Below are 115,343 nucleotides of genomic sequence, written 5' to 3' on the forward strand. Positions count from 1 at the left end.
GTTCCGTGTCAGTGGAGGCGCATTATAGGGAGTTATTTCAGGCTGACAAGGGGAAATTTAAAATAATCTTCCGAGTGCGTATTTTTTCATCAAAACCACTTAAACTGACAGTTTTTCGAGCGTTTTAAAGCCATAGCGCTGTAGCACAGGCAATAATTGTTCAGCTTCTGTCGTCATTGCCATACAAAATGCGACGTTCTCATCGGTTGATTTCGCATCTGGCGCTTCATGCTCTAACAACCAGGCCGTGCGGCGCGCTATCGCGGCACCAGAATCCACCAGTCTCGTCCCCTCGGGCAGGACCTGTAAAAGCTCTTCCTGTAATAGAGGGAAATGAGTGCAACCGAGCACTACTGTGTCAGGTGGTTCAGACATCCGCAGCCATGGACGCAGAATACGCCGCAGTTCTTCCAGAGAAACTGTTTCACCGTGCAGCTTCGCTTCCGCCAGTTCCACCAGCTCAGCAGAACCCAACATTGCAATTTGGCATTCGTTAGCGAATCGCGCAATCAGCTCATGGGTATACGAGCGCTTCACCGTTGCACGTGTAGCCAGTAGCCCCACAACACCGTTCGCCGTGAGTCGCGCTGCCGGTTTAATCGCAGGCACCACGCCCACAACCGGGAAAGCAAATTTCTCACGTAACGCAGGGAGCGACACCGTGCTTGCTGTATTACACGCGATGACCGCAAGAGAGAGGGGATAGCGCTGCTGGACCGCAGTCACTATCTCAACAACACGCTCGACGATAAACTCCTCGCTCTTCTCTCCATAAGGAAAGGCGACGTTGTCGAAAGCGTAGATATAGTGGAGATCCGGCAGAAGACGCCGGATCTCGTCATAGACCGACAACCCACCGACGCCGGAATCAAACACCAGCACGGTGGGACGGGGATCAGAAGGTGTAGCTGCCAGACAAGGTGTATTCCCGTCCTGCAGTTGCGTAGCCATAAACTGTCTCGTAATCTTTATCGAACAGGTTGGCGATTTTACCACGAACTGTCAGCTGTGAGGTGATTGGATATGACACTCCGATATCCCACAAGCTGACGCCGCCCAATTTAACATCACGATTATTGTCATAATCATTATCGTAACGTTCACCTATATATTGATAAGCAACGTTCCACCCCAAGTCCTGAACCTGCCCAGTTAACTCATACTTAACCTGCTGTTTTGCTCGGCGATAGAGTACCTTATTCGTATCATCATCCCGCGGGTCAACATACTGTAGCGTCAGGTGATGATCTACTGGGCCAGTCGTAACATTCCCAGTCCATTCCAGCCCTTTAATCGTGGCTGACTTAACGTTGATATACTGGTTATTCTTGTAATCGATCAGGTTTTGAATTTCATAATGATATGCAGAAAGACGCCAATCAAGCGGCCCTGTCAATCCATCAATCCCTGCTTCCCACTGTTTAGATTCTTCCGGTTTCAAATTCGGGTTGGCTGCAATACCCGGCCCATAGGAAGAGGCAAAACGCGTAGCCCCGTATTGCTGACCAAGTGAAGGAGCCAGGAAACCTGTGCCATAAGAGAGCGTTGCACGGTAGCCATCAACAAACTCCCAGCCTGCAGCAGTCTGCCAGGTGCCATGCCAGCCGAATTGTTCATCATGATCTTCACGGCCTGAGGCTTCCAGCGTGACGCTATCAATTTGTTGTTGCCCAGTTAGATAAAGTCCGGTCGTATCACGTTTATAAGCGTCCGATTTCGTGGTACTACTGGAAGTCAGCTTTTCTTGTTTCCAGTCGACACCACCGCTAATCGCTCCATGCCCAACCTCAACGTTATTTCCCCACTGAATATAGCGCTGTTCCATATTATCCAGCGTAGCATCCCCCGCATAACGACCGAGTTGATTGCTATAGTTGTAATCTTTGAGATGCTGGTAGTTAGCAATCAGTTGGGCGGAATAGATACCTGAGCTGTAACGAAGGCCGGAATCCCAGGACTGAGTGTAACTCTGAGCTTCGTCATTACCGCCAGCATAGCCATAAGAGCCCTGATCGTAATCGCTATTCGCCGTGTAGCCGTAACCACGGAAGAAACCGGAGAAGTTATCGTTAAACTTGTGCTGCAAGCCGCCCCAGAACAGTTTGTTGCGATAACCATCGCGATCGCTGTCACCGCTGTAAGGGGAATCAGGTTGAATGTTAAAACCTTTGGTCGTCTGGTAAGCGCCAGCCGCCGTCACCATCGTGTCACCAAATCGTTTATTTATCGTGCCGTCGTAGGTCTGATAACCATCAGTCCCCATACCTGCGTTGATCTGTGATTTCTCTTCATTACTCATCGTAATGATGTTCATCACACCACCGATCGCACCAGATCCGTACACAGCTGAACGCGGCCCGCGAATATATTCAACACGTTGCACCAACGATACCGGAATCTGACCAATATCAATCGCATTACCGATGCCCGCACGCGCCATCGGCACGCCATCAATCAATACCAGGACATGCCGGGACTCAGTACCGCGAACATACAGCGAGGAGCTTTTCCCCATACCGCCGCTTTGCGAAATATCTACGCCCGGCAATCGGCGCATGACATCATTGAGATCTTTTGACTGCCAGCGCTGAATATCTTCACGCGTCACCACATCAGTGGGAGCAAGGACAGTATTAACAGGCTGCTGAAAACGGTTGGCAGTAACAACGAGAGTATCTGGGCTAGTATCCTGTGCCCAACCAGAAAATGCCGTGACGGAAAGTGCCGTGCACAGCAACGATTTTTTAATCATTGTAAAGCATCCACAATATAAGAAGGATGCCGCAGGTCCCACCGATAGTACGCGATGATGAAAGCCAGATGCGACGTTAGCCGGCAGGTCTTCGGGCTTGGAGGCAACTTAAAGAGACGATGACTTCCCACGGCATGCCGCAGTGTCTGCACCAGGTGCGCTCATCCCCTACCTTCCTTACCGCTGCGCGTCAGCTCCAGATTCACACTGGATTCCCTTTTAACTCACAGGACCGGAAAACGGATGCTACAGTTTGTTACAACCCACTGTCCAGACTGCGTATCACAATATCGGAAATCATCAATGACTGGACATCTGATGAGCAATCCCTACAATCCCCGCGTACTTTTATTTTTCAGGACGCATCATGACCCCCGAACACCTTCCGACAGAACAGTACGACGCACAGTTAGCTGAAAAAGTGGTGCGTCTGCAGAGCTTAATGACGCCATTTTATGCACAGGCTCCGGAAGTGTTTCGCTCACCGGTCAGCCACTACCGTATGCGCGCGGAATTCCGTTTGTGGCATGACGGTGATGATCTGTACCACATCATGTTCGACAGTCAGACTAAAAACCGTATCCGTGTCGACAGCTTCCCGGCAGCCAGTGAGCTTATCAACACGCTGATGACGGCAATGATCGAAGGCGTTCGCAACAACCACGTCCTGCGTCACAAACTGTTTCAGATTGATTACCTAACTACCCTGAGCGATCAAGCGGTGGTCTCGATGCTGTACCATAAAAAGCTGGATGACGAATGGCGTCAGGAAGCTGAAGCGCTGCGGGATGCGCTGCGAGCGAAAAACCTGAATGTGCATCTGATTGGCCGGGCAACCAAAACCAAAATCGAGCTGGATCAGGACTACATTGACGAACGCTTGCCGGTTGCGGGTAAAGAGATTATCTATCGCCAGGTTGAGAACAGCTTCACCCAGCCGAACGCCGCCATGAATATTCAGATGTTGGAGTGGGCGATTGATGTCACCAGGGGCTCAAAAGGCGATCTGCTGGAGCTGTATTGCGGCAATGGCAATTTCTCGTTAGCCCTGGCACAAAACTTCAACCGCGTACTGGCAACGGAAATCGCCAAGCCGTCCGTTGCTGCTGCACAGTACAACATTGCGGCTAACCAGATTGAAAACGTACAAATAATCCGCATGGCGGCCGAAGAGTTTACTCAGGCGATGAACGGCGTTCGCGAGTTCAACCGTTTGCAGGGAATCGATCTGAAGAGTTACCAGTGTGAAACTATCTTCGTTGACCCACCGCGCAGCGGTCTGGACAGCGAAACGGAGAAAATGGTGCAGGCGTATCCGCGCATTCTGTACATCTCCTGCAATCCGGAGACGCTGTGTAAAAACCTGGAAACGTTAAGCCAGACGCACAATGTTTCACGTCTGGCGCTATTCGATCAGTTCCCGTATACGCACCATATGGAGTGCGGCGTACTGTTAACCAAGAAGTAAAACTGAACGTAGGCCGGCCGCTTCAGATTGCCGGATGGCGGCTTTGCCTTATCCGGCCTACAGTTACAACTGTTACTCTGCTATTTCCTGCTTACGGTTACGCACTTTAAAGCCGATCCAGAACACCAGAATCACCGACAGTACCGCCGGGAAGAAGTTAGAGCCGATATCCGGATATTCAGCGCGTACTACGGTGCTGTACAACAGAACGCCGAGGATAAAGCAGGCGGCAGCCAGGCCCGGCAATCCCACAGGCATGGTGCGGTTCTGATAGCGTTGATGCAGACAATAAACCGTCAGCACCAGCGAAATGATCGGGAATACTGAGAATGGCACAATGGAGCTAAACAGCGCCGCAAATGTACCATTGATCGATAAGCCAGCAACCAGCGCCAGCAGCAGCGTACCTTTATCTTGACCTGACTGTTTCATTGCTTGTCCTTCTCGTTACTCGGAGTGGTGCGTCATCTTCTCTTGTTCACGGCGGTACCAATAAAATGCGCCTTTCGCGATCATGCGTAGTTGCAATACCAGCCGCTCTTCCAGCTGTCGGCGCTGCTCAGCGCCAACATCCAGTGCTTCTGCCCCGGCGCTGAACACAATGGTTACCATGGCTTCGGCTTGTGCTTCAGTAAACGCACGAGGCATATGGTTTTCGAGTTCCAGATAGTCCGCAAGTTCCGCAATGAAGTGCTGAATTTCACGAGCGACCGCTGCACGAAACGCTGCGGATGTCCCCGAACGCTCGCGCAATAATAAACGGAAGGCGTTGGGATTGTTGCCGATGAACTCCATAAATGTTGAGACCGAGGTGCGGATCACACTCCCGCCCTTCGCGATACGCTGGCGCGCCTGGCGCATCAACTGACGCAGCATCAGACCGCTCTCGTCCACCATCGTCAGGCCGAGTTCATCCACATCGCGGAAATGGCGATAAAACGAGGTTGGCGCAATGCCCGCTTCACGAGCGACTTCGCGTAAACTGAGGCTGGCAAAACTACGCTCAGCGCTGAGTTGACTAAATGCGGCTTCTACCAGCGAACGCCGGGTTTTCTCTTTTTGTTGCGCTCTAACGCCCATCACGATGTCTGAATCCTTCCACATACCTTGCTGGCACTATACCAGAGATTAGGCGGTTGGCATGGCTTTGTGAATGATTGTTTACGCGCAGTTTGTGCTTCGACTTCGCAAAAAAGCACAACGATAATTGGGTTATCTCAACAACGATGTTACTATTCTGTTGCTTTTATGTATAAGAACAGGTAAGCCTGACCATGTCACATTCTTACGATTACGATGCAATAGTAATAGGTTCCGGTCCCGGCGGCGAAGGCGCGGCAATGGGTCTGGTTAAGCAAGGAGCGCGCGTCGCGGTGATTGAGCGCTATCATAATGTCGGCGGAGGTTGTACCCACTGGGGCACCATCCCGTCGAAAGCTCTCCGCCACGCCGTCAGCCGCATTATTGAATTCAATCAGAACCCACTGTACAGCGACCACTCCCGACTCCTTCGTTCTTCTTTCGCCGATATTCTCAACCACGCTGATAACGTTATTAATCAGCAAACGCGTATGCGGCAAGGATTTTACGAGCGCAACCACTGCGAAATTTTGCAGGGAAATGCCCGTTTTGTTGATGAACACACGATCGCCCTGGAATGTCACGACGGTACGGTGGAAACGCTGACTGCGGATAAGTTTGTTATTGCCTGCGGTTCGCGTCCTTATCGCCCTGTTGATGTCGACTTTTCGCATCCCCGGGTTTACGACAGTGACTCTATCCTGAGCCTGCACCACGAACCCCGTCATGTGCTGATTTATGGCGCAGGGGTCATTGGCTGTGAATATGCGTCGATCTTCCGTGGAATGGACGTCAAAGTTGATTTAATCAACACCCGCGATCGTCTGCTGGCATTCCTCGATCAGGAGATGTCCGACTCGCTCTCTTACCACTTCTGGAACAGCGGTGTGGTCATTCGCCACAACGAAGAGTATGAGAAGATTGAAGGTTGCGATGACGGGGTCATCATGCACCTGAAGTCCGGTAAGAAACTGAAGGCCGACTGCCTGCTGTACGCCAATGGCCGTACCGGTAATACCGATTCGCTGGCGCTGGAAAACATTGGTCTGAAAACCGACAGCCGCGGGCAGCTCAAAGTGAATAGTATGTACCAGACGGCGCTGCCGCATGTGTACGCCGTAGGGGATGTGATTGGTTATCCGAGCCTGGCATCGGCGGCCTACGACCAGGGACGCATTGCCGCCCAGGCACTGGTAAAAGGCGAGGCCACCGCGCATCTGATCGAAGATATCCCAACCGGGATTTATACCATTCCGGAAATCAGCTCCGTTGGTAAAACAGAACAGCAGCTCACGGCAATGAAAGTTCCCTACGAAGTTGGCCGCGCCCAGTTTAAACATCTGGCACGTGCACAAATCGTGGGTATGAGTGTCGGAACGCTGAAGATCCTGTTCCATCGCGAAACCAAGGAGATTTTGGGGATCCACTGCTTTGGGGAGCGCGCGGCCGAAATTATTCACATCGGACAAGCGATAATGGAGCAAAAAGGTGGTGGTAACACTATCGAGTACTTCGTTAACACCACCTTTAACTACCCAACCATGGCAGAAGCCTATCGGGTAGCGGCGCTAAATGGCTTAAACCGCCTGTTTTAACGCACTGTCGAAATGGCCATCCATTGATCCACGGATGGCCTCTGCCAGCTGTTCATAACGGCTGCGCAGCGGCGAACCAGGACGGTACACCAGACCAATCGTACGACGCGGTTCGGGTTTAATGCATGGCAGATAAACGACACCATCACGCTTACGCTCCGGCGGAACGGCCAGCGCAGGCAGTAAGGTAATACCACTGCCTGCCGCCACCATGTTACGCAGCGTTTCCAGACTGGTTGCCCGAAAATGGGTATCTTCATCAGCACCCGCTTCAAAGCAGAAACCCATCGCCTGATCGCGCAGACAGTGGCCATCTTCCAGCATCAGCAGTTTTTCACCCGCCAGATCGGACATCGGTACACAGTCACGGTTTGCCCATGGGTGATCTTCATAGATCGCCAGCATCATAGGCTCATCAAATAACGGTACTTCGATGAACGCCTCACTCTCTTTGACCAGCGCCAGAATGACGCAGTCGAGCTTGCCGCTATCCAGTTGCGCCAACAGCTGATGTGTCTGCGCTTCATGGAGATACATCTCCAGTTTTGGGAAGGTCTGGTGCAACATCGGAATAATATGCGGCAGCAGGTATGGCCCCACCGTTGGGATCAAACCAATATGCAGCGGGCCAGACATTGTCTCGCCTTGTTGGCTTGCCATCTCCTTGAGCACTTTGACCTCGCGCAGCACGGTGCGCGCCTGATCCACCAGCAGCAAACCGGCCTGGGTGAACAGCACCTTGCGACTCGTACGCTCCAGCAACATGACGCCAAGCTCATCTTCCAGCTTGCGGATCTGCCCGCTCAGCGTGGGTTGGCTAACGTGACAGGAGTCTGCCGCTCGTCGGAAGTGACGATGTTCGGCTAGCGCCACCAGGTATTCAAGATCACGAATATTCATTATTCATCCTCCATCGCCACGATAGTTCGTAGCGATAGGTAGCATAGCAACGAACGATTATCCCTATCAAGCTTTCTGTTTAATAATGCACCACAGAAACGGAACGGTACCCCTTTAACCCTTGAAGCTACTGTCCGTTTTGAGAGTTTCTCTCATACTCGAAATAACTAAAGCCAACGTGAACTTTTGCGGACCTTGCGTCCGCATTTTTTTTGCATAAAAAAGCCCGGCGTCGCAAAGCTCGGCCGGGTTATGGTTTGGTAGGCCTGATAAGCGTAGCGCCATCAGGCAGAACGGCGCACAGTGCCGGATGGCGGCTTTGCCTTATCGGACCTACAGACGTGCCTTCGCGTAGTCGATCGCCTGCGCAACCTGCTGCGGCGACACGCCACCTTTCGCTGCACGTTTATCCAGACACGATTGCAACGAGAGGATCGGGTAAACGTCATCACCAATCACCTGGCTAAACTTTTGTAAGTCGACAAGCGACAGCGCTTCCAGCGGTTTGCCCTGACGAATCGCCTCGACCACCGTTTCCCCCACAATATGGTGCGCTTCGCGGAACGGGACGCCTTTCGCCACCAGATAATCCGCCAGCTCAGTGGCGTTAGCATAACCCTGCTGCGCCGCTTCCTGACAACGCGGACGTTTCACCTGAATGCCATCCAGCACCAGCGCGGCCATATGCAGGCAGTCCAGCCAGGTGTCGAGCGCGTCGAACAGCCCTTCTTTGTCTTCCTGCATATCTTTGTTGTATGCCAGTGGAAGGCCTTTTAACGTCATCATCATGCCGGTCAGCGCACCCTGCACGCGACCGCATTTGCCACGGATCAGCTCCAGCGCATCCGGGTTTTTCTTCTGCGGCATCAGAGATGAACCGGAAGTCACACGGTCGGAGAGTTCAACAAAGCCCGCTTCGCCGGTGTTAAAGAAAATCAGATCTTCAGCAAAACGCGACAGGTGTACCATGCCGATAGAGGCATCGGAGAGTAACTCCAGCACGTGGTCACGGTCAGAAACGCTGTCCAGGCTGTTGCGCGTTGCCGAGGCAAAGCCCAACCAACCCGCCAACTGCTCGCGATCGATTTCATACGCCGTACCCGCCAGCGCGCCGCAGCCTAACGGACTGACGTCCAGGCGTTTGAGCGCATCCTGCAAACGGCTCTCGTCACGCGCCAACATTTCAACATAGGCCAGACACCAGTGAGCAAACGTCACCGGCTGCGCACGTTGCAGGTGGGTGTAACCCGGCATGACGGCGTCCTGGTTATTCTCCGCCGTCACCACCAGCGCAGTTTGCAACTGACGATTGGCCGACAGTAATTCGATAACCGTGTCTTTGCACCACAGCTTGAGATCGGTCGCGACCTGGTCATTACGGCTACGCCCGGTATGCAGTTTTTTACCAAGCTGGCCGACTTTATCAATCAGCTTACCTTCCACCCAACTGTGAATATCTTCGGCATCGCTTTGCAAAATCTGCTGAGGATTCGCGCGAACCTCTTCCAGCAGGTTATTCAGCGCCTCTTCCAACTGCAGCTGTTCATCGGCAGTCAGTACACCGACCGTTACCAACGCTTTGGACCAGGCCACAGAGCCAACAATATCCTGTTCTGCCAGGCGGTAGTCAAAACGCAACGAGTCGTTGAACTGTTTGAACCGCTGATCTGCTGCCTGTGTAAAACGCCCACCCCAAAGTGCCATAACGAATTTCCTTAATATGATATTTTTGCCCGGTGGCGCTGCGCTTACCGGGCCTACAAAACCCACGTAGGCCGGATAAGGCGAAGCCACCATCCGGCACATTAATAGTTAAGCCAGAATACGCGTACCAATTGGCGTGCCGTTAAACAGCGCCGGAAGTTGCTCTGCATGACGCCAGGAGGCGATATCCACCGGACGGCCCAGCGTACGCGCGGCATCCAGTGCCGCATTCACCTTCACGATCATGCCATCGGTAATAATGCCCTGTTCAATCAGCTGTTCCGCTTTCGCTGCGGTCATTTCGGCAATGCGCTGGCCTTTGCCATCCAGAATACCGCTCACATCAGAGAGCAGGATCAGATCCGCACCCAGCGTTCCCGCCAGCGCCGTTGCAGCCTGATCGGCATTCACGTTCATCAGCAGACCATCATCAGTGACACCAATAGAGCTCACTACCGGCAGAAAACCGCTTTCCAGCAGCGTGTTAATCAGCTTAGGCGAACCCGGCTGCGCCAGTCCAACATGACCCAGTTCTTTATCGAGCGGCGTCACTTTTACGCTGTCGCCATCGCCAAGATACAGACCCACAGACGCGATGTGATGCTTTTTCGCCCAGGCCAGCAAGGTTTTATTCGCCGTTCCCGCCAGGGCACCGGTAATAATGTCAATTTGATCGGCAGGCGTGACGCGCAGACCATTTTTCTTTTTCACCGGCAGATTCAGCTGCTTCATCAGCTCGTCGACCACGCAGCCGCCACCGTGCACAATGACCAGCGGACGCTGGTGCGACTCACGATAATTCACCAGTGCGGTAAACAAGCGCTCCAGCGCCTCTTCACTATCCAGTAAAACGCCGCCCAGCTTGATAATTAATGGATTCATTGTTGCACCCTTAAATAAGAGACTGCGTTTGGGCAAAGCCAAAACGAATATTTGCGCACTGCATCGCCTGTGCCGCCGCGCCTTTCAATAAGTTGTCTTCCGTCGCCACAACGATCAGATGCTCACCCTGCACAGCAAACCCGATATCGCAGAATGGTAATCCAACCACATTCTTCAGCGCTGGAACCCCTTTGTCATACAGACGCACCAGCGGTTTATCGCCATACGCCTGTTGCAGCGTCTGAGCCACCTGAGCATGAGTTACGCCCGCTTTAAGGCGGCAAGTGATAGTTTCCAGAATTCCGCGCGGGAAGTTGCCCAGATGCGGGGTGAAAATCACTTCAGCCCCCAGATGAGTAGCGATTTCCGGCTGATGACGATGGGTAAACACGCCATACGGTTGCAGGCTTACTTCGCAAAAACTATTAGAGATAGCCGCTTTACGGCCCGCGCCGCTCACACCGCTGGTCGCATTAATTACCGGCCACTGGCTGAGATCCAACAACCCGGCGTCAATCAGTGGTTTCAGCGAAAGCTGCGCCGCCGTCGGGTAACAACCCGGCACAGCAATCAGATTCGCTTCTTTCAGTTGGTCTTCTTTCCATTCCGCCAGCCCGTAAACTGCCTGCTCCAGCAGGTCGGGATGCTGATGGGTAAAACCATAATATTTTTCATAGAACGCGCCGTCATTTACGCGAAACGCACCAGAGAGGTCAAACACCACGCAACCGGCCTGCAAAAACTGCGGAGCCAGGTCATGACTTACCTCATGAGCCGTTGCGAGGAACACAACATCCACCCCTGCGCTAAACTCGCTGATATCTGACATTGGCTGCAACGGTAAATCGACAATGCCTTTCAACTGCGGATGCAAATCGGAGATTAATTTTCCTGCATCATTGCTTTGCGCTGAGACGGTCAAAGCGGTTATGGTCATATCAGGATGGCGATTTACATAGGTCACAAGCTCTGCGCCGGCATAGCCACTGGCGCCCACAATCAGCGTATTCAACATCGGGGCTGCTCACCTTCTTAGATTCTGTTGCCAGGTATAAGCCTTTATCACCTCACCTTACACTTGGTGGGTTTTATTACGCTCAACGTTAATGTATTTTTATTCATAAATTCTGCATGAATATTGATACTATCATGACCCGAGGTGTGTCAACAATGAAAAACAATTTACCGCCATTTATCGAGATTTACCGCGCTCTGATTGCCACGCCATCGATTAGCGCTACCGAAGAAGCGCTCGATCAAAGCAATGCAGGTTTAATCACTCTGTTGGCGGGCTGGTTTAAAGATTTAGGCTTCAATGTGGAGGTCCAGCCGGTTCCCGATACGCGGAATAAATTCAATATGCTGGCGAGCATTGGACAGGGCTCTGGTGGTCTGTTGTTGGCGGGCCATACCGATACCGTACCCTTTGACGACGGACGCTGGACGCGCGATCCGTTCACCCTGACCGAGCATGACAATAAGCTCTATGGTTTGGGTACGGCGGACATGAAAGGCTTCTTCGCCTTTATCCTCGACGCGTTGCGTGATGTCGACGTCACGAAGCTGAAAAAGCCCCTCTACATTCTGGCCACTGCTGACGAAGAGACCAGCATGGCGGGAGCTCGCTACTTCTCTGAAACCACTGCTCTGCGCCCAGACTGCGCGATTATTGGCGAACCCACTTCACTGCAACCGGTTCGCGCACACAAAGGTCATATCTCTAATGCGATTCGCATTCTGGGACAATCGGGTCATTCAAGCGATCCGGCGCGTGGCGTTAATGCGATTGAACTGATGCATGATGCCATCGGCCATATCATGCATCTGCGCGATGACCTGAAAGCGCGCTATCACCATGATGCCTTTACCGTTCCGTATCCAACGTTAAATTTGGGCCACATCCACGGCGGCGACGCCGCCAACCGAATCTGCGCCTGCTGCGAACTGCATATGGATATTCGCCCGCTACCGGGTATGACGCTAAACGATCTCAATGGGTTACTTAACGAAGCGCTGGCCCCTGTCAGCGAACGCTGGCCGGGTCGCCTGACCATATCGGAACTGCATCCACCGATTCCAGGCTATGAGTGTCCACCTGACCATCAACTGGTAGAGGTGGTTGAGAAACTGCTGGGCGCACAGACTGAAGTGGTGAACTACTGCACCGAAGCGCCATTTATCCAGACGCTTTGCCCGACGCTGGTATTGGGTCCTGGTTCTATTAATCAGGCGCATCAGCCGGATGAATATCTGGAAACACGCTTTATTAAGCCAACTCGCGAATTAATCACCCAGGTTGTGCATCATTTCTGCTGGCATTAACTGCTTGTCACCCCGCTAATCCTTTAGTGGTAAGCGGGGTGATTTTTTAACATTTCCATAAGCAACGCTTATTTGATTGGATGTGAATTAAATAACGTAAATTCACGGCATTTATTCGTTTGCTGAACCGATTTCGCAGCAATTGACGTCACGTGTTTTACGTGGCTTTATAAAAGACGGCTAAAAAGTTAAGTCCGCAAGATTTCGCGTGATAGTCAGGCGTGAAAGATACAGGACATATTCAAAATAGATGGGGTGTCTGGGTTAATATGAACGAACAATATTCCGCGTTGCGTAGTAATGTCAGTATGCTCGGCAAAGTGCTGGGAGAGACCATCAAGGATGCGCTAGGAGAGAACATTCTTGATCGCGTAGAAACAATTCGTAAGCTGTCCAAATCATCTCGCGCTGGCAATGAAGTTAATCGCCAGGAATTGCTCACCACACTGCAAAATCTGTCTAACGACGAGCTGCTGCCGGTTGCCCGCGCATTTAGCCAGTTCCTGAACCTGGCCAACACCGCCGAGCAATACCACAGCATTTCGCCAAAAGGCGAAGCAGCCAGCAACCCGGAAGTGATTGCTCGCACTCTGCGTAAACTGAAAGAGCAGCCCAACCTCAATGACGCCACCATCAAGAAAGCCGTAGAATCACTCTCTCTGGAGCTGGTACTCACCGCCCACCCGACCGAGATCACTCGTCGTACGCTGATCCATAAAATGGGTGAAGTGAACGCCTGCCTCAAGCAGCTTGATAACAAAGACCTCGTCGATTATGAACGCAACCAACTGATGCGCCGTCTGCGTCAGCTCATTGCCCAGTCCTGGCATACGGATGAGATCCGCAAGCTGCGCCCAAGCCCGGTTGATGAAGCTAAATGGGGTTTCGCGGTAGTTGAAAACAGCCTGTGGGAAGGTGTACCGAACTACCTGCGTGAGCTGAATGAACAACTGGAAGAGCATCTGGGTTATAAGCTGCCGGTTGATTTTGTCCCGGTTCGATTTACTTCCTGGATGGGCGGCGACCGTGATGGTAACCCGAACGTAACGGCAGATATCACCCGTCACGTGCTATTACTCAGCCGCTGGAAAGCGACAGACCTGTTCCTGAAAGACATCCAGTTTCTGATTTCTGAGCTGTCGATGGTGGATGCCACGCCAGAGCTGATGGCGCTGGTAGGCGAAGAAGGTGCAGCTGAACCTTATCGCTATCTGATGAAAACCCTGCGTTCTCGTCTGATGGCAACCCAGGCCTGGCTTGAAGCCCGTCTGAAAGGCGAGAAATTGCCGAAACCTGCGGGACTTCTCACCCAAAACGAACAGCTCTGGGACCCGCTATACGCGTGCTACCAGTCTCTGCAGGCCTGTGGCATGGGCATTATCGCCAATGGCGAATTGCTCGACACCCTTAGGCGCGTGAAGTGTTTCGGTGTGCCGCTGGTGCGTATTGATATTCGCCAGGAAAGCACCCGTCATACTGAAGCCCTGGGCGAACTGACCCGTTATCTGGGTATTGGCGACTACGAAAACTGGTCGGAAGCGGATAAACAGGCTTTCCTGATCCGCGAACTAAATTCCAAGCGTCCGCTCCTGCCGCGTAACTGGGAACCGAGCAACGACACCCGCGAAGTGCTCGACACCTGTCGGGTCATTGCCGAAGCCCCATATGGCTCCATTGCCGCCTATGTTATCTCGATGGCGAAAACTCCGTCGGATGTGCTGGCCGTGCATCTGCTGCTGAAAGAAGCCGGAATTGGTTTTGCTATGCCGGTCGCTCCGCTATTTGAAACGCTGGACGACCTCAACAATGCCGATGACGTCATGTCTCAACTTTTAAATATCGACTGGTACCGCGGCTTTATTCAGGGCAAACAGATGGTCATGATTGGCTATTCTGATTCTGCAAAAGACGCGGGCGTGATGGCGGCCTCCTGGGCGCAATACCAGGCTCAGGACGCGCTAATCAAAACCTGCGAAAAAGCCGGTATCGAACTGACGCTTTTCCACGGTCGCGGTGGTTCCATTGGTCGCGGCGGCGCGCCTGCACATGCGGCGCTACTCTCTCAACCGCCGGGCAGCCTGAAAGGCGGTCTGCGCGTGACAGAACAAGGGGAGATGATCCGCTTTAAATACGGCCTGCCGGAAGTGACCATCAGCAGCCTGTCGCTGTACACCGGAGCAATTCTGGAGGCCAACCTGTTACCACCGCCAGAACCGAAAGATAGCTGGCGTCATATCATGGATGAGCTTTCCGATATTTCCTGCGAGCTCTATCGTGGATATGTGCGTGAAAACAAAGACTTCGTCCCTTATTTCCGCTCGGCAACACCTGAGCAGGAACTGGGTAAACTCCCGCTCGGTTCACGTCCGGCAAAACGCCGTCCGACCGGCGGGGTAGAGTCTCTGCGCGCCATTCCGTGGATCTTCGCCTGGACGCAGAACCGCCTGATGCTCCCGGCCTGGCTGGGTGCAGGTACCGCGCTGCAAAAAGTGGTTGAAGACGGCAAGCAAAGCGAACTTGAAGCCATGTGCCGCGACTGGCCATTCTTCTCCACACGCCTTGGCATGCTGGAAATGGTTTTCGCGAAAGCAGACCTGTGGCTGGCAGAGTATTACGATCAGCGCCTGGTCAAAAAAGATCTGTGGCCGTTGGGTGCAGAGCTACGCCAACGCCTGGCAGCAGATATCGATGTCGTACTGGCGATTGCCAACGACTCACATTTGATGGCCGACCTGCCGTGGATTGCCGAGTCCATTCAGTTAAGAAATATTTATACTGACCCGCTGAACGTATTACAGGCAGAGCTGTTACACCGCTCACGCCTGGCGGAAGAGCAAGGCAATGCACCGGACCCACGCGTGGAACAAGCATTGATGGTCACAATCGCTGGTGTCGCCGCTGGTATGCGTAATACTGGCTAACGACCCCTCTCGTCGCCTTCGTGCTATTGTATGAAGGCGACGGCAAAAACTGCTGTCCTAACCGCTTCTTTTTCAATATATTCCCGCCTGAATATATTCACTCCATGAATATATCAACAACAAAACACGATCCTAAGATCGTGATGCTTCAGTTCCTCTTAATGTTTAGTCGCTACTCTTGGCGCTACGATTAAAGACAGGCTCACATTATGCAATCCTTACAACTCCAGTCTAAACCCGCCTTTAGCTGGAAAGCCCTGGGTTGGGCGCTCCTCTATTTTTGGTTTTTTTCCTCATTACTGCAGGCCGTTATCTATTTTAGTGGCTACAGCGGATCTACCGGTTTACGCGACTCCTTGCTGTTTAGTTCGCTGTGGTTGATTCCGGTATTCTTATTTCCAAACCGTATCCGCATTATTGCTGCAGTGATAGGCGTGGTGTTATGGGCGGCCTCGCTGGCTGCTCTGAGCTATTACGTCATCTACGGGCAAGAGTTCTCGCAAAGCGTTCTGTACGTAATGTTTGAAACCAATGCGAACGAAGCCAGCGAATATCTGAGCCAATATTTCAGCCTAAAGATTGTCTTAATTGCGCTGGCCTATACAGCTGTGGCAATTCTGCTATGGACACGTCTGCGTCCTGTGCATATTCCATCACCCTGGCGCTATCTGGTGTCGTTTGCACTGTTATACGGATTGATTCTGCATCCGATGACAGTGAACACATTTATCAAACATAAGCCGTTTGAAAAAACGTTGGATGGCCTCGCTTCACGCATGGAGCCTGCCGCACCGTGGCAGTTCATCTCCGGGTATTATCAGTATCGTCAGCAGTTGACCGCACTGAATAGCCTGCTGAATGAGAACAATGCCCTGCCGCCGCTGGCCAACTTTAAAGACAACTCCGGTGATGCGCCGCGTACGCTGGTACTGGTGATTGGCGAGTCAACGCAACGTGGCCGCATGAGCCTGTACGGTTACCCACGCGAAACAACGCCGGAACTGGATGCGCTGCATAAATCCGATCCTAACTTCACCGTGTTCAATAATGTCGTGACCTCACGTCCGTACACCATTGAAATCCTGCAGCAGGCGCTGACCTTTGCCAACGAGAAGAACCCGGATCTGTATCTGACTCAGCCGTCCCTGATGAACATGATGAAACAGGCAGGTTATAAAACCTTCTGGATCACCAATCAGCAGACGATGACCGCCCGCAACACCATGCTGACGGTGTTCTCTAAGCAGACGGATAAACAGTTCTATATGAACCAGCAGCGTACCCAAAGTGCGCGCGAATATGACAGCAACGTGCTGGCGCCATTTAAAGAAGTACTGGCTGACCCTGCACCGAAAAAGTTCATCATCGTTCACCTGCTGGGTACGCATATTAAGTACAAATTCCGTTACCCGGATGGTCAGGGTAAGTTCGACAATAATATCGACAATGTGCCCGCTGGCCTGAGTAACGATGAACTGGAAGCTTACAACGATTACGACAGCGCGAATGTTTACAATGACCATATCATTGCCAGTCTGATCAAAGACTATAAAGCGACCGATCCGAACGGCTTCCTGCTGTACTTCTCCGATCATGGAGAAGAGGTATACGATACGCCGCCGCATAAAACGCAGGGTCGTAATGAAGACAACCCAACGCGCCATATGTATACGGTGCCGTTCCTGCTGTGGACCTCGGAAAAATGGCAGGCCGCACACCCACGTGACTTCTCACAGGATGTGAATCGTAAATACAGCAGCTCAGAGCTTATCCACACCTGGTCTGATTTAGCGGGCTTCACCTATGATGGTTTCGATCCAACTCGTGCCATTACCAGCCCGCAGTTCAAAGAGACGACCCGCTGGATTGGCAACCCGTACAAAAAGAATGCCCTGATTGATTACGATACCCTGCCTTACGGCGATCAAATCGGTAATCAGTAACAGTCTGCCGGATGCGCTACGCTTATCCGGCCTACAGCTCGCAAAGACTTGTAGGCCGGATAAGGCATTAGCCGCCATCCGGCAATAATCACTTGAGGGCGATTGTTTTCAACGTTACTGTTTCCCTGTCTGCTGCCTGCAAGGGATTAACATGTATCACGACATCAGCCACCTGCTCTCTCGCCTGATCAACGGCCCCACACCGCTGCGGCAGATTTACTTTGCCAGCACCAGTAGCTCAACGCCGGAACTGGCGTATCAGGTCGATTTTCCCCGACTGGAGATTGTGCTGGAAGGTGAATTCACCGATAACGGTGTTGCTGGCGCATCCGCGACGTTACAGCCTTGCGATGCCTTGTTCGTTCCGGCTGGTGGCTGGAACTTTCCACAGTGGCTCACACCGGTGACCACGCTCAGTATCTTATTTGGCAAACAGCAACTGGGTTTTAGCATCGTTCAGTGGGACGGTAAGCAATATCAAAACCTTACCCGCCAGCACGTTGCGCGGCGTGGACCGCGTGTTGGCTCATTCCTGCTGCAAACGCTCAATGAAATGCAGATGCAGCCGCAGGAGCAGCAAACCGCCAGGCTAATCGTTGCAAGCTTACTGAGCCACTGCCGCGATCTGCTCGGCAGCCAGATCCAAACCGCATCACGCAGCCAGGCGCTTTTCGAAGCCATTCGCAACTATATTGACGAACGCTACGCTTCACCGCTCACCCGAGAATCCGTCGCGCAGGCGTTCTACATCTCACCCAATTATCTTTCCCACCTTTTTCAAAAAACGGGCGCTATCGGGTTTAACGAATACCTGAACCACACGCGACTGGAACACGCAAAAACGCTGTTGAAGGGTTACGAATTGAAGATTAAAGAGGTGGCGCACATTTGTGGGTTTGTTGACAGCAACTACTTCTGCCGCCTGTTTCGCAAAAATACCGAACGTTCACCATCAGAATACCGTCGGCAGTACCACAGCCAATTGACGGAGAAAGAAGCTAATCCAGAGTAAGATGTGTGTGCTGTGGCGCTGAAAGCAGCTTTCGTACGGCGCTCATCACCCGCTGCGGCTCACGCAGAAATGCGCTAATGCCCGACTGAACATATCGGCTCTGCGTAAAACGCTCTGCTCCTGCCAGTTCAATATCAGTAATGAGCAACACCACATCAGCGCGGTTAATATCCTCTTCCATCAGGCGATTTTCGGTTCCCAATGCCCCTTGAGTTTCGATCTTGATGCTCCATTTTTCCTGCTGGCAGAGTTTCTCCAGCCGCTCAGCTGCCATATAGGTATGGGCCACGCCGCTTACGCACGCGGTGACAGCAACCAGATATCGTACAGGTGCGATGGTCATACTATCCTCCTACTGTTACCTGAAATCCGGCGCATTCTGCCATCTTACGTATAATATCCACCTCTTGCGCCGTCGGTACGGGCACTTCTTTCATCAACCAGGGCAAACCGAGCAGGCTGTATTTGGGCTCGCCATATTGATGAAACGGTAGCAGGTGTACCTGTTTTATGCCTAGTGATGACAACATCGTCAACACATGCTGCGTGTTATCTGAATTCATCGTAAAGCCCGGAATCAGCGGCAGGCGAGGTATGACATTAACCCCTTCCTCCACCAATAGCCGTAAATTCGCCAGTACACGCGGTAGGTTCATGTTGATGACCTCACGAGCCAGATCTCCATCCATTATTTTGAGGTCGAACAACACCTCATCACACTCTTTTGCCAGCGATAACAAGCGACCGGCCGGCGCATCGCCAGCCGTTTCAATTGCACAGCGCACATCCCAGCGCCGCAGACGTTGCAGGAACCGTGTGGCAAAGGGCGCTTGCATCAGCACTTCACCGCCGGAAAGCGTTACCCCCCCACCAGAAGAGCGAAAGAAAATATCATCTTTCATCACTTCACGTTCCAGATCGTCCAACGTGATATCACGACCAATACGTTCAAATGCCCCAGAGGGACACTCGTCGGCATCACGCAGACAGGGTGTACAGTGCAGACATTTACTCTCCCGCCGTACCGTTTCAATACGTGGCGAGAGTGATTCCGGGTTAGCACACCAAGGGCAGGTATGCGGACAGCCTTTAAAAAAGACGACCGTACGAATACCCTGCCCATCATTCAGTGAGTAACGCTGAATGTTGAATATACGCGCGACTTCCTCGCCTCGTGGGTCAATTACCTCACAGTTGATGCGCGGTGCGGCGAATAATGTCATCCTGGATCTCCTTCGACAACTCGACAAAGAAGGCGCTGTAACCCGCCACGCGCACCACCAGCCCGGTGAAATCCTGCGGGCGCTGCTGCGCTTCGCGCAATGTGTCGGCATTCACCACGTTAAACTGGATATGCTGGAGTTTGAGCTGGGTAAATGCCCGCAGAAAATCCGCCAGCTTGCGTAAACCGGCCTCACCTTCCAGTGTGGCTGGCGTAAACTTCACGTTCAGCAACGTCCCATTGGAAAGCAGTGTGTTATCCAGCTTGCTGACCGACTTCAATACCGCCGTCGGTCCTTGCATATCCTGTCCCAGCATCGGCGACAGCCCCCCATCTGCCAGTTGCTCCCCGGCTAAGCGGCCATCCGGTGTTGCCCCAACGACCGAACCCAGCGGCACGTGTGCAGAGACGGTATACGAACCCGGCGTAAATTGCCCGCCGCGCGGATTCTGGTATTTCTCTACCTCTTTGCAGTAATGACGTAGCAGTTCGGCGCTAATGTTATCTACATCATCGATATCGTTGCCGTATTTTTCGAAGCGATTGATCAGCCTGGCGCGAACTTTCTCGCCTTCCGGGGTAGCAAAGTTATCTTTTAGCACCGACAAAAGTTCATCAAAAGATAAGCGCTGTTGTTCGAATACCAGCCCATTGAGCGCATGCAGCGAATCGCTCAGGTTTGCAATACCGATCCCCTGTACGCCGGAGAAGTTATAACGCGCACCGCCGTCGGTAATATCGCACCCTTTATCCAGACAGTCGCTAATAAACGAGGAGAGCAGCGGCACCGGCGCCCAGTCGCGGTGACCGATATCGCAGATATTACTGCCCTCCACCATCAACGTGATGTAGTGGCTGATTTTGGCACGAATATGCGCCAGGAGATCGTCGTACGTCAGAGTGCGGTTGCCTTCGTTCTCATGCAGACAAATTTCCATCACTTTCAGCAGATTAAACATAGCGATATCGTGCAAACCGTATGTTCTGCCTGGAATAGACAGCTCGACACAGCCTACTACCGCGTAATCCCGCGCATCTTCCAGCGAAACACCGCGATTCAGAAACGCGGGCACCACCACTTCATCGTTAAAGATTTGCGGGATGCCGGTACCAAGACGAATGGTCTGTGCTGTTTTCATCAGGAACGGTGTATCGATCAATGCATTCGTGCGCACACCGAGGTTTGGTTGTGGTAGCTGTACGTTCTGATACGCATCAAGACAGAGGAAAGACAATACATTTACCGCACTACGACCATTCTCCGTCAATCCCCCCAGTAGCGCGGTGTAGCCTGTTGGGAAGCCAGCGAAGTAGCGCGCACTGCTGGTGGATCGCAGCAGTACGATGTCATTACATTTCACCCATAGGGATTCGAGGATCTCTTGTAAGAATGCTGGGTCTTCCCCCTGCGTCAGCGAAGCCTGATAAAACGGCAGCATATACTGGTCGAAGCGTCCAAGTGAAAGAGAACTGGCGTTGGATTCATATTGCAAAATAATGTTCATGTACCAGAACAGCTGACATGCCTGCCAGAAGGTTTGCGGCTTGCTTTGGGCGTTATGCCGAGAGTTTTCAGCAATCGTCAGTAATTCCTGGCGTCGCTGCGCATCCGGGCAGCTTTCCGCCATCTTCTCTGCCAGCATAGCGTAACGCAGAATATGGTTTTGCGAAGCCTCAAGCAGCAGCAGCGCAGCCTGATAAAAGTGATTCTCCGGCTGCTGCAGACAATGCGCTCGCATCTGCGCTACCAGTTCGCCAAGCCCATGATTCAACAGGCGTGGATAATCAATAATGATATGTCCCTGACCTTTGTCAGTCTGGTTAATGCTAAAAATCTGGGTACTGACGGCAGCTTTAACCTCATCGGTCATCTGACCGTTGATGAAATCTTTCATCGACCGCTTTTCCCAGTACGGATACAGCACATCGCGATAGAGATGTTTATCCTCTTCGCTGATGTCAAAACGGTCCTGCGGACGGGTTGGAAACTGCTCCAGCTCTTTAAGCAGCCAGTAAGGATCCATTTCCGGTGACATAATGCCCGCACGCGGTTTAACAGTACGGTTTCCGGCAATCAGTTCCTCATCACGAATCGAAATCTCAACGTGCTCAAGAATATATGCGGTGGCTTTCGCCCGACGCAGAATAACCGGCTCTCCCTCCGTCTGCTGGTGGCTGGCGGTATATAACAGCGCACGTTCAAGCGAAATTTCACGGTTGTTCTGAAACAGAGCGGTTTTTAAACGTTGGATACGGTTCGTCATGAGGAACTCCTGCGGGAATAGTTGCCTGATGGCGCTACGCTTATCAGGCCTACGCATCTGTAGGCCGGATAAGGCGAAGCCGCCATCCGGCAAACAAACGGTTAAGCGGTTTGCGCCAGATGCGCGCCAATCTTGTTCATGATGGCGTCGGCACGTTTCACTGCATCGCTGATGTTGACGCGAACGATAGTTTTGCCCGCAAAACGTTCTTCAAATTTAATACCAATGTCCTTGGTCAGAATGACCATGTCGGCTTCCGCCACATCCGCCGCGGTCAGTTCGTTTTCCAGACCGATCGAACCCTGAGTCTCAACCTTTACTTGCCAACCTTTAGCTTTAGCGGCGCTTTCCAGCGCTTCGGCTGCCATATAGGTGTGGGCAACGCCAGAAGGACATGCGGTTACTGCGATAATCTTGGTCATGACTCATTCCTCACTTAATTCATTTCAAAATCTAAATCCAGGTCATCTTCTTTCTGATCGACCTGAGACACTTTTTTCCGCGCCAGACTTTTCAGTACGTTAACGCACACGGCGGTCACTACAGCACCAACCGCAACCGCCGCGATATAACCCAGTTTTCCTTCCACTACAGGCAGAACAATCAGCCCGCCCCAGCCGGCATAACACTGCGCACCAAACAGGGCGGCGGTTACCGTGCCACAGGCGGAACCAACCATAATCGATGGAATTACGCGCAGCGGATCGGCTGCAGCAAACGGAATCGCGCCTTCCGTTACGCCAACGCAGCCCATTACCAGCGCAGCTTTACCGGCTTCGCGTTCTTCAGAAGAGAAATTCTTACGACCAATCAGCGTCGCTAAACCTAAACCCAGCGGCGGCACGCAGATCCCTACTGCGGCGATTGCCACGACGGTATAAACCCCCTGCGCCACGCAAATCAGCATGAAGGCGTAGGCAACTTTGTTAATTGGCCCTCCCATATCGAAGGCCAACATCAGTCCCATAATTACCGCCAGCAGCACAATGCTGCCCTGCTGCATACCCTGCAGCCACTCGGTCAGGCTAGTAGTTAACGCGCCAACAGGCTCCCCCAGCCCCCACATCATGATACCTGCGGTGATAAAAGTGCCGACGATGGGAATAACGAAGATAGGCATTACCGAACGCAACACCTTATGTACGGGGATCTTCTTCAGATAATGGACAACGATACCGCCAATAATCCCAGCAATTAATGCGCCAAAGAAACCTGCACCGAAGCTGTTTCCCACCCATGCGCCAATCGCACAAGGGGCCAGAGCAGAACGTTCAGCGATGGAATAGCCGATATAAGCAGCAAGAAATGGCACCATCAAAGTCAACCCGGCGACGCCAATATCAAACAGCTTTTTAAGATTAGGATCGGTCGCAGCATCCGGTACCGCGCCTTTGCCATACAGCATGACGGAGACAGCCAGCAAAATACCGCCCGCTACGACGAAGGGGATCATATGCGAAACACCGGTCATCAGGTGCTGACGAGTATTTTTCAGGATTTGTACCAACTCTTTCATAAGTCGCTCCCGGGCTGCCTAAAGCCCATATCCATAAACTTGTTGCGGAAAACAATAGGCAATCTGACGCGACGCAAACAGTGGATAAAAAGGCCATTTGCTGGACTTTTGTAATATCAGTACAAAAATGCGATCCGCCTCATAACTTGCAGTTTCTCGGAATTTATAGTGGATACGCTGACTTGTGAGGGATGTCTCACTTTGATAGTTACATTACATTTATCCAGTTTTTGGCAGATTTGTCACATGGCAGGCTCAGGCGTTGCCCTTTTATCCTGTAGCGAGAAATCGTTATGGGAGATGAGGCTATGGCCCTGATTGTGGAATTTACCTGTGAGCTACCCAATGGCGTACATGCACGCCCGGCAAGCCACATAGAAACGCAGTGCAACACCTTTACCTCACACATTGAGTGGCACAACCTGCGTACCGAACGTAAGGGCAACGCTAAGAGCGCACTATCGTTGATTGGCACCGATACTCTGGCGGGTGATAGCTGCCAGTTGCTGATTTCCGGTACAGATGAACAGGCAGCCCACCAGCATCTGAGCCAATGGTTACGAAATGAATTTCCGCACTGCGATGCACCGCTAGCGGAAGCCAAAAACAACGAGCTGGAGCCACTTCCGGCATCGCTCACCCATTTAAATCCACAGCTTTTCCGCGCTCGCACCGTCTGCAGCGGCAGCGCAGGGGGCGTTCTGAGTCTGCTTTCTTCGCTGGATCTTAACGCGCTCAGTAACCTTCCATCCGCTCAAGATATTGAAACCGAGCAAGCGGCACTGGATAACGGTTTAACGCTGTTGATGAAAAATATTGAGTTTCGATTACTCGACAGCGACGGCGCTACCAGTGCGATTCTGGAAGCACACCGCTCGCTGGCAAGCGACCTCTCACTGCGCCAGCACCTGCTCGCTGGCGTATCACGCGGGTTAAGCTGCGCCCAGGCGGTTGTCGAAAGTGCCGGACATTTTTGTGATGAATTCGCCCGTTCAAGCAGCAGTTATTTACAGGAGCGTACACTGGATGTACGCGATGTTTGCTTCCAGCTTCTGCAGCAAATTTATGGGGAACAGCGCTTCCCTGCACCGGGAAAACTGACCCAGCCTACGGTTTGCATGGCGGATGAGCTAACACCGAGCCAGTTCCTCGAACTGGACAAAACATTGCTGAAAGGCTTGCTGTTAAAAAGCGGTGGTACTACGTCACACACGGTGATTCTCGCCCGGTCATTCAACATCCCTACGCTGGTTGGCGTAGATATTGAATCTTTGATGCCATGGCTACAGCAAACGGTTTATATCGATGGTAACGCAGGAGCAGTCGTCGTTGCCCCTGATGAATCCATCGTACGTTATTATCAGCAAGAAGCCCGTATCCAGGATGCCATTCGGGAACAGCAACGTATCTGGCTGACCCAGGAGGCACGCACGGCTGATGGCATCCGTATGGAAGTCGCCGCCAACATCGCCCACTCCGTGGAAGCACAAGCAGCCTTTAGTAACGGTGCGGAAGCGGTTGGCCTGTTCCGTACAGAAATGCTGTATATGGACCGTACCTGCGCCCCGGATGAGAACGAACTATACAACATTTTCTGCCAGGCGCTGGAACCCGCAAAGGGACGCAGCATTATTGTACGCACCATGGATATCGGCGGTGATAAACCCGTTGATTATCTGAATATTCCTGCTGAGACCAACCCATTTCTCGGTTATCGCGCGGTGCGTATTTATGAAGAATATGCCACGTTGTTTACTACGCAACTGCGATCGATCCTGCGCGCCTCAGCGCACGGTAGCCTGAAAATCATGATCCCAATGATCTCCTCGATGGAAGAGATCCTGTGGGTCAAAGAGAAACTGGCAGAAGCCAAGCAGCAACTGCGAAGTGAACACATTCCGTTTGATGAGAAGATCCAGCTCGGTATTATGCTGGAGGTTCCGTCTGTGATGTTCATCATTGACCAATGCTGTGAAGAGATTGATTTCTTTAGTATTGGTAGCAATGACCTGACGCAATACCTGCTGGCGGTCGACCGCGACAACGCCAAAGTTACCCGCCACTACAACAGCCTGAATCCGGCTTTCCTGCGCGCGCTGGATTACGCCGTGCAGGCAGTACATCGGCAGGGGAAATGGATTGGCCTGTGCGGCGAACTGGGTGCCAAAGGTTCGGTGCTGCCATTGCTGGTGGGACTGGGTCTGGACGAGATCAGTATGAGCGCTCCCTCCATTCCCGCCGCCAAAGCGCGGATGGCGCAACTCGACAGCCGTGCCTGCCGTCAATTGCTGAATCAAGCGATGGCTTGTCGAACCTCGCTGGAGGTCGAACATCTGCTGGCCCAGTTCCGCATGACCCAACAGGATACGCCTCTGGTTACCGCCGAATGCATCACACTGGACAGCGACTGGCGCAGTAAAGAAGAGGTCATCAAAGGGATGACCGACAACCTCCTGCTGGCAGGCCGTTGTCGCTATCCACGTAAACTGGAAGCAGACCTGTGGGCACGCGAAGCCGTCTTCTCTACCGGATTAGGTTTTAGCTTCGCCATTCCACACAGCAAATCCGAACATATTGAGCAGTCCACCATCAGCGTAGCGCGCCTGCAAGCGCCGGTACGTTGGGGTGATGATGATGCACAGTTCATTATTATGCTGACGCTCAACAAACATGCCGCAGGCGATCAGCATATGCGTATTTTCTCGCGTCTGGCGCGCCGCATTATGCATGAAGAATTCCGTAACGCGCTGGTTAGTGCCGCCTCAGCCGACGCTATCGCCAGCCTGTTGCAACATGAACTTGAACTTTAAAGAGGATGTTTTTGTATGGAACTTTACCTTGATACCGCCAACGTCGCGGAAGTTGAACGTCTGGCACGCATCTTCCCTATCGCGGGTGTTACCACCAACCCAAGCATTGTGGCGGCAAGCAAAGAATCTATCTGGGATGTACTGCCACGCCTGCAAAACGCCATCGGCGAAGAGGGTATTTTGTTTGCCCAAACCATGAGCCGAGACGCACAGGGCATGGTGGAAGAAGCCAAACGCCTGAGCAACGCGGTGCCTGGTCTGGTAGTGAAAATCCCGGTGACATCCGAAGGTCTGGCCGCGATTAAGATGCTGAAAAAAGAGGGTATCACCACGCTGGGAACCGCCGTATACAGTGCATCTCAGGGGCTACTGGCAGCGCTGGCAGGAGCTAAATATATCGCGCCTTACGTTAACCGTATCGACGCACAGGGCGGCGACGGGATTCGCACAGTACAGGAACTGCAAACGTTACTGGAGCTGCATGCGCCAAACAGCATGGTACTGGCAGCCAGCTTTAAAACCCCGCGTCAGGCGCTGGATTGCTTACTGGCAGGATGTGAAGCTATCACCCTGCCATTAGACGTAGCGCAACAAATGCTCAATACCCCTGCGGTAGAGTCAGCAATAGAGAAGTTTGAGCAGGACTGGAACAACGCATTTGGTCACATCAACCTGTGAGGGAAATAAAGTATGGATCGCATTATTCAATCACCTGGTAAGTACATCCAGGGTGCCGATGTTATTACCCGTCTTGGCAGCTACCTCAAACCACTGGCAGAACGCTGGCTGGTCGTTGGGGACAAGTTTGTCTTAGGCTTTGCCCAGGACGCACTGGAAAAAAGCTTTCAGGATGCCGGACTGGCGCTGGAAATTGCACCGTTTGGCGGCGAATGTTCACAAAACGAAATCGACCGTCTGCGCGGCGTAGCGGAAAAAGCGCAGTGTGGCGCAGTACTTGGTATTGGCGGCGGTAAAACGCTGGATACCGCCAAAGCGCTGGCGCACTTTATGGGCGTGCCTGTCGCCATTGCCCCAACCATCGCCTCTACCGATGCGCCGTGCAGCGCGCTGTCCGTCATTTACACCGATGCCGGTGAATTCGATCGCTATCTGCTGCTGCCCAACAATCCGGACAGGGTCATTGTGGATACCAAAATTGTAGCGGGTGCACCGGCGCGTCTGTTAGCTGCGGGTATTGGCGATGCGCTGGCAACCTGGTTCGAAGCACGTGCTTGTTCACGCAGCGGCGCAACCACCATGGCGGGCGGTCAGTGTACTCAGGCGGCGCTGGCGCTGGCAGAGCTGTGCTTTAATACGCTAATCGAAGAAGGTGAAAAAGCGATGCTGGCAGCCGAGCAGCACGTGGTTACACCAGCACTGGAGCGCGTTATTGAAGCCAACACCTATCTGAGTGGCGTCGGTTTTGAAAGCGGTGGCCTGGCAGCGGCTCACGCCATTCATAACGGTCTGACCGCAATCCCGGATGCGCATCACTACTACCACGGCGAGAAAGTGGCTTTCGGTACGCTGACGCAGTTGGTGCTGGAAAACGCGCCAGTTGATGAAATTGAAACCGTTGCCGCGCTGTGTCATTCCGTTGGCCTGCCGATTACCCTGGCGCAACTGGACATCAAACAGGATATCCCGGCGAAAATGCGCATTGTGGCTGAGGCAGCCTGTGCAGAAGGCGAAACCATCCACAACATGCCTGGCGGCGCAACTCCGGACCAGGTGTATGCCGCCCTGCTGGTGGCTGACCAGTACGGTCAACGTTACCTGCAAGAGTGGGAATAACCTGCCAATAAAAAATCCCCGCAATCGCGGGGATTTTTTTATTCATACTATGCCGGATACGCACAAGCGACATCCGGCATTATCTGTTACAGCAGATCGAAACGATCCAGGTTCATCACTTTCACCCATGCGGCAACGAAATCTCTCACGAACTTCTCGTGAGCATCGCTGCAGGCATAAACTTCAGCCACTGCGCGCAGTACGGAGTTAGAACCGAACACCAGATCGGCGCGGGTTGCCGTGTATTTCACTTCACCGCTCAGACGGTCACGACCTTCGAACAGCTCTTTTGACTCATCAACCGCCTTCCACTCATGGCGCATATCCAGCAGATTGACGAAGAAGTCAGTGCTGAGCACGCCAGGACGATCGGTAAAGACGCCATGCTGGCTGCCGTCGAAGTTGGTGCCCAGTACGCGCATACCGCCCACCAGCACGGTCATTTCCGGTGCGGTCAGCGTCAGCTGCTGCGCTTTATCAATCAGCAACGACTCGGTGGTCGATACGTCAGGACGGGAGCGGTAGTTACGGAAGCCATCGGCGATCGGCTCAAGCAGTTCAAACATCTCAATATCCGTTTGGTCCTGACGCGCATCCACGCGGCCCGGCGCAAAAGGTACTTTAATGCTGACACCCGCAGCGCTAGCCGCCTGCTCTATACCGACAACACCGGCCAGCACGATAATATCGGCTAACGAAGCGGTATGGGCTGACTTATAAATGCCTTCCAGCACAGGCAGTACGCGTGCCGCGGTAGCATTCACATCCCAGCCACGCTGTGGGTCCAGCGCCAGACGCGCACCGTTAGCGCCGCCACGTTTATCCCCACCGCGGAACGTTGATGCAGAAGCCCACGCCACTGACACCAGCTCGCCCACGGACAACCCGGAAGCAGCAATGGTCGCCTTCAGTTTCAGGATATCTTCTTCGCTTGGGTTAAAGAACGCATGCGGCAGCGGGTCTTGCCAAATCAGATCTTCTTTTGGCACTTCCGGTCCGATGTAACGCGCTTTTGGCCCCATATCACGGTGCGTCAGCTTAAACCATGCGCGGGCAAATGCTTCGTTGAAGGCCTGCGGATCGTTCAGGAAACGGCGGGAGATCTTCTCGAATTCAGGATCGAAACGCAGCGTCAGGTCGGTAACCAACATTGTTGGCTTACGTTTTTTCGACGGATCGAACGGATCGGGGATAATTTCCGGTGCGTCAACCGCTTCAAATTGAATCGCACCTGCCGGACTACGGGTTTGTACCCATTCATATTTGAACAGGTTCTCGAAGAAATAGTTGCTCCATTGGGTCGGCGTCTGCGTCCAGACCACTTCCAGACCGGAAGTAATTGCGTCTGCACCCGCGCCGCTGCCGTAGCTGCTGGCCCAGCCCAGGCCCTGCGCTTCAATTGGTGCGGATTCTGGATCGGCGCCTACGTGCGAAGCCGGTGCTGCACCATGGGTTTTACCCAACGTATGACCGCCGCCAATCAGCGCTACGGTTTCTTCGTCGTTCATACCCATGTTACCGAAGGTCGCGCGAATAGCCGCGGCCGCAGAGAGCGGTTCGCCGCTATGGTCCGGCCCTTCCGGGTTCACATAGATAAGGCCCATTTCGGTTGCGCCCAGCGGCGCTTTTGCCAGTTCTTCCGGATGACGGTGGGTCAGCCAGGCTTTTTCATCACCCCAGTTTACGTCGAGATCCGGTTCCCAGACGTCTTCACGACCGGCACCAAAGCCGAAGGTACGGAAGCCTGAGTTTTCCAGCGCCACGTTACCCGCAAGGATAAACAGGTCGGCCCAGGAAATTTTCTGGCCATATTTCTGCTTGATTGGCCACAGCAGACGACGCGCTTTATCCAGGCTGACGTTGTCCGGCCAGGAGTTCAGTGGTGCAAAACGCTGCTGTCCGCGACCCGCGCCACCGCGTCCATCGATGGAGCGATAGGTCCCTGCACCGTGCCATGCCATGCGGATAAATAATCCGGCATAGGTTCCCCAGTCAGCGGGCCACCACGGTTGAGATTCGGACAGAAGGGCTCTGAGATCCCCTTTCAGGGCAGAGTAGTCAAGTTTGCTAAATTCTTTGCGGTAGTCGAAGTCCTCACCCAGCGGGTTAGAACGGTTGGAATGTTGGTTTAAAAGATCTACACGGAGTTGATTGGGCCACCAGTCGCGGTTGTTCGTTCCTGCTCCCGCGCTGTGATCCGGCCCGCCCTGATGAAAAGGACACTTACCGGCAGTTGATGCGTTCTGGCTATCGTCGGACATGCTCATCTATATGCTCCCTTTACAGTGTTCTGACTACGATATACACCACCAGAGATAAGATATAGTCGAAAAAACCCACAGATTCGATAGCTCATTCCTTTTATATTTAAAGTTACAGAGATGTAGATCAAAATGATCAATAAAAAACCCTCCGAAGAGGGCTGAGGCACTAATTATGCTGGTCTAACTCCCAGCGTGTGACAAATTGCGTAGCTCATCTCGGCACGGTTAAGGGTATAGAAGTGAAAATCTTTCACCCCTTCGCGACTGAGGATTTTCACCATGTCCATAGCGATGTTTGCACCTACCAGCTTGCGGGTTTCCGCATCATCATCCAGACCATCAAACATGGTCGACATCCAGGAAGGGATACGAACATTGGTCATATCGGCAAATTTTTTCGCCTGCTTAAAGTTAGAGACTGGCAGGATACCCGGAATAATTTCCACATCGATTCCCGCAGACACACAGCGATCGCGAAAGCGCAGATAGCTTTCTACATCGAAGAAGAACTGAGTAATGGCGCGGTTTGCACCGGCATCAACCTTACGCTTCAGGTTCAGCAAATCGGCCTGAGCGCTCTTCGCTTCTGGGTGTACTTCCGGGTAAGCCGCAACGGAGATATCAAAGTCCGCAACGTCTTTCAGCAGAGTCACCAGGTCAGAGGCATACATATCCGGTTTACCGCTTCCCGGCGGCAAGTCACCGCGCAGAGCAACAATATGACGAATACCGTTATTCCAGTAGTCCTGAGCAATGGTGCGCAGCTCATCGCGGGTTGCATCAATACAGGTCAGGTGCGGAGCCGCTTCAAGGCCAGTGCGATCCTTAATGCCTTTAATAATGCTGTGCGTACGGTCGCGCTCACCAGAGTTTGCACCGTAGGTGACTGAAACAAACTTCGGCTTCAGGCTGCTCAGGCGATCGATGGAGTTCCACAGGGTTTGCTCCATTTCACTGGTGCGCGGCGGGAAAAACTCAAACGAAACGTTAATCTGACCCTGTACTTCCGCCAGGCTCTGATTCAGGGCTTCCCGCTGGTTGGCGTGAAAAAAGCTCATACCTTACCTCATCAATCTTTTGTCGTTATATGTTGTGTTGTGAACTGCTATACGTTTAGACGTCTAGATGTAAAAATGACGGAAAAGCATGCTGGCGTCAACACAAAAATCATCGTTAAAGGTGAGGAATACTCAGCCAACGTGAAAAAAATTCACATCAGCCTGAAATGATGAGGGATTGCGTCACGACCGTCTGCAGCCACGCTAATTTTGTTACGTTCTCAGGCAGCATCAGCAACCCCATGCTAATACGCAATTCGGTATCGGTAAGAGGAAGGAATATCACGCCCTGACGTTGGATCGCGGAAAAGGAGGCCGGAATCAGGCTCAGGCCGTCACCCTGCGCGATCCGCGCCAGCAGCACGTCATGTTCCAGCGGCTCTTCAATACAGGCAGGCGAGTAACCCGCACGACGAAAAATGTGTCGGGTGTAATCAAAGAAGGCAGGGTTACGTTCGCGTTTAAACCAGAACAGTGGCCGGTGGTTCAGCGTCGTTAATGAGAGTGACGGCAGGCTCGCCTCTGGCCAGATCGCGGGTAAGGCGGCAATCATCGGCTCTTGCCAGCCAAGCGGCGTGACGCTAAGCCCCGAAGTTTCAAGCGGTAGTGCCACCAGAGCGGCATCCAGTTTTCCCCGACGCACCTGGCGCGCCAGTTCAGGCGAACCATGCCGGACAATATGTAGCTTCTGTACGCGCATATTAAGCCGGGACTCAAGCGCCGTAAAGACACCCTGCTCAAACGCCGTACTTAGCCCTAAGCGCAGAGATTGCTCCCCCGTTTTCGCTAACTGACCCAGCGCCGCCCAGGTTTTATCCTGTAGCGCCAATAGCGGGCGTACGATTTCAAGTACGCGCAGACCATCTTCCGTCAGCGTCAAACCACGGGTATGGCGGACAAAAAGCGTCACTCCCAGGCGTTCTTCAAGCTGGCGAATGTGGCGACTCAGCGGCGGCTGCGACATAAACAAGCGCTGCGCCGCCCGGCTCATATTGTTCTCTTCCGCTACTACGGAAAAGTAACGCAGCAGGCGAATGTCCAGAGAGTGCAAAGACGATGTTGTCATACCGAAAAGGTATCACGGAAACGGTATTATCCCAATCATTCCGCACGCCCTATCCTCACACTACAAACCACACGAAAGAGGAAGGAATGATGCCTTCAGAACGCTTTATTACCGGTCAGGAGATGTTGCAAAAAGTGGATGGTAAAGGGGGCGATGCGGTCGTCGAAAGTCTGCAGGATATTGCGCCAGACTTCGCCCAATACCTGATTGAATTTCCTTTTGGCGACATCTATTCAAGGCCGGGGCTGGATTTACGCAGTAGAGAAATCGCTACCGTCGCGGCATTAACTGCGCTGGGTAACGCCGCACCGCAGTTGAAAGTGCATATTGGCGCGGCATTACACGTGGGTTTAACGCAGGATGAGATCATTGAAGTGATTATGCAGATGGCCGTATATGCTGGCTTCCCCGCGGCACTCAACGGCTTGTTCGCCGCAAAAGAGGTGTTTGCCTCCCACAAAGGCTAAAAAAACAGGCCAGCGGAATATCTGCTGGCCTGACCTCACTACGGTTTCACATCTTCCACACGCATGCCTTTGAGTTGCTCATCCGTCAGCGTATTTCCCGCTTTGAAATAATCAACGACAGCATTAGAGACATAGTAACCGCCGGATGTGTTACGCGCTTTACCTTCGGTGAATGCCGTAAAACCATCACCGCCGTCTGCCAGGAAGCTATTGGTGGCAATGTGATAAACCACAGCGTCCTCAATTGGCTTACCGTTAAGCGTCAATACGGTGACCCGCTGGCCAACCGGTTTGCTGCTGTCATACTTCATCTCCAGTCCTTTGGACACCTGCAATACGCCGTTGCTTAAACCCGCGCCGTGCTCCATCAGGCTACGTAACTGCTTCCCGGTGAGATCCATGGTTGCCAGCTCGTTCGGGAACGGGAAGGTGCTAATGACGGCACCCATCGTGATAGCACCCGCCGGGATTTCATTCCGGATGCCGCCCGAGTTAGTGAGTGCTAACTGGGTATCTTTACCCGCCGCAGCCAGCAATGCATCTGCCGCCAGATTTCCCAGGGAAGAAGATTCACCGTAAGCACGCGTCAGCTCAACCGGAGAGTTGGCTACCGTTTGTTGTACCACTTTATCGAGCTTTTTATTCCAGCCATCAATGACCTGTTTCGTTTGCGGGTCTGGCTGCCACTCATCAGCAAAAATGGTCTTCAGTTCGAAGTTCTTAACGGTAAATTGATGCGGTTTTTGCTGGTAATCCAACACCAGTTTACCCACATCAATACCGCCGCTGTCGGTGGAGAGAATTAAGGTATTACCGACTTTAATCGGCTCCGGCGTGCCCACATGCGCATGACCGGTGATCAGGATATCCAGGCCATGCACCTGACCTGCAGTCTGGATATCTTTATCCAGCGCACGGCGCACATCGGTGCCCCCCAGACTGGACTGACGTGCTGGCGTGCCTTCGTGGATGAGTGCCACGGTGAGATCAACTTTGCCTTTAAGCTCATCGATATAGCGTTGCAACCACTTCACTTCATCCCGCGCCTCAATGCCAATGCGCGTCGCAGCGGAAACCGTATCATCAAAAGCAAACACACCGTGCAGACCAATCACGCCAATCTTCACACCGTCTTTTTCAATAATGGTGTAAGGCTTATCCCAGAACATTTTGCTGCTGTTCTGATAAAAGATGTTGCCCTGCACAATGGGGAAATTCGCCTGGCTTAACTGGAGCAGCGTGTTATCCCAGCCGTGGTCGAACTCATGATTACCCATGGTGACAGCATCAAAATTCATGGTGTTCATGATATCGATAATCGCCTTACCCTTGGTCAGGCTGCTGATATACGGCCCGGTAAAATAATCACCGGCATCAAAAAACCAGGTGGCGCTATTTTTCGCTTTCTCCTGCTTCACCATCGTCGTGATATTAGCCCAACCGCCAATGTCACGTGAGCCATTAGCAATCCATGGGACTTTATAAGGTTCGACATGGGCATGGAGATCGTTGGTATAAATAATCGTAACGTCTTTGGCACTCGCCCAGAGCGGCAAAGATACCAGAACACCGACAGCAAGCATTTTTAACTTCATAATCAATCCCTTTCAGTTATATAAAGAATCGCTACGTTACGTTCTGAAAGGTTTTTTTATGTGAGAAGACTCACATCCATCGGTGATAGTTGCGGGCCAAAATCAACGACTATTAAAAATCGTTGGTAATACGATGACCTCACTGTTCACCATCAATTGCTGCAAGTCCTATGGCTGCCAAAATCTGGGGCTGGCGAGCTCAGCAGATTACAGCTGGCCAGAATATCGGCTGGGTTATGCCGCACTGCATTGTCGGGCATGCGGCAGCTATCCCCCACTGTTTAATGAGGAACAGTTCCGTAGCTGGTTGTCGGCATATTTAACGGATTTTGCAGCCCAAAGCGGTCATTTTTGCCCACGTTGTTATCAGCAGGAAACCATCCGCTATGGACATAATCCCCAGGGCAGCCAACGCGTTCAGTGCCGGAGCTGCAAAAAGGTCTGGACACCAAAGCACCCGCAGCCCACTTCCCCCCTTCCGCCAGAACAAATAGCGACAGTCCCCCTGACCGTCCCTTTTCAGGGCGTGAGTGCAGGCCAGCAACTCTATGTATTACTCTCTTTTGACGCTATTCGCGGCAATGTCCTGCATATTTCCAGCAACTACACGCCGCACACTGCCGGCGCATCATTGCTTTACCGCTGGCGCAGCAGCGCTGAGCCAACAGTCATTCATGACGATATCGTTGAGCGAGTCAGTCAGCGGGAAACACAGTTTTTACGCCGCAGCCAGTTTGACGAAATTCAGTACGGCAGCGCCATACTCAAACGGAACGCCAGCGGCGCGATTTTACGCCCGGTCATTACTGCCCATGGGCATTTCCGCCTGCTGAGCCATCTGTGGCCAGAGGTAAAAAACCATATTATTGCTCACGAATGCTTCCTGCGCGGCGCAGCGATTACCGCATGGTCGGAACAGTTTCGCCATCATCGCGCCTCGCTGTGGTTTATTGATGAAGAAATGAATAACGATAAGCGCACGCTGCCCTGGCAATTGCTGGGTAAAACCTATCAGGGATGGTGGCAAAATGAGTGGCAAATCTGGCAACGAGGCGATACGCGTAAAATGGTGTGTTTGTTAACGCAGGGGCGTGTTGAAGAAGGCGCGTCAAAAACTCTGGCGGCAAGCCATCATTTTCTCGCCTGGTTGCGGCAACAGACGGAATTTCAGCAAAGCCCCCGCTACTCCGCCCATTCGGTATTTCAGACGATAAGGACGCTGGTAGATCAATACAACGCCCTGATCACCCACGGTGGCGCTGCCGCTTACCGGGCCTACGATTCATGAAATATGTAGGCCGGATAAGCGTAAGCGTCATCAGGCAACGCAAACTACAGCAGCTGCGCCAAACGGTTGATGTCTGACTGAATAGCGCCGGCGGTAACGTCACGACCTGCGCCCGGTCCACGGATTACCAGCGGGTTATCGCGATACCAGCGGCTTTCAATGGCGAATACGTTATCGCACGGCAACAGCGCCGCCAGCGGGTGTTCAGGACGAACCGCTTCAACACCAACGCGCGCTTTACCGTTAGCATCAAAACGCGCCACATAGCGTAGCACCAGCCCCATTTCACGCGCCGCTTCCAGACGCTGCACCATCTGCTCGTTAAGCTCATCACCATTCTCAAAGAAATGGTCAATAGAGCCTTCTTCACAGTGCGCAGGCACCAGCGATTCCACGCGAACCTGGTCCGGTTCGATGTCGTAACCTGCTTCACGCGCCAGAATCACCAGCTTACGCATCACATCTTTGCCGGAAAGATCTACGCGCGGATCGGGTTCAGTCAGCCCCTGTTGCCACGCCTGATCCACCAGATCGGTGAACGGGACCGTGCCATCAAATTGCAGGAACAACCACGACAACGTACCGGAGAAGATCCCGCTGATCGACAGAATGGTATCTCCGCTATCAATCAGATCGCGCACGGTATGATTGATCGGCAAGCCTGCGCCTACGGTAGCGTTATACAGCCAGTGGCGACCGGTTTTTTCAAAAGCATCATGAATTTGGCGATAATTATGACTGCTGCTTGCCCCCGCCAGTTTGTTGGCGCTGATAACGTGGAAACCATGGCTGGCAAAATCCAGATACTGATCCGCAAGTTGCTCGCTGGCAGTAACGTCCAGCACCACTAAATCATCATACGGGTGAGCACGCATCCACAGGAATAGAGACTCTTCATCCTGCTCTACTGCCTCGTCATCAAAGAAAGCTAACGCGCGGCTGGCATCCAGCCCTTCGTAATTCAGCAGGCTACGACGGCTATCAACCACACCCGCCAGCACAAACTCTAATCCGGTGCGCGCCGAGAGTGTGCTCTGCTCGCGAGCGAACAGCTCCAGCCAGCGCGAGCCAATGTTGCCTTTGCCGAAAAGCACCAGACCAATGCGTTTTTCCGCGCGGAAAATAGACTGATGCAGACCCTGAATCAGGCTCTCTGTTGGCCCAGTACGCAGTACCGCGACCAGGCTGATACCCTCTTCCGATTGCCAGGTGAATTCAACCGGCTGACCTTTCAACTGTTGCCAAAAACGGTGGCAATGCAGCGGATTACGGGTGACGCCCGCCCCGACCATCGCCACCAGCGCCAGCCCCTGGCGCAGACGCAGCTCGCCTGGCAGACCAGCTTCATCAAGAATTTTCAGTGCGCCGTCAGCAACTTCGGAGGTATAGCAAAATTGCAGCAGTTGGCGGTCAGGATGCACACCCACTGCCAGCGGACGCACCTGGGTACGTTTTAAAACCTGATCAATCTCTTTATAAGCCAGCTTAAAGTCCTGACCAGTCGGAACCAAAAACTCAATCAGGCAGACGTCATCATGACTGGTCACAATACGCGCCCCGGTACCGGAGGCCAGTACGCGTTCAATGCGCGTTGAACCCTGCTCCGGCGTATAGCTACAACGCAGTTGGAGATCGATATCGCTACCGGAAACCGGCTGTAAGGTACGGGCATGGAGAACCGGTGCCGCCAGACGCGCCAGCTCGCTGGCTTCATCCAGACGCAGCAGCGGCAGCAAACAGGCGTCTTTTACTTTACGCGGGTCCGCGCTGTAAACCCCGGCGACATCGCTCCAGATAGTTACGCGAGAAACGCCCGCCAGCGCGCCAACCTGCGTCGCCGAGTAGTCGGAACCGTTACGCCCCAGCAGGACCGTTTCACCGGCATTGCTGCGGCTAATAAAGCCGGTAACCACCAGCCGTTTACCCGGATGCTGCGCCAGCAGTTGCTGTAGCAGCGGGTAAGAAAGACCTTCATCTACCTGCGGCTGGGCACCGCGTTCAGCACGTAAAAAATCGCGCGCATCCAGCCAGGCTGACTCCAGCCCCTGTTGGTTAAGGACCGCAGACATCAAACGCGCGGACCATACCTCACCATGCCCAACAACCTCAGCATAGACGGCATCGTTCACGCCGCTGTCGAGTAATCCAGCCAGACGCTCCAGATCGTGAATAAACGCGCCAATTAGTCCATCCGCTATATCAGGCGGTAACAAACCGCTGATAAGCTCGCTCTGATAGCGACGTAACGCCTGTTGAACCTGATGCGCAGAAAGGCGATCGGTCTGGCTTAATTTCAGCCAGCTAATCAACTGGTTAGTGGTACTGCCTGCGGCTGAAACAACCATCATGTCATCAGGCTGCGAGTACTCCGCCATAATGCCTGCGACACGCAGATAACATTTCACATCAGCCAGACTACTACCACCAAATTTGTGCAGTTGACGACCCTTCGCCCCTGCCTGCGCAATCACACTCATGTTTACCCCTTGTTTGCAGCCCGGAAGCCATTTTCCAGGTCGGCAATTAAATCTTCGCCATCTTCAATACCGGTGGAGATACGCAGCAGCGTTTCGGAAATTCCGGCAGCAGCACGCGCTTCTGGCGCCATGCCCGCGTGTGTCATGGTTGCGGCGTGGGAGATCAGACTTTCAACGCCCCCTAACGATTCCGCCAGCGTAAACAATGACAACCCGCCGAGGAAGCGGCGCAGCGTTTGCTCATCACCATCCAGTTCAAAACTTAACATCGCGCCAAAGCCTTTTTGCTGACGCGCGGCAATCTCATGGCCCTGATTATCCGGCAATGACGGGTGATACAATTTTTTCACCAGCGGCTGAGTTTGCAGATAATCGACTATCGCCTGAGCATTACGTTGCGCCACCTCCATTCGAGGAGACAGAGTACGCAGGCCACGCAACAGCAGATAACTATCAAACGCGCCGCCGGTCACACCAATATTATTCGCCCACCATGCCAGTTCAGTGACCGTTTCCGGATCTTTCGCTATCACAACACCAGCCACCACATCTGAGTGACCGTTTAAATATTTCGTGCATGAATGCAACACCAGATCGGCGCCCAATGCCAGTGGATTTTGCAGTGCCGGGCTTAAAAAAGTGTTGTCGACCACGCTGACCGCGCCAGCTTCACGCGCCAGCTGGCAGATTTTCGCAATATCCACCACGCGCAGCAGCGGGTTGCTTGGGCTTTCTACCAGCACCAGCTTCGGTTTTTCCGCCAATGCGGCCTGTAATGCCTGCTCATCTCCTTGATCGACAAACAGGACCCGGTAACAGCCACGCTTTGCCAGACTGTCAAACAGTCGGTAGCTCCCGCCGTAGCAGTCATGCGGTGCGACCAGCAGATCGCCTGGCTTGAGGAAGACCGTGGTCACCAAATGAATCGCCGACATGCCAGTATTGGTCAGCACAGCACCTGCACCGCCTTCCAGTTCCGCCAGCGCACGCTGAACAACATCGCGCGTTGGGTTGCCGCGACGCGAATAGTCATGGGCGCGAGGTTCATTAAATCCGGTAAAGTTATAGGTGCTGGAGAGGTGAATCGGCGGGACAACGCAACCGTACTGTTCGTCGTCATTTAACCCGCTACGCACTGCGATGGTGGCCTGTTTACGCGTCATATTGAGGAGATCCTGGCTGAGTCGGTGAAAAGTCAGACACCAGAGTAATCATAGTTACGATAGCCGTCAATACATCTGGACATCTAAACTTCTTTGCGTATAGATTGAGCAAACTGGAAATAGCCGTTAAAATTATATGCATTAGCGTACATCTGCGTCGGCTTACTTCGTGTCAGGGCCACGCCACTACGATAAACTACGCGCAATTATGGTCCGGGCTCAGGTTCTGGCCTCAATATTAATGACGAAGAGGATTAGGTATCTCATGGCTGAATGGAGCGGCGAATATATCAGCCCATACGCTGAGCACGGTAAGAAGAGTGAGCAAGTCAAAAAAATTACGGTTTCCATTCCTCTGAAGGTGTTAAAAATCCTTACCGATGAACGCACGCGTCGTCAGGTGAACAACCTGCGCCACGCCACCAACAGCGAACTGCTGTGTGAAGCGTTTCTGCATGCTTTTACTGGGCAACCCTTACCCAACGATGACGACCTGCGTAAAGAACGCAGTGATGAAATCCCGGAAGAAGCAAAGGTAATCATGCGTGAACTGGGTATCAACCCGGAAACGTGGGAATACTGATAGTTAGAACGGCAATGGGCATGTAGAGGCGGGAATGCTCCCGCCTTTTCTCACAGTGTTACTTACTAATACCATTGAGTTTATTCAATGTTTCTTCCATTTTGAGCGTTTCCGTACGGTTCAATGGATAGAAATAAATCAGAATAACCGCCGCCAAAAACAGGCATAGCGCCGGCAAGAGATTCGCCATCGTATAAATATTTTCCTGCACAATGCTGGTTTGCACTGCACCACCTGTTGACGATGATTGATAGCCAATGATAGCCAACATAAAGCCACCAATCGCCCCTGCGCATGCCTGACCAACCTTGCGCGCAAAGAAGTTCACACCATAAACCGTGCCATCCTCGCGATCGCCAGTGACATACTGATGGTAGTCACAAACATCAGTCATAAACGCCCAAATCATCAGGTTGAATAACCCTGCACCCAGCGTCGCCAGGAACAAGAAAACCAGATAGACCTTTGCATCCGTAATGTGGACAAAGTACATAATCACATACATGACCACGGCAAAAAGCAACGCGCCTACGCTGGCTTCTTTTTTACCAAACCGCTTCGTGAGCCAGGATGCCGATGGTGCCAGCAAAACCAGGGAACCAAAGGTAAACAGCAACGCGACTGACATCGCCTCTTTATTGTGGAAATAGTCATTAAACAGGTAAGTCATGTTGGTACCGGACAACCCCTGATTAATTACAATCAGCAAATCCACAACCACTAAAACAATCAGCGCCTTATTGCGTGCCAGTCCCTTCAGCAACACCGAAACGGGCATGCTCTCTTTTCTCTCCACGCGCACGCGCTCCGTCGTTAAATGACAGGTCAAGGATAAAAAGATCAAGCCCAGCACTGCGCAACCAATGGAAATCCAGAAGAAGTGTTGCCCGGAAATCACCTGGCTTCCATCCACCAGGGTGGTGTACATCAGGATTGGAATGAAAAAGCCAGTTGCCCCACCGCCAATTGCTGACCCAACGCTACGCCAGGTTGAAAGCGATACACGATCTTCAGGATTCGAGCTAATCGCCGCAGACATAGCACCGTACGGAATACTCACGGTCGATAACAGCGAACCGTAAATGAAATAGGAACAGCAGATGTAGATGATTTTCGCCGTATAAGAAAAATCATTCACAAACGGCAGGAACAGGACAACCGCAATGATGCAAAATGGATACTTCATGCGACGCACCCACGGGTTGAAACGTCCATGTACCGTCAGTTTAGAGGTATCGCATAAGCGCCCTACACCAACATCAACGAACGCATCAAAGAGTTTGGTCACAAAATAGAGTGAGCCAACAATAACGCCGGAAATACCGAGGACGTTAGTGTAATAAATCATTAAAAAACTATTAACTAAGCCAAGAATAAAACAGGTTCCGAGGTCACCACATAAATAACCAATTTTATCTCTAATTCCGAAAGGCCTGACGGCAGTGGTTTCATTATTTCCGATAATAGTTCCATCATTAGACATGATGTCAACTCCTTAGACATATTATTCACACAAACTATGCTTATCGACGTAATCAGCCGATACGAAAACTATTACCGATTAAAAGTTATAACCAAGACCGACACGATAACGGGTCTGACGATCGTCTGTCGTTGTTGTGTTATAACCCGAGGAAACGTTGCCAACCTCAACAAATGGAACCCAGGAGCCTAATTTGTACGCCACGCGGAAGTTATATTCATAATCATCTTTCCGGTTGTTATATAAATCTTCGCTATCGGCAATTTTATAAATACCATTTAACTCAAACATCCAGTCATTGACGTTATAACCAAGCCAGGCTTCCGGACGATAGACCATGCGGTCATCTTTGCCGTCAGTGTTTCTGCGCATGTACTCTTGACGATAGCGGAACGCGGTCCACCAGTTGTCGTTGATGTTGTATTGCACGCGGATATAAGGCTTATAAATCGCGATATTATCGCCCGTTTCGATCGCAATGCCGGGCTGCCAGACAAGACCCTGCCAAGTGAACTGGTAGCTTGCGGTATACTCGTTACCATTACTTTCCATATTATTCCACGCATCATTTGACTGCGTGTTTTCGGAACGAGAAATGGCTTCTACTGCCACACCAAAACCCGTGGCAAAACGGTGAGACATATACACACGATCGTAATTACGTCCATCGTCATAATATTCATGCCGGTAATCAACATAACCCGCTTGTGCGGCCGCAGAGAATAATGGAATCAGTAATAACGCAGATTTAAATTTCATGACAATCCCTCTTCACACTCAACAACGGAAATAATCCATCTCGTTTGTCCATAAAATGGGAAAACAAAAAGGCTTTTAGATTAATTTTATATTTCCACGAAATTGTATTTTAGAAAGAAAGCAGAAACCTTTGGTATTTTGCCAGGAACTGGTAAAAGTGGCAAAAGACAGAAGATAAAAAGGATGCAGATCACCAGTTGTAATATTTTACCGAAAAAATAAAACACCGTTTTACTTATTAAATAAAATAGATTATTCAATGCATCAATATATATTTCAGTTCTGAAACGCAGAAATAAAAAAAGCGCCGTAAGGCGCTTTTTTCTGACAGCTGAAACTTACTTGCTGCCTGGGATGCTGAAACGCTTGTTGAAGCGATCAACACGGCCACCGGTAGCAACATCACGCTGCTTGCCAGTATAGAACGGGTGGCACTGACCGCACACGTCCAGGTTCAGATCGTGACCGACGGTAGAGCGGATTTTCATGACGTTACCGCAAGAGCAGTTTGCAGTAATTTCTTCGTATTTCGGGTGAATATCTTTTTTCATGGGAAAACCTCGGTTTAAGGCCGCGTCGCTCTTCCAGCCCTAACGCCAGACACCACGCGATGTTAATTATTCCCCGTCACCTTTCACGCTGCATCAACAGCCTGAAACTCTCGGGTAATGGTCATTGTTTGACGCAATCAATTTGCATCAAAGGCGGCGAATCATACAGAAATTAACCTGCTCATGCAAACTGATCCGCATTCTACCCTCCACTAATGTGTATACTAACCCGCCAGATTTCAAGTCAGGATGATTCAATGCCCGTTGCGCACGTTGCCTTACCTGTTCCGCTACCTCGCACCTTTGACTACCTCCTGCCGGAAGGCTTGAGTGCCAAAGCCGGGTGTCGTGTACGCGTGCCCTTTGGCAAGCAGCAGGAGCGCGTGGGTATTGTCCTTTCCGTCAGCGAGCACAGTGAACTGCCGCGGAGCGAATTGAAAGCCGTTCTCGAAGTGCTGGACAGCGAACCGGTCTACTCGACCTCCGTCTGGCGTCTGCTGTTGTGGGCGGCTGATTATTATCATCATCCCATCGGTGACGTACTGTTTCACGCTCTGCCAATTTTACTGCGCCAGGGACGCCCGGCGACAAACGCGCCCATGTGGTACTGGTTTGCTACTGAAGAAGGCCAGGTTATTGACCTCAACAGCCTGAAGCGTTCTCCCAAGCAGCAACAGGCGCTGGCTGCGCTACGCCAGGGGAAAATCTGGCGCGACCAGGTGGCTGAACTGGAATTTAATGATGCCGCATTACAGGCACTGCGGAAAAAAGGGCTGTGCGATCTGGCGAGCGAAACACCAGGCTTTAGCGACTGGCGTACGCACTACGCGGTTTCCGGTGAGCGTCTGCGGCTGAACACCGAGCAGGCCACCGCCGTCGGGGCGATTCACAGCGCCTCAGACAGTTTTAGCGCCTGGCTATTAGCGGGCGTAACGGGATCAGGCAAAACAGAGGTCTATCTTAGCGTTCTGGAAAACGTCCTTGCCCAGGGCAAGCAGGCTCTGGTGATGGTGCCGGAGATTGGCCTGACGCCGCAAACTATTGCCCGTTTTCGCGAACGTTTTAATGCGCCGGTCGAAGTCCTGCACTCCGGTTTAAACGACAGTGAACGTCTTTCAGCCTGGCTGAAAGCAAAAAATGGCGAGGCGGCGATTGTTATCGGCACGCGTTCTTCGCTGTTTACGCCGTTTAAAAATCTCGGCGTGATTGTCATCGACGAAGAGCACGACAGCTCTTATAAACAGCAGGAAGGCTGGCGCTATCATGCGCGTGACCTCGCGGTTTACCGCGCCCATAGCGAGCAAATCCCGATTATTCTCGGCTCAGCCACCCCGGCACTGGAAACGCTGTGTAACGTGCGGCAGAACAAATACCGCATGCTGCGCCTGACGCGCCGCGCCGGAAATGCGCGCCCAGCCACTCAGCACGTGCTGGATCTCAAAGGTCAGCAAGTGCAGGCCGGACTCGCCCCTGCGCTAATCGCCCGTATGCGTCAGCACCTGCAGGCGGATAACCAGGTGATCCTGTTTTTGAACCGTCGTGGTTTTGCGCCTGCGCTGCTGTGCCACGACTGTGGTTGGATTGCAGAATGTCCGCGTTGCGATCACTACTACACGCTACATCAGGCGCAGCACCACCTGCGTTGCCACCACTGTGACAGCCAGTGCCCAATACCGCGTCAGTGCCCCTCCTGCGGTTCGACGCATATGGTTCCAGTAGGACTCGGCACCGAACAGCTTGAGCAGGCTCTGGCACCTTTTTTCCCCGGTGTGCCAATTTCACGTATCGATCGCGACACCACCAGCCGTAAAGGATCGCTGGAGCAGCATCTGGCGGAAGTGCATCGCGGCGGCGCACGAATTCTTATAGGCACGCAAATGCTGGCCAAAGGCCACCACTTCCCGGACGTCACTCTGGTGGCGCTGCTGGACGTTGACGGCGCGCTATTCTCCGCAGATTTCCGGTCAGCAGAACGCTTCGCCCAGCTCTATACGCAGGTCTCTGGCCGTGCCGGACGCGCCGGGAAGCAAGGCGAAGTGGTGCTGCAAACGCACCATCCTGAACATCCGCTGCTGCAAACCTTGCTGTATAAAGGCTATGACGCGTTTGCCGAACAGGCGCTGGCCGAGCGACAAACGCTCCAGCTTCCACCGTGGACCAGCCATGTGATCGTGCGGGCAGAAGATCATAACAACCAGCATGCACCAATGTTCTTGCAGCAGCTACGGAATCTCATTCAAGCCAGCCCGTTGGCCGATGACAAACTCTGGGTGCTCGGCCCGGTTCCCGCACTGGCGCCCAAACGCGGTGGTCGTTATCGTTGGCAAATATTGTTGCAACATCCATCACGAATTCGTCTGCAACATATCGTCAGCGGCACGCTGGCACTGATCAATACGCTACCCGATGCACGCAAGGTTAAATGGGTGCTGGATGTCGATCCCATCGAGGGATAACCCCTCACGATGCGAGGCGGATCGTAAAATTAAAGATCCATCACACTTTTTATGAAAATTCTGTAACCGCTTCCATTCACTATCTGATAAAAATGTTTCAGATGAAGGTTATCCAGGGACGAGTCTGTGCCAGCAGCTCTCTGGCGAGGAGAAAGAGTGAAACCGAATAAGCAGGTTGCCGCCGCTACAATGAAAGATGTTGCTCTGAAGGCGAAAGTCTCAACGGCAACCGTGTCCCGCGCATTAATGAACCCGGACAAAGTCTCGCAGTCAACCCGTAACAAGGTTGAGCAGGCAGCGCTGGAAGTGGGATATCTACCCCAATCAATGGGACGTAACGTTAAGCGTAATGAGTCACGTACCATTCTGGTGATTGTGCCGGATATCTGCGATCCGTTTTTTAGCGAAGTGATTCGTGGCATCGAAGTGACTGCCGCAGAACAGGGATACCTGGTGCTTATTGGCGACTGCGCGCACCAGAACCAGCAGGAAAAGACGTTTCTTAACCTCATTATCACCAAGCAGATCGATGGCATGGTACTGCTCAGCTCGCGCCTGCCGTTTGATGCCAGCGTGGAAGAACAGCGCAATTTACCGCCGATGGTCATGTCGAACGAGTTCGCGCCAGAGCTGGAACTCCCTACCGTGCACATTGATAACCTCACCGCCGCCTTTAACGCGATGAATTATCTGCTGGAACTAGGGCATAAACGCATTGGCTGTATCGCCGGACCCGAAGATATGCCGCTGTGCCATTACCGTCTGCAAGGCTACGTTCAGGCATTACGTCGCAGCGGAATTACGGTCGATCCGCATTTCATCGCGCGCGGTGACTTTACCTATGAAGCGGGAGCCAATGCGTTGAAGCAGCTCCTTGAACTACCGCAGCCGCCGACCGCTGTCTTTTGTCACAGCGACGTCATGGCGCTGGGCGCACTCTCTTACGCCAAACGTCAGGGTCTGAAAGTCCCTGATGATTTATCCATTATTGGCTTTGATAACATTTCGCTCACGGAATTTTGTGATCCACCCCTGACAACCGTCGCACAGCCGCGTTTCGATATAGGACGTGAAGCTATGCTGTTACTGCTCGATCAATTACAAGGGCAGAGCGTCAGCAGTGGCTCACGTTTACTGGACTGCGAGCTTATTATTCGGGGTACTACCCGGGCACTGACGTAAAGTAAAGTGCTTTCGGACTCCCCTGTCTGGTCAAAGGCCCGCCGCTTAAGTAACATGGCGGGCTGACGAACGAATAAATACAGCGAAACGATAGTGGCACAACGAGATTATGTACGTCGCGGCCAACCGGCACCTTCGCGGCGCAAGAAGAGCACATCACGGAAAAAACAACGCAATACGCCTGCGGTATCGCCCGCAATGGTTGCTATTGCTGCAGCCGTACTCGTGACCTTTATCGGTGGTCTGTACTTCATTACGCATCACAAGAAAGAAGAGTCCGAAACGCTGCAAAACCAGAAAGTCACCGGTAATGGCATTCCGCCAAAACCGGAAGAGCGCTGGCGATACATCAAAGAGCTGGAAAGCCGTCAGCCTGGCGTACGTGCGCCTACCGAACCGTCTGCGGGCGGCGAGGTGCTGAATGCCGACCAGCTAACCAATGAGCAGCGCCAGCTATTGGCGCAAATGCAGGCTGATATGCGTCAACAGCCGACACAGCTCAACGAAGTACCGTGGAACGAGCAAACGCCTGAACAGCGCCAGCAAACGCTGCAGCGTCAGCGTCAGGTGCAACAGCAGCAGTGGAATAACGCACAGCAGCAGGCTCAGCAGCCGCGTCCACGGGCAACAGAACAGCCGTATCAGCAGCAGCAAACGCGTACAGCACAAGCCGCGCCGGTACAGCAGCCGAAAGCGCAGCCAAAACCGGCGGCGCAACAGCCGTATCAGGATCTGCTGCAAACGCCTGCGCATACCACCGCCGCTCAGCCGAAAACGCAACCGGCCGCGCCAATAACGAATGAAACGCAACCGCCAAAACAGACGGCGGAGAAAAAAGATGAACGCCGCTGGATGGTTCAGTGCGGGTCATTTAAAGGCGCTGAGCAGGCAGAAACCGTGCGCGCGCAGCTGGCCTTTGAAGGGTTCAACTCGCGTATTACCACCAATAACGGCTGGAATCGCGTGGTCATTGGTCCGGTCAAAGGCAAAGAGAATGCCGACAACACCATCAGCCGCCTGAAGGTTGCTGGTCACACAAACTGCATTCGACTCGCCACTGGGGGTTGAAACCCCCAAAATCCCCCCCATCTATACTTGCATTACGCCCCGTACACTGTGCGGGGCCTGTACATTGCATTTGTAACCAAGGGGTCTGCTCGTGACAACAATAGTAAGCGTACGCCGTAACGGCCATGTGGTAATCGCCGGTGATGGTCAGGCCACACTGGGTAACACCGTAATGAAAGGCAACGTGAAGAAAGTCCGCCGTCTGTATAACGACAAAGTCATTGCGGGCTTTGCGGGCGGTACTGCCGATGCATTCACGCTGTTCGAACTGTTCGAACGCAAGCTGGAAATGCACCAGGGTCACCTGGTGAAAGCGGCCGTTGAACTGGCAAAAGACTGGCGTACCGACCGTATGCTGCGCAAACTCGAAGCGCTGCTGGCCGTCGCAGATGAAACGGCATCACTCATCATCACCGGTAACGGCGACGTCATCCAGCCAGAAAACGATCTGATTGCTATCGGCTCCGGCGGTCCCTACGCCCAGGCTGCTGCACGCGCTCTGCTTGAAAATACCGAGCTTGGCGCACGCGAGATTGCTGAGAAAGCGTTGGATATTGCAGGGGATATCTGCATTTATACCAACCACTTCCATACCATCGAAGAATTGAACTCCAAAGCGTAAGGATCCCCCATGTCTGAAATGACCCCACGCGAAATTGTCAGCGAACTGAACAAACACATCATCGGCCAGGATAACGCTAAGCGTTCCGTGGCGATCGCCCTGCGTAACCGCTGGCGTCGTATGCAGCTCAACGAAGAGTTGCGTCATGAAGTCACGCCGAAAAACATTCTGATGATTGGCCCGACCGGTGTCGGTAAAACCGAAATCGCCCGTCGTCTGGCAAAACTGGCCAACGCGCCGTTCATCAAAGTTGAAGCAACAAAATTCACCGAAGTCGGCTATGTTGGTAAAGAAGTAGATTCCATCATCCGCGATCTGACCGATGCTGCCATCAAAATGGTCCGTGTGCAGGCAATCGAGAAAAACCGCTTCCGCGCTGAAGAGATGGCGGAAGAGCGCATTCTCGACGTGCTGATCCCACCTGCTAAAAATAACTGGGGACAGTCAGAGCAGCCGCAGGAACCTTCTGCAGCGCGTCAGGCATTCCGAAAAAAACTGCGTGAAGGCCAACTGGATGATAAAGAGATCGAAATCGATCTCGCGGCCGCACCGATGGGCGTTGAAATTATGGCGCCTCCAGGAATGGAAGAGATGACCAGCCAGCTGCAGTCCATGTTCCAGAACCTGGGCGGTCAGAAGCAAAAACCGCGTAAGCTGAAAATCAAAGACGCGATGAAGCTGCTGATTGAAGAAGAAGCGGCCAAACTGGTGAACCCGGAAGAGCTGAAACAAGAAGCTATCGACGCCGTTGAGCAGCACGGGATCGTGTTTATCGACGAAATCGACAAAATCTGTAAGCGCGGCGAATCCTCCGGCCCGGACGTGTCCCGTGAAGGCGTACAGCGCGACCTGCTGCCGCTGGTTGAAGGCTGCACGGTCTCCACCAAGCACGGCATGGTGAAAACAGATCACATTCTGTTTATCGCTTCTGGTGCATTCCAGGTAGCCAAACCGTCCGACCTGATCCCAGAACTGCAGGGTCGTCTGCCGATTCGTGTCGAGCTGCAGGCGCTGACCACCAGCGATTTTGAGCGTATCCTTACCGAACCGAATGCCTCCATCACCGTCCAGTACAAAGCGCTGATGGCGACTGAAGGTGTGGACATCAACTTCACTGAATCCGGTATTAAACGCATTGCCGAAGCGGCCTGGCAGGTTAACGAAACCACCGAAAACATCGGTGCACGTCGTCTGCATACCGTTCTGGAACGTCTGATGGAAGATATTTCCTATGATGCGAGCGATTTGAACGGCCAAAGCATCACAATTGATGCCGAATATGTGAGCAAACATCTGGATGCGCTGGTCGCAGATGAAGATCTGAGCCGTTTTATCCTATAATCGCGTTCAATGCATTTTCATCACTGTTGATGGGGCTGATAAAGCCCCATTTTTATTGGCGCTAAATATGACTGAACAACAACAAATTAGCCGCTCACAAGCCTGGCTGGAAAGTTTACGACCTAAGACCTTACCGCTCGCCTTCGCGGCGATCATCGTCGGTACGGCATTAGCATGGTGGCAAGGATACTTCGATCCGCTGGTTGCTCTGCTGGCATTGATTACGGCAGGACTGCTGCAAATTCTGTCCAATCTCGCTAACGACTATGGCGATGCCGTTAAAGGCAGCGACAAACCCGACCGTATTGGACCGCTGCGCGGTATGCAAAAAGGGGTCATCACCCAACAGCAGATGAAGCGCGCGCTGATCGTCACCGTGGTGCTGATCTGTCTGTCCGGGCTAGCCCTGGTTGCTGTAGCCTGTCACACGCTGGCGGATTTTGTCGGTTTCCTGGTGCTCGGCGGTCTGTCGATTATCGCCGCGATCACCTACACCGTGGGTAATCGCCCTTACGGATATATCGGCCTGGGCGATATTTCTGTGCTGGTATTCTTCGGCTGGCTCAGCGTAATGGGAAGTTGGTATCTGCAGGCGCATACGTTGATTCCAGCGCTGATTCTGCCTGCCACCGCCTGCGGCCTGCTGGCAACCGCCGTGCTCAACGTCAATAACCTGCGCGATATCAACAGCGACAGAGAGAACGGCAAGAACACGCTGGTCGTACGTTTAGGTGCTGTCAATGCCCGCCGCTACCACGCCTGTCTGCTGATGGGCACGCTGGTCTGTCTGGCACTGTTCAACCTGTTCTCACTGCAAAGCCTGTGGGGATGGCTGTTTATCCTCGCCGCTCCGCTGCTGATCAAACAGGCTCGCTATGTAATGCGCGAGATGGACCCGGCTGCAATGCGTCCGATGCTGGAACGCACCGTAAAAGCGGCATTGTTAACTAACCTGCTGTTTGTCGTTGGAATTTTCTTAAGTCAGTGGTCTCTTTAACTGACAAATATCAATTAACAATTGATGATTTTGCCAACAGTACACATAGCGCGATATACTAAAAATTCTCGCAGCAACTGAACGTTAAGCCTATGAAATACGATACATCCGAGCTTTGTGACATCTATCAGGAAGATGTCAACGTCGTGGAACCGCTGTTCTCTAACTTTGGGGGACGGTCGTCGTTTGGCGGACAAATCATCACGGTAAAATGTTTCGAGGACAACGGGTTGCTGTACGATCTGCTCGAACAAAACGGCCGTGGTCGCATTCTGCTGGTCGATGGCGGCGGTTCTGTTCGTCGTGCGCTGGTCGATGCCGAACTGGCACGGCTGGCCGTACAGAATGAATGGGAAGGTCTGGTCATCTACGGCTCAGTACGCCAGGTAGACGATCTGGAAGAACTGGATATCGGCATTCAGGCGATTGCCGCTATTCCGGTAGGTGCCTCAGGTGAAGGCATTGGGGAAAGCGATGTACGCGTCAACTTCGGTGGCGTGACGTTCTTCTCCGGCGACCACCTGTACGCCGATAACACCGGGATAATCCTCTCCGAAGACCCGCTCGATATCGAGTAAGCGAAAAAGGCCATCAGCAAATTTGATGGCCTTTTTTTCATTCATTTGATTCGTAATGAATGACTTTAATATCATACTTTTTATATTTTTCTTCGACAACGATACTCATCGTCTCACGACTGACAGGATAAGTTTCGATATAAGCATTTAATTTATCCTCAGCTATCTGAATGCCACTCTTTTGTATCCCGGTAAAAATTATCTCACTGCGTTGAAGATGACTACCATCATCTGCATAGCTTACAAAAAACCAGTCGTTAGATATCCTTGGAGCCTGTTTAAGAGGTTTCGGTGTTAGCAGATGATAAAATAATAAATTCTGCTGAGTGTAGATTTTTTCTGTATAGATGCTCACCATAAAATGACAATAAAATAGCGCAATAAAAAGCATAAACACAATAATAAATCCTGATCTCCTGGATTTCATATGTGAAGTTCCCGAACATAATCAGGATTAGCAATAGGTCTTATTACATCCATAAATAAAGGTAATTCACCCGAATAGGGTTCATGTCTCTTATCTTTATTGATAGGGTCAGGAAACAGTAACGGAATAACACTTTTATTCTTAAACTCACCAACTGGGCCATAGAAGTCCCAGATTCGATAAGCCTTTTCTTTCGAGCATATCTGAAGGTAAGAGGTGTAATCTGCATAATTTACCGCTTGGTAAAAACCAAATAGATTTGAGACCAAATCTTCAGCACTATAACCACTATCCGTTAAATAAACATAAGGCCAAAAGTCCTGTAAGGACTCAAAGCGATGTGACGTACCTAAGAATATTGATAAAGCAATACCTTGTAAGGTTCGCTCCTGCAATCCTCGGCGCACCATAAATCTACGATATATACCAGTATTGATATTTATGCCATGAATGTTTTTGGACATACTTTGATGATAATTCACTTCATAAAACTCACTATCACCACCACGAGGCCTTGTCATTTCAAACCATAATTTTTCAGCCCCTGCCGGATTAGCATGGCCTAAATCAATCAATCCTAAATTATCTGTATAGATAAGACCATATCTAATATCTCTGGTGATAAGTCGATCCGAATCATCAATAATATCGTTTCTTTTTGTCATATCGTATTCTTTGATATTTAAAAAATACGATATCCTAATCTCTACATAGCAAAAAGGCATCCATTATGGATGCCTTTTTCAAGAAATCAGAATTAGACTTCTTCCATACGACCCAGCAGGGCATGCAGACGATCCTGCCAGCCGCTCTGCTGTTCTTTCAGGCTGTTGTTCTCACGCTCCAGTTCTTCACGCTGCTGCTGTGCAGTCTGAACTTCCTGCGACAGTGAGTTGTTCTTTTCTTTCAGCTCTTCGATTTCCATCTGCAACAGCGTGATGGTATCAATCGCCTGCTGTACTTTTGCTTCCAGTTTCTCAAACACTTCTAATGACATCGTCATACCTCTCCTGAATTGCAAGGCGTTGATGGATAAAAATCCTCGTCCCGATAACCGGCGACGCCTTAATAAAAACGAGCGCACTCTACTTAACACCGATTGTATGAAGCCGCGTCATCCCTGTCCAGCGGCATCCCGCGCAGATTGCGGTTTGCAACACTTTTAGTCTTTCTCCTGGTGACATTACTGTCATAACTCTTAAGTGTTAACAGGTTGATCAGTGAAATGATTCAGCTCACACTATTTTTGTATAACAAATACCTCACAATGGCGCGAAAACGCTCATTTTGTTGATGCAGTACACACATTTTAATTTCGATATTTCTCGTTTTTGCGCGTTAACGATAAATTAACAGTGTGCCTACCGGCTCCGGGGATGTCAGTGACCTTCTCGCACACAATAAACATTAAACTCTCTTCAGGATCCGATTATGAGTCAAACATCAACCTTAAAAGGCCAGTGCATTGCTGAATTCCTCGGTACCGGGTTGTTGATTTTCTTCGGTGTGGGCTGTGTCGCTGCACTTAAAGTGGCTGGGGCTACTTTCGGTCAGTGGGAAATCAGTGTCATCTGGGGTCTGGGGGTAGCGATGGCTATCTATCTGACCGCAGGCGTTTCTGGTGCACACCTGAATCCCGCGGTAACCATCGCACTCTGGCTGTTCGCCTGTTTTGATAAACGCAAAGTTGTTCCTTTTATTATTTCTCAAATTGCCGGCGCCTTTTGCGCAGCGGCACTGGTTTACGGGCTTTATTACAATCTTTTCCTCGATTTCGAACAAACCAACCATATCGTACGCGGCAGTACCGAGAGCCTGGGTCTGGCAGGTACTTTCTCCACCTATCCGAACCCGCATATCAATTTTGTGCAGGCCTTCGCGGTTGAAATGGTCATTACCGCTATTCTAATGGGGCTGATTCTGGCTCTGACCGACGATGGTAACGGTGTACCTCGTGGTCCGCTGGCACCACTGCTGATCGGCTTGTTGATTGCCGTTATTGGTGCTTCCATGGGTCCGCTGACAGGTTTTGCGATGAACCCGGCACGTGACTTCGGACCGAAACTCTTCGCCTGGATGGCCGGATGGGGTGAGATTGCCTTCACGGGTGGTCGCGATATCCCTTACTTCCTGGTTCCGGTGTTTGGCCCGATTACCGGCGCGATTTTGGGCGCATGGGCATATCGCAAACTGATTGGTCGTCATTTACCGTGCGATGTCTGCGCGATTGAAGAAAAAGACGTTGCGGCCAACACTCAACAAAAAGCTTCGCAGTAATGTGACTACGGGACAAAAAATTATGACTGAAAAAAAATATATCGTTGCGCTCGACCAGGGCACCACCAGCTCCCGCGCGGTCGTAATGGACCACGATGCGAATATCGTTGCCGTTTCACAGCGCGAATTCGAACAAATTTACCCGAAAGCAGGTTGGGTAGAACATGACCCGATGGAAATTTGGGCGACCCAAAGCTCCACGCTGGTAGAAGTTCTGGCGAAAGCCGATATCAGTTCCGATGAAATTGCAGCGATCGGTATTACCAACCAGCGTGAAACCACCATTGTCTGGGAACGCGAAACCGGTAAACCTATCTATAACGCGATTGTGTGGCAGTGTCGTCGTACCGCGGAAATCTGCGAAAAGCTCAAGCGCGACGGTATGGAAGAGTACATCCGTAATAATACAGGTCTGGTCATTGACCCGTACTTCTCCGGCACCAAAGTGAAGTGGATCCTCGACCACGTAGAAGGCTCACGTGAGCGCGCTCGTCGCGGCGAACTGCTGTTCGGTACCGTAGATACCTGGCTTATCTGGAAAATGACGCAGGGACGTGTACACGTCACGGATTACACCAACGCCTCACGTACCATGCTGTTCAACATCCACTCCCTGGACTGGGATGACACGATGCTGGATGCGCTGGATATTCCGCGTGCAATGCTGCCGGAAGTACGTCGTTCTTCTGAAGTGTACGGCCAAACCAACATCGGTGGTAAAGGCGGCATTCGTATTCCTATCTCCGGTATCGCTGGTGACCAGCAGGCGGCGCTGTTTGGCCAGCTGTGCGTGAAGGAAGGGATGGCGAAAAATACTTACGGTACCGGCTGCTTCATGCTGATGAACACCGGCGAGAAAGCCGTTAAGTCCGAAAACGGACTGCTGACCACCATCGCCTGCGGACCGACCGGGGAAGTGAACTACGCGCTGGAAGGTGCGGTATTTATGGCTGGCGCATCTATCCAGTGGCTGCGTGATGAAATGAAACTCATCAGCGATGCGTTCGACTCCGAATATTTCGCCACCAAAGTGAAAGACACCAACGGCGTGTACGTCGTTCCGGCATTTACTGGCCTGGGTGCACCATACTGGGACCCGTATGCTCGCGGCGCCATCTTTGGTCTGACCCGTGGGGTAAACTCCAACCACATCATCCGTGCCACGCTTGAGTCTATTGCATATCAGACTCGTGATGTTCTGGAAGCAATGCAGGCTGACTCCGGTATTCGCCTGCACGCCCTACGCGTCGATGGCGGTGCGGTCGCCAACAACTTCCTGATGCAGTTCCAGTCCGACATTCTCGGCACGCGCGTTGAGCGCCCGGAAGTCCGCGAAGTCACCGCATTGGGTGCGGCATACCTGGCCGGTCTGGCAGTAGGCTTCTGGCAGAATCTGGATGAGCTGCAGGAAAAAGCGGTCATCGAGCGTGAATTCCGCCCAGGCATCGAAACCACCGAACGTAACTTCCGTTACAGCGGCTGGAAAAAAGCGGTCAAACGCGCCATGGCGTGGGAAGATCACGACGAGTAATACGTCATAGCCGGATGGCAACTGTGCCTTATCCGGCAATATCTTCGTGCGGGGGCAACCCCGCACACACATCAATAATCTCGCCCCCTCCCCTGTGCTACACTTCGCGCCATTCCTTTCAGCTACGAGTTTGCAATGAGACGAGAACTTGCCATTGAATTTTCACGCGTGACCGAAGCGGCCGCGCTGGCTGGCTATAAATGGCTGGGCCGCGGCGACAAAAATACCGCTGACGGCGCGGCGGTAAACGCCATGCGTATTATGCTCAACCAGGTCAATATCGACGGCACCATCGTGATTGGCGAGGGTGAGATCGATGAAGCACCGATGCTGTTTATCGGTGAGAAAGTCGGGACCGGTCTTGGTGATGCGGTCGACATCGCCGTCGATCCTATCGAAGGCACACGCATGACGGCAATGGGTCAGGCAAACGCGCTGGCCGTACTGGCTGTTGGCGATAAAGGCTGCTTCCTGAACGCGCCAGACATGTACATGGAAAAGCTGATTGTCGGCCCAGGCGCAAAAGGGTCTATCGACCTGAACCTGTCGCTGGAAGCCAACCTGCAGAACGTTGCCGCTGCACTCAATAAGCCGCTGAGTGAACTGACCGTCACCATTCTGGCCAAGCCACGCCATGATGAAACGATCGCCGAAATGCAAAAATTGGGCGTGCGCGTCTTTGCTATTCCAGACGGTGACGTTGCTGCCTCCATTCTGACATGCATGCCAGACAGTGAAGTTGACGTGCTGTACGGCATTGGCGGCGCACCGGAAGGCGTCGTTTCGGCCGCCGTTATCCGCGCGCTGGACGGTGACATGCAGGGCCGTTTGCTGGCACGTCATGACGTCAAAGGCGACAGTGAAGAAAACCGTCGCATTGGCGAACAGGAACTGGCTCGTTGCGCCGCCATGGGCATTGAAGCGGGCAAAGCGCTGCGTCTCGATGAAATGGCGCGTAGCGACAACGTCATTTTCTCTGCCACCGGCATCACCAAAGGCGATTTGCTGGAAGGGATTAGCCGCAAAGGTAATATCGCGACCACCGAAACGCTGCTGATCCGCGGTAAATCACGTACGATCCGCCGCATTCAGTCGATTCACTACCTCGATCGCAAAGATCCCGATGTGCAGGCGCACATCCTGTAATTGATTTGATCAATAGAGCCTTCCAGCCCATATGGGCTGGAAATCTTTCGTCCAACGAACGAAGATAAGGCAATCAAAGCAGACAGGAGAGAACCATGGCAGATTGGGTAACAGGCAAAGTCACGAAGGTACAGAACTGGACCGATGCCCTGTTTAGTTTGACCGTGCGAGCTCCGGTTCTTCCTTTCACTGCAGGTCAATTCACCAAGCTTGGCCTTGAGATCGAGGGCGAGCGCGTCCAGCGCGCCTATTCTTACGTCAATGCCCCTGATAACCCCGATTTAGAGTTTTATCTGGTGACGGTTCCCGACGGCAAACTCAGCCCTCGTCTGGCAGCACTGAAGCCTGGCGATGAAGTCCAGGTGGTGAGTGAAGCTGCTGGTTTCTTCGTGCTGGATGAAGTCCCCGATTGCGACACGCTGTGGATGCTGGCAACCGGCACGGCTATCGGCCCATACTTGTCGATTCTGCAATTAGGCAAAGACCTGGATCGCTTCAAAAATCTGGTGCTGGTCCACGCCGCGCGCTATGCCGCCGATTTGAGCTATCTGCCGTTGATGCAGGCGCTGGAAAAGCGCTACGAAGGTAAATTACGCATCCAGACGGTGGTCAGCCGTGAAACCGTGGCAGATTCGCTGACCGGGCGTGTACCGGCGCTAATTGAAAGCGGTGAACTGGAAAAAGCGGTCGGGCTGCCAATGGATAAAGAAACCTGTCATGTGATGCTGTGCGGAAACCCGCAGATGGTACGCGACACGCAGCAGTTGCTGAAGGACACCCGGCAGATGACCAAACACCTGCGCCGCCGACCAGGCCATATGACCGCAGAGCACTACTGGTAAGAACGTTTCAATGCCCGGTAAACACCCGGGCATTTTGCCGGATGGCGCTTACACTTATCCGGCCTACGAGTCAGCTCTGTACTTTACGTCCTGCGTATCCTTACCATATTTATTTGCGTCCTGGGTGCCAATGAACGCACCCAGATCGATAAGCATGCCGACCAGAATCAACGTTGGAACAAAGCGGCCTACCGCCCATTGCCAGACGCCGGGTAACATCGCCCAATTTCCGGCCAGCAGCATCCACGCCAGAATCATCAACAGCGCCCACGCTCCGGAACGCCCCCGGTCATGCAGACGTTTTACCGTCACTGCCGCCGTTGGCCATAGCAGACACACCAGACAAAAAGCCGCGGTCTGAATATCGAGTAATTGTTTGCTCGCCAGCGAAAACAAAACCAGCATGCCGACGATCCATAGGCCAATCCAAATCCAGAAATCACGGCGCCCGATGCGCCCTTTAAATGAGAATAACCACTGCTGTATGGTCATGTAAGTTCCTTTATTATTACCTTCCAGAACAGTTTACCCTTTTGACAAGCTCGACGGTTACCGTTTTAATCGTGAGCAGTGAGAATGAAAGGTACGATTGATGAAGCACGGATTTACACTGTTTTTATTATTGTTTTCAGCCTTAACCGCCAGCCCTGCGGCATTGGCGGAAGAGCCATCGACGGCAACCACAGCCCCCTATTTACTGGCGGGCGCGCCGACCTTTGACCTGTCGATTAGCCAGTTTCGCGAAAACTTTAATACACAGAATCCGAAGCTGATCCTGAATGAGTTCCGCGCCATCGACAGCAGTCGCGATCGGGCAAATCTCACCCGCGCGGCCAGCAAAATCAATGAAAACCTGTATGCGTCTTCCGCCCTTGAGCGCGGCACCCTGAAAATCAAAAGCATGCAAATAACCTGGTTACCAATTCAGGGACCAGAGCAAAAGGCAGCTAAAGCGAAAGCGCTGGAATACATGACCGCCGTCATCCGCACCGTCGCACCGCTACTGACGAAGGAACAGAGCCAGAAAAAGCTACAAAAACTGCTCGCCGCAGGCAAAGGTAAGCACTATTACGCCGAAACAGAAGGCGCAATTCGCTATGTCGTAGCAGATAACGGTGAAAAGGGGCTGACCTTCGCTGTTGAACCGATTAAGCTGGCTCTATCTGAAAACCTCGAAGGGTCGAATTCCCCCTAAATTATTCACGTTTCAGGAAGGCGGCGACGCAACGAATCCCCAGGAGCTTACATCAGTAAGTGACTGGGGTGAGAGAGTACAGCCAACGCACCTGCAACGTGGAGAATGACGGGGAAATGACAAAAAGCAAAGCCTTTCGGGGGATGAATCTCTATACTGTTTCACAGACCATGCTGCCCTGAGGGGCGGCCATATTCCTTAATTCGCTGACAAGCGTGGAGAAATGAAATGCGACATCCTTTAGTGATGGGTAACTGGAAACTGAACGGCAGCCGCCACATGGTAAACGAACTGGTTGCTAATCTGCGTAAAGAACTGGCTGGCGTTGCTGGCTGTGCAGTAGCGATTGCTCCGCCGGAAATGTATATCGACCTGGCGAAACACGCCGCTGCCGGTAGCCACATCATTCTGGGCGCGCAGAACGTTGACCTGAACCTGTCTGGCGCATTCACTGGTGAAACAAGTGCTGAAATGCTGAAAGACATCGGCGCACAGTACATCATTATCGGTCACTCTGAGCGTCGTACTTACCACAAAGAATCTGACGAGCTGATCGCTAAAAAATTCGCCGTGCTGAAAGAGCAGGGTCTGACTCCAGTTCTGTGCATCGGTGAAACCGAAGCAGAAAACGAAGCGGGCAAAACTGAAGAAGTTTGTGCACGTCAGATCGACGCGGTTCTGAAAACTCAGGGCGCGGCAGCATTCGAAGGCGTCGTTATCGCTTACGAACCAGTATGGGCTATCGGTACCGGTAAATCTGCAACTCCTGCTCAGGCTCAGGCTGTTCACAAATTTATTCGTGACCACATTGCTAAAGCTGACGCGAAAATCGCTGAGCAAGTAATCATCCAGTACGGCGGTTCTGTAAACGCAGCTAACGCGGCAGAACTGTTTGCTCAGCCGGACATCGACGGCGCGCTGGTTGGTGGTGCTTCTCTGAAAGCAGACGCCTTCGCCGTCATCGTTAAAGCAGCAGAAGCCGCTAAACAGGCTTAAGTTGTTAAGGCGGGAGGAGCACTCCTCCCGCTGTATTAACTACCAGTATCCCAACCAGTGCCACCAGAAGGCGCCGGTCACCCCCCAAATGGTCAGGTTGACCACACTCATCACCAGGCCCGTTTTCCACCACTCCGCCAGCGTGACATAGCCCGAACCAAAGATGATCGGCGCAGTACCCGTGCCATAGTGCGTGAGCGACATCATCAGGGAGGAGGAGAAACCGAGCATTAAACCAAGCAATGCTGGCGGCGCGCCGAGGCCTAATCCTGCGGCGAAGAACGCAGCGAACATAGCCGTAATATGCGCAGTAGTGCTGGCGAAAAAGTAGTGCGAGTAGACGTAAAGCAGAATCAACAGCAGCGTTGCAACACTCCAGTGCACGCCAAGATGGTCGATTGCGCTACCAACGCTGGTTGCCAGCCATCCCACCAACCCCAGTTTGCTGAGAAAATCCGCCATCATCACCAGCGCGGCAAACCAGACTATCGTATCCCATGCCCCGCGGCATTTAAGAATGTCATCCCAGCTCAATACGCCCGCCATCAATAGAATCGACAAACCAATTAACGCGGCGCTAGTGGGGTTTACGCTCCAGGCACTGCCCATCAGCATCGCTGGAACACCCGCCCACAGGCAGAGCAGCAAAATGAACACTGCCAGGGTAATTTTTTCTGCCAGTGATAGTGGACCCAGCGCATCCAGTTTTTGCCGCGCGAACTGCGGCGCATTTGGCGTGCGCGTGATAGCTGGCGGATAGAGCCACCAGATTACAATCGGCATGACAACCAGTGATACCAGAGCGGGAAGAAGCGCCGCAATAGCCCACATTCCCCAGGTCATGTTCAGCACGCCATCCGTCCCCTTCGTCAAAAAGCTGACGATTAACGGGTTAGGTGCGGTCGCGGTGATGAACATTGCCGAGCTTATCGGGTTAATGTTGTAGTTCACCAGCGCGAGATAACGGCCCGTTGAGCCATTCTCGGCATGGCCTGGCTGCGAGCCGAGGCTTTCCGCAATCGCCCGCATTACCGGGTGGATAATGCCGCCTCCACGCGCGGTATTGCTTGGCGTTACGGGTGCAATTAGCGTTTCCGCAAGGGTTAATGCCCACGCAATACCCAGCGTTCTTTTACCAAATAGCGCAATAAACCCGTAGCCAATACGCGCTCCCAGGCCAGTCTTTAACAGACTTTGCGACAGCATAATGGATAAACCAATCAACCAGATTAACTGGTTAGAAAAGCCACTCAACGCATCGTTCAACGCCGCGGAGGGTTTACCGGGGTTAGTGACGCCGGTCATCGCCACCAGCATAATCGCCACAACCGCAATGGCGCCAATGGGCATGGCTTTACCGATAATCGCTGCGATCGTACCTATGAACAACGCCAGCAGGTGCCACGCTTGCGGGGTTACGTCAGGAGGACACGGGATAACAAACCAGATGGTCAGCGTAATCATGAGCGAGATGATGGCAGGCCAACAGCGGATAGGGGTCAAACTGTCCATGAATCAATCCTTGAGTTTCCAGTGCGCAAATCTGCGCTCAGGCATTAACCGATATTGCCGCGCATAATACAATTCACTCACAAAACATAAAATTAACATTTTGATACAGCTACAGTTTTCCTAACACCGTAAACCAGGCGTAATCCAGCGGCAGAAGAATCAAATACGTTGCCGCCGCCAGCACCATACACAGCAGCATCCCCGCCCTCGCAGGCACTTTCCCAAGCGCCATCGCCACAACAATTGGTGAAGCCTGATACGGCAACAGTGGCGTGGAATAACCCAGCACCTGGATCATAATCACCGACAGCAGCGGGAATCCCGTCGCATCGGCAAAACTTTGCGCCAACGTGGTATACAACGCCGGAACACCGTTTGCCGTCATAATAAAATTGAGTGCAGTGGTAATACCGGTCAGCGCGAGGAAACTGGTAAACGGCTTTTCCGCATCCAGCGGCATCACCTGTAACAGCGCTTCGCCAACGGCGCTACCAATACCGGTCTGCGTGACAGTGATCGCCAGCCCCAGAATACCCGCTACATAAATACAGGTACGAATGTTGACCCCAGTGGAAAACTCGTCGCCATTGATAAAGCCAACCCGTGGTAGCAATGTGATAACTGCCGCCGCCAGCCCGGTCCACGCAGGGCCAATGCCGTGCCAGCTTTCGCTTACCCACAAGAACAGCACCACCGCTAACATCCAGGCTAGACGTTTTTCATCCCGGCTCATCGGCTCCGGCGGCGTGAGATCGCGCGGCGCATGCGGCTTGCCAGGGAACAACCAGTAGATAAGCACAATGAGCACCGCGCCTTTAAGCCAACCCAGAACCGGCGTATGCAGCAGCAAATAGGGAAGATAATTGAGGTGGATGCCGTAAGAGCCTTCCGCCGCGCCGCTCATCACCAGATTCGGTACGTTTGCGGGTAAAATCGTCGCAGAAAGCTGGAACGTCCCAAACCCGACGGCCAGTGCCAGACCATACCAGGCGCGCGTGCCGTCGTTAATTCCAGCCCGTTTCGCCATCGCCGCGACAATCGGCATCAGCAGCGCAATGCGGCCCATGTTGGATGGCATCACAAATGCCAGCGCGTAACTCAGCAGCACTACGCTCGCCACCATTAACGGCCAGGAATCAGTCAACCTCGATGACAGCGCCCTCGCCGCCCTGTCCGCCAGCCCCGTTTTACGAATCGCGATACCCAGTACAAAACCGCTAAACACCAGCCAGAATGCGGAGGACGCAAAGCCGCCAAAAATCACATCCGGTGGCGCGATTTTGGCGACCATCGCCACGGCAAAGAACAGCAGCGCCGTTATAAACTCCGGCAGCAGCGACGTAGCCCAGAGCAGAATGGTGATACCAACCACCAGAGAGGGGATAAACAGAGGGTGTGTAAGCCAGAGCGACATGCCTGTCTCCTGTTGTTTTTTTCAACAAGAATACGGGGACAGGCATGCGGAGTAAACGCCAGATTAGGTGGGGTTAACGCAGAATATCACATTGATGATCCTGAATTTCCTCAGCGGAGGCGAGATTCAGAGCCAGCAGATTGCGCTGAGTAGCCAGCAGGACAAAGGATTCGTCGCTCTGGCGCACCATCGCCAACGCATAGCTGCCCATATGCTCACGCGCATCCGGCACCTCTTCCGCCAGCATCATAAACGGGCTGCGTTGTGCCAGTTCATTTTCCGTGACGCGACGCGCCAGATATTCATGACCGCGCAGCCCACCCGGTAATGGTAGCCAGCGGGTGCTGATTTTCGCCAGGTTGTCATCCAGCTGCTTTCTGACATCGGTTCGCAGGCAGGAGATATGAATATGCAGATGATTTTGCGTACGCCCGCTACGTGAGTTAATGGTCAGAGAGACTGCTTTGTCAGGGATTTCCTGGCCGTATTTTTGGCTCATAAAGCTACGTGCCTGCCAGGCCAGCCAGAAAAAGTTCGGCGTGCCTGATTTCAACAGCAGCGGACTTTCCGTACCGTTGATCCGCCAGGTAGGCATCAACAGATATTGCAGTGGGCCGTTACGGTCTTTGAACACCACATATCCGGCATCCGGCTTTACTTCAGCGCATGGGGCGGGGTCCTGCTGCTGCAACTGGTGCGGCAGGCATTGCTGAAGAACGATCTGGCGTAATGCGTCCGGGTTGCCGGTGAATTTCCAGTACCCGATACCTGCAGCGGCGGCGACCACTATCACCGCCAGTAAAAGATAGCCTGCTTTTTTCATTACGCGTTTCCTGTATCCCATTGAAGGGCAAGAGTAACGCAAAACCATGACAAATAAAAAACCCGGTCGCGTTAGGCCACCGGGTCGGTAAATCAGAGACTTATTTATCGTTTACTGATTTGGTCGAACGTACCGCCGTTAGAGAAGTGCTCTTTCTGCGCTTTCGTCCAGCCGCCAAACTCTTCGTCGATAGTGAACAGCTTCAGCTTCGGAAATGCGTTTTCGTATTTCTTCGCGACTTCTGCATCACGTGGACGGTAGAAGTTTTTCGCTGCTATCTCCTGACCTTCCGGCGAGTAGAGATACTTCAGGTAAGCTTCCGCCACCGCTTTGGTATCTTTCTTTTCCACCACTTTATCAACCACGGATACGGTCGGCTCCGCGAGGATAGATTCACTCGGGGTCACTATCTCGAATTTATCTTTGCCCAGCTCGTTCGTTGCCAACAGCGCTTCGTTTTCCCAGGCAATCAGCACATCACCGATACCACGTTCAACGAAGGTATTGGTTGAGCCACGTGCGCCAGAATCGAGTACCTCAACGTTTTTATACAGGGCCTTCACAAAGTCTTGTGCCTTGGCCTGATCGTTGTTGTTGTGGTGCAGGGCATAGCCCCATGCCGCCAGATAGTTCCAGCGAGCTCCGCCGGAGCTTTTCGGGTTTGGCGTAATGACCGACACGCCCGGTTTGATTAAATCGTTCCAGTCATGAATTTGTTTGGGATTGCCTTTGCGGACCAGGAACACGATGGTGGAGGTGTAAGGCGCAGAATTATCCGGCAGGCGTTTAATCCAGTTTTTATCGATACGGCCACGTTCAGCAATGGCATCCACGTCGTAAGCAAGTGCCAGCGTCACAACATCGGCTTCAATGCCGTTGATGACGGAAGTCGCCTGTTTACCCGAACCGCCATGCGACTGGCGGATCACAACGTTGTCGCCCGTTTCCTGCTTCCAGTGCGCGCTGAAGGCCTTATTGTACTGCTCGTACAATTCACGCGTTGGATCGTACGATACGTTAAGTAACTGAATATCCTTTGCCAGAACGCTGGTCGATGCCAGCAATAATGTTAACCCTACGCCCCATTTGTTCATCGCCCAGCTCTCTTAGGTAGTGTTGTGATGAGCAAAGCGTGCCAGAAAGGAATCCAAACATTAAAGAATAAAAAAAGATTTGCTATAACTTGGGGGAATATATGGAGTCGAGTTTTTGCCTGATGGCGCTACGCTTATCAGGCCTACGATTTGCATCATGTAGGCCGGATAAGGCGCAAGCCGCCATCCGGCAATTGCAATTAGTACAGTTTTTTCGCGCAGTCCAGCCAGTCACCTTTGAACGGACGCTTCATGTTTTCGATAGCGTCGATGATGTCGTGGTGAACCAGCTGCTCGTTCTGAATACCTACGCAGCGACCGCCGTGACCTTCCAGCAGAAGTTCAATGGCATAGGCGCCCATACGGGATGCCAGGATACGGTCGTAAGGAACCGGGGAACCACCACGCTGAATGTGACCCAGTACGGTTGCACGCGTTTCACGACCCGTTTCTTTCTCAATGTAATGCGCCAGTTCGTCAACGTCACACATGTGTTCAGTGATCGCTACGATTGCGTGTTTTTTACCTTTCGCGATGCCCGCTTTGATTTCAGTAACCAAATCGTCACGGCTGAATTCCACTTCCGGAACCACCACGAACTCACAGCCACCGGCAATCGCTGCTGCCAGGGTCAGGTCACCACAGTAGCGGCCCATCACTTCAACGATAGAAATACGCTGGTGAGAAGAAGAGGTATCACGCAGGCGGTCAATCGCTTCGACAACGGTACCCAGAGCGGTGAAGTAACCGATGGTGTAGTCGGTACCTTTGATATCGTTATCGATAGTGCCCGGCAGACCGATGCATGGGAAGCCCATTTCGGTCAGGCGTTTTGCACCCATGTAAGAACCGTCACCCCCGATAACAACCAGGGCGTCGATGCCACGCTTCTTCAGGTTTTCGATCGCCACCGCACGTACGTTTTCATCACGGAATTCCGGGAAGCGAGCAGAACCGAGGAAAGTACCGCCACGGTTGATCATGTCGGACACGCTGTAGCGGTCAAGCTGGACCATACGGTCTTCATACAAACCCAGGTAGCCATCATGGATCCCCATGACTTCCAGCCCTTCCGTCAACGCTGCACGTACAACACCACGGATTGCTGCGTTCATGCCCGGCGCATCACCGCCGCTTGTCAACACACCGATTTTCTTAATCATGACTACCTCTGAACTTTGGAATGCAAAATGAAATCTGCTGCCGGAAGTCGATTCCGCATATCGAAACGATCCAACGAATATGCAGATAGTATAACAATCACTTCCTGCTGAATTGATTCAGGTCAGGCCAAATGGTGGTAATTTATACACAAAATGCTGGCCCGGTTCACTTTTTTTACAACGAATTATGAAAGCTCAAACATCTTGCCTTCCTTGGGTACGACTGAACAGGGATCCTGATGAATGATGACATCCGATCCCGGGAAACGCCGTAAAATTGCCTGCTCAACCTGTTCGGCCACTAAATGCGCCTGAACGAGCGGCAGATTATCTTCCATTTCCAAATGAATCTGAACAAAGCGGGTCGGCCCTGACTGCCGCGTGCGAAGATCGTGAGCGCCGCTGACTCCAGGCCATGACGTCACGATATCAATAATTTCCTGACGTTCCTCATCGGGTAAAGCGCGATCCAGCAAAGATTGCACTGCCTCATACCCCATGCGTAATGCGCTATATAAAATATAGATGCCAATCCCGAGCGCAAACAAGGCATCTGCACGATGCCAGCCATACCATGCCAGCCCGAGCGCAATGAGAATCGCACCGTTCATCATAACATCAGACTGATAATGAAGCATATCTGCCCGAACGGCCTGACTTTGCGTGCGCTTCACTACCCAGCGCTGAAACGAGACCAGAATGATTGTACACACTAACGCAATGATGGTGACAACCACCCCAACGCCAGGATCTTTCATCGGCGTGGGTTGGATGAGATGCTGAATCCCGGTCAGGAATAAAAACAGCGCCGAACCAGAAATAAACATGCTTTGCGCCAACGCCGCCAGCGATTCCGCTTTTCCGTGTCCGAACGTATGTTCATCATCTGCGGGCTGCAGCGAATAGCGCACCACCAACAGGTTGGTTAACGACGCCGCGATGTCCACCAGAGAATCCACCAGTGCAGCCAGAATACTGACCGATCCGGTGTACCACCACGCGAAAATTTTGATCAAAAGTAACAGCGATGCCATCACGGTCGCCGCGATTGCCGCCCTGCTCACCAGCCGCCCATAGGTTTGATTCATAAACACTCCTGCCAGGATATGCCGCTAGTATAACGGATGAAGTAAAACAGTCAGGCAATAACCGAGGGACAAATTTTGGGCAAAAAAAACCCCCACATCATGTGGGGGAAGACAGGGATGGTGTCTATGGCAAGGAAAACAGGGTTACTACTGGGAACGTGAGTTGCTACTACTCAATAAATTCAACGATGAGCTTTTTTTCCAGTGCGCTACATCGCGCAGTTGCTCCATTCGTTGTTCATGTTTCTCATTTAAAACCGCTTGCTGCTCTGGCGTTAACAGGCGATACATCTGGTTGCGGATCCTGGCTATTTCAACCTGGCGGGCAACCTGTTCTTGCGCCATTCTTTCTGCCTGAGCGCGCACTGCGCTTTCATCAAATTTCTCTGCGGTGACAAGGCGATGCATTGTCTCCATTTCGCTAACATTAACAGGAGGCTGTTCGTGTCTTGCCTGCTGCATTAAATCTCGCATCTGTTGACGTTGATGTTCGGTTAAACTGATACCGTCAAACATGTGGCTCTGAACGCTGCGTTGCGATGAGCCTTCACCCAGGTGCCAGTGATCGCCTGTGACGACTTCAGCTGCATGGCTAAATGTACTGAGTGCCAGCGTTGAGGCCATGACGGCAGCGGTAACTTTGCCCATCACTTGCTCCCAAAATCTTTTCTGTCGCGATTCAACGAGAGACAGTTTACGATTCGGGCTGCAAACATGCGTCAGGGGGTGTAAAACAACGTAAAGTCATAGATTAGCGACGCCTGATGACGTAATTTCTGCCTCGGAGGTACGTAAACAATGAATAAAATCCTGTTAGTTGATGATGACCGAGAGCTGACTTCCCTGTTAAAGGAGTTGCTCGAAATGGAAGGTTTCGATGTGCTGGTTGCCTATGATGGGGAACAGGCGCTTGAGCTTCTGGATGACAGCATCGATTTACTTTTGCTCGACGTCATGATGCCGAAGAAAAACGGCATTGATACGCTGAAAGCACTTCGTCAGACACACCAGACACCCGTAATCATGCTGACCGCTCGCGGCAGCGAATTGGATCGCGTACTTGGCCTTGAGCTGGGCGCGGACGACTATTTACCTAAACCGTTTAACGACCGTGAACTGGTCGCGCGCATCCGCGCTATTCTGCGTCGCTCACACTGGAGCGAACAGCAGCAGAACAGCGATAACGGTTCGCCGACGCTGGAAGTTGATGCGTTAAGCCTTAATCCGGGTCGCCAGGAAGCCAGCTTTGACGGGCAAATTCTGGAGTTAACCGGCACCGAATTCACCCTGCTCTATTTGCTGGCTCAGCATCTCGGTCAGGTGGTTTCGCGTGAGCACCTGAGCCAAGAAGTGCTGGGCAAACGCCTGACGCCTTTCGATCGCGCGATCGACATGCATATCTCGAACCTGCGTCGTAAGCTGCCAGAGCGTAAAGACGGACACCCGTGGTTTAAAACCCTGCGTGGTCGCGGCTACCTGATGGTCTCCGCTTCATGATAGGGAGCTTAACCGCACGCATCTTTGCCATCTTCTGGTTGACGCTGGCGCTGGTGTTGATGTTGGTACTGATGTTACCCAAGCTCGACTCACGCCAGATGACCGAGCTACTGGACAGCGAGCAGCGCCAGGGGTTAATGATTGAGCAACATGTTGAAGCTGAACTGGCGAACGATCCACCCAACGATTTGATGTGGTGGCGTCGCTTGTTTCGGGCGATAGACAAGTGGGCGCCGCCAGGACAGCGGCTATTACTTGTTACGACGGAAGGACGCGTGATCGGCGCAGAACGCAACGAAATGCAGATCATTCGTAACTTTATTGGTCAGGCCGATAACGCCGACCATCCGCAAAAGAAAAAATACGGTCGCGTTGAGATGGTCGGGCCTTTCTCCGTCAGAGACGGTGAAGATAACTACCAGCTGTATCTCATACGACCTGCCAGCAGCTCACAATCTGACTTTATCAACCTGCTGTTCGACCGACCGCTGTTGTTGCTGATCGTCACCATGTTAGTCAGCTCACCGCTATTGCTTTGGCTTGCCTGGAGTCTGGCGAAACCGGCGCGTAAGTTGAAAAACGCGGCGGATGAAGTAGCTCAGGGTAACCTACGTCAACATCCTGAGCTGGAAGCCGGTCCGCAGGAGTTCCTGGCGGCAGGCGCAAGCTTTAACCAGATGGTGACGGCATTGGAACGGATGATGACCACACAGCAACGCCTGCTGTCGGACATCTCCCACGAGCTGAGAACACCGCTAACGCGTCTGCAACTGGGCACCGCTCTGCTGCGCCGTCGTAGCGGTGAGAGCAAAGAGCTGGAGCGCATTGAAACAGAAGCTCACCGACTGGACAGCATGATCAACGACCTGCTGGTGATGTCACGTAATCAGCAGAAAAACGCGCTGGTCAGCGAAACAGTGAAAGCTAATCAGCTTTGGGGTGAAGTGTTGGATAACGCCGCCTTTGAAGCTGAGCAGATGGGTAAATCACTCACGGTGAATTTCCCGCCGGGTCCGTGGCCGCTGTACGGTAACCCAAATGCGTTGGAAAGTGCGCTGGAAAACATTGTGCGCAATGCCCTGCGCTATTCACATACGAAGATTGAAGTTGGCTTCGCGGTGGATATCGACGGGATTACCATCACCGTGGACGACGATGGCCCAGGCGTTAGCCCTGAAGACAGAGAACAGATTTTTCGTCCGTTCTATCGTACCGATGAGGCGCGCGATCGCGAGTCTGGCGGAACAGGTCTGGGTCTGGCGATTGTGGAAACCGCGATCCAGCAGCATCGTGGCTGGGTGAAGGCCGAAGACAGCCCGCTGGGTGGTTTACGGCTGGTGATTTGGTTACCGCTGTATAAACGCGCTTAACAGGCTTCCCCGGTCATTTATTGCCGGGGAAGCACTCACGTTATGCTGCCGCAGCCGCTAGCTTTTGCTTTTTAATCCGCTTCACCAGAATTGTCGAACAGATAAAGCCCATTAAGCTGAACGCAATCATCACGCTAAAGACATAGTTGTAGCCAGTGATGCCGCTATTGGTATCCAGCAAATAGCCGTACAACGTGTACGCAAACATCGCTGGCATATAACCGATGATGCAACCAAATGCCATTGCCGAGCCCGCATACTCACGTGGGGTACCGATCTCATCCATCGGCGCGAAGAAAATGGCGCGCTGTGAGAAGATAATCGCTCCGAACCCTAATGTCGCCGCCATACCGATATACACGTTCATTGTTTGATGCGGTAACTGCATGAACACAAGCATCGCCACAGCAGAGATCAGGAACGTCCACTTCAGATACACTGTCGGTGATTTAGCAACTTTATCTGCCAACATTCCACCAATCGGCCCGCCTACCATTTTTAACGCATACTGGTTGATGATGCCGTACGCACCGACGAGAGCTACCGGCAGCATATAGATATCTTTTAAGAACGGGATAAAGTAAGTCAGTCCACAGTACGCGGCATAAACGAAGAAAATACCTAAAGAAGCCAGCCAAACATTAGGGCAGGACAAAACATGTTTGATACCCTTTAACACTTCCATGTTGGCACTGGTTTTCTCGCCGCCTTTCACTTTGTCATCATCGACAATAAAGTACGTCACAATACCTGCCACAAGCGTAATTACCGTATAGAACAACAGGCCCGCCTGCATCCCCGCTTTACCTTCACCAAACTGGACGAAGACAAACAGAGCACCAGATGCAACGATAACATCCACCACGCCACGTCCGGCTTCTAAAAAGCCGAACATGCGTCCTTGTTCTTCTTTCGTTCCCAGCAAACGAACGGCTTTCAGCAATACCGGCCAATAAACCACATCGGCAAAGAAAGCCATCGCGGCAAAGCAAATGAGATAACCAGTAAATGACGGTAGCGTTGCCAGATATAAACCACATAACCCAACGCCAATCAGACCGAACGGTAATAATATTTTCTTGGAGTAACGATCTGCGATATAGAGAGAAAGAAAAAGTCCAGTTGTCTGAACAATCGTATAAACCGTAAAGCTCAACCCAATTTGCGTATTAGTTAAACCCCAGTCATTCTGCATTGGCACATAGAAAACATCTTTCATACTTGAAAGCTTGAATATCGTGCCGCCGCCTAAAATCAAAAAACAGAGCCTTGCCCATTTATTCATGAACATGATTAAACCCTCATTGCTTGTTGAGAGAAATATCTAAATTAAATTGTATAATTAATAAAGCCAGGGGATTACTTTCATAATCCTTTCCGCATTTAATAATATTTTAAGAAAACTAATTAATTGCCTATAAACTTGTCACATATATCACGAATGTATTTTATTTGGGCAAGAGCATGTTCTTTTTCCTGCGCCAGTCGCGCATCAACCATGTTGCTGTCAGGCAGCGGCGTATAACTTGCATCGCGCCATGGGATCCATGGATTATCACCCTCATCGTCGAAGCGAAATGCAGGGGCATAATATTCAACTTCTTCTTCCAGGCCAAAAGCATGTACTTGCGGTTTATCTTCACCTAAAAGTAATAATGCCTTAAGCATTTCTTCCATGGGTAAATCGCCGTGTCCTGAACGACAAGCCTCATGCCCCCAGCCTTTACCTTCTTTAATAATTTTTGCGTCTTTGATATGCACCTGAGTGATCAGAGGAGACATAACCTCTAACGCAGAAAGCGGCTGCTCATTGGCATTAATCATGTTGCCAAAATCAAACAGAATAGAGAGATTTTTCATCCCGCTATTGTTAACCAGCGTCACCAGCTCATGGCCTTGCAGATCTTCATGCTGTTCGATAGTAAAGCTTAGTCCGCAATCGTCATACTGAGACAGCCACGCAATATCATTGGCAATCTTCGCCATAACATCGTTGAGATGCCCTTCATAACGCGGGTAGAAACGCACTGAAGTTGCACCAGTAGCAACAGCAATACGGATGGCATCCGTCAATGTCGCCTTATCCGATGCGCTCGTTTCGATATGCACATCCAGATTATATTTTTTGGCCTTCTCTTTAAAATCGTGTAGCTGCTGATCGTTCAGTTTCTGCAGTGATTGGGACTCACCATCCTCAACATGTATTTTTACACCCTTCAATTTTTGCTGATGCGCAATATCCAGAAGATCCCCCGGCAGGACTCTCTCGTAGCGCATATTCAGATGAAAAGCATAAGCATGTAGGTACAGCGGTATATTTCTCGCGCGTTCCGCAAGAAGTTCTTGGTTACATTTTCCCATTATTTTTCTCATTCATCGCGAATAACAAGTTCCACTGATTCAAGTCTCCAGTATTCGAAATCAACCTGAACCACTTTTTTATCTCGGGTAGCCCGATGTTTTTCTACTAAAATTCCATACGTATTAGGCGCAACACCCAGCTCTTTGCAGGCCACTTCTGGCATATTGACCGGTTTAAAAATCATTTCTTTGATATTTAAAACATGGCCAAACGCATCTTCCCAGACGCTGGCAAAAGACTGATTGCCCAATTTATTAATGAATCCTGGCGCAACATCAGCATCAATATAGGATTCATGGTAAAACACTTTATGTGAATCAAGACCGCACCAGCCGGTAACTAAATAGCGGTCACCGGAGGAGAGAAAAACATCATCAACATGATGCGGAACTGTATCAATGGTTTCTTTGGTTAAATAATCCCAAAAAGGCTTACGTCCCTGAGCACAGGCTTCAGCATTGAAGCTGGAAAGTGATTTAGGGTTATAAATAAATCGCTTCGACGAAATAAACCAACCACTGCGGTTCTTGCGGAAAATACGCGCATCGATCTCAAGCTCAATCAGAACCTGACGTAAGGTCATACGCTTTGCATCCAGCAGCTCACATAACTCCCTTTCCGAAGGCAATTTGGACCCCGCTGGTAAATTCTTCTCGTTTAACCAGCTTTCAAAGCGCTCCCTGAGCACATCAACATTGTTTTTCTTTTTCATTTCGCCAATCTGGTTTAAACCAATTTGAAGCTAAGATATTTGAGTGCAGGAAATACTCAAGTTTTTTTTCAACGCAGAGTTTCTTTTTGTGGGCCAGGTATCAAGAATGGCTTTGAAGCAAACCGTGACCGTCAGGTTTTTGCCCGGTTTTGTACGCAGGGAGATGAACCACAGGGAGAGGTAAATCAGGTGTCGCCACCTGATTTAATTGTAAGATGAAGGTGGGTTTATTTTCCCCACAAACGACGGGAATTGTCTTCGATCTTGCCGCTTAGACGGCGCTTTTGCATCGTTCTGGTCCAGCTTTTTGATAACCCGGCAGCCGACAGTAAACGGTGATATTGCGAATCATCAAACGGCATATGCCAGGCGATAGCAATGGCCTCCCGCACGCTGACGTCGCTCACGCGTGACGCCAGGATCAACGGCGCGTCTGCTGACACCTGACCAGGCGCGATGACGCTGCACAGCCAGCCTGTCTTACCCGCATCCTGCATCTGGCTGGCCATATCGCTGATGCCAAAATGGAAATTCAGCTTAAAGCATGGCGAGCGCGGCTGCGTGACCTGAATCAGCGCCTCTCCCCACTGGAAAATGTCGCCAATATACACATTCTCTTCAGTCAGCCCCTCAGTAGAGAGGTTCTCACCAAACGCGGGGGCGACAAATAGCTCCGCCTGCTCCGGAAACGCTTGTCTCCAGTGCTGATAGTGTTCACGCGGATAGTGACACAGCGCGCGATCCGGCCCGCCGTGAATTTTCGTTTCCGCTTGTTCATCCCCCGTCAGCCCCAGTTCGGTCAGCATCAACTCACCGTCAATCTGGACTTTAGCAATCGCGCTGGGACGGCTTCCCGTGTAGTCCCGAACTTTGCCCGTAAAAACATCGACCGGATATCGCATCTGTTCCCTCTCCCGATAAATTTCCCCCATTACACCACATTTATTTTACCCCAGTCGCTCAAAATGAGAGCACGGTTCACATGAAACTTAGGGACACATGCTATCAATGTAATCTGGTTTTGAAACATCATTTCAAATAAGGAGTCGACAACGTGACTGGTCAATCGCAATTTGCTGGCGTCTGGTGTCCTTCCATTACGCCAATGGACAATGATGGCAAGATCGATCTCAACGGTCTAAGCCTGCATCTCAAACGCCTTACCGAGGCCAAAATCGACGTGATTTTGCTGATGGGCAGCATCGGGGAATTTGCCTCCTTTACGCTCGAAGAAAGGCTGCTGCTGATCCGCGAGGCCCGCGCCATGAGCTCGCTAAAGATGGTCGCCAACGTCTCATCCACCTGCCAGAATGATGTTTTATTGATGGCGCAGGAAGCGTATCGCGCAGGTTACGATGCCGTGATGATCCTGCCGCCCTACTACTACGGACAAACGGCGAAACAGCTGCTGAGCTACTTCCGTCAGTTGGGGCAGACACTCAGCGGCAAATGGTTTGCTTATAACTTCCCGGCACGCACCGGCTGCGATTTAACCCCCGAACTGGTAGCCACCCTCGCCGCCGAGTTCCCGAATTTCGCTGGCATTAAAGACACCGTCGACTGCCAGTCCCATACCCGCAGTATGATTCAGACCACCCGCGCCGTGCGGGAGGATTTTGCCGTGCTGTCCGGCTATGACGAATACTACATTCCCAACCTGTTAGCAGGTGGCGCGGGAATAATTTCAGGGTTGAACAACGTCATGCCGGAACTGTTTGTCAGCGCGCGGGAAGCGTTTAAACAGGGCGACCTGGCAGCGCTTCGCGATATTCAGGACCAGATTGGCACCTACATGTCCATCTATGCTATCGGCGAAGATTTTGTCACCACCATCAAAACCGTGGTATCGCGTAAGTTTGGCTATTGTACCGGCGTGTCACGTAATGCCGGTGGAGAGTTGAACGAGAGTGAGTGTCGAACAATCGATGAGGTGTTTGTCGTCAAAGGATAAATAATTAAGCCGGATGGTGCAGACCATCCGGCTTAAGAGACTTACTTCACGGTGCCACGAATATCAATTTCTGCCGCCCTTGCTTTGGCCCTTTTCGACCAGATAGACGTGATAATCGGCACCAGAATGGAGGTCACAATCACCGACGTGGCGACCAGGGAAGTTGCTGCCGGTGCCATCGGTTTAAATGCCGGAACCATTTCAGCAATCAGCACAGGCGTAGCAACCGCCGCCTCCGCAGAACTGGAAGCGGCAATCCCCGCCGTACCATCGCCACCACCAATCAGTTTATCGGCGATAATCAATGGAATACCAGTGATGATAATCACCGCCACGCCCAGCAGAATACCCAGCACGCCGGTCTGCGCAATCACGCTCAAATCAATGGTGTTACCTAATGCGAAGGCAAAGAACGGGATCAGCGTCTGCACCGCTTTGCTGAAGAACTCCCGCAGTTCAGGGTCCAGATTCCCCAGCGCAAAGCCAATCAGGAACGGCAATACTGCACCAACAAATACGTGTGGTTCAAACGACGCGATCCCGGCGGTTCCCAGAATCACCATGGTCATCAGCGGGCCAGACTCCAGCGACATCAGGACAAACGCCCCGGCCTCTTCTTTGGTGCCGTACTGCTGCATAATCGAGGCATACAGCCCGCCGTTGGTCATATCCATCGCGGCCACCAGCGCCAGCGTAGACAACCCTGCGAAGAATCCAACCTCTACACCATGTTCCGGCAGAATGCGTGAAGCAATCGCTGCAACCACCCACGCCACCAGAATCTTGGTGATGACTAACGTACCTGATTTACGCAGCACGGTGCCGGTGGCGCTTAGCTTGATCGACGCCCCCATGCAAAAGAACCAGACTGCCAGGATAGGCACCGTACCGGTGATCATACCGTTGGTAAAAGAGCCGAAATATTTGCCGGCGCCGGGGGAAAAGGTGTGACACAACGCGCCCAGGAAAAGCGGCACCAGCATCATACCGCCTGGGATTTTCTCTATCGTACGTTTGATCTGCATTTCCATCACCTGTAGACATAAAAATGGGGCAATTTTTATGGGCGATTGCATCTTGCTTTGAGATGCGCCCGTCTTGATGAAAAGAAGATAGACATTCATAGAGACTATAAAAGTGATCCCACTCGCATAATAAAACCTTGTTTCAATTTAAGTGGATCATTGTTTTTATATTGAGTTTGATCACAAAAAAACCCCACAAGCATCGCTTGCAGGGCTTTGTTAAAGCGTAGAACTTATTTTTTTGCTGCGAAACGCGCGGCAGCTTCGTCCCAGTTCACGACGTTCCAGAACTCTTTGATGTAGTCCGGGCGACGGTTCTGGAATTTCAGGTAGTAAGCGTGTTCCCAAACGTCCAGGCCCACGATTGGGAAACCGGAAGCGCCAGAGATAGCTTCACCCATCAGCGGGGAATCCTGGTTGGCGGTGGAAACAACAGCCAGTTTGTCACCTTTCAGAACCAGCCACGCCCAGCCGGAGCCAAAGCGGGTTGCCGCTGCTTTTTCAAATTCAGCTTTGAAGTTGTCAACGGAGCCGAAGTCACGTTCGATAGCCGCTTTCAGGTCGCCCTGCAGCGTAGTACCGGTTTTCAGGCCTTTCCAGAACAGGCTGTGGTTAGCGTGACCGCCCGCGTTGTTACGCAGTACGGTTTTCTTGTCTGCTGGCAGTTGATCCAGTTTGGTGATCAACTCTTCAACGGACAGGCTGGCGAATTCAGGCAGGCTTTCCAGCGCAGCGTTGGCGTTATTTACGTAAGCCTGGTGGTGTTTGGTGTGGTGGATTTCCATCGTCTGCTTATCGAAGTGCGGTTCAAGGGCATCATAAGCGTACGGCAGGGATGGCAGTGTATAACTCATAATCATCTCCAGTATTGTCGGGCGGCCAGTGTTAACGCCGCGTAAGCAGTTGGGTCATTATAGTTAATTAAATGATATTGAAAATGATTATCAATGCCGTACTTTTTACAGGGTCTTAATGAATCAAAACCATTGTTAAAGATGTGAGCCGAATCACCCACTTAACGTGATGATTGCCAACATGCGCAAAAGGACGGCAATCGTTAAAAGGTTAACCACCTGCGTAATTTTTAAACTCGTTAGGTCGGAGGGGTCATTACCGACGATAAAAAATAACGAGGATTAAGTCATGAGTAACGCGATTACGATGGGTATCTTTTGGCATTTGATAGGGGCAGCCAGTGCCGCCTGTTTCTATGCCCCGTTCAAGCAAGTCAAACATTGGTCATGGGAAACGATGTGGTCGGTTGGCGGGATCGTCTCCTGGATAATCCTGCCGTGGACCATCAGCGCCATGTTACTTCCCGATTTCTGGGCCTACTTCAGCTCCTTCAGCCTCTCCACACTGGCGCCGGTATTTCTGTTTGGTGCAATGTGGGGGATTGGCAATATCAACTATGGCCTGACCATGCGCTATCTCGGTATGTCGATGGGTATCGGGATTGCGATAGGTATTACGCTGATTGTCGGCACGCTGATGACCCCGATTATCAACGGCAATTTTGATGTACTGATCAATACCTCTGGTGGCCGCATGACGCTGCTTGGCGTACTGGTCGCGCTGATTGGCGTGGGCATTGTTACCCGTGCCGGTCAGTTAAAAGAACGAAAAATGGGCATCAAAGCGGAAGATTTCAACCTGAAAAAAGGTCTGGTTCTGGCCGTCATGTGCGGTATTTTCTCCGCCGGGATGTCCTTTGCGATGAACGCGGCGAAACCGATGCACGATGCCGCCGCCGCGTTGGGCGTCGATCCGCTGTATGTCGCCCTGCCTAGCTATGTGGTCATTATGGGCGGTGGCGCGCTTGTTAACCTGGGCTTCTGCTTCATTCGTCTGGCAAAAGTGAAGAACTTGTCGATAAAAGCCGACTTCTCGTTAGCCAAACCGCTGATTATCACCAACGTGCTGCTCTCTGCGCTTGGTGGCTTGATGTGGTATCTGCAATTCTTCTTCTACGCCTGGGGCCACGCACGTATTCCGGCGCAGTATGACTATGTAAGCTGGATGCTGCACATGAGCTTCTATGTTCTGTGCGGCGGGATTGTCGGTCTGGTATTGAAAGAGTGGAAAAACGCGGGTCGTCGTCCGGTCAGCGTGTTAAGCCTCGGCTGCGTAGTGATCATTGTCGCGGCAAACATTGTCGGTCTGGGAATGGCCAGCTAAGCATGCTGAGTACTGAGATGACGCCACTGGCTCGGCGTCATCCCGGTTTCCCGCGTAAATACCACCGAAAAGTAGTTACTGTCCTCAAAGCCGCAGCGCATGGAAATCTCGCTAATCATCAACCGACTATGTTTGAGCAGATACTGCGCATGGCAAACCCGCACCTGGCGGAGATACTGGTTGATGGTCATCCCGGTCTGACTGCGAAACTGCTGGCGCAAAACGCGCTCGCTGCATTGTTCGCGCTCGCAAAACGTATCCAGTTCAAACGCATGCTCATGGCTACCGGCTAACGCGGTGATCAGTTTATCCAGCAGCGTTTCACTGGAGGTCGCCGGGAGCGTATCCGTGGCATAACGATGCCGCTTAAGGTGTGTCACCAGTTGCCCGAACAGCAGTTCAGCCATGGTAAAAGCCTGTGCATCACGTTGATTGCTTTCATGCTCAAGCTGGCTTATCACCTGTCGGGCCTGGGTCATGCCAACGCTACCGAGTCGCCAGTGCGGCTGCCTCGGCGTACCGTCAAATCCGGGGATCGCCCCTTGCCAGTCAACATTCAGCGTCAACCGCTCCGGGCAGTAGATGATATTTTGCAACACCAGGTCGTTCACGGAGGTGTAGGAGTGTTTATCTTCGGCGCGAATGTAAAACAGATCGCCACGGGTTATCCGGTACGGGCGATCGTTAAGGACATGCAGACCATTACCGCGCCAGACCATGACCAGCTCGCAAAACTCGTGGGTATGCTCAGCAAAGACATCCTGCGGATAACGGTCAGCCACGGCCACAGCCTGCTGCTCATGCGCAAAGAAGTCTGATTTCAGAAGGACCAGATGATTCGCCATCACAATATTCCCTGTCGGATGGCGGCTACGCCTTATCCGACCTACAGATTACGTGACACGTAGGCCGGATAAGGCGTAGCCACCATCCGGCGTTAAGGGACATGATTATCTGAGATTCGGCGGTAAAAAACGTTGATAGCTTTCGCGTTACTGGAGGCGGCTTGCCACAACGAGATCGCGCCCCTGACGAATATCGCGTGGTGACCACTTGAACTCACGACGAAAAAGCGTCGAAAAGTGGTTACTGTCGCCGAATCCGCAGAGATAAGCGATGTCTGTCACGCTGTCATCACTGTGGCGAAGCAGATGCCGGGCCTTGATCAGCCGCAAGCGGTTAAGGTAGCGCTGCGGCGTCAATCCGGTTTGCTGTTTGAGCTGGCGATGCAGAGTGCGCAAAGAGAGGGAAAACTTCTCGGCCAGCGCCTCCCAACACACCTCGTCGGCAAAGTTATCTTCCAGCCACGCCATCAGGAGGTTAAGCCGCGCGTCGTTATCGGTCGCTGCTTCCATCAGGCTGCTTTTACGCAGCAGTACCAGCAACTGCATAAACAGGATCTCGCGATTTGCCGCCGTTGGTGTATCCATCCCCTCACCGAGCGCTTCCATCTGCCCCACCAGTTGTCGAACCTGCTGCAATACCCCCTGATTCACCCGCCAGTGGGAGGGATACTGCCCATTCTGTTCCTGAGGTAAAAGCTGATTCAGCCCAGCCAGAAATTGAAACGCATCCGGGGAGCGATACAACACATTGGTCAGGCACAGATTGTCAGTATGTTCATATAAATGCCGGTCATGATCGCGAACGAAACACACCGTACCGCCGCTGATTGTGTAAGGCTGCCCGTTGAACACATGGATCCCCGTTCCATGTTCGACCACCACAATTTCATGAAAATCATGATGATGCTCTGGAAACGCAGGTTGAGGAAGCCGCGGTTCAATAGCCACTGGCGCTTTACCTGTCGGAAAAAAATCCACGCAATGCAATACCGTCATGATGACATCCTTCCCGATCAAATGAACATGGCTGAATAGTAATTAAGGGTTATCACCCTCACCTTAAATTTTTGACGCCAAAGTGCGTAAACACGGTTAATTCTTCAAGAAATGGCGGGAAAGATCGGGAATTGCGGAAGGCGTCACATCCGCTAAAACAGGTCCTATTAATAGAAATTGTGAACAGCGTCACGTTCACCTTTGCCATGTTGCCAGCCGCTAATTGTGGCTGTCACTGTCAAGAAGGTACGCGTTATCTGGGGTTCTTAGACTGAGTGCAATAAAACTCAGAAGGACCTCGCTATGACTTTTCGCCATTGTGTCGCAGTCGATCTCGGCGCATCCAGTGGGCGCGTAATGCTGGCGCGTTACGACAGTGAACACCGCTCCCTGACGCTACGTGAAATCCACCGCTTCATGAACTGCCTGCAAAAAACAGACGGTTTTGACACCTGGGACATCGACAGCCTGGAAAACGATATTCGTCTTGGCCTGAAAAAAGTCTGCGATGAAGGCATTCGGATAGACAGCATCGGCATTGATACCTGGGGCGTGGATTACGTTCTGATCGATAACGTCGGTCAACGTGTCGGTCTGCCGGTCTCTTACCGTGACAGCCGCACGACCGGCATTATGGCGCAGGCGATGGAACAGCCGGGTAAAGGTGAAATTTACCGCCGTAGCGGCATTCAGTTTCTGCCCTTTAACACCCTGTATCAACTGCGTGCACTGGTTGAACAGCAGCCAGAACTGCTCCCGCAGGTGGCCCATGCCCTGCTGATCCCCGACTACTTCAGCTTTCGCCTGACCGGCAAAATGAACTGGGAATACACCAACGCCACCACCACCCAGCTAGTCAATATCAATACCGACGACTGGGATGACACACTGCTGGCGTGGACCGGGGCAGACAAAGCCTGGTTTGGTCGCCCGACGCATCCTGGGAACGTGATCGGCCACTGGATTTGCCCGCAGAAAAACCAAATTCCGGTTGTCGCCGTCGCCAGTCACGACACGGCCAGCGCGGTCATTGCTTCTCCGCTGGCCGACAAAAACAGCGCCTATCTCTCTTCCGGGACCTGGTCGCTGATGGGCTTTGAGAGCAGAACACCTTATACCAACGATGTGGCGCTGGCGGCGAATATCACCAATGAAGGCGGCGCGGAAGGACGCTACCGTGTCCTGAAAAATATTATGGGGCTGTGGCTGCTCCAGCGCGTATTAAAAGAGCGCCAGATTACCGACCTGCCAACGCTTATCAGCCAAACGCAAGCGCTGCCAGCCTGCCAGTTCCTGATAAACCCGAACGACGATCGCTTTATCAACCCCGACGATATGAGTGCAGAAATTCAGGCAGCATGCCGTGAATCAGGCCAACCCGCTCCCCTGCAAAACGCCGAACTGGCGCGCTGTATCTTCGACAGCCTGGCGTTGCTGTACGCCGACATCCTGCAAGAACTGGCACAACTGCGTGGTGCAGCATTTAGCCAACTGCACATTGTCGGTGGCGGATGCCAGAACACCTTACTGAACCAGCTGTGTGCGGATGCCTGCGGTATTCGCGTGATGTCCGGGCCGATTGAGGCTTCCACGCTCGGCAATATTGGCATCCAGCTGATGACGCTGGACGAGCTGAACAACGTCGATGATTTCCGTCAGGTGGTACGCGCCAACTACGAACTGACCACCTTCATTCCCAATCCTGAAAGTGAAATTGCCCGCTACCAGGCGCAGTTTCAATCACTACGACAGACAAAGGAGCTTTGCGCATGACCACTCAACTTGAACAAGCCTGGGAACTGGCAAAACTGCGTTTCGCCGCGGTAGGTATTGATGTCGAGGCGGCCTTACGCCAGCTCGATCGTCTGCCGGTCTCCATGCACTGCTGGCAGGGCGATGATGTCGCCGGTTTCGAAAACCCGGAAGGCTCGCTCACTGGCGGTATTCAGGCTACCGGTAACTATCTGGGTAAAGCGCGTAACGCCACCGAACTGCGGGCCGATCTGGAGCAGGCGCTGAGCCTGATTCCTGGTCCAAAACGTCTGAATTTGCACGCGATCTATCTGGAATCTGATACGCCGGTTGCACGCGACCAAATCAAACCTGAGCACTTTAAAAACTGGGTGGAGTGGGCGAAAGCGAACCAGTTAGGGCTGGATTTCAACCCATCCTGCTTCTCACACCCGCTGAGCGCCGACGGTTTCACTCTGGCGCACGCCGACGACACCATTCGCCAGTTCTGGATCGATCACTGCAAAGCCAGCCGTCGCGTCTCGGCGTATTTTGGCGAGCAGTTGGGTACACCATCGGTGATGAACATCTGGATCCCGGATGGCATGAAAGACATCACCGTTGACCGTTTAGCGCCGCGCCAGCGTCTGCTGGACGCACTGGACGAAGTGATCAGCGAGAAACTCGACCCGGCGCACCATATCGATGCCGTCGAAAGCAAGCTGTTTGGCATCGGTGCGGAAAGCTACACCGTGGGCTCTAACGAGTTCTACATGGGTTACGCCACCAGCCGCCAGACCGCACTGTGTCTGGATGCGGGCCACTTCCATCCGACTGAAGTGATCTCCGACAAAATTTCCGCCGCCATGCTGTATGTACCGCGCCTGCTGCTGCACGTCAGTCGTCCGGTGCGTTGGGACAGCGATCACGTGGTGCTGCTGGATGATGAAACTCAGGCGATTGCCAGCGAGATCGTTCGCCACAACCTGTTTGACCGCGTACACATTGGCCTCGACTTCTTCGACGCTTCCATTAACCGCATCGCCGCGTGGGTGATCGGCACCCGCAATATGAAAAAAGCCCTGCTGCGCGCGCTGTTAGAACCCACCGAGCAACTGCGTCAGCTCGAAGCCAGCGGCGACTACACCGCACGCCTGGCCCTGCTGGAAGAGCAAAAATCGCTGCCGTGGCAGGCTGTCTGGGAGATGTATTGCCAGCGCCATGACACGCCTGCGGGCAGCCAGTGGCTGGACAGCGTGCGCGCTTATGAAAAAGAGATTTTGAGCAAACGTAGCTAACCGTGACGCCAGGCTTGTAGGCCGGATAAGACGCCCCGCGTCGCCATCCGGCAAAAAATGAAACACGATTGCCGGATGGCGCTTCGCTTATCCGGCCTACGTAAAACCCGATAACGTTCGGGCAATAAACAGGAACACCGAACATGCAAAAAATTACGACTTCTTGGTTCGTCCAGGGGATGATCAAAGCCACTTCTGATGCGTGGCTGAAAGGCTGGGACGAGCGTAATGGCGGCAACCTGACGTTGCGTCTTGATGAAGCAGATATCGCGCCGTTTAGCGCCGATTTCCACGAAAAACCACGCTATATTGCGCTAAGTCAGCCGATGCCGCTGCTGGCAAACACACCGTTTATCGTCACCGGTTCCGGTAAGTTTTTCCGTAACGTCCAGCTCGATCCCGCGGCAAACTTGGGCGTGGTACAAATAGACAGCGACGGCGCGGGCTACCATATCCTCTGGGGCCTGACCCACGAGGCCGTGCCGACCTCTGAACTGCCGGCTCACTTCCTCTCTCACTGCGAACGCATTAAAGCGACGAACGGTAAAGACCGCGTGATCATGCACTGCCATGCCACCAACCTGATCGCTCTGACCTACGTACTGGAAAACAACACAGCGCTGATTACCCGCAAGCTGTGGGAAGGCAGCACCGAGTGCCTGGTGGTGTTCCCGGATGGCGTTGGCATTCTCCCGTGGATGGTGCCGGGTACAGATGAAATTGGTCAGGCTACCGCCGAGGAAATGCAGAAACACTCGCTGGTACTTTGGCCGTTCCACGGCGTGTTCGGAAGCGGACCTACCCTCGACGAAGCGTTCGGTTTGATAGATACCGCAGAGAAATCCGCCGAAGTTCTGGTCAAAATCTTTTCGATGGGCGGTATGAAGCAGACCATCTCACGTGAAGAGCTGGTCGCACTTGGCAAACGCTTTGGTGTTACGCCGCTGGCAAGCGCCATAGAGCTGTACTGATACCTCCCAACGCAACGCCGGATGCGGCTTCACCTTTCCGGCCTACAGGATTTTATTATTAAGGAGAATAATGATGAGCTTTATGTTGGCACTGCCAAAAATTAGCCTGCATGGCGCCGGCGCGATTGCCGATATGGTGAATCTCGTGGCGAATAAACAATGGGGCAAAGCGCTGATCGTCACCGATGGTCAACTGGTAAAACTGGGCCTGCTGGATAGCCTGTTTGCCGCGCTGGATAAACATCAAATGTCTTACCACCTGTTTGATGAAGTATTCCCGAACCCGACAGAAGAGCTGGTACAGAAAGGGTTTGCGGCCTATCAGGGCGCAGAATGTGACTACATCATCGCCTTCGGTGGCGGCAGCCCGATCGATACCGCCAAAGCAGTGAAAATTCTGACAGCCAACCCTGGCCCTTCTACCGCCTACTCCGGCGTGGGCAAAGTGAAAAATGCGGGCGTCCCGCTGGTCGCCATCAACACTACCGCCGGTACGGCAGCAGAGATGACCAGCAACGCGGTCATTATCGACTCTGCCCGTAAGGTTAAAGAGGTGATCATCGACCCGAATAACATCCCGGACATCGCTGTGGATGATGCCAGCGTCATGCTGGAAATCCCGGCCTCCGTCACCGCCGCAACCGGTATGGACGCCCTGACCCACGCGGTGGAAGCCTATGTTTCCGTTGGTGCTCATCCGCTCACCGACGCTAACGCGCTGGAAGCGATTCGCCTGATCAACCTGTGGCTACCAAAAGCGGTCGACGACGGTCATAACCTCGAAGCTCGTGAGCAAATGGCGTTTGGTCAGTATCTGGCGGGGATGGCATTTAACAGCGCTGGTCTGGGTCTGGTGCATGCGCTGGCGCACCAGCCGGGCGCAACCCATAATCTGCCACACGGCGTCTGCAACGCCATCCTGCTGCCGGTAATCGAAAACTTTAACCGTCCGAACGCCGTGACGCGCTTTGCCCGCGTGGCGCAGGCAATGGGCGTCGATACCCGTGACATGAGCGATGAAGCGGCAAGTATGGAGGCCATCAACGCGATTCGTGCACTCAGCAAGCGTGTTGGTATTCCTGCGGGCTTTAGTTCCCTTGGCGTGACGAAAGAGGATATTGAAGGCTGGCTGGATAAAGCGTTGGCCGATCCGTGTGCGCCATGCAACCCGCGCACCGCCAGCCGCGACGAGGTCCGAGAGCTGTATCTGGAGGCGTTATGATCCGCAAGGCCTTTGTTATGCAGGTGAATGCCGACGCGCACGTTGAATATCAACGTCGGCACAATCCCATCTGGCCAGAGCTGGAAGCGGTGCTGAAAGAGCACGGCGCCCATCACTACGCGATTTATCTCGATCAGGCGCGCAATCTGCTGTTCGCCACCGTTGAGATTGAGTCCGAAGAACGCTGGAATGCCGTTGCCAGCACCGACGTTTGCCAACGTTGGTGGAAGCATATGCGTGACGTAATGCCAGCAAACCCGGACAACAGCCCGGTTAGCGCAGAGCTAAAAGAAGTGTTTTATTTGCAATAGACTTGTAGGCCGGATAAGGCGCTAACGCGCCGCATCCGGCACAACGCAACAGAACAGTTAGTTCTGCTCAGAAACCAGAATCGCCTGGGTGTCAGGCTCCAGCGCTTTAAAAATATGCGCCCGATCGGCGGGGTAACAAATATAGTCCCCCTCGCCTAACTCCTCCGGGGCTTCCGTCAATCCTACCATCGCCTTACCCTGCGTCACGATGATGTGTTCAACCGATCCCGGTGGATGCGGCTGTGAAATACGATCCGCGCCAGGCTGCGTCAGCAGCAGATAGATATCCCGCCGCGCCCCCGGTGGGCAGGCGGCCAGTAAAATGGCCTGATAGTGGGCCTGCTCAGCCACCACCTTTGTCCCTTCGCCGCGGCGAATCACCTGCGTTTTTTGTTCCTGCGGCTCCAGCAAGCGAGCAAAGGGAATATCTAACGCCACACACAGCGACCAGAGCGTTTCCAGGCTAGGATTGCCATTGCCCGCTTCCAATTGCGAGAGTGTCGATTTTGCAATCCCTGCGCGACGGGCAATCTCTGCCAATGACAAACCGGTGCGCTGACGTTCACGCACAAGGCTTTTCGCGATCATACTGATGGGCTGGGTCATTCACGACTCCATGTTCTTTATATCGAACGATTCGTTCGACTTGTAATATCAACTGGTCGCGTTCATTATAATGGAAATTCGTTCGATATGGCTAAAACGGTATGAAACATTATTTTTCCAGTCTCAAAGGCGACACGATTAAAGCAATATTTTTAGTCTGTCTGGCCGTCGGCGTAGTCGGCATGTCATACGGCTCGTTGGCGATGGCCTACGGCTTCCCGCTGTGGGTGCCGTTTGTGCTTTCGATTACGGTACTGGCGGGTGCGTCCGAGTTTATGTTTATCGGCATCGTCGCCAGTGGCGGTAACCCACTGGCGGCTGCGGCTGCCGGCTTACTGGTCAACGCCCGACACGTGCCGTTTGGCGTCACGGTGCGCGATCTGGTGGGCTCGCGGGCTGCGAGTTTCCTCGGCTGTCATATCATGAACGACGAAAGCGTAGTCTTTGGCCTGTCGCAAAAAACGCCCGAACAACGTAAAGCCGCCTTCTGGCTGTGCGGTCTGGGCGTCGCGCTTTTCTGGCCTGTTGGCACACTGATCGGCGCGGGCGTCGGCAAACTGCTCCCCGCCCCGGAAACCATCGGTCTGGATGCCGTCTTCCCTGCAATTTTATTAGCCTTAGTGGTCCCGGCCTTTAAAAACCGCACCACGCTGATTCGCGCCTGTAGCGGTGCCGGGTTGTCGCTTGCCACCATCCCCTTTGCGCCGGTCGGTTTACCTGTTTTGCTCTCACTGTTTGGCTTACTGACAAGGAAAAAATAATGGGCAACATGACGCTGTTTATCGTCGGTATCGCCATGTTATCTCTGGGAACATATTTAATGCGTTTAGGAGGAGCGAAGCTTGGGAGCCGTTTAGCGTTCTCGGAACGCTCGCAGGCGCTGCTTTCCGACGCCGCAACGGTATTACTGTTCTCCGTTGCGCTGGCGACTACCTTTTACGAAGGCGAACACTTCGCTGGCATGGCGCGCGTGCTGGGCGTGGCTTTTGCGGTATTTCTCGCATGGCGCAAGATGCCGCTAATCGTGGTGATCGTCGCTGCCGCAGTGGTGACCGCATTGCTGCGAATGGCGGGTATAAACTAAAAAAGCGCCTCAAGGGCGCTCTTTCGACAGTACTAAGGTATCTTATTTCAGCAGTTCGGCGGTCATGTGCACGCGGTTACCGGTGTATGCCTGAGTGATTTTGTAATCGCTGGCGCCTGCACGTTCAGCCTGAGCGGCGATTTTTGCTTCAGCGCTTTCCAGCGTAGAACCGGTTGCGGTCACTGTCTGAGCAGCGAAAGAACCGAAAGAAGTAGCCAGAGCGATAACTGCGACAAAAGTTTTGATGCTTTTCATGATATAAACCCTTTAACTTAGTTGTTTGAGTAAGGCGCCGTGCCTTGATGTGATAAATAATAGGCTGATACCCGAACAACTGAAAGCGGAAGGATTTGCCAGTCTTATTCAAATTATTTGAGAGATAAGATGTTACGTAATCAGGAATCACAATGGCTTGCTGGCAGCCGTAGAAAAACGCAACTGGCGGGTAATTGGTTACTTCGTCAGGGTGAACCACAAAGTAAAATTCATCTTTTACATCATGGTGTGGCTCGTGCGGTTTATCACGCGGACAACGGCGTTGAAAGGGTTAAAGAGTTCTACTTTGCCGGGGAATACTGCTTTCTGTACCTGAACTGGCTAACTAACACACCTGCCGATTACAGCCTACAAATGATCGCCGCGGGAGAAACCACTGAAATACCCTTGGCTTTGCTTGATGCGCCGGAAAATCAGGATATTAAGACTCAGCTACTGGTCCAGCAATTGATCTACAAAGAGAAAAAAGAGCAAATGCTGCTGCTCAATACCCCAGAGCAACGCTATCAGTACGTACAAACACACTTCCCGGACTGGGAGTCACAGCTCACCCAGCGCGATCTTGCCAGCTATATCGGCATTACCCCCGTTAGCCTGTCCCGTATTCGCCAGCGTCTTAACAAAGGTTAACGCCTTAAGGTGATGCGTCGATTATTGTCCCGTCACTCTTTAATAGATGGCGACCACAATGAACGCATTTCTTCTTTCTCAGATGCTGGCTGGCATCAGCTTCTTACTGGATATTTCCGCTTTTCATTTTCAACGCCGGGCTATCACTTTAACGCTGCTCACCAGTTCTACGTCTCTGTTAGCTATCCATTTCTATCTTTTGGATCAACACGCTGCGGCTGGGTTAATGATCATTGCCGCATGCCGCTACGCGACAGCCATCGTCACCTTTCACCGCTGGGTGATGTGGGGATTTATGCTGGGGTCGCTGCTGTGTAGCATTTATCTTTGGCAAAATCTGTCGAGTATTTTGCCGCTGATGGGAAGCCTGCTGATGACCTTTGCGTCATTTCAAAAACGCAGCGGAAAATTACGGGGATACACCTTGTGCGGCAGCCTGTGTTGGCTGCTGAACAATGTGATTGTTGGCTCGCCAGTTGCCGTAATCATGGAACTGGCATTTTCCGGCAGTATTCTGGCCGCCTGGTGGCGTCACAGCGCGACCAGACGTTGCGGATGCGTATAGATCGTCGCCCTGCCCGGTTTGCAAAAACCCACCAGCGTCAGGTTACAACGTTCGGCAACTTCCACGGCGAGCGTTGTCGCCGCAGAAACAGCAAACAGGATCTCCACACCGCACATCGCCGATTTCTGCACCATCTCATAACTGGCACGGCTGGAGACTAATACCGCGCCCTGTTGCCAGGTTTCCCCTTCGATTGCACGTCGTCCCAGCAGTTTATCCAACGCAACATGACGTCCAACATCTTCATGCCCGCCCGCCAGATGACCTGACGGCTGTACCCAGGCAGCCGCGTGCGTGCAGCCTGTCAGTTGCCCCACGGGTTGAAAATCGTTGAGATGTCGTAAAGCGTTATCAAGATTCGCCAGATCGAATGTCTGGGTAAACGGCAGCGGCTGGACCGGCTTGCCAATGTCATTGAGCTGCTCCACGCCACAAACGCCGCAACCGGTGCGACCGGCCAGCGCGCGACGACGCTCCTTCAGCCCCATAAAGCGACGGCTGGACAGTTCAACCTGCACTTCCAATCCGTTGCAGGAAGGCACTACGTCCATTCCGTAGATATCCTGCGGGGACTCAATAATGCCTTCAGAAAGTGAAAAACCCACCGCGAAGTGCTCAAGATCTTTCGGTGATGCCATCATCACCACGTGCGAAATCCCGTTGTATACCAGCGCAACAGGCACTTCTTCAGCTACCTCATCAGGCTGAGGATGTTGCAAATCCTCGCGCTTCCAGAGGGTCAACTGGCGAGATCCTGTCGAAGATGTCACATTCTTGATGTTTTCTTGAATAATCTTATTCACTTTCTTTTAACCATATTGGAACACGCATACCAACATTGTGGTATTCTTTACAAATCCCTCCTGGACGGAGGGAAATTCACCCAATTCTGGACCTTTGCGGTCCCGTCCGCAAAGAAAAATAACAACCACTTCCCTCGCGTTCGCGTTACAGAAAAGCGAAGGGAACGTGACAATGTCGAAACAAGGAGCGAACCATGCAGGTCAGCAGAAGGCAGTTCTTTAAGATCTGCGCTGGCGGTATGGCAGGCACCACGGCAGCGGCACTGGGTTTTGCACCCGGCGTAGCGCTCGCGGAAACACGGCAATATAAACTGCTGCGCACCCGCGAAACCCGTAACACCTGCACTTACTGTTCCGTTGGCTGTGGACTGTTAATGTACAGCCTCGGTGACGGCGCAAAAAACGCCAAAGCATCCATCTTCCATATCGAAGGGGACCCGGATCACCCGGTGAACCGTGGCGCATTGTGCCCGAAAGGGGCAGGACTTGTGGACTTCATCCACTCCGAAAGCCGCCTGAAATTCCCGGAATATCGCGCACCAGGCTCAGATAAGTGGCAACAGATTAGCTGGGATGAGGCATTTGACCGCATCGCTAAGCTGATGAAAGAAGACCGCGACGCTAACTACGTTGCACAAAACGCTGAAGGCGTAACCGTTAACCGCTGGCTTTCCACCGGGATGCTGTGTGCATCCGCTTCCAGTAACGAAACCGGCTATTTAACGCAAAAATTCTCCCGCGCGCTCGGTATGCTCGCGGTCGACAACCAGGCACGCGTCTGACACGGACCAACGGTAGCAAGTCTTGCTCCAACATTTGGTCGCGGTGCGATGACCAACCACTGGGTCGACATTAAAAACGCCAACCTCGTCGTGGTGATGGGCGGTAACGCCGCTGAAGCTCACCCGGTCGGATTCCGCTGGGCGATGGAAGCCAAAATCCACAACGGCGCGAAGCTGATTGTTATCGATCCACGCTTTACGCGAACCGCTGCGGTGGCTGATTTCTATGCTCCGATTCGTTCCGGTACTGACATTGCTTTCCTGTCAGGCGTTTTGCTGTACCTGCTGAACAACGAAAAATTCAACCGCGAATATACTGAGGCCTATACCAACGCCAGCCTGATCGTGCGTGAGGATTACGGTTTCGAAGATGGCCTGTTCACCGGCTACGACGCGGACAAACGCAAGTATGACAAAACCAGCTGGAACTACGAGCTGGATGAAAAAGGCTTCGCCAAACGCGATGTCACCCTGCAACATCCGCGCTGCGTGTGGAACCTGCTGAAACAGCACGTCTCCCGCTACACGCCGGACGTCGTAGAAAACATCTGCGGTACGCCAAAGGCCGACTTCCTGAAGGTCTGTGAGTACATTGCAGAAACCAGCGCCAAAGATAAAACCGCGTCGTTCCTGTACGCCCTGGGCTGGACGCAACACTCCGTAGGTGCGCAGAACATCCGTACCATGGCGATGATCCAGTTGCTGCTTGGCAACATGGGGATGGCAGGCGGCGGTGTTAACGCCCTGCGCGGTCACTCCAACATTCAGGGCCTGACCGACTTAGGCCTGCTGTCACAAAGCCTGCCAGGCTATATGACGCTGCCAAGCGAGAAACAGACTGACCTGCAAACTTACCTTGCTGCCAACACGCCAAAACCGTTGCTGGAAGGTCAGGTGAACTACTGGGGCAACTACCCGAAATTCTTCGTTTCGATGATGAAAGCCTTCTTTGGCGATAAAGCAACAGCGGAAAACAGCTGGGGCTTCGACTGGCTGCCGAAGTGGGATAAAGGGTACGACGTCCTGCAGTACTTCGAGATGATGAATCAGGGCAAAGTGAATGGCTATATCTGCCAGGGCTTTAACCCGGTCGCGTCATTCCCGAACAAAAACAAAGTTGTGGCTTCACTGTCCAAACTGAAGTTCCTGGTCACTATCGACCCGCTCAACACCGAGACCTCCACTTTCTGGCAGAACCACGGTGAGTCAAACGATGTTGATCCGTCGAAAATCCAGACCGAAGTATTCCGTCTGCCGTCCACCTGCTTCGCCGAAGAGAACGGTTCTATCGTTAACTCCGGTCGCTGGCTGCAGTGGCACTGGAAAGGCGCGGATGCCCCGGGGATTGCCGTTACCGATGGCGAAATCCTCGCCGGTATCTTCCTGCGTCTGCGCAAGATGTATGCCGAGCAAGGTGGCGCGAACCCGGAACAGGTGCTGAGCATGACCTGGAACTACTCCACCCCGCACGAACCGGCTTCGGAAGAAGTGGCGATGGAGAGTAACGGTAAAGCGCTGGCCGACATTACCGACCCGGCAACCGGTGCGGTTATCGTCAAGAAAGGCCAACAGCTTAGCTCGTTCGCCCAACTGCGTGACGATGGCACGACCTCCAGCGGCTGCTGGATTTTTGCCGGTAGCTGGACGCCGGAAGGCAACCAGATGGCACGTCGCGATAACGCCGACCCGTCAGGCCTTGGTAATACGCTGGGCTGGGCCTGGGCATGGCCGCTTAACCGACGCATTCTGTATAACCGCGCCTCCGCTGATCCGCAGGGGAATCCGTGGGATCCAAAACGTCAGATCCTGAAATGGGATGGGGCGAAGTGGAGCGGGATGGATATTCCGGACTACAGCGCTGCCGCACCTGGCAGCAACGTAGGGCCGTTCATCATGCAGCCGGAAGGGATGGGACGCCTGTTTGCTATCGATAAGATGGCGGAAGGTCCGTTCCCGGAACACTACGAGCCGTTTGAAACACCGCTGGGGACTAACCCGCTGCACCCGAACGTAATCTCTAACCCTGCCGCGCGCATCTTTAAAGGTGACGAAGAAGCACTGGGTAAAGCAGATAAGTTCCCGTACGTCGGTACAACCTACCGTCTGACCGAGCACTTCCACTACTGGACCAAGCATGCGCTGCTGAATGCCATCGCTCAGCCGGAACAGTTTGTGGAAATTGGCGAGAAGCTGGCGAATAAGCTCGGTATCTCCCACGGCGATACCGTCAAAGTCTCCTCTAATCGCGGCTACATTAAGGCCAAGGCGGTGGTGACCAAACGTATTCGCACGCTGCAGGCTAACGGTAAGGATATCGACACTATCGGTATTCCGATTCACTGGGGCTACGAAGGTGTGGCGAAAAAAGGCTTTATCGCTAACACGTTAACGCCATTCGTCGGTGATGCGAACACGCAGACGCCGGAATTTAAGTCCTTCCTCGTGAACGTGGAAAAGGTGTAACGGAGACGACCTATGGCTTATCAATCGCAAGACATCATTCGTCGTTCCGCCACTAACGGTTTCACCCCCGCGCCTCAGGCGCGGGACCATCAGGAAGAAGTGGCGAAGCTTATCGACGTCACCACCTGTATCGGCTGTAAAGCATGTCAGGTGGCGTGTTCTGAATGGAACGACATCCGTGATGAAGTGGGCAACAACGTTGGGGTGTACGACAACCCGGCCGATTTGACCGCCAAATCCTGGACGGTGATGCGCTTCTCGGAAGTGGAACAAAACGACAAACTGGAATGGCTTATCCGCAAGGATGGCTGTATGCACTGCGCCGATCCGGGCTGCCTGAAGGCGTGTCCGGCTGAAGGCGCAATCATTCAGTATGCCAACGGTATCGTCGACTTCCAGTCTGAGCAGTGCATAGGCTGTGGCTACTGCATCGCGGGCTGCCCGTTCGACGTGCCGCGCCTCAATCCGGAAGACAACCGCGTCTACAAATGTACGTTGTGCGTTGACCGTGTTGTGGTCGGGCAAGAACCGGCCTGCGTGAAAACCTGCCCAACCGGTGCCATTCATTTCGGCACCAAGGAGTCGATGAAAACCCTGGCAGGCGAACGCGTGGCGGAGCTGAAAACGCGTGGTTACGAAAACGCGGGTCTGTACGATCCGGCGGGTGTTGGCGGTACGCACGTAATGTACGTATTGCACCATGCGGACAAGCCAAATCTGTATCACGGCCTGCCGGAGAACCCGGAGATCAGCGCTACCGTTAAGTTCTGGAAAGGCATCTGGAAACCCCTCGCAGCCGTCGGCTTTGCAGCGACATTTGCGGCCAGCATCTTCCACTACGTCGGCGTAGGCCCGAACCGTGCGGAAGAGGAAGAAGACAATCTGCATGAAAAAGACGACGAGGTGCGCAAATGAAACGACGTGACACCATCGTGCGCTACACGGCGCCGGAACGCATCAACCACTGGATCACCGCCTTCTGCTTCATTCTGGCGGCGGTGAGCGGGATGGGCTTTCTCTTCCCGTCTTTTAACTGGCTGATGCACATCATGGGCACTCCACAACTGGCGCGAATTGTGCACCCGTTTGTCGGCGTGATCATGTTTGCCTCGTTTATCATCATGTTTTTCCGTTACTGGCACCACAATCTAATCAATCGGGATGATATCTTTTGGGCGAAGAATATTCGTAAGATTGTCGTCAACGAGGAAGTAGGTGACACGGGACGTTATAACTTCGGCCAGAAATGCGTATTCTGGGCGGCGATTATCTTCCTGGTCCTGTTGCTGGTGAGCGGAGTGGTCATCTGGCGTCCGTATTTTGCGCCTGCTTTCTCAATCCCGGTGATCCGATTCGCGTTAATGCTGCATTCATTTGCCGCAGTAGCGTTAATTGTGGTTATCATGGTGCACATTTACGCCGCCCTTTGGGTGAAAGGCACCATTACCGCGATGGTGGAAGGATGGGTTACCAGTTCATGGGCGAAGAAACATCACCCGCGCTGGTACCGTGAAGTCCGCCAGAAACAGGAAAAGTCATCTGAATGAGTATTCGCATAATCCCGCAAGATGAGCTGGAGAAGAGCGAGAAACGCACGGCGGATATGATTCCGCCGTTATTATTCCCCAGACTCAAAAATTTGTATAACCGCCGCGCTGAGCGCCTGCGCGAGCTGGCCGAGAACAACCCGCTGGGCGACTACCTGCGCTTTGCCGCACTGATCGCCCACGCGCAGGAAGTGGTGTTGTACGACCATCCGCTGCAGATGGATCTGACCGCTCGTATCAAAGAAGCGAACGATCAGGGCAAACCGCCGCTGGATATCCACGTTCTGCCACGCGACAAGCACTGGCAAAAACTGCTGCAGTCGTTAATTGCTGAGCTGAAACCAGAAATGAGCGGCCCTGCGCTTGCCGTGATCGAAAATCTGGAAAAAGCCTCAGAGCAGGAACTGGAGCTGATGGCCAGCGCGCTGTTTGCCTCTGATTTCGCCTCCGTCAGCAGCGATAAAGCGCCGTTTATTTGGGCTGCCCTGTCGCTCTACTGGGCGCAGATGGCAAGCCTGATCCCCGGCAAAGCCCGTGCGGAATACGGTGAACAGCGTCAGTACTGCCCCGTGTGTGGTTCAATGCCGGTCTCCAGCATGGTGCAAATCGGTACCACTCAGGGGCTGCGTTATCTGCACTGCAACCTGTGTGAAACCGAGTGGCACGTGGTACGCGTGAAGTGCAGCAACTGCGAGCAAAGCCGTGATTTGAACTACTGGTCGCTGGATAACGAACAGGCGGCAATTAAAGCTGAAAGCTGCGGCGACTGTGGGACTTACCTAAAGATTCTCTATCAGGAAAAAGACCCTAAAGTTGAAGCCGTGGCTGACGATCTCGCTTCACTGATGCTGGACGCGCACATGGAGCAAGAGGGCTTTGCCCGCAGCTCCATCAACCCGTTCCTGTTCCCAGGTGAAGGGGAGTAAGTTTTAAGATCTTCCCCCGGCAATTGAACCAAACTGCCGGGGATTATCTTAGTGCCTGAATGACATGTTTTGGATCATTGGCAATAGCACGTAACAACGCTTTTGCTGGACCGGTCGGTGAACGACGCCCTTGCTCCCAATTTCGCAACGTATCCACGCTTACCGATATCAAATCTGCGAAACGACTCTGTGATAATCCTGAAGACTGGCGAATTTCCTTTATTTTCATGGCGTCAATATGAAAGGTACGGGAAGGTTGTCGCGTTCCTTCAGCGATCTCATTCATCTGAACCATACTTTGAGTTAATCGCTCAAATAGTGCCTTATCCATTTACCACCTCCCATTCAACATACGCAGCAGCACTTTTTCTTGTGGAGTCAGATCATCCTTGATCCCTTTCTGATAAATCAGCAACAATCGAATTTGTGATTTTCTGATTTGATGAAAGTAAATAATCCTCACACCGCTACGTTTGCCTTTCCCTCGCGATCTCCAGCGAACCTTTCTCAGTCCGCCCGTTTCTTGTATCAGATCGCCACAATCAGGCTGAATCGCAAGGAATATCTGTAATCTGCGGTATTCATCATCATCCAGTAATTTTTTGACGTCTTCAGTGAAGATTTCCGTTTCTATGAATAGCATTTTAGTACGCCATTGGACTATATTAATAGAAATTAACTATACGTCAATGGCGTATAGTTAATTTTCCTCACAATACAGAATTCAAACAGCAGAAACCAATGACGGTATTTAATCTGCGAGCCGCTTTCCAAAATCATACCGGCCCCCATTTTTCCCATTTTCATTCTTAGTTATCCAGGTTATAAACCTGTATATCCATACAGATAAGGAGATGTGAAAATGGCACTGGAAAGCGGGATTGCACAGCTGGTTGAAGCATTTATCGCGGCGGGACGCCCTTCTTCGCGCGAGCAGAATATTGATGACCGGAGAGCAGGCTACATCGCCAGCACGGTCCTGGCCGGAGACACTGAAACCCGCGTACAGGTTGAAGATATTGAACTCGATGCCATGATGTTTCGCGTAGTTTCGCCGCGGGGCTGCACGGGAAATCTCCCCTGCGTTATCTATTATCACGGCGGCTGCTTTGTCAGCGGCGGATTTACCACTCATGATAACCAGCTAAGGCAACTCGCCTGGTACAGCGGCTGTCGGGTCATTGCGGTGCAGTATCGCCTCGCACCAGAGCACATCTTCCCGGCAGCACATAACGATGCTGAATCGGGGGCCAATATTATCTGGAAGTATGCCAAGAAACTGGGAGTAGACCGGGACAACATTACGCTGGCTGGCGACAGCGCTGGCGGGCATCTGGCGCTGGTCACCGCACTACGCCTGAAAGCTACCAGGCAATGGCAACCTGCGCAGCTTATGCTGATCTACCCGATGCTGGATGCAACCGCCAGCTTTGCGAGCTATGACCATAATGGACAGGATTACATTATCACCCGCGACACGCTGCTGTCGGGCTACGAGATGTATATGCCGCAAACCGATCCACTGCATCCCGAAGTCAGCCCGCTCTGGCGCGAAGACTTCAACGGTTTACCGCCCACGCACATCATTACAGCTGAATTCGACCCACTGCGAGATGAGGGTGAGGCCCTGTATCAAAAGTTCCAGGAACAGGGCGTGGAGTGCACCTGCCAACGCTATCTCGGCGTTATCCACGGATTTTTCCAGCTAGCAGGGGTGAGTCAGGCGGCACGAAGCGCAATGCGGGATGTTGCCTGGCGCGCCATAAATTCTACAGCAGTAAGACATGCTTAATTAATATAGTGTTTTCATCTTGTAAACTTAATTGCGTTGCGTTATTTTGTTTTCAGGTTGAAAACCTTGTAATGGAACTACACCGTGCATGTTATCAGCCGAAAACCTTTTAACGAGGCAATGCTCATGTATCCAAATCATCAGCTTGCTCTCGCTGATTTACTGAATGTTTTGGAGAAAAAAACATTCATTCAGCCTGAAGAGATGAAGCAGTATATTCCTTCACTGGATAATTTTAAGTACAGAGATAAATGGTGGGTGATTGATGTTTCTGGTAACAGCCTAAGACTCATCTCCTACATAGATTTCAGGTCACATAAGATATTTGTCAAACATATCGTTTCCCATGCCGAATATGACAAACTGACAGCATATTATCGGGGTAATAAAGAATGAGAACGCATCGTCATATGGATGCAGCCAGCGCAAAAAAGATTGTTGATACCTTCAGCGATGCGGTAAAAACCATCCCACTGTTGGGGGAAGACCGAAATGACACTGAGTATCGCAGGGCACTTGCGCTAGTGGAGTATCTGGTCGACCACGACGATCTTGAAAACCCACTATTTGAATTGCTCTGTGCCCGAATCAGTAAATATGAAAAACATGCGCCGGAATTCAAAGCACTCAACCAACACCTGGAGAAAACACCCTCTGGCGTTTCAGTATTGCGTACGCTCATGGACCAATACAGTCTCAAAGCAGCAGACCTTGCCAACGAACTCGGTTCAAAATCGAACGTCAGCAACATCTTAAATGGTCGCAGAGCACTGACTGTAAGCCATATTAAAGCGCTTGCAGAACGCTTTAATCTTCCGGCAGACGCATTCATCGAGTAGAGAAGATACCCTCTGACTTACTCTTCCTCGTTCCCGCCTTCTTCATATGCGCCAAACGGTTTTGCGGGTAGCACAATGTAGGTGCCTTCGAACACCACGCCCGGCGTGTCGTCGCCAAATACCCCGACCTGCATCTGAACGCGCGCCTTACGACCTCTTGCCAGACGGTCCAGGTCTCCGCTCAGCGAGCCCAGATCGGCGATAGCGGTAGGTTTCCCGGTGATCGGCCTGCTGTACCGTATATGCGCGTCAGCAAGGATTATCGTCCCGCCCAGATGACGCTCACGCAGCATCAGCCAGATAAGTCCCCAGCCCGTTAGCGTCGCTAGGGAAAACAAGCTACCGGCAAACAGCGTATGGTGCGGATTCTGATTGCCCGTCTCGGGCATCGTGGTGATAAATTTCTGCCCGGTATATTGCTGAATGCGCACACCCATTTTCTCACTCAATGGAATATGTTCGTACCAGGCTTGCTGTAGCTGTCCGCACCAGTCCCCGCGATGGAGAATGTCGTCCAGCGTCGCGATGGGTTTAATCATCAAAAAGTGACGCACCGGCGTGGTTTGCGGCGTGGTGATTTCTCCCTGGCTCACAAACCCCAGTTTGGCAAAAAATTCGACCGCATCTTCACGGGCGCTACAGGTTACGCGCTTTACCCCTTCCTGACGCGCCACAGACTCCAGGGTCATCGCCATCAGCGTGCCCAACCCTTTCTCCTGCACGGAGGGGTCAACGGCCATAAAGCGTATGGAGGCTTCGTTATCCGCATTGATATACAGACGTCCTACCGCGACCAGATTCCCCTCTTCGTCCACCACCATCTGGTGATGCGCCATCGCATCCCAGGCATCCCGTTCGGAGCCTTTAGGCTGGTGCAACGGTTTACGCAGCATCTCCCAGCGAAACTGGTAGTAACGCTCCAATTCTTCTTCTGTTTGCGGTACTCGAAGGTGATACATCGTCGTATTCTCTCTTGTTGTCCGCGGCCACACCGGTAGCTGGTTCATACTTGTAACCAGAACGTCACGGGGCCATCATTAACTAGTGAAACCTGCATATCCGCAGCGAATCGACCGGTTTGCGTATTCATTTGCTGTTGGCGGCAACGCTCAACAAAGTACTCATACAGCGCCTCTGCACGATCGGGCGCAGCCCCTTTTGAAAACCCCGGGCGCATGCCGCGTTCGGTATCTGCCGCCAGCGTGAACTGTGAAACCACCAGCACGCTGCCCCCTGACTGCTGCACGTTAAGGTTCATTTTGCCTTCGGCATCGCTAAAGATTCGATAGCCGAGTACGCGCTCGCACAGGCGGTTCGCTTTCTGTTCGTCATCATCCCTTTCGACACCTAACAGGACCAAAAGTCCTGGGCCAATTTCACCCGTCACCTCGCCCTCCACGGTGACGCTGGCACGGGTTACGCGCTGAATTAATGCAATCATGGTTGCTCTGCTTCTTCTTGTTCTGCGGCTTGTTTAAGTTTGCGGTATTCCCCGAGAGTGACAGTTATTTCCGCGCCTAGCAAGACGATACACCAGGTCCAGTATACCCAGACGAATAAAATGGGGATCACCGCCAGGACACCGTAAATGAGCTGATAAGACGGGAACATCGTGATATAGAGCGCAAATCCTTTCTTTCCGGTTTCGAACAACACAGCGGCCACAAAGGCACCAATAACCGCATCACGGTTAGGTACACGCGTAGTCGGTACGATGCTGTAAAGCAGCCAGAACGAGAGCCAGGAAAGCACCAGCGGGAAAATACGCAGAATGTTATCAATCACCGTGTTGAGATCGCTGGCCCAGCGCAATGACAACAGATAAGAGCTGATCGCCAGACTGGCCCCCGCCAGCAGTGGCCCCAGCGTTAAAATCATCCAGTAAACGGCGAAAGAGTAAACTTTAGGCCGAGTACGCTTGCTGCGCCAGATAGTATTCAGCGCGTTATCAATGGAATACATCAGTAATAGCGCTGTCACAATCAGCCCACACGCCCCAACGGCGGTCATTTTATTCGAGTTGGCAACGAACTGTTCGATATAACGCTGAATGACATCTCCCGTCGCCGGGATAAAGTTTGCGAAAATGAAATGACGTAGCTGGACGCTGACGTCAGAAAACATCGGAAATGCGGCGAAAAGCGCAAAAACTACGGCAATAAGCGGCACTAATGAGAGCAATGAGACATAGGCAAGATTCCCTGCCAGCGTCGTCATGTTGTCCTCATCAATCCGCTGCCATAGTAGCTTCAGCCAGGCCCGAACAGGACGCGTATGGTGCCTGGCTTGTTGCTGAACATTTTTTAGCATATCAACTTCGCGAAATAGTCCGGAATGGTCGTTTTATCGACAACCTGGATGCTGGTAATCCCTAACCGATTAGCCCCTTCAATATTATCGGCGTTGTCGTCGAAAAATACCGCCTCATGCGCAGAAAAACCTTCAGACTGCAGGACATGCTGGTAAATCCGCGCTTCCGGTTTACGCATGCCCAGATCCTGGGAAAGGTAAATATGGTCAGCAGCCTGACGGATTTCGGGGTATTCGTCCGGCCAAAACGTCGTGTGCAGACGATTAGTATTCGACAAGACGACCACCCGATGCCCCTGCTCACGCAGCTTTTGCATGATGTCGATGACTTCAGGACGCAAGGCAACAAAAACAGCCTGCCAGCCGTGGGAGAACTGCTCATAGCTTAGCGGTAGCGCCATGTCATGACATAGCGCTTCGGCAAAGGCTTCATCCGTTATTTCACCTCGCTCGTGCTGGTGAAAAGCCTCTCCCATGGTGAAACTTTGCTTTAACGAAGCCAGCGGTACACGGCTCAGATCGCTCCAAGTACCTAACACGCGATTGAAGTCGATATCGACAATCACATTCCCCAAATCAAAGATATAGAGCATGCCCTTCTCCTTATTCGCCGTGGATGAATAACTGTAGCGGGAAAGGAGAAGTTTGACTATGAGTCCCTGTCGGGATTATTGGCTAAGCCATCAGAATTCCTGTGTAAATTGCCAGCGCGATTCAATCACCAACGGAAGACCTGCACTGACAAACTGCGGTGTCCTATTTATCGCATTTGGCGCCTGAGTAAGCGGATTGACACATGTTGCGTCGGGCTGTTTGTCAAAAACAACCAGGCTTTGCGCACTCGATGTCATCGTCATACTCAGCTTACCTGGCCACTGTAATCTGACATTGAGACCATCATTAAAACCAAAGCAGTCATCCCACGGGCCTGATTGTGGGGGGATTTTATTACCTGTTGGTAACTCATTATTCCCGGCTTCTTCCTGCCAGTCGGCCTTAAAACATACCAGTAATTCATCTTCTTCATTCTGCTGGCCCAGTTGTTTTGCAAACCAGGGGTGCCATCCAGCAGATGCCGGAAAAGTTTCAGACATGGTGTGAATTTCAAGTCGCAGAATTAACGCATCGTCTTCAAGAGTCAGCGTCTGCAGGACCTCTCCTTGCCAGGGCCAGGGAGCGCCCAGTGGCATGCGCAGTTTCAAGGTATCCGCTTTATGTTCGACAATTTCCCATGATGAATAACAGGCCATACCATGTAGAGCATGAGGCGGTTTGTTAGCAGGTAATACGTACTGTTTCTCCCCCACGGTCAATGTTGCATCGCCAAGGCGGCCTGCCCAAGGAACCATAGGAAAGCAGCCATACTGAAATGCTTTACGCTGTGGCTCCCATTGACGTAACACTTCAAAACCAAACGCCTGAACCGAGGTGATTCTGGCACCATCGCGCGGAAAAATTTGCAGACGTAGATGTCCTTTTTCCAGAAAAATAGGTTGGCCGATCGGTCCCGGCCAGACGGTATCAAAAGCACGTTGTAATGCTTGATAATGCTCAGTATTCAATTCATTGTTCATGTTATTGCTCTCTGATATTTCGGTAAGAAGTTAAATGTTATTAGCGTCATTTTTATTGTCTGAATGTGGCTCAATAAGCCAGACGCAAATGAATGAAAGTATTGAGATAACAAACAGAAACAGTGCTACATACCACGGTTTCCCGCCTCCCAGCGCCAACAAGCTGGAGGCAATGAGCGGGCTTAACCCACCCAGAATTGCTGAGAACTGATAGGCAAAGGAAAGACCCGTATAGCGCACTCGTGTTCCGAACATACGAGTAAATAAGGTGGGTTGTACTGCAAACATCATCGTTGGCCCCAGGTTATAGCCAAGGATCATGCAGCACCAGATGATAAGTGTGCTTTTCGTATCCAGCAGCAGGAAGAATGGGAATGCAAAAAGGATGCAAAAACCAGCGCCAAATAAATACATCTTCCGTTGCCCAACGCGGTCAGAGATCCAACCAATTAATGGACAACACACAATGCCAATTGCTGAGGCGATTAGCATGCCGTTGAGTGGAATATCCCTTGATAATGCCAACTGGCTGGAAATATAGACAATACCAAAGGCATTAATGATGTTCGACGAAACGCTCTCCGCCAGCCTGGCCCCTAGCGCTAACAGAATATTCCGTGGATGCTTACGGAAAAGTTCAATCAACGGTGGTGCTGATTGTTCCTGTGAGACAGCCGTTTTTTGTTTTTTAAAATCCAGTGTTTCTTCAGTATGTAACCGTATAAACATCCCAACAATTAACATGATGGCAGATAGCCAAAAAGGGATACGCCATCCCCAGGCCAGAAACTCTTCCTGAGTCAGGAAGTGATTGCATAATGCAAACACCCCTGTCGCCAGCATTATCCCAACTGAGGCTGCCGTTTGTGGGAGCGAACCTAAAAACCCGCGCTTCGCCTCAGGCGCAGATTCAATAGTCATCAATGCAGCCCCGCCATATTCCCCACCCAGACCGAACCCCTGAACCAGGCGCAGAACCATCAATATGATCGGGGCCCAGATACCAATATCCTGGTATGTTGGAATGAAACCGATTAAAAACGTTGAGGAACCAACTATCGCTAACGTCCAAATCAACGTTATTTTGCGACCGACTTTATCGCCAAAGTGGCCAAAAACAATGCCTCCAAGCGGACGTGACAGAAAACCCACACCAAAGGTGGCGAATGCGGCGATTAAACCAATAAAAGGATCGCTATCAGGGAAAAACAGGGGAGCAAAGACTAGCCCTGCCGCCGTTCCGAAAATAAAAAAATCGTACCATTCCATCAACGCGCCAGCGAAACTGCCCATGACAACGCGTCTCATGGCTTTGCCGGATAGCTCTTTCCCTGGTACATGTTCTATTTCAGCCATAATTTTCCTCTCCGGGTCGGCGAGAAATCTGCGCAATAAAATCACTTAAAAAGCGGCGGATTTATACGAAAAAGCGCGTCGACATGTTGCGACGCGCTTGCTTGTTATTTATCCAACTCAGCCAGTACCTCAGCGTCTTCAGCGTCAACGTTTGCACCAAGTGGTTCCCACTTAATCAACACGCATGTCAGGAAGCCGAGAAAAGGAACAATTGCCAGCCAATAGAACGCTTCTGTCTTTAATGCACCCCACAACATAGGCCAGAAAATAAGTCCGGCAATCGCCCCAGTACGCATAATTGCACGAGCAAATCCTACGCCTGTCGGGCGAATAGATGGCGGATAAGAAAGTGTGGCAATGGTCATTCCCAGGCCGCCCGGGCCCGCTGAATGGAAGAAAATGATTGCGCCCAACAAACCTAAAGAAAGCCATGGGTTGGTGGTTGCTAATGCACCTAAAGCCAGTAATGCAACCGTTACGACGGCGAAACCATACATCGACTGAAGGCGAGTTCCCAAACGCTGGAGGATAAGAGAACCAATCAATCCACCTGTAATGCCACACAGGGCATTCACTACCGCAGAACCGCTAAGAGCCCCTGTTAATCCACCGCTCAGTATTCCCGCCAAAGTCAGCGGTAAATAAACACCCACGGCGTTATATTGCCAGGCTTGCATCGTCGCCACAACGCAGCCGAGAATAGTGCGTTTGCGATAACGTGAGTTAAATAAAATCCCATAGCCGCCATGAAACTTACTTTCTGTTTTTTCAGCAGAAAAATCATCGTTTTTTGGTTTGGCAGCAACGCGAGCATGAACCCCATAGCGTTTAGCCAGAATATCGCAGGCTTTATCATAACGTCCGACTCGTGCGGCCCACATTGCAGACTCACCGATGAAGAAATAACGCAGAATCATGATAATGACGGCAAAAATAGCACCAATGAAAATACCATAGCGCCATAATTGCTCTTCCGCGATACCCGACAACAACAGTGGAAGCAGCACAAGATAGACGACCGTAGTTGATACATACCAGGCCATTTGCCAGAGATTAACTGACGAACCGGTTTTCTTAGATGTTGAGCCGCGTAGTTCTGCCACCGCATTTGTTGCCAGCGGGAAATCAATACCCAAGCCAAATCCCATGATTACGCGACACACCAGCACCCACCAGATGTTCGGGGCTATCGCGACAGCTGCGGCACCTATTGTGCACAGGCCCATTCCGATGATAAATGCACGCTTTTGACCAAAGCGGTTAATCACACGGTTCGCCAGTAATCCACCAATCAGGGCGGCGACTAAAACAGAGGCGTTAACCGTCGCCGCCAGCCCCGGTGAAATACCAAATTGCAATGCGATATATTTATTACCAAAACCCACCATCGCCGCCTGATAGGCATCAATTAGAATGCCACCAAGAGCGATAAAAATGACGCCGACACTGGTGTTTACTGCTGAATGTTTATTAACAAGATCAATCACGTCCTGGGGACGACCGATCGAGTAAGGTGTAGGACTGGTGATGTGACTCATCGCAGCATCCTTTTTCATTGTTGTAGGATGGCGCTACCCTTAAGCAGCGCCAGACAGAGGGTTACAGCATCAAACCTCAGCAAATTGCAGCATGACTTTTATAGAGTCATTTTGCTGCGCACGTTCAAACGCCTTATCCGCATCTTCGACAGGGAAGAGATCGGTCACCAGTTCGCTGGTGTCAAACCGCCCATCCGCAAGCCATTCAATCACGGCATCGAAGTCTTCCGGGATGTACATGCCGGAATTCAACAAATCGCGTTCAAAGCGCTGCATCATCGGAAGAGGAATTTCACGTGGGCCACTCGGTACCCCCATGCACACTACCGTTCCGCCAGCATAAACATGGGTAAATGCATCATTCAGCGTGGCCTGGGCGGCAACAACATCAATTGCCCCCGTAAAACGGACCTGTGCATCCAATTCCCCCGGAGCCCAGACTTCCGTGGCACCTAGCTTTAACGACAACGCGCGCTTGGCGGCATCAGGCTCGATGACGGTGATCTTTCCCGCGCCCATGATGCGCAATGCTTGAACGATGGATAAACCAATTGTCCCTGCACCAATCACTAATACACTTTCCAATGACGCTTTCGGCATACGGCTCACGCAATGACGCGCGCAGGCTGCGGGCTCAGCGAAAGCCAGTGCTTTTAGTGGTAACGAAGCAGGTGCAACATGGCAGTTTCGTGCAGGTACAATGTGCTGCGAGCGGGCAAAACCCGGCGCCCGGAAGCCAGCAACCTGTGGCGGCTCACACAGATTAAAGCGACCCGCTTTACAAGCACGACACTCCATGCAGGCCATAATTGGGTCGACTACGACATGATCGCCCGGCTTAACATTCGTTACTTCACTGCCCACTTCAGTTACGCGTGCCGCAATTTCATGTCCAGGCACAACCGGAGGTTTTGCAAATGGGTGTCCTCCTTTCAGTACATGCAGATCAGAGCCACATATTCCATAAAACACCGGAGCAATGCGGACTTCTTGCGGTTTAAGTTCCTGGTGCGGCAGCTCAACATATTGGGTGGTCACCTTCCCAATATCAGAAAATAGAACTTGGGTAATCTTATCCATGGTTCTTCTCCAGATTCGTTAAAATGGGTGATTAACGCTGAGAAATCCCTTCATCGACGATTTCTGCCAGGCGTTGTAAGCGTGGAACCGACACATCACGCAACATTGTTTGCGGATCTTGAGCACCAACAACCGATGCCCAAACGGCACGCCCTGCCAGGAATCCGGAAGCTCCACCCTTCATGGCGATACGGACCGCGCGGCCAAAAATATCCGCATCAACACCAGAAGAGAGAATGACCCACGGCATTTTCATTTGTTCATGCAACTTTTGACACGCAGCAAGTAGGGTCTGTTCATCACCTTTGCCGCCTAATGGCATTTCAGCTTTATAGAGGTCAGCATCGGTGCAGCCGAGTTCAGCCGCTGCGGCAACGATGGCGCTTTCCCGGTCAAATTCCCAGCCACGACGAGGAGGACGAACGACCGGCTCAATGATGCTGACCAGCCCTGCGCTACGACAGCGTTGAACAAACTCAGCCACCATAGCCAAACGTTCTTCTGCGGGTTCATCTTCACGCCACAGCACTAACAACTTCATGGCTTTTGCACCCATTTCGCGGGCTTTATGCGGATCAATTGCTCTGTCAATTTCGACACTATCAACCGGAATACCATTACCCGGAACAAAATGGTCAGCCGCCACAATCAGTCCACATGAATCAGCGACTGCACCTTGAGAGACAATCTGATCGAGACAAAATTGTTTATCTGCCAGAACCGCTGAAGCGTAGGGAGACAGAATTTGTGTTGCTGCAACTTTAAAATCAGTCAATACGCTGTCGGCAACAGGTTTAGGATGTCCAGACGCTGCAAACATCAGACGCATTGCTTCACGCTGATCAACGGCCAGCATGGCAAATCCACCGCCAGGGCGAGAAATATCTTTCAGCGTGTATGGGGTATTGTGGGAAGACATAATAACTCCTGTAACTGTTTAAAATTTAGAGTGAATCTGGTCGGCCAGCCTGCTGACGAACCTGAGATAACAGCGCACTCCAGTCCTGACGGCCTCGACCGTTCTCGCTGGCACGGGTGTAATAGGTTTCTGCTGCAATGCCCATATTGAGCGGCGCACCGGTCTGACTAGCGACATCGACGGCAATACGCAGGTCTTTCAACGCGAGGTCCACCATGAATACCGGAGAAAGGTCTCCTTTAAGTACCTTGCCAGGCCAGGTTGTCGTAAAGTGCCCCTTGCCTGCGGCAGTACCGCTCATGACCTTAATGGCCACATCAAGGCTCAAACCCAATGACTCGCAAAGAACAGCGGCTTCCGCTGACAAGGCGTTCAGCGCAATACTCATATAGTTATTGATGAGCTTTACGCGGATCCCCATACCGGGACCGCCAGCTTCCACCAGCTCATTCCCCATACACATCAGCACAGGGCGAGCACGTTCAACCTGTTCAGGCGTTCCGCCAGCAAGAATCAGCAGCGTGCCGTCAATCGCGTTAACTGACGTCCTGCCCACAGGAGCATCCATCATGCTGATGCCTTTCTCTTTCATCTCATGAATCAACTCATCGGTCTGCAATGGATGAATCGTGGACATGTCAATAACCAATGCATTGGGGGACAGGCCTTCGCTGACGCCATCTTTACCCAGCAGAACTTGCCGAACGATGTCGCCATTTGGCAGCATAGTGATTATGAATTCGGCACCTTTAGCGGCTTCAGCGGGTGTTTGAGCAGCAGTCGCACCTTTTTGTACTAATTCATTGACTGCCTGTTGGTTTACGTCGAACACACGCAAAGCATGTCCCTTTTGCAACAGATTATTAGCCATTGGGCTGCCCATCTGGCCCAAGCCCAAAAATGCAACGGTTGTCATGAATGCTCTCCTGTGTCAGGTTGACAAAATAATTACAATTAAAAACTCGTTTTCGTCTGTTTTTGAGCATATTTGTAATTTATGACTAAAAACAAGACACACGTCACTAATTTGATCATTTATGTCATTAAAATGAACAAAAGAAGACAAGATCACACAGGACTAACCAAATATGACCAGAATTGCATGTGTTGGAATCACCGTTCAGGACCGTATTTATTCTCTGAACAACCTGCCCGATGGCGGGGGGAAATATCAGTCAAATCAATATCTGGAGACAGGTGGCGGCCCGGCGGCAACAGCAGCTGTCGCCATTGCCCGGCTTGGTATTGACGTTGATTTTATAGGCCGTGTAGGCGATGACAGTTGTGGGAATACCTTGCTTAACGAGCTTCAGAGCTGGGGGGTCAATACGGCGTTCTGCCGGCAATACCCGAACTCCCGTTCATCCCAGTCCGCAATTTTGGTCGACCAGCATGGCGAACGCATTATCGTGAATTATCCAAGCCCGGATCTCGATACGGATGCAAGGTGGCTGGAGTCGATTGATTTTTCCCGTTATGACATCGTTCTGGCCGATGTACGTTGGCATGAAGGGACGTTGAAATCCTTCGAACTGGCACGTGCCGCCGGAGTTCCAACGCTGTTGGATGCCGATATGACACCACAAGATATAACCCCATTGGTGGCGCTTGCCGATCATGCCGTTTTTTCAACTCCAGGTCTGAAGAGAATGACCGGGCAAGATGATGCACAACAGGCACTTAAACTGGCCGCTGAGCAGACTAATGGTAAAGTGTACGTTACGCTTGGCGGCGAAGGGTCACTATGGATCGAAAATGGTCATATGTGTCAACAGACTGCATTTTCTGTCAATGTTGTGGATACAACCGGTGCAGGCGATGTTTTCCATGGTGCAATGGCAGCAGCTCTTGCAGAGCAAATGCCGACTGACCAGGCGATTCGCTTCGCAAGTGCGGTGGCGGCGATGAAATGCACTCAGGCGGGCGGACGAGCCGGAATTCCTAATCGTGCGCAAACCGAATCATTTTTGTCACTTTATGCGTAAAATAGCCAACAATTACGGGGAAGAAGTCCAGGAGTATTCATGAGCATCATTGAAGTCACCGGTAATCCGCGACACGATCAACTTGTTCATTACATTACAGAACGCGGCTATATGAATATCGAAGAGCTCGCACAATTGCTGGACGTGTCCACGCAAACCGTGCGCCGGGATATTCGTAAGTTAAGCGAACAGGGCTTGATCACCAGACATCATGGTGGAGCCGGACGTGTATCCAGCGTCATGAATACCGCCTTTGAACAGCGAGAGTTGTCCCTTACCCAGGAAAAAGAAGCGATTGCGGAAGCGGTTGCTGATTACCTTCCTGAACGCTGTACGGTATTTATTACCATTGGTACAACGGTGGAAGCCGTCGCACGAGCTTTGCTGAACCGTCGGGATCTTCGCATCATTACTAACAGTCTTCGTGTTGCGCAGATCTTATATAAGAATCAAGATCTTGAGGTTATGGTGCCCGGTGGAACGTTACGTGCTCATAATGGCGGTATTGTTGGCCCAGGAGCAGTGAACTTTATTGAAGGATTTAGAGCCGACTATTTGATTACCAGTATTGGTGCCATCGAGGAAGACGGCACACTATTGGAATTTGACGTTAACGAAGCGCTTGTCGCCAAAACGATGATTAAGCATGCACGTAATACGCTGTTAGTTGCTGATCATACTAAGTTTACCGCCTCAGCCGCTGTATCCATCGGTAATATGCGTAAAATTCGGGCATTTTTTACCGATTCCCAGCCACCAAATTCATTCAAGCAATTGCTTGATTTAGAAAATATTGAGCTAGTCATTGCAGAGCAGGAAACGACCTGATCTTTTAGATAAAAAAAGCCGCTGATAATCAGCGGCTTTTTTGTGCTTACCTGAAAAAGAGTGTTAATTACTCTTCTTTCGCGCCACGCATTGCACGGCGACGATCGTTTTCAGTCAGGTGACGCTTACGGATACGGATAGAGGTTGGTGTTACTTCTACCAGTTCGTCGTCATCGATGAATTCCAGAGCCTGCTCCAGAGTCATCTTAACCGGCGGAACCAGAACCGTTGCTTCGTCAGTACCAGACGCACGCATGTTAGTCAGTTTCTTACCGGTCAGGCAGTTTACAGTCAGGTCGTTAGAGCGGCTGTGAATACCGATGATCTGGCCTTCGTAAACTTCAGCACCGTGACCCAGGAACAGCTTACCGCGGTCCTGCAGGCTGAACAGTGCGAACGCAACTGCTTTACCCTGGCCGTTGGAGATCAGTACGCCGTTCTGACGCTGACCCACATCACCCGCACGAACATCGTCGTAGTGGCTGAAGGTGGAGTACAGCAGACCGGTACCGGAAGTCATGGTCATGAATTCTGAACGGAAGCCGATCAGACCACGGCTTGGGATCACGTAGTCAAGACGTACGCGGCCTTTGCCATCTGGATTCATGTTTTTCAGGTCGCCTTTACGCTCACCCAGAGCTTGCATCACAGAACCCTGATGCTGCTCTTCAACGTCCAGCGTTACGTTTTCGAACGGCTCTTGTTTACGGCCATCGATTTCGCGGAAGATTACTTTCGGACGGGAAACCGCCATTTCGAAACCTTCACGACGCATGTTTTCGATCAGAACAGATAGGTGCAGCTCACCACGACCGGATACACGGAACGCATCCGCATCTTCGGTTTCTTCAACGCGCAGCGCAACGTTGTGCACCAGCTCTTTGTTCAGGCGGTCAAGGATCTGACGAGAGGTAACATATTTACCTTCTTTACCGCAGAACGGAGAGGTGTTTACGCAGAAGAACATGGTAACGGTCGGTTCATCAACGGACAGAGCTGGCAGCGCTTCAACATTCTGCGGATCGCAGATGGTGTCGGAGATGTTCAGTTCGCCCAGACCGGTGATCGCGATGATATCGCCTGCTTCGGCAATATCACTCTCGATACGTTCCAGACCCAGATGAGTCAGAACTTTACCGACTTTACCGTTACGGGTTTTGCCTTCGCTATCAATGATAGTGATCTGCTGGTTCGGTTTAACTTTACCGCGTTTGATGCGGCCGATACCGATTACGCCAACGTAGTTGTTGTAGTCCAGCTGAGAGATTTGCATCTGCAGCGGGCCATCAAGATCTACGCTCGGAGCCGGTACACGATCAACGATAGTCTGATACAGCGGAGTCATGTCTTCAGCCATGTCTTCGTGATCCAGACCCGCGATACCGTTCAGCGCAGAAGCGTAAACGATCGGGAAGTCCAGCTGCTCGTCGGTAGCGTCGAGGTTAACGAACAGGTCAAATACCTGATCAACAACCCAGTCAGGACGCGCGCCAGGACGGTCAACTTTGTTGATAACAACAATTGGCTTCAGGCCATGGGCAAAGGCTTTTTTGGTCACGAAGCGCGTCTGCGGCATCGGACCGTCCATTGCATCCACCACCAGCAGCACAGAGTCGACCATGGACATTACACGTTCAACTTCACCACCGAAGTCGGCGTGCCCCGGGGTATCAACGATGTTGATACGGTAGTCATTCCATTTGATAGCGGTGTTTTTAGCGAGGATGGTAATCCCACGCTCTTTCTCCAAATCGTTGGAGTCCATCACGCGCTCTTGGGTTTCAGCACGTGCATCGAACGTACCGGATTGTTGGAGCAGCTTGTCTACCAGGGTCGTTTTACCATGGTCTACGTGCGCGATGATGGCGATGTTACGCAAATTTTCGATCACAACTTTGCCTCAGGCATTTTAGAAATAGCGCGTTATTGTACACGGATTAATCGCAGTACAAAACAGGATCACAAACATCCTCCGCAAACAAGTATTGCAGAGTTTCTTTGTGATCACATTCACGGAGCGTTAAAAGGGGTAATCTGACATGCTTTGCACCAATATGGTGCTTAATGTTCACATTAAAGCACTATAATGGTGCAATACAACCTTCATGGTGCAGCCCCTTTGCACGATGGTGCGCATGATAACGCCTTTTAGGGGCAATTTAAAAGTTGGCACAGATTTCGCTTTATATTTTTTATGGCGACACGGCCAATTTTTGCAGAATTGAAGACTTCGTTACCACGACGACAATGACCAATCCGGGAGAGTAAGTATGTCCGCTGAACACGTTTTGACGATGCTGAACGAACACGAAGTGAAGTTTGTTGATTTACGCTTCACTGATACCAAAGGTAAAGAACAGCACGTCACTATTCCTGCTCATCAGGTAAATGCCGAATTCTTTGAAGAAGGCAAAATGTTTGACGGCTCCTCAATCGGTGGCTGGAAAGGCATTAACGAATCAGACATGGTTCTGATGCCAGATGCGTCTACTGCTCTCATCGACCCGTTCTTTGAAGAGTCTACCCTGATCATCCGTTGCGATATCCTGGAACCAGGTACGCTGCAGGGCTACGACCGTGACCCGCGCTCCATTGCTAAACGTGCTGAAGAGTATCTGCGTTCTACCGGCATCGCAGACACCGTTCTGTTCGGACCAGAGCCAGAATTCTTCCTGTTTGACGACATCCGTTTCGGCGCAACTATTTCCGGTTCCCACGTGGCTATCGATGACATCGAAGGCGCATGGAACTCCTCCACCAAATACGAAGGTGGTAACAAAGGTCACCGTCCAGGCGTGAAAGGCGGTTACTTCCCGGTTCCTCCGGTAGATTCTTCTCAGGATATCCGTTCTACCATGTGTCTGATCATGGAAGAAATGGGCCTGGTTGTTGAAGCGCATCACCACGAAGTGGCGACTGCTGGTCAGAACGAAATCGCGACCCGCTTTAACACCATGACCAAAAAAGCGGACGAAATTCAGATCTACAAATATGTCGTTCACAACGTCGCTCACCGTTTCGGTAAAACCGCAACCTTTATGCCAAAACCAATGTTTGGCGATAACGGTTCCGGCATGCACTGCCACATGTCCCTGTCCAAGAACGGCGTAAACCTGTTCTCCGGTGACAAATATGCGGGTCTCTCTGAGCAGGCGCTGTACTACATCGGTGGCGTAATCAAGCACGCTAAAGCGATCAACGCCCTGGCTAACCCGACCACCAACTCCTACAAACGTCTGGTCCCGGGTTACGAAGCACCGGTAATGCTGGCTTACTCTGCCCGTAACCGTTCTGCATCTATCCGTATCCCGGTAGTTGCTTCTCCGAAAGCGCGTCGTATCGAAGTGCGTTTCCCGGACCCGGCTGCTAACCCGTACCTGTGCTTCGCAGCGCTGCTGATGGCTGGTCTTGACGGTATTAAGAACAAGATCCACCCGGGCGAAGCAATGGACAAAAACCTGTACGACCTGCCGCCGGAAGAAGCGAAAGAGATCCCACAGGTTGCTGGTTCTCTGGAAGAAGCACTGAAAGAACTGGATCTGGACCGCGAGTTCCTGACCGCAGGCGGCGTGTTCACCAATGAAGCGATCGATGCGTACATTGCGCTGCGTCGCGAAGAAGATGACCGCGTGCGTATGACTCCGCACCCGGTAGAGTTTGAGCTGTACTACAGCGTTTAATCGTTTGAGTTGCCGTGGAACTTTTAGCCTGCTCAGGCAGGCTTGAGATCGATGGTGAATGATAGGACGCCTGATGGCGCAAACTTATCAGGCCTGGAGGGTAACATTACCTTGTAGGCCGGATAAGGCAAAGCCGCCATCCGGCATCTATGTTTGCCAGTCATCTGTAGCCCATCCCCGGATGGGCTTTTTTCTCCACTAACAACCTGCTTTTTCGCGCTTTTTTGATGTAAAAAGCTATAATGCACTAAATTGGTGCAACACTTTTCAGGAGACTGCTGAATGGCAACCGGCACGCTGCCCGATGCTGGGCAGATCCTCAATTCTTTAATCAACAGCATCTTACTCGTCGACGATGAGCTGGCTGTACATTACGCCAACCCGGCGGCACAGCAGCTGCTCGCCCAAAGCTCCCGCAAACTGTTTGGTACCCCGCTTCCCGATCTGTTGAGTTATTTCTCCTTAAACATCGGACTGATGCGAGAAAGCCTGGAAGCAGGCCAGGGCTTTACGGATAACGAAGTGACGCTGGTGATAGACAGCCACTCACATATCCTCTCTGTGACCGCTCAGAGGCTGCCTGATGGCCTTATCTTGCTGGAGATGGCCCCTATGGATAACCAGCGCCGTCTGAGTCAGGAACAGCTCCAACACGCCCAGCAGATTGCTGCCCGCGATCTGGTGCGTGGTCTGGCACATGAAATTAAAAACCCGCTGGGCGGATTACGCGGTGCGGCGCAACTTCTCAGTAAAGCGCTTCCGGACCCGGCGCTGACCGAATATACCAAAGTCATTATTGAACAGGCGGACCGCCTGCGTAATCTGGTCGACCGTCTGCTGGGGCCACAACAGCCCGGCATGCACATCACGGAAAGTATTCACAAAGTGGCGGAACGCGTGGTGGCGCTGGTCTCGATGGAGCTGCCGGAAAACGTCACGCTAATCCGGGATTACGACCCAAGTCTGCCCGAATTACTGCACGACCCGGACCAGATCGAGCAGGTTTTGCTGAACATCGTACGCAATGCTTTGCAGGCGCTGGGACCGGAAGGCGGCGAGATCATTCTGCGCACCCGTACCGCGTTTCAGCTCACGCTACACGGCATGCGTTACCGTCTGGCGGCACGAATTGATGTAGAGGATAACGGTCCAGGTATTCCCTCGCATTTGCAGGATACGCTGTTCTACCCAATGGTTAGCGGTCGCGAAGGCGGTACCGGCCTTGGATTATCTATCGCCCGTAATTTGATTGATCAACATTCCGGCAAAATTGAATTTACCAGTTGGCCGGGTCATACCGAGTTCTCGGTTTACCTGCCTATCAGGAAATAAGGTGACGTTTATGCAACGAGGAATAGTCTGGGTCGTTGATGACGATAGTTCCATCCGTTGGGTGCTTGAACGTGCGCTCGCAGGGGCAGGGCTAAGCTGTACCACATTTGAAAGTGGTAAAGAGGTACTGGACGCGCTGGCCAGCAAAACGCCGGACGTGCTGTTGTCGGATATCCGCATGCCGGGTATGGACGGCCTGACGCTGTTAAAACAGATTAAACAGCGGCATCCGATGCTTCCGGTCATCATAATGACCGCGCACTCCGATCTGGATGCCGCCGTCAGCGCCTATCAGCAAGGGGCGTTTGATTATCTGCCCAAACCTTTTGATATTGATGAAGCCGTGGCGTTGGTCGAGCGCGCCATCAGTCATTATCAGGAACAGCAGCAGCCGCGTAATGTTCAGATCAATGGCCCCACAACCGATATCATCGGCGAAGCGCCAGCAATGCAGGACGTCTTTCGCATTATTGGTCGCCTGTCCCGGTCTTCAATCAGCGTATTGATTAATGGGGAGTCAGGAACCGGTAAAGAGCTGGTCGCCCATGCGTTGCACCGTCATAGCCCGCGCGTCAAAGCGCCATTTATCGCGCTGAACATGGCGGCAATCCCGAAAGATTTGATCGAATCTGAGCTGTTTGGCCACGAGAAAGGCGCGTTTACCGGGGCGAATACCATTCGTCAGGGGCGCTTTGAACAGGCAGACGGCGGTACGCTGTTCCTCGATGAAATCGGCGATATGCCGCTGGACGTACAAACGCGTTTACTGCGCGTATTAGCCGATGGACAGTTTTACCGTGTGGGCGGTTATGCGCCTGTGAAAGTAGATGTTCGCATTATCGCCGCCACGCACCAAAACCTTGAACTGCGCGTACAGGAAGGCAAATTCCGTGAGGACTTATTCCATCGCTTGAACGTCATCCGGGTACATCTGCCGCCACTGCGCGAACGTCGGGAAGATATCCCCCGCCTGGCGCGTCATTTCCTGCAGGAGGCAGCCCGCGAACTGGGGGTGGAAGCCAAACAATTACACCCGGAAACCAAGGCTGCGCTCACCCGTCTGGCCTGGCCAGGTAACGTGCGTCAGCTTGAGAACACCTGCCGCTGGTTAACCGTCATGGCCGCCGGGCAGGAAGTACTGATTCAGGACTTACCAACCGAGCTGTTTGAAACCTCTGTGCCAGACGCACCGTCCCATATGCAGCCGGATAGTTGGGCGACGCTATTGGCACAGTGGGCGGATCGGGCATTACGCTCCGGTCATCAAA

At 52.2% G+C, this 115,343-nt stretch carries 107 protein-coding genes and 1 riboswitch (1 of these 108 running past the window's edge); of the genes, 50 read left to right on the forward strand and 57 right to left on the reverse strand.

The genetic code is table 11. The features are described from left to right. Nucleotides 1-99 precede the first annotated feature (99 nt). Nucleotides 100-951 (reverse strand): glutamate racemase, encoded by an 852-nt coding sequence (gene murI / locus OGY33_RS00070; RefSeq protein WP_003847829.1) that lies wholly within the window; start codon nucleotides 949-951, stop codon nucleotides 100-102. Beyond that, entirely contained in the window at nucleotides 896-2,752 is a 1,857-nt protein-coding gene (gene btuB / locus OGY33_RS00075; RefSeq protein WP_191238951.1) for a TonB-dependent vitamin B12 receptor BtuB, read from the reverse strand. Before btuB ends, murI begins: the two co-directional genes overlap by 56 nt. A gap of 65 nt (nucleotides 2,753-2,817) precedes the next feature. Further along, a riboswitch (cobalamin riboswitch) is annotated at nucleotides 2,818-3,004 on the reverse strand. 115 nt (nucleotides 3,005-3,119) lie between these two features. Here btuB and trmA point away from each other — a divergent pair. Beyond that, the gene (trmA, locus tag OGY33_RS00080; RefSeq protein ID WP_048215167.1) at nucleotides 3,120-4,220 is read left to right on the forward strand and encodes a tRNA (uridine(54)-C5)-methyltransferase TrmA; all 1,101 of its coding nucleotides are present in this window, start codon (nucleotides 3,120-3,122) and stop codon (nucleotides 4,218-4,220) included. A 72-nt stretch (nucleotides 4,221-4,292) separates the two neighbouring features. Here trmA and OGY33_RS00085 read toward each other — a convergent pair whose 3' ends face one another. Together OGY33_RS00085 and fabR are read right to left on the reverse strand one after the other, a co-directional pair. Continuing rightward, entirely contained in the window at nucleotides 4,293-4,652 is a 360-nt protein-coding gene (locus OGY33_RS00085) for a YijD family membrane protein (protein ID WP_003825114.1), read from the reverse strand. A 15-nt stretch (nucleotides 4,653-4,667) separates the two neighbouring features. Beyond that, nucleotides 4,668-5,303, reverse strand: a complete 636-nt coding sequence (gene fabR / locus OGY33_RS00090; RefSeq protein WP_003028862.1) for an HTH-type transcriptional repressor FabR — start codon at nucleotides 5,301-5,303, stop codon at nucleotides 4,668-4,670. 191 nt (nucleotides 5,304-5,494) lie between these two features. Between fabR and sthA the strand changes: the two genes are divergently transcribed. Next, the gene (gene sthA / locus OGY33_RS00095; RefSeq protein WP_003028860.1) at nucleotides 5,495-6,895 is read left to right on the forward strand and encodes a Si-specific NAD(P)(+) transhydrogenase; all 1,401 of its coding nucleotides are present in this window, start codon (nucleotides 5,495-5,497) and stop codon (nucleotides 6,893-6,895) included. Here the strand turns inward: sthA and oxyR are convergent. From oxyR to argC, 4 genes are all read right to left on the reverse strand, one after another. Beyond that, a complete protein-coding gene (gene oxyR / locus OGY33_RS00100; RefSeq protein ID WP_008787060.1) occupies nucleotides 6,878-7,795 on the reverse strand; it encodes a DNA-binding transcriptional regulator OxyR in 918 nt (305 codons plus the stop codon). The two genes, sthA and oxyR, sit on opposite strands and share 18 nt — an antisense overlap. Before the next feature lie 333 nt (nucleotides 7,796-8,128). Continuing rightward, complete coding sequence (gene argH / locus OGY33_RS00105; protein ID WP_008787059.1) at nucleotides 8,129-9,499, reverse strand: argininosuccinate lyase; 1,371 nt, start codon at nucleotides 9,497-9,499, stop codon at nucleotides 8,129-8,131. Between the two features lie 108 nt (nucleotides 9,500-9,607). Further along, nucleotides 9,608-10,381: an acetylglutamate kinase gene (argB, locus tag OGY33_RS00110; protein ID WP_100271668.1), complete on the reverse strand. Its 774-nt coding sequence runs from the start codon at nucleotides 10,379-10,381 to the stop codon at nucleotides 9,608-9,610. Nucleotides 10,382-10,391: 10 nt separating this feature from the next. Further along, nucleotides 10,392-11,396 (reverse strand): N-acetyl-gamma-glutamyl-phosphate reductase, encoded by a 1,005-nt coding sequence (argC, locus tag OGY33_RS00115; RefSeq protein ID WP_032945645.1) that lies wholly within the window; start codon nucleotides 11,394-11,396, stop codon nucleotides 10,392-10,394. Nucleotides 11,397-11,551: 155 nt separating this feature from the next. Between argC and argE the strand changes: the two genes are divergently transcribed. The 4 genes from argE (at nucleotide 11,552) to OGY33_RS00135 (ending at nucleotide 18,579) form a co-directional block, all read left to right on the forward strand. Beyond that, on the forward strand, nucleotides 11,552-12,703 hold the full coding sequence (gene argE, locus OGY33_RS00120) for an acetylornithine deacetylase (protein ID WP_048215168.1): 1,152 nt from the start codon (nucleotides 11,552-11,554) through the stop codon (nucleotides 12,701-12,703). Between the two features lie 269 nt (nucleotides 12,704-12,972). Further along, complete coding sequence (gene ppc / locus OGY33_RS00125) at nucleotides 12,973-15,624, forward strand: phosphoenolpyruvate carboxylase (RefSeq protein ID WP_003825139.1); 2,652 nt, start codon at nucleotides 12,973-12,975, stop codon at nucleotides 15,622-15,624. A gap of 209 nt (nucleotides 15,625-15,833) precedes the next feature. Then, nucleotides 15,834-17,567: a phosphoethanolamine transferase CptA gene (locus OGY33_RS00130; RefSeq protein WP_079935055.1), complete on the forward strand. Its 1,734-nt coding sequence runs from the start codon at nucleotides 15,834-15,836 to the stop codon at nucleotides 17,565-17,567. Between the two features lie 151 nt (nucleotides 17,568-17,718). Beyond that, entirely contained in the window at nucleotides 17,719-18,579 is an 861-nt protein-coding gene (locus OGY33_RS00135) for a helix-turn-helix transcriptional regulator (protein WP_048215170.1), read from the forward strand. On the opposite strand, the gene OGY33_RS00140 is transcribed toward OGY33_RS00135, so the two are convergent. The 5 genes from OGY33_RS00140 to OGY33_RS00160 all read right to left on the reverse strand — a co-directional run bounded on the left by OGY33_RS00140 (nucleotide 18,566) and on the right by OGY33_RS00160 (nucleotide 23,581). Further along, complete coding sequence (locus OGY33_RS00140; RefSeq protein WP_048215171.1) at nucleotides 18,566-18,922, reverse strand: PTS fructose-like transporter subunit IIB; 357 nt, start codon at nucleotides 18,920-18,922, stop codon at nucleotides 18,566-18,568. The two genes, OGY33_RS00135 and OGY33_RS00140, sit on opposite strands and share 14 nt — an antisense overlap. A 1-nt stretch (nucleotide 18,923) precedes the next feature. Beyond that, nucleotides 18,924-19,802, reverse strand: a complete 879-nt coding sequence (locus OGY33_RS00145; RefSeq protein ID WP_128317573.1) for a [formate-C-acetyltransferase]-activating enzyme — start codon at nucleotides 19,800-19,802, stop codon at nucleotides 18,924-18,926. Next, entirely contained in the window at nucleotides 19,768-22,065 is a 2,298-nt protein-coding gene (locus OGY33_RS00150) for a formate C-acetyltransferase (RefSeq protein WP_032945638.1), read from the reverse strand. The genes OGY33_RS00145 and OGY33_RS00150 overlap by 35 nt, the downstream gene beginning before the upstream one ends. Nucleotides 22,066-22,166: 101 nt before the next feature. Next, nucleotides 22,167-22,487, reverse strand: coding sequence for a PTS fructose-like transporter subunit IIB (locus OGY33_RS00155; RefSeq protein ID WP_003825151.1), 321 nt, complete (start codon nucleotides 22,485-22,487; stop codon nucleotides 22,167-22,169). A gap of 14 nt (nucleotides 22,488-22,501) precedes the next feature. Next, complete coding sequence (locus OGY33_RS00160; RefSeq protein WP_003825153.1) at nucleotides 22,502-23,581, reverse strand: PTS fructose transporter subunit EIIC; 1,080 nt, start codon at nucleotides 23,579-23,581, stop codon at nucleotides 22,502-22,504. A gap of 308 nt (nucleotides 23,582-23,889) precedes the next feature. Between OGY33_RS00160 and ptsP the strand changes: the two genes are divergently transcribed. Genes ptsP through gldA form a run of 3 tightly spaced genes read left to right on the forward strand, consistent with a single transcriptional unit; the run spans nucleotide 23,890 to nucleotide 28,185 of the window. Continuing rightward, nucleotides 23,890-26,391 (forward strand): phosphoenolpyruvate--protein phosphotransferase, encoded by a 2,502-nt coding sequence (gene ptsP, locus OGY33_RS00165; RefSeq protein WP_191239038.1) that lies wholly within the window; start codon nucleotides 23,890-23,892, stop codon nucleotides 26,389-26,391. Between the two features lie 15 nt (nucleotides 26,392-26,406). Further along, nucleotides 26,407-27,069 carry a fructose-6-phosphate aldolase gene (fsa, locus tag OGY33_RS00170; RefSeq protein ID WP_003825157.1) on the forward strand — a complete coding sequence of 221 codons (663 nt, stop codon included), beginning with the start codon at nucleotides 26,407-26,409 and terminating at the stop codon, nucleotides 27,067-27,069. A 12-nt stretch (nucleotides 27,070-27,081) separates the two neighbouring features. Further along, entirely contained in the window at nucleotides 27,082-28,185 is a 1,104-nt protein-coding gene (gldA, locus tag OGY33_RS00175) for a bifunctional L-1,2-propanediol dehydrogenase/glycerol dehydrogenase (RefSeq protein WP_153753916.1), read from the forward strand. A gap of 86 nt (nucleotides 28,186-28,271) precedes the next feature. On the opposite strand, the gene katG is transcribed toward gldA, so the two are convergent. From katG to OGY33_RS00190, 3 genes are all read right to left on the reverse strand, one after another. Further along, entirely contained in the window at nucleotides 28,272-30,452 is a 2,181-nt protein-coding gene (gene katG / locus OGY33_RS00180; protein WP_032945632.1) for a catalase/peroxidase HPI, read from the reverse strand. A gap of 167 nt (nucleotides 30,453-30,619) precedes the next feature. Further along, complete coding sequence (gene metF / locus OGY33_RS00185; RefSeq protein WP_008787045.1) at nucleotides 30,620-31,507, reverse strand: methylenetetrahydrofolate reductase; 888 nt, start codon at nucleotides 31,505-31,507, stop codon at nucleotides 30,620-30,622. 157 nt (nucleotides 31,508-31,664) lie between these two features. Next, the gene (locus tag OGY33_RS00190) at nucleotides 31,665-32,573 is read right to left on the reverse strand and encodes a LysR family transcriptional regulator (protein WP_191238953.1); all 909 of its coding nucleotides are present in this window, start codon (nucleotides 32,571-32,573) and stop codon (nucleotides 31,665-31,667) included. 89 nt (nucleotides 32,574-32,662) lie between these two features. Between OGY33_RS00190 and OGY33_RS00195 the strand changes: the two genes are divergently transcribed. Continuing rightward, nucleotides 32,663-33,040 (forward strand): carboxymuconolactone decarboxylase family protein, encoded by a 378-nt coding sequence (locus OGY33_RS00195; protein WP_048227742.1) that lies wholly within the window; start codon nucleotides 32,663-32,665, stop codon nucleotides 33,038-33,040. A gap of 38 nt (nucleotides 33,041-33,078) precedes the next feature. Here OGY33_RS00195 and OGY33_RS00200 read toward each other — a convergent pair whose 3' ends face one another. Then, nucleotides 33,079-34,635, reverse strand: a complete 1,557-nt coding sequence (locus OGY33_RS00200) for a bifunctional metallophosphatase/5'-nucleotidase (RefSeq protein WP_100271673.1) — start codon at nucleotides 34,633-34,635, stop codon at nucleotides 33,079-33,081. A gap of 133 nt (nucleotides 34,636-34,768) precedes the next feature. Between OGY33_RS00200 and OGY33_RS00205 the strand changes: the two genes are divergently transcribed. Next, nucleotides 34,769-35,923, forward strand: a complete 1,155-nt coding sequence (locus tag OGY33_RS00205; RefSeq protein ID WP_168979000.1) for a cytoplasmic protein — start codon at nucleotides 34,769-34,771, stop codon at nucleotides 35,921-35,923. A gap of 44 nt (nucleotides 35,924-35,967) precedes the next feature. Here the strand turns inward: OGY33_RS00205 and OGY33_RS00210 are convergent, their stop codons facing one another. Together OGY33_RS00210 and metB are read right to left on the reverse strand one after the other, a co-directional pair. Next, nucleotides 35,968-38,400: a bifunctional aspartate kinase/homoserine dehydrogenase II gene (locus tag OGY33_RS00210; RefSeq protein WP_048215182.1), complete on the reverse strand. Its 2,433-nt coding sequence runs from the start codon at nucleotides 38,398-38,400 to the stop codon at nucleotides 35,968-35,970. Nucleotides 38,401-38,402: 2 nt separating this feature from the next. Beyond that, complete coding sequence (metB, locus tag OGY33_RS00215; RefSeq protein WP_003028818.1) at nucleotides 38,403-39,563, reverse strand: cystathionine gamma-synthase; 1,161 nt, start codon at nucleotides 39,561-39,563, stop codon at nucleotides 38,403-38,405. Nucleotides 39,564-39,828: 265 nt separating this feature from the next. Here metB and metJ point away from each other — a divergent pair, with 265 nt between their 5' ends. After that, on the forward strand, nucleotides 39,829-40,146 hold the full coding sequence (gene metJ, locus OGY33_RS00220; protein ID WP_003825168.1) for a met regulon transcriptional regulator MetJ: 318 nt from the start codon (nucleotides 39,829-39,831) through the stop codon (nucleotides 40,144-40,146). Between the two features lie 58 nt (nucleotides 40,147-40,204). On the opposite strand, the gene OGY33_RS00225 is transcribed toward metJ, so the two are convergent. From OGY33_RS00225 to rpmE, 3 genes are all read right to left on the reverse strand, one after another. Further along, complete coding sequence (locus tag OGY33_RS00225; protein ID WP_032945626.1) at nucleotides 40,205-41,629, reverse strand: MFS transporter; 1,425 nt, start codon at nucleotides 41,627-41,629, stop codon at nucleotides 40,205-40,207. Nucleotides 41,630-41,707: 78 nt separating this feature from the next. After that, nucleotides 41,708-42,388, reverse strand: coding sequence for an oligogalacturonate-specific porin KdgM family protein (locus tag OGY33_RS00230; RefSeq protein ID WP_003825173.1), 681 nt, complete (start codon nucleotides 42,386-42,388; stop codon nucleotides 41,708-41,710). Between the two features lie 338 nt (nucleotides 42,389-42,726). Beyond that, the gene (gene rpmE / locus OGY33_RS00235; protein ID WP_008787040.1) at nucleotides 42,727-42,939 is read right to left on the reverse strand and encodes a 50S ribosomal protein L31; all 213 of its coding nucleotides are present in this window, start codon (nucleotides 42,937-42,939) and stop codon (nucleotides 42,727-42,729) included. Between the two features lie 257 nt (nucleotides 42,940-43,196). On the opposite strand from rpmE, the gene priA reads away from it, so the two are divergent. From priA to rraA, 7 genes are all read left to right on the forward strand, one after another. Beyond that, entirely contained in the window at nucleotides 43,197-45,395 is a 2,199-nt protein-coding gene (gene priA / locus OGY33_RS00240; RefSeq protein WP_191238954.1) for a primosomal protein N', read from the forward strand. Between the two features lie 156 nt (nucleotides 45,396-45,551). Beyond that, entirely contained in the window at nucleotides 45,552-46,577 is a 1,026-nt protein-coding gene (gene cytR, locus OGY33_RS00245; RefSeq protein WP_003825179.1) for a DNA-binding transcriptional regulator CytR, read from the forward strand. Nucleotides 46,578-46,670: 93 nt separating this feature from the next. Next, nucleotides 46,671-47,645 (forward strand): cell division protein FtsN, encoded by a 975-nt coding sequence (gene ftsN, locus OGY33_RS00250; RefSeq protein WP_071692614.1) that lies wholly within the window; start codon nucleotides 46,671-46,673, stop codon nucleotides 47,643-47,645. Between the two features lie 91 nt (nucleotides 47,646-47,736). Continuing rightward, the gene (gene hslV / locus OGY33_RS00255) at nucleotides 47,737-48,267 is read left to right on the forward strand and encodes an ATP-dependent protease subunit HslV (protein WP_003028805.1); all 531 of its coding nucleotides are present in this window, start codon (nucleotides 47,737-47,739) and stop codon (nucleotides 48,265-48,267) included. A gap of 9 nt (nucleotides 48,268-48,276) precedes the next feature. Continuing rightward, nucleotides 48,277-49,608, forward strand: a complete 1,332-nt coding sequence (hslU, locus tag OGY33_RS00260; protein ID WP_003028803.1) for an ATP-dependent protease ATPase subunit HslU — start codon at nucleotides 48,277-48,279, stop codon at nucleotides 49,606-49,608. A 67-nt stretch (nucleotides 49,609-49,675) separates the two neighbouring features. Continuing rightward, entirely contained in the window at nucleotides 49,676-50,605 is a 930-nt protein-coding gene (menA, locus tag OGY33_RS00265) for a 1,4-dihydroxy-2-naphthoate polyprenyltransferase (protein WP_003825185.1), read from the forward strand. Between the two features lie 92 nt (nucleotides 50,606-50,697). Further along, nucleotides 50,698-51,183: a ribonuclease E activity regulator RraA gene (gene rraA, locus OGY33_RS00270; RefSeq protein ID WP_008787034.1), complete on the forward strand. Its 486-nt coding sequence runs from the start codon at nucleotides 50,698-50,700 to the stop codon at nucleotides 51,181-51,183. A gap of 37 nt (nucleotides 51,184-51,220) precedes the next feature. Here the strand turns inward: rraA and OGY33_RS00275 are convergent, their stop codons facing one another. The 3 genes from OGY33_RS00275 to zapB all read right to left on the reverse strand — a co-directional run bounded on the left by OGY33_RS00275 (nucleotide 51,221) and on the right by zapB (nucleotide 52,613). Next, a complete protein-coding gene (locus OGY33_RS00275) occupies nucleotides 51,221-51,610 on the reverse strand; it encodes a hypothetical protein (RefSeq protein ID WP_003825190.1) in 390 nt (129 codons plus the stop codon). After that, nucleotides 51,607-52,275, reverse strand: a complete 669-nt coding sequence (locus OGY33_RS00280) for a hypothetical protein (protein ID WP_191238955.1) — start codon at nucleotides 52,273-52,275, stop codon at nucleotides 51,607-51,609. The genes OGY33_RS00275 and OGY33_RS00280 overlap by 4 nt, the downstream gene beginning before the upstream one ends. A gap of 92 nt (nucleotides 52,276-52,367) precedes the next feature. After that, nucleotides 52,368-52,613: a septal ring assembly protein ZapB gene (gene zapB / locus OGY33_RS00285; RefSeq protein WP_095533156.1), complete on the reverse strand. Its 246-nt coding sequence runs from the start codon at nucleotides 52,611-52,613 to the stop codon at nucleotides 52,368-52,370. A 428-nt stretch (nucleotides 52,614-53,041) separates the two neighbouring features. Between zapB and OGY33_RS00290 the strand changes: the two genes are divergently transcribed. The 4 genes from OGY33_RS00290 to fpr all read left to right on the forward strand — a co-directional run bounded on the left by OGY33_RS00290 (nucleotide 53,042) and on the right by fpr (nucleotide 57,406). Beyond that, entirely contained in the window at nucleotides 53,042-53,887 is an 846-nt protein-coding gene (locus OGY33_RS00290; RefSeq protein ID WP_008787032.1) for an MIP/aquaporin family protein, read from the forward strand. Between the two features lie 22 nt (nucleotides 53,888-53,909). Beyond that, nucleotides 53,910-55,418: a glycerol kinase GlpK gene (gene glpK, locus OGY33_RS00295; RefSeq protein WP_032945601.1), complete on the forward strand. Its 1,509-nt coding sequence runs from the start codon at nucleotides 53,910-53,912 to the stop codon at nucleotides 55,416-55,418. Between the two features lie 135 nt (nucleotides 55,419-55,553). After that, the gene (gene glpX, locus OGY33_RS00300) at nucleotides 55,554-56,564 is read left to right on the forward strand and encodes a class II fructose-bisphosphatase (RefSeq protein WP_008787030.1); all 1,011 of its coding nucleotides are present in this window, start codon (nucleotides 55,554-55,556) and stop codon (nucleotides 56,562-56,564) included. A 95-nt stretch (nucleotides 56,565-56,659) separates the two neighbouring features. Next, the gene (gene fpr, locus OGY33_RS00305; protein WP_048215185.1) at nucleotides 56,660-57,406 is read left to right on the forward strand and encodes a ferredoxin--NADP(+) reductase; all 747 of its coding nucleotides are present in this window, start codon (nucleotides 56,660-56,662) and stop codon (nucleotides 57,404-57,406) included. 63 nt (nucleotides 57,407-57,469) lie between these two features. On the opposite strand, the gene OGY33_RS00310 is transcribed toward fpr, so the two are convergent. Continuing rightward, nucleotides 57,470-57,898 (reverse strand): DUF805 domain-containing protein, encoded by a 429-nt coding sequence (locus tag OGY33_RS00310; protein WP_008787028.1) that lies wholly within the window; start codon nucleotides 57,896-57,898, stop codon nucleotides 57,470-57,472. 100 nt (nucleotides 57,899-57,998) lie between these two features. Here OGY33_RS00310 and OGY33_RS00315 point away from each other — a divergent pair, with 100 nt between their 5' ends. Together OGY33_RS00315 and tpiA are read left to right on the forward strand one after the other, a co-directional pair. Further along, nucleotides 57,999-58,601, forward strand: coding sequence for a YiiQ family protein (locus OGY33_RS00315; RefSeq protein ID WP_032945595.1), 603 nt, complete (start codon nucleotides 57,999-58,001; stop codon nucleotides 58,599-58,601). A gap of 228 nt (nucleotides 58,602-58,829) precedes the next feature. After that, a complete protein-coding gene (gene tpiA / locus OGY33_RS00320) occupies nucleotides 58,830-59,597 on the forward strand; it encodes a triose-phosphate isomerase (RefSeq protein WP_003028783.1) in 768 nt (255 codons plus the stop codon). A gap of 39 nt (nucleotides 59,598-59,636) precedes the next feature. On the opposite strand, the gene OGY33_RS00325 is transcribed toward tpiA, so the two are convergent. The 7 genes from OGY33_RS00325 to cpxP all read right to left on the reverse strand — a co-directional run bounded on the left by OGY33_RS00325 (nucleotide 59,637) and on the right by cpxP (nucleotide 67,339). Continuing rightward, entirely contained in the window at nucleotides 59,637-61,109 is a 1,473-nt protein-coding gene (locus tag OGY33_RS00325; RefSeq protein WP_191238956.1) for a DASS family sodium-coupled anion symporter, read from the reverse strand. Nucleotides 61,110-61,218: 109 nt separating this feature from the next. Then, nucleotides 61,219-62,523, reverse strand: coding sequence for an SLC13 family permease (locus tag OGY33_RS00330; protein ID WP_191238957.1), 1,305 nt, complete (start codon nucleotides 62,521-62,523; stop codon nucleotides 61,219-61,221). 73 nt (nucleotides 62,524-62,596) lie between these two features. Continuing rightward, complete coding sequence (locus tag OGY33_RS00335; protein WP_020996109.1) at nucleotides 62,597-63,346, reverse strand: CDP-diacylglycerol diphosphatase; 750 nt, start codon at nucleotides 63,344-63,346, stop codon at nucleotides 62,597-62,599. Between the two features lie 104 nt (nucleotides 63,347-63,450). Next, nucleotides 63,451-64,440, reverse strand: a complete 990-nt coding sequence (sbp, locus tag OGY33_RS00340; RefSeq protein WP_032945592.1) for a sulfate/thiosulfate ABC transporter substrate-binding protein Sbp — start codon at nucleotides 64,438-64,440, stop codon at nucleotides 63,451-63,453. 200 nt (nucleotides 64,441-64,640) lie between these two features. Beyond that, nucleotides 64,641-65,603 carry a 6-phosphofructokinase gene (pfkA, locus tag OGY33_RS00345; protein WP_003825214.1) on the reverse strand — a complete coding sequence of 321 codons (963 nt, stop codon included), beginning with the start codon at nucleotides 65,601-65,603 and terminating at the stop codon, nucleotides 64,641-64,643. A gap of 185 nt (nucleotides 65,604-65,788) precedes the next feature. After that, complete coding sequence (gene fieF, locus OGY33_RS00350) at nucleotides 65,789-66,691, reverse strand: CDF family cation-efflux transporter FieF (RefSeq protein ID WP_191238958.1); 903 nt, start codon at nucleotides 66,689-66,691, stop codon at nucleotides 65,789-65,791. Nucleotides 66,692-66,838: 147 nt separating this feature from the next. Then, nucleotides 66,839-67,339 carry a cell-envelope stress modulator CpxP gene (gene cpxP / locus OGY33_RS00355; protein ID WP_008787022.1) on the reverse strand — a complete coding sequence of 167 codons (501 nt, stop codon included), beginning with the start codon at nucleotides 67,337-67,339 and terminating at the stop codon, nucleotides 66,839-66,841. Between the two features lie 150 nt (nucleotides 67,340-67,489). Here cpxP and cpxR point away from each other — a divergent pair, with 150 nt between their 5' ends. Both cpxR and cpxA read left to right on the forward strand, forming a co-directional pair. Continuing rightward, nucleotides 67,490-68,188, forward strand: coding sequence for an envelope stress response regulator transcription factor CpxR (cpxR, locus tag OGY33_RS00360; RefSeq protein ID WP_003028763.1), 699 nt, complete (start codon nucleotides 67,490-67,492; stop codon nucleotides 68,186-68,188). Next, nucleotides 68,185-69,558: an envelope stress sensor histidine kinase CpxA gene (gene cpxA, locus OGY33_RS00365; protein WP_003028758.1), complete on the forward strand. Its 1,374-nt coding sequence runs from the start codon at nucleotides 68,185-68,187 to the stop codon at nucleotides 69,556-69,558. Before cpxR ends, cpxA begins: the two co-directional genes overlap by 4 nt. A 40-nt stretch (nucleotides 69,559-69,598) precedes the next feature. Here cpxA and OGY33_RS00370 read toward each other — a convergent pair whose 3' ends face one another. The 4 genes from OGY33_RS00370 to yiiM all read right to left on the reverse strand — a co-directional run bounded on the left by OGY33_RS00370 (nucleotide 69,599) and on the right by yiiM (nucleotide 73,534). Next, complete coding sequence (locus OGY33_RS00370) at nucleotides 69,599-70,843, reverse strand: MFS transporter (protein WP_103015331.1); 1,245 nt, start codon at nucleotides 70,841-70,843, stop codon at nucleotides 69,599-69,601. Between the two features lie 122 nt (nucleotides 70,844-70,965). Next, complete coding sequence (locus tag OGY33_RS00375) at nucleotides 70,966-71,919, reverse strand: sugar phosphate isomerase/epimerase family protein (protein ID WP_048215188.1); 954 nt, start codon at nucleotides 71,917-71,919, stop codon at nucleotides 70,966-70,968. A gap of 8 nt (nucleotides 71,920-71,927) precedes the next feature. Beyond that, nucleotides 71,928-72,632, reverse strand: a complete 705-nt coding sequence (locus tag OGY33_RS00380; RefSeq protein ID WP_020996112.1) for a GntR family transcriptional regulator — start codon at nucleotides 72,630-72,632, stop codon at nucleotides 71,928-71,930. Nucleotides 72,633-72,859: 227 nt separating this feature from the next. Continuing rightward, nucleotides 72,860-73,534 carry a 6-hydroxyaminopurine reductase gene (gene yiiM / locus OGY33_RS00385; RefSeq protein ID WP_048215189.1) on the reverse strand — a complete coding sequence of 225 codons (675 nt, stop codon included), beginning with the start codon at nucleotides 73,532-73,534 and terminating at the stop codon, nucleotides 72,860-72,862. Nucleotides 73,535-73,686: 152 nt separating this feature from the next. Between yiiM and OGY33_RS00390 the strand changes: the two genes are divergently transcribed. After that, the gene (locus OGY33_RS00390; protein WP_191238959.1) at nucleotides 73,687-74,583 is read left to right on the forward strand and encodes a dihydrodipicolinate synthase family protein; all 897 of its coding nucleotides are present in this window, start codon (nucleotides 73,687-73,689) and stop codon (nucleotides 74,581-74,583) included. 41 nt (nucleotides 74,584-74,624) lie between these two features. On the opposite strand, the gene kdgT is transcribed toward OGY33_RS00390, so the two are convergent. Together kdgT and sodA are read right to left on the reverse strand one after the other, a co-directional pair. Then, a complete protein-coding gene (gene kdgT, locus OGY33_RS00395; RefSeq protein WP_191238960.1) occupies nucleotides 74,625-75,608 on the reverse strand; it encodes a 2-keto-3-deoxygluconate transporter in 984 nt (327 codons plus the stop codon). A gap of 233 nt (nucleotides 75,609-75,841) precedes the next feature. Then, nucleotides 75,842-76,462 carry a superoxide dismutase [Mn] gene (sodA, locus tag OGY33_RS00400; RefSeq protein WP_003825239.1) on the reverse strand — a complete coding sequence of 207 codons (621 nt, stop codon included), beginning with the start codon at nucleotides 76,460-76,462 and terminating at the stop codon, nucleotides 75,842-75,844. 289 nt (nucleotides 76,463-76,751) lie between these two features. Here sodA and rhaT point away from each other — a divergent pair, with 289 nt between their 5' ends. Continuing rightward, on the forward strand, nucleotides 76,752-77,786 hold the full coding sequence (gene rhaT, locus OGY33_RS00405) for an L-rhamnose/proton symporter RhaT (RefSeq protein ID WP_003825242.1): 1,035 nt from the start codon (nucleotides 76,752-76,754) through the stop codon (nucleotides 77,784-77,786). Here rhaT and rhaR read toward each other — a convergent pair. Both rhaR and rhaS read right to left on the reverse strand, forming a co-directional pair. Further along, nucleotides 77,783-78,631 (reverse strand): HTH-type transcriptional activator RhaR, encoded by an 849-nt coding sequence (rhaR, locus tag OGY33_RS00410; RefSeq protein ID WP_149607381.1) that lies wholly within the window; start codon nucleotides 78,629-78,631, stop codon nucleotides 77,783-77,785. The genes rhaT and rhaR overlap by 4 nt on opposite strands. Nucleotides 78,632-78,778: 147 nt before the next feature. Beyond that, on the reverse strand, nucleotides 78,779-79,627 hold the full coding sequence (gene rhaS / locus OGY33_RS00415) for an HTH-type transcriptional activator RhaS (RefSeq protein ID WP_008787013.1): 849 nt from the start codon (nucleotides 79,625-79,627) through the stop codon (nucleotides 78,779-78,781). A gap of 303 nt (nucleotides 79,628-79,930) precedes the next feature. Between rhaS and rhaB the strand changes: the two genes are divergently transcribed. From rhaB to rhaM, 5 genes are all read left to right on the forward strand, one after another. Further along, entirely contained in the window at nucleotides 79,931-81,400 is a 1,470-nt protein-coding gene (gene rhaB / locus OGY33_RS00420; RefSeq protein ID WP_191238961.1) for a rhamnulokinase, read from the forward strand. Continuing rightward, nucleotides 81,397-82,656 carry an L-rhamnose isomerase gene (rhaA, locus tag OGY33_RS00425; protein WP_191238962.1) on the forward strand — a complete coding sequence of 420 codons (1,260 nt, stop codon included), beginning with the start codon at nucleotides 81,397-81,399 and terminating at the stop codon, nucleotides 82,654-82,656. The genes rhaB and rhaA overlap by 4 nt, the downstream gene beginning before the upstream one ends. 143 nt (nucleotides 82,657-82,799) lie before the next feature. Continuing rightward, the gene (gene rhaD, locus OGY33_RS00430; RefSeq protein WP_008787010.1) at nucleotides 82,800-83,627 is read left to right on the forward strand and encodes a rhamnulose-1-phosphate aldolase; all 828 of its coding nucleotides are present in this window, start codon (nucleotides 82,800-82,802) and stop codon (nucleotides 83,625-83,627) included. A gap of 73 nt (nucleotides 83,628-83,700) precedes the next feature. Further along, nucleotides 83,701-84,849, forward strand: coding sequence for a lactaldehyde reductase (gene fucO, locus OGY33_RS00435; RefSeq protein WP_191239039.1), 1,149 nt, complete (start codon nucleotides 83,701-83,703; stop codon nucleotides 84,847-84,849). Next, nucleotides 84,846-85,160 (forward strand): L-rhamnose mutarotase, encoded by a 315-nt coding sequence (rhaM, locus tag OGY33_RS00440; protein ID WP_003825253.1) that lies wholly within the window; start codon nucleotides 84,846-84,848, stop codon nucleotides 85,158-85,160. The genes fucO and rhaM overlap by 4 nt, the downstream gene beginning before the upstream one ends. A gap of 57 nt (nucleotides 85,161-85,217) precedes the next feature. Here rhaM and OGY33_RS00445 read toward each other — a convergent pair whose 3' ends face one another. Further along, entirely contained in the window at nucleotides 85,218-85,766 is a 549-nt protein-coding gene (locus OGY33_RS00445) for a helix-turn-helix domain-containing protein (protein ID WP_003825255.1), read from the reverse strand. A gap of 101 nt (nucleotides 85,767-85,867) precedes the next feature. Here OGY33_RS00445 and OGY33_RS00450 point away from each other — a divergent pair, with 101 nt between their 5' ends. Both OGY33_RS00450 and OGY33_RS00455 read left to right on the forward strand, forming a co-directional pair. Continuing rightward, nucleotides 85,868-86,527 (forward strand): AzlC family ABC transporter permease, encoded by a 660-nt coding sequence (locus OGY33_RS00450; protein WP_191238963.1) that lies wholly within the window; start codon nucleotides 85,868-85,870, stop codon nucleotides 86,525-86,527. Beyond that, on the forward strand, nucleotides 86,527-86,850 hold the full coding sequence (locus tag OGY33_RS00455) for an AzlD domain-containing protein (protein WP_003825260.1): 324 nt from the start codon (nucleotides 86,527-86,529) through the stop codon (nucleotides 86,848-86,850). The genes OGY33_RS00450 and OGY33_RS00455 overlap by 1 nt, the downstream gene beginning before the upstream one ends. A gap of 42 nt (nucleotides 86,851-86,892) precedes the next feature. Here the strand turns inward: OGY33_RS00455 and OGY33_RS00460 are convergent, their stop codons facing one another. After that, nucleotides 86,893-87,105, reverse strand: coding sequence for a YdgH/BhsA/McbA family protein (locus OGY33_RS00460; RefSeq protein ID WP_003825262.1), 213 nt, complete (start codon nucleotides 87,103-87,105; stop codon nucleotides 86,893-86,895). A 129-nt stretch (nucleotides 87,106-87,234) separates the two neighbouring features. Here OGY33_RS00460 and OGY33_RS00465 point away from each other — a divergent pair, with 129 nt between their 5' ends. Beyond that, nucleotides 87,235-87,756: a Crp/Fnr family transcriptional regulator gene (locus OGY33_RS00465; protein ID WP_032945571.1), complete on the forward strand. Its 522-nt coding sequence runs from the start codon at nucleotides 87,235-87,237 to the stop codon at nucleotides 87,754-87,756. Between the two features lie 58 nt (nucleotides 87,757-87,814). Continuing rightward, complete coding sequence (locus OGY33_RS00470; RefSeq protein ID WP_032945569.1) at nucleotides 87,815-88,321, forward strand: YgjV family protein; 507 nt, start codon at nucleotides 87,815-87,817, stop codon at nucleotides 88,319-88,321. Here OGY33_RS00470 and fdhD read toward each other — a convergent pair. Continuing rightward, the gene (fdhD, locus tag OGY33_RS00475; RefSeq protein WP_071692610.1) at nucleotides 88,288-89,124 is read right to left on the reverse strand and encodes a formate dehydrogenase accessory sulfurtransferase FdhD; all 837 of its coding nucleotides are present in this window, start codon (nucleotides 89,122-89,124) and stop codon (nucleotides 88,288-88,290) included. The genes OGY33_RS00470 and fdhD overlap by 34 nt on opposite strands. Before the next feature lie 194 nt (nucleotides 89,125-89,318). Between fdhD and fdnG the strand changes: the two genes are divergently transcribed. The 4 genes from fdnG to fdhE are packed head-to-tail and all read left to right on the forward strand — an operon-like array spanning nucleotide 89,319 to nucleotide 94,842. After that, nucleotides 89,319-92,369: a formate dehydrogenase-N subunit alpha gene (gene fdnG / locus OGY33_RS00480; protein ID WP_156174783.1), complete on the forward strand. Its 3,051-nt coding sequence runs from the start codon at nucleotides 89,319-89,321 to the stop codon at nucleotides 92,367-92,369. A gap of 12 nt (nucleotides 92,370-92,381) precedes the next feature. Next, on the forward strand, nucleotides 92,382-93,284 hold the full coding sequence (gene fdoH, locus OGY33_RS00485; RefSeq protein ID WP_003825273.1) for a formate dehydrogenase O subunit beta: 903 nt from the start codon (nucleotides 92,382-92,384) through the stop codon (nucleotides 93,282-93,284). Further along, nucleotides 93,281-93,916 carry a formate dehydrogenase cytochrome b556 subunit gene (gene fdoI, locus OGY33_RS00490; RefSeq protein ID WP_003028686.1) on the forward strand — a complete coding sequence of 212 codons (636 nt, stop codon included), beginning with the start codon at nucleotides 93,281-93,283 and terminating at the stop codon, nucleotides 93,914-93,916. The genes fdoH and fdoI overlap by 4 nt, the downstream gene beginning before the upstream one ends. Then, nucleotides 93,913-94,842 carry a formate dehydrogenase accessory protein FdhE gene (gene fdhE, locus OGY33_RS00495; protein WP_003028685.1) on the forward strand — a complete coding sequence of 310 codons (930 nt, stop codon included), beginning with the start codon at nucleotides 93,913-93,915 and terminating at the stop codon, nucleotides 94,840-94,842. The genes fdoI and fdhE overlap by 4 nt, the downstream gene beginning before the upstream one ends. 43 nt (nucleotides 94,843-94,885) lie before the next feature. On the opposite strand, the gene nadS is transcribed toward fdhE, so the two are convergent. Continuing rightward, the gene (gene nadS / locus OGY33_RS00500) at nucleotides 94,886-95,173 is read right to left on the reverse strand and encodes a NadS family protein (RefSeq protein ID WP_048215199.1); all 288 of its coding nucleotides are present in this window, start codon (nucleotides 95,171-95,173) and stop codon (nucleotides 94,886-94,888) included. Continuing rightward, on the reverse strand, nucleotides 95,174-95,485 hold the full coding sequence (locus tag OGY33_RS00505; RefSeq protein WP_103015341.1) for a toxin HigB-2: 312 nt from the start codon (nucleotides 95,483-95,485) through the stop codon (nucleotides 95,174-95,176). Between the two features lie 219 nt (nucleotides 95,486-95,704). On the opposite strand from OGY33_RS00505, the gene OGY33_RS00510 reads away from it, so the two are divergent. The 3 genes from OGY33_RS00510 (at nucleotide 95,705) to OGY33_RS00520 (ending at nucleotide 97,473) form a co-directional block, all read left to right on the forward strand. Continuing rightward, nucleotides 95,705-96,634 carry an alpha/beta hydrolase gene (locus OGY33_RS00510; RefSeq protein ID WP_191238964.1) on the forward strand — a complete coding sequence of 310 codons (930 nt, stop codon included), beginning with the start codon at nucleotides 95,705-95,707 and terminating at the stop codon, nucleotides 96,632-96,634. An 84-nt stretch (nucleotides 96,635-96,718) separates the two neighbouring features. Continuing rightward, a complete protein-coding gene (locus tag OGY33_RS00515; protein ID WP_048215202.1) occupies nucleotides 96,719-97,030 on the forward strand; it encodes a type II toxin-antitoxin system HigB family toxin in 312 nt (103 codons plus the stop codon). Next, nucleotides 97,027-97,473 (forward strand): helix-turn-helix domain-containing protein, encoded by a 447-nt coding sequence (locus OGY33_RS00520; protein ID WP_048215203.1) that lies wholly within the window; start codon nucleotides 97,027-97,029, stop codon nucleotides 97,471-97,473. The genes OGY33_RS00515 and OGY33_RS00520 overlap by 4 nt, the downstream gene beginning before the upstream one ends. Nucleotides 97,474-97,490: 17 nt before the next feature. Here the strand turns inward: OGY33_RS00520 and fabY are convergent, their stop codons facing one another. The 10 genes from fabY to yihU form a co-directional block, all read right to left on the reverse strand. Then, nucleotides 97,491-98,432, reverse strand: coding sequence for a fatty acid biosynthesis protein FabY (fabY, locus tag OGY33_RS00525; RefSeq protein ID WP_003825286.1), 942 nt, complete (start codon nucleotides 98,430-98,432; stop codon nucleotides 97,491-97,493). A 44-nt stretch (nucleotides 98,433-98,476) separates the two neighbouring features. Further along, on the reverse strand, nucleotides 98,477-98,914 hold the full coding sequence (gene dtd / locus OGY33_RS00530; protein WP_191238965.1) for a D-aminoacyl-tRNA deacylase: 438 nt from the start codon (nucleotides 98,912-98,914) through the stop codon (nucleotides 98,477-98,479). Then, on the reverse strand, nucleotides 98,911-99,783 hold the full coding sequence (locus OGY33_RS00535) for a virulence factor BrkB family protein (protein WP_079935075.1): 873 nt from the start codon (nucleotides 99,781-99,783) through the stop codon (nucleotides 98,911-98,913). The genes dtd and OGY33_RS00535 overlap by 4 nt, the downstream gene beginning before the upstream one ends. Then, complete coding sequence (gene yihX, locus OGY33_RS00540; protein WP_191238966.1) at nucleotides 99,777-100,376, reverse strand: glucose-1-phosphatase; 600 nt, start codon at nucleotides 100,374-100,376, stop codon at nucleotides 99,777-99,779. Before yihX ends, OGY33_RS00535 begins: the two co-directional genes overlap by 7 nt. Nucleotides 100,377-100,466: 90 nt before the next feature. Then, a complete protein-coding gene (locus OGY33_RS00545) occupies nucleotides 100,467-101,357 on the reverse strand; it encodes an aldose epimerase family protein (RefSeq protein WP_048215205.1) in 891 nt (296 codons plus the stop codon). A gap of 30 nt (nucleotides 101,358-101,387) precedes the next feature. Then, nucleotides 101,388-102,713, reverse strand: a complete 1,326-nt coding sequence (locus OGY33_RS00550; protein WP_048215206.1) for an MFS transporter — start codon at nucleotides 102,711-102,713, stop codon at nucleotides 101,388-101,390. A 104-nt stretch (nucleotides 102,714-102,817) separates the two neighbouring features. Beyond that, complete coding sequence (locus tag OGY33_RS00555) at nucleotides 102,818-104,251, reverse strand: MFS transporter (RefSeq protein WP_191238967.1); 1,434 nt, start codon at nucleotides 104,249-104,251, stop codon at nucleotides 102,818-102,820. A gap of 69 nt (nucleotides 104,252-104,320) precedes the next feature. Further along, nucleotides 104,321-105,331, reverse strand: a complete 1,011-nt coding sequence (locus tag OGY33_RS00560) for a zinc-dependent alcohol dehydrogenase (protein ID WP_008786993.1) — start codon at nucleotides 105,329-105,331, stop codon at nucleotides 104,321-104,323. Between the two features lie 31 nt (nucleotides 105,332-105,362). Then, complete coding sequence (locus OGY33_RS00565; RefSeq protein WP_008786992.1) at nucleotides 105,363-106,250, reverse strand: aldolase; 888 nt, start codon at nucleotides 106,248-106,250, stop codon at nucleotides 105,363-105,365. A 25-nt stretch (nucleotides 106,251-106,275) separates the two neighbouring features. Continuing rightward, complete coding sequence (yihU, locus tag OGY33_RS00570) at nucleotides 106,276-107,166, reverse strand: sulfolactaldehyde 3-reductase (protein WP_191238968.1); 891 nt, start codon at nucleotides 107,164-107,166, stop codon at nucleotides 106,276-106,278. A 172-nt stretch (nucleotides 107,167-107,338) separates the two neighbouring features. On the opposite strand from yihU, the gene OGY33_RS00575 reads away from it, so the two are divergent. Both OGY33_RS00575 and OGY33_RS00580 read left to right on the forward strand, forming a co-directional pair. Next, nucleotides 107,339-108,235: a sugar kinase gene (locus OGY33_RS00575; RefSeq protein WP_008786990.1), complete on the forward strand. Its 897-nt coding sequence runs from the start codon at nucleotides 107,339-107,341 to the stop codon at nucleotides 108,233-108,235. A gap of 39 nt (nucleotides 108,236-108,274) precedes the next feature. Beyond that, a complete protein-coding gene (locus OGY33_RS00580) occupies nucleotides 108,275-109,063 on the forward strand; it encodes a DeoR/GlpR family DNA-binding transcription regulator (RefSeq protein WP_008786989.1) in 789 nt (262 codons plus the stop codon). A 67-nt stretch (nucleotides 109,064-109,130) separates the two neighbouring features. Here OGY33_RS00580 and typA read toward each other — a convergent pair whose 3' ends face one another. Next, nucleotides 109,131-110,954, reverse strand: coding sequence for a ribosome-dependent GTPase TypA (gene typA / locus OGY33_RS00585; protein WP_008786988.1), 1,824 nt, complete (start codon nucleotides 110,952-110,954; stop codon nucleotides 109,131-109,133). 379 nt (nucleotides 110,955-111,333) lie between these two features. Here typA and glnA point away from each other — a divergent pair, with 379 nt between their 5' ends. The 3 genes from glnA to glnG all read left to right on the forward strand — a co-directional run. Further along, nucleotides 111,334-112,743 (forward strand): glutamate--ammonia ligase, encoded by a 1,410-nt coding sequence (gene glnA / locus OGY33_RS00590; protein WP_008786987.1) that lies wholly within the window; start codon nucleotides 111,334-111,336, stop codon nucleotides 112,741-112,743. Between the two features lie 282 nt (nucleotides 112,744-113,025). Then, complete coding sequence (glnL, locus tag OGY33_RS00595) at nucleotides 113,026-114,075, forward strand: nitrogen regulation protein NR(II) (RefSeq protein WP_008786986.1); 1,050 nt, start codon at nucleotides 113,026-113,028, stop codon at nucleotides 114,073-114,075. Nucleotides 114,076-114,085: 10 nt separating this feature from the next. Beyond that, on the forward strand, nucleotides 114,086-115,343 hold the 5' portion of the coding sequence (glnG, locus tag OGY33_RS00600; RefSeq protein WP_286570928.1) for a nitrogen regulation protein NR(I). It continues 152 nt past the right edge of the window; the window shows 1,258 of its 1,410 coding nt (coding positions 1-1,258); its start codon is at nucleotides 114,086-114,088; its stop codon lies beyond the right edge, outside the window.

It is taken from the genome of Citrobacter sp. Cpo032, assembly GCF_030332975.1.
GTDB classification, from domain to species: Bacteria; Pseudomonadota; Gammaproteobacteria; order Enterobacterales; family Enterobacteriaceae; genus Citrobacter; species Citrobacter portucalensis.

Bases quoted from the DNA above. Each gene is read 5' to 3' on its own strand.
- murI (WP_003847829.1), bottom strand. From the start codon at position 951: ATGGCTACGCAACTGCAGGACGGGAATACACCTTGTCTGGCAGCTACA.
- btuB (WP_191238951.1), bottom strand. From the start codon at position 2,752: ATGATTAAAAAATCGTTGCTGTGCACGGCACTTTCCGTCACGGCATTT.
- trmA (WP_048215167.1), top strand. From the start codon at position 3,120: ATGACCCCCGAACACCTTCCGACAGAACAGTACGACGCACAGTTAGCT.
- OGY33_RS00085 (WP_003825114.1), bottom strand. From the start codon at position 4,652: ATGAAACAGTCAGGTCAAGATAAAGGTACGCTGCTGCTGGCGCTGGTT.
- sthA (WP_003028860.1), top strand. From the start codon at position 5,495: ATGTCACATTCTTACGATTACGATGCAATAGTAATAGGTTCCGGTCCC.
- oxyR (WP_008787060.1), bottom strand. From the start codon at position 7,795: ATGAATATTCGTGATCTTGAATACCTGGTGGCGCTAGCCGAACATCGT.
- argH (WP_008787059.1), bottom strand. From the start codon at position 9,499: ATGGCACTTTGGGGTGGGCGTTTTACACAGGCAGCAGATCAGCGGTTC.
- argB (WP_100271668.1), bottom strand. From the start codon at position 10,381: ATGAATCCATTAATTATCAAGCTGGGCGGCGTTTTACTGGATAGTGAA.
- argC (WP_032945645.1), bottom strand. From the start codon at position 11,396: ATGTTGAATACGCTGATTGTGGGCGCCAGTGGCTATGCCGGCGCAGAG.
- argE (WP_048215168.1), top strand. From the start codon at position 11,552: ATGAAAAACAATTTACCGCCATTTATCGAGATTTACCGCGCTCTGATT.
- ppc (WP_003825139.1), top strand. From the start codon at position 12,973: ATGAACGAACAATATTCCGCGTTGCGTAGTAATGTCAGTATGCTCGGC.
- OGY33_RS00130 (WP_079935055.1), top strand. From the start codon at position 15,834: ATGCAATCCTTACAACTCCAGTCTAAACCCGCCTTTAGCTGGAAAGCC.
- OGY33_RS00135 (WP_048215170.1), top strand. From the start codon at position 17,719: ATGTATCACGACATCAGCCACCTGCTCTCTCGCCTGATCAACGGCCCC.
- OGY33_RS00140 (WP_048215171.1), bottom strand. From the start codon at position 18,922: ATGACCATCGCACCTGTACGATATCTGGTTGCTGTCACCGCGTGCGTA.
- OGY33_RS00145 (WP_128317573.1), bottom strand. From the start codon at position 19,802: ATGACATTATTCGCCGCACCGCGCATCAACTGTGAGGTAATTGACCCA.
- OGY33_RS00150 (WP_032945638.1), bottom strand. From the start codon at position 22,065: ATGACGAACCGTATCCAACGTTTAAAAACCGCTCTGTTTCAGAACAAC.
- OGY33_RS00155 (WP_003825151.1), bottom strand. From the start codon at position 22,487: ATGACCAAGATTATCGCAGTAACCGCATGTCCTTCTGGCGTTGCCCAC.
- OGY33_RS00160 (WP_003825153.1), bottom strand. From the start codon at position 23,581: ATGAAAGAGTTGGTACAAATCCTGAAAAATACTCGTCAGCACCTGATG.
- ptsP (WP_191239038.1), top strand. From the start codon at position 23,890: ATGGCCCTGATTGTGGAATTTACCTGTGAGCTACCCAATGGCGTACAT.
- fsa (WP_003825157.1), top strand. From the start codon at position 26,407: ATGGAACTTTACCTTGATACCGCCAACGTCGCGGAAGTTGAACGTCTG.
- gldA (WP_153753916.1), top strand. From the start codon at position 27,082: ATGGATCGCATTATTCAATCACCTGGTAAGTACATCCAGGGTGCCGAT.
- katG (WP_032945632.1), bottom strand. From the start codon at position 30,452: ATGAGCATGTCCGACGATAGCCAGAACGCATCAACTGCCGGTAAGTGT.
- metF (WP_008787045.1), bottom strand. From the start codon at position 31,507: ATGAGCTTTTTTCACGCCAACCAGCGGGAAGCCCTGAATCAGAGCCTG.
- OGY33_RS00190 (WP_191238953.1), bottom strand. From the start codon at position 32,573: ATGACAACATCGTCTTTGCACTCTCTGGACATTCGCCTGCTGCGTTAC.
- OGY33_RS00195 (WP_048227742.1), top strand. From the start codon at position 32,663: ATGCCTTCAGAACGCTTTATTACCGGTCAGGAGATGTTGCAAAAAGTG.
- OGY33_RS00200 (WP_100271673.1), bottom strand. From the start codon at position 34,635: ATGAAGTTAAAAATGCTTGCTGTCGGTGTTCTGGTATCTTTGCCGCTC.
- OGY33_RS00205 (WP_168979000.1), top strand. From the start codon at position 34,769: ATGACCTCACTGTTCACCATCAATTGCTGCAAGTCCTATGGCTGCCAA.
- OGY33_RS00210 (WP_048215182.1), bottom strand. From the start codon at position 38,400: ATGAGTGTGATTGCGCAGGCAGGGGCGAAGGGTCGTCAACTGCACAAA.
- metB (WP_003028818.1), bottom strand. From the start codon at position 39,563: ATGACGCGTAAACAGGCCACCATCGCAGTGCGTAGCGGGTTAAATGAC.
- metJ (WP_003825168.1), top strand. From the start codon at position 39,829: ATGGCTGAATGGAGCGGCGAATATATCAGCCCATACGCTGAGCACGGT.
- OGY33_RS00225 (WP_032945626.1), bottom strand. From the start codon at position 41,629: ATGTCTAATGATGGAACTATTATCGGAAATAATGAAACCACTGCCGTC.
- OGY33_RS00230 (WP_003825173.1), bottom strand. From the start codon at position 42,388: ATGAAATTTAAATCTGCGTTATTACTGATTCCATTATTCTCTGCGGCC.
- rpmE (WP_008787040.1), bottom strand. From the start codon at position 42,939: ATGAAAAAAGATATTCACCCGAAATACGAAGAAATTACTGCAAACTGC.
- priA (WP_191238954.1), top strand. From the start codon at position 43,197: ATGCCCGTTGCGCACGTTGCCTTACCTGTTCCGCTACCTCGCACCTTT.
- hslU (WP_003028803.1), top strand. From the start codon at position 48,277: ATGTCTGAAATGACCCCACGCGAAATTGTCAGCGAACTGAACAAACAC.
- menA (WP_003825185.1), top strand. From the start codon at position 49,676: ATGACTGAACAACAACAAATTAGCCGCTCACAAGCCTGGCTGGAAAGT.
- rraA (WP_008787034.1), top strand. From the start codon at position 50,698: ATGAAATACGATACATCCGAGCTTTGTGACATCTATCAGGAAGATGTC.
- OGY33_RS00275 (WP_003825190.1), bottom strand. From the start codon at position 51,610: ATGAAATCCAGGAGATCAGGATTTATTATTGTGTTTATGCTTTTTATT.
- OGY33_RS00280 (WP_191238955.1), bottom strand. From the start codon at position 52,275: ATGACAAAAAGAAACGATATTATTGATGATTCGGATCGACTTATCACC.
- zapB (WP_095533156.1), bottom strand. From the start codon at position 52,613: ATGACGATGTCATTAGAAGTGTTTGAGAAACTGGAAGCAAAAGTACAG.
- OGY33_RS00290 (WP_008787032.1), top strand. From the start codon at position 53,042: ATGAGTCAAACATCAACCTTAAAAGGCCAGTGCATTGCTGAATTCCTC.
- glpK (WP_032945601.1), top strand. From the start codon at position 53,910: ATGACTGAAAAAAAATATATCGTTGCGCTCGACCAGGGCACCACCAGC.
- glpX (WP_008787030.1), top strand. From the start codon at position 55,554: ATGAGACGAGAACTTGCCATTGAATTTTCACGCGTGACCGAAGCGGCC.
- fpr (WP_048215185.1), top strand. From the start codon at position 56,660: ATGGCAGATTGGGTAACAGGCAAAGTCACGAAGGTACAGAACTGGACC.
- OGY33_RS00310 (WP_008787028.1), bottom strand. From the start codon at position 57,898: ATGACCATACAGCAGTGGTTATTCTCATTTAAAGGGCGCATCGGGCGC.
- OGY33_RS00315 (WP_032945595.1), top strand. From the start codon at position 57,999: ATGAAGCACGGATTTACACTGTTTTTATTATTGTTTTCAGCCTTAACC.
- tpiA (WP_003028783.1), top strand. From the start codon at position 58,830: ATGCGACATCCTTTAGTGATGGGTAACTGGAAACTGAACGGCAGCCGC.
- OGY33_RS00325 (WP_191238956.1), bottom strand. From the start codon at position 61,109: ATGGACAGTTTGACCCCTATCCGCTGTTGGCCTGCCATCATCTCGCTC.
- OGY33_RS00330 (WP_191238957.1), bottom strand. From the start codon at position 62,523: ATGTCGCTCTGGCTTACACACCCTCTGTTTATCCCCTCTCTGGTGGTT.
- OGY33_RS00335 (WP_020996109.1), bottom strand. From the start codon at position 63,346: ATGAAAAAAGCAGGCTATCTTTTACTGGCGGTGATAGTGGTCGCCGCC.
- sbp (WP_032945592.1), bottom strand. From the start codon at position 64,440: ATGAACAAATGGGGCGTAGGGTTAACATTATTGCTGGCATCGACCAGC.
- pfkA (WP_003825214.1), bottom strand. From the start codon at position 65,603: ATGATTAAGAAAATCGGTGTGTTGACAAGCGGCGGTGATGCGCCGGGC.
- fieF (WP_191238958.1), bottom strand. From the start codon at position 66,691: ATGAATCAAACCTATGGGCGGCTGGTGAGCAGGGCGGCAATCGCGGCG.
- cpxP (WP_008787022.1), bottom strand. From the start codon at position 67,339: ATGGGCAAAGTTACCGCTGCCGTCATGGCCTCAACGCTGGCACTCAGT.
- cpxR (WP_003028763.1), top strand. From the start codon at position 67,490: ATGAATAAAATCCTGTTAGTTGATGATGACCGAGAGCTGACTTCCCTG.
- cpxA (WP_003028758.1), top strand. From the start codon at position 68,185: ATGATAGGGAGCTTAACCGCACGCATCTTTGCCATCTTCTGGTTGACG.
- OGY33_RS00370 (WP_103015331.1), bottom strand. From the start codon at position 70,843: ATGAATAAATGGGCAAGGCTCTGTTTTTTGATTTTAGGCGGCGGCACG.
- OGY33_RS00375 (WP_048215188.1), bottom strand. From the start codon at position 71,919: ATGGGAAAATGTAACCAAGAACTTCTTGCGGAACGCGCGAGAAATATA.
- OGY33_RS00380 (WP_020996112.1), bottom strand. From the start codon at position 72,632: ATGAAAAAGAAAAACAATGTTGATGTGCTCAGGGAGCGCTTTGAAAGC.
- yiiM (WP_048215189.1), bottom strand. From the start codon at position 73,534: ATGCGATATCCGGTCGATGTTTTTACGGGCAAAGTTCGGGACTACACG.
- kdgT (WP_191238960.1), bottom strand. From the start codon at position 75,608: ATGCAGATCAAACGTACGATAGAGAAAATCCCAGGCGGTATGATGCTG.
- sodA (WP_003825239.1), bottom strand. From the start codon at position 76,462: ATGAGTTATACACTGCCATCCCTGCCGTACGCTTATGATGCCCTTGAA.
- rhaT (WP_003825242.1), top strand. From the start codon at position 76,752: ATGAGTAACGCGATTACGATGGGTATCTTTTGGCATTTGATAGGGGCA.
- rhaR (WP_149607381.1), bottom strand. From the start codon at position 78,631: ATGGCGAATCATCTGGTCCTTCTGAAATCAGACTTCTTTGCGCATGAG.
- rhaS (WP_008787013.1), bottom strand. From the start codon at position 79,627: ATGACGGTATTGCATTGCGTGGATTTTTTTCCGACAGGTAAAGCGCCA.
- rhaB (WP_191238961.1), top strand. From the start codon at position 79,931: ATGACTTTTCGCCATTGTGTCGCAGTCGATCTCGGCGCATCCAGTGGG.
- rhaA (WP_191238962.1), top strand. From the start codon at position 81,397: ATGACCACTCAACTTGAACAAGCCTGGGAACTGGCAAAACTGCGTTTC.
- rhaD (WP_008787010.1), top strand. From the start codon at position 82,800: ATGCAAAAAATTACGACTTCTTGGTTCGTCCAGGGGATGATCAAAGCC.
- fucO (WP_191239039.1), top strand. From the start codon at position 83,701: ATGAGCTTTATGTTGGCACTGCCAAAAATTAGCCTGCATGGCGCCGGC.
- rhaM (WP_003825253.1), top strand. From the start codon at position 84,846: ATGATCCGCAAGGCCTTTGTTATGCAGGTGAATGCCGACGCGCACGTT.
- OGY33_RS00445 (WP_003825255.1), bottom strand. From the start codon at position 85,766: ATGACCCAGCCCATCAGTATGATCGCGAAAAGCCTTGTGCGTGAACGT.
- OGY33_RS00450 (WP_191238963.1), top strand. From the start codon at position 85,868: ATGAAACATTATTTTTCCAGTCTCAAAGGCGACACGATTAAAGCAATA.
- OGY33_RS00455 (WP_003825260.1), top strand. From the start codon at position 86,527: ATGGGCAACATGACGCTGTTTATCGTCGGTATCGCCATGTTATCTCTG.
- OGY33_RS00460 (WP_003825262.1), bottom strand. From the start codon at position 87,105: ATGAAAAGCATCAAAACTTTTGTCGCAGTTATCGCTCTGGCTACTTCT.
- OGY33_RS00465 (WP_032945571.1), top strand. From the start codon at position 87,235: ATGTTACGTAATCAGGAATCACAATGGCTTGCTGGCAGCCGTAGAAAA.
- OGY33_RS00470 (WP_032945569.1), top strand. From the start codon at position 87,815: ATGAACGCATTTCTTCTTTCTCAGATGCTGGCTGGCATCAGCTTCTTA.
- fdoH (WP_003825273.1), top strand. From the start codon at position 92,382: ATGGCTTATCAATCGCAAGACATCATTCGTCGTTCCGCCACTAACGGT.
- fdoI (WP_003028686.1), top strand. From the start codon at position 93,281: ATGAAACGACGTGACACCATCGTGCGCTACACGGCGCCGGAACGCATC.
- fdhE (WP_003028685.1), top strand. From the start codon at position 93,913: ATGAGTATTCGCATAATCCCGCAAGATGAGCTGGAGAAGAGCGAGAAA.
- nadS (WP_048215199.1), bottom strand. From the start codon at position 95,173: ATGGATAAGGCACTATTTGAGCGATTAACTCAAAGTATGGTTCAGATG.
- OGY33_RS00505 (WP_103015341.1), bottom strand. From the start codon at position 95,485: ATGCTATTCATAGAAACGGAAATCTTCACTGAAGACGTCAAAAAATTA.
- OGY33_RS00510 (WP_191238964.1), top strand. From the start codon at position 95,705: ATGGCACTGGAAAGCGGGATTGCACAGCTGGTTGAAGCATTTATCGCG.
- OGY33_RS00520 (WP_048215203.1), top strand. From the start codon at position 97,027: ATGAGAACGCATCGTCATATGGATGCAGCCAGCGCAAAAAAGATTGTT.
- fabY (WP_003825286.1), bottom strand. From the start codon at position 98,432: ATGTATCACCTTCGAGTACCGCAAACAGAAGAAGAATTGGAGCGTTAC.
- dtd (WP_191238965.1), bottom strand. From the start codon at position 98,914: ATGATTGCATTAATTCAGCGCGTAACCCGTGCCAGCGTCACCGTGGAG.
- OGY33_RS00535 (WP_079935075.1), bottom strand. From the start codon at position 99,783: ATGCTAAAAAATGTTCAGCAACAAGCCAGGCACCATACGCGTCCTGTT.
- yihX (WP_191238966.1), bottom strand. From the start codon at position 100,376: ATGCTCTATATCTTTGATTTGGGGAATGTGATTGTCGATATCGACTTC.
- OGY33_RS00545 (WP_048215205.1), bottom strand. From the start codon at position 101,357: ATGAACAATGAATTGAATACTGAGCATTATCAAGCATTACAACGTGCT.
- OGY33_RS00550 (WP_048215206.1), bottom strand. From the start codon at position 102,713: ATGGCTGAAATAGAACATGTACCAGGGAAAGAGCTATCCGGCAAAGCC.
- OGY33_RS00555 (WP_191238967.1), bottom strand. From the start codon at position 104,251: ATGAGTCACATCACCAGTCCTACACCTTACTCGATCGGTCGTCCCCAG.
- OGY33_RS00560 (WP_008786993.1), bottom strand. From the start codon at position 105,331: ATGGATAAGATTACCCAAGTTCTATTTTCTGATATTGGGAAGGTGACC.
- OGY33_RS00565 (WP_008786992.1), bottom strand. From the start codon at position 106,250: ATGTCTTCCCACAATACCCCATACACGCTGAAAGATATTTCTCGCCCT.
- yihU (WP_191238968.1), bottom strand. From the start codon at position 107,166: ATGACAACCGTTGCATTTTTGGGCTTGGGCCAGATGGGCAGCCCAATG.
- OGY33_RS00575 (WP_008786990.1), top strand. From the start codon at position 107,339: ATGACCAGAATTGCATGTGTTGGAATCACCGTTCAGGACCGTATTTAT.
- OGY33_RS00580 (WP_008786989.1), top strand. From the start codon at position 108,275: ATGAGCATCATTGAAGTCACCGGTAATCCGCGACACGATCAACTTGTT.
- glnA (WP_008786987.1), top strand. From the start codon at position 111,334: ATGTCCGCTGAACACGTTTTGACGATGCTGAACGAACACGAAGTGAAG.
- glnL (WP_008786986.1), top strand. From the start codon at position 113,026: ATGGCAACCGGCACGCTGCCCGATGCTGGGCAGATCCTCAATTCTTTA.